Origin of the sequence: Streptomyces chengmaiensis (assembly GCF_029846775.1) — a bacterium.
In the GTDB taxonomy this organism is placed as follows: Bacteria; Actinomycetota; Actinomycetes; order Streptomycetales; family Streptomycetaceae; genus Streptomyces; species Streptomyces chengmaiensis.
In genome coordinates, this window is record NZ_JARWBG010000019.1 from 1 (window position 1) to 115343 (window position 115343).

The 115343-nt window shown below is 69.4% G+C and carries 101 protein-coding genes and 6 pseudogenes; 66 read left to right on the forward strand and 41 right to left on the reverse strand.

What is annotated here, in order from left to right; all coding sequences use genetic code 11:
• Positions 1-137 precede the first annotated feature (137 nt).
• The 5 genes from QCN29_RS17455 to QCN29_RS17475 are packed head-to-tail and all read left to right on the forward strand — an operon-like array spanning position 138 to position 5403.
• Entirely contained in the window at positions 138-998 is an 861-nt protein-coding gene (locus QCN29_RS17455) for an ABC transporter ATP-binding protein (protein ID WP_279929102.1), read from the forward strand.
• The gene (locus QCN29_RS17460) at positions 995-1984 is read left to right on the forward strand and encodes an ABC transporter ATP-binding protein (RefSeq protein WP_279929103.1); all 990 of its coding nucleotides are present in this window, start codon (positions 995-997) and stop codon (positions 1982-1984) included. Before QCN29_RS17455 ends, QCN29_RS17460 begins: the two co-directional genes overlap by 4 nt.
• Entirely contained in the window at positions 1981-2871 is an 891-nt protein-coding gene (locus QCN29_RS17465) for a branched-chain amino acid ABC transporter permease (protein ID WP_279929104.1), read from the forward strand. The genes QCN29_RS17460 and QCN29_RS17465 overlap by 4 nt, the downstream gene beginning before the upstream one ends.
• Positions 2864-4150: a branched-chain amino acid ABC transporter permease gene (locus tag QCN29_RS17470; RefSeq protein WP_398859347.1), complete on the forward strand. Its 1287-nt coding sequence runs from the start codon at positions 2864-2866 to the stop codon at positions 4148-4150. Before QCN29_RS17465 ends, QCN29_RS17470 begins: the two co-directional genes overlap by 8 nt.
• Positions 4147-5403: an ABC transporter substrate-binding protein gene (locus tag QCN29_RS17475; RefSeq protein WP_279929106.1), complete on the forward strand. Its 1257-nt coding sequence runs from the start codon at positions 4147-4149 to the stop codon at positions 5401-5403. The genes QCN29_RS17470 and QCN29_RS17475 overlap by 4 nt, the downstream gene beginning before the upstream one ends.
• Before the next feature lie 215 nt (positions 5404-5618).
• Here QCN29_RS17475 and QCN29_RS17480 read toward each other — a convergent pair whose 3' ends face one another.
• On the reverse strand, positions 5619-6785 hold the full coding sequence (locus QCN29_RS17480; protein WP_279929107.1) for a DUF3103 family protein: 1167 nt from the start codon (positions 6783-6785) through the stop codon (positions 5619-5621).
• 442 nt (positions 6786-7227) lie between these two features.
• Between QCN29_RS17480 and QCN29_RS17485 the strand changes: the two genes are divergently transcribed.
• Genes QCN29_RS17485 through QCN29_RS17495 form a run of 3 tightly spaced genes read left to right on the forward strand, consistent with a single transcriptional unit; the run spans position 7228 to position 9955 of the window.
• Entirely contained in the window at positions 7228-8139 is a 912-nt protein-coding gene (locus QCN29_RS17485) for a hypothetical protein (RefSeq protein WP_279929108.1), read from the forward strand.
• A gap of 5 nt (positions 8140-8144) precedes the next feature.
• Entirely contained in the window at positions 8145-9281 is a 1137-nt protein-coding gene (locus tag QCN29_RS17490) for a sensor histidine kinase (protein WP_279929109.1), read from the forward strand.
• The gene (locus tag QCN29_RS17495) at positions 9278-9955 is read left to right on the forward strand and encodes a response regulator transcription factor (protein ID WP_279929111.1); all 678 of its coding nucleotides are present in this window, start codon (positions 9278-9280) and stop codon (positions 9953-9955) included. The genes QCN29_RS17490 and QCN29_RS17495 overlap by 4 nt, the downstream gene beginning before the upstream one ends.
• A 358-nt stretch (positions 9956-10313) precedes the next feature.
• On the opposite strand, the gene QCN29_RS17500 is transcribed toward QCN29_RS17495, so the two are convergent.
• Positions 10314-12371: a S8 family serine peptidase gene (locus QCN29_RS17500; protein ID WP_279929113.1), complete on the reverse strand. Its 2058-nt coding sequence runs from the start codon at positions 12369-12371 to the stop codon at positions 10314-10316.
• Positions 12372-12559: 188 nt separating this feature from the next.
• Between QCN29_RS17500 and QCN29_RS17505 the strand changes: the two genes are divergently transcribed.
• The 4 genes from QCN29_RS17505 to QCN29_RS17520 all read left to right on the forward strand — a co-directional run bounded on the left by QCN29_RS17505 (position 12560) and on the right by QCN29_RS17520 (position 17179).
• Entirely contained in the window at positions 12560-13054 is a 495-nt protein-coding gene (locus QCN29_RS17505; RefSeq protein ID WP_279929115.1) for a hypothetical protein, read from the forward strand.
• Between the two features lie 154 nt (positions 13055-13208).
• A complete protein-coding gene (locus tag QCN29_RS17510) occupies positions 13209-13646 on the forward strand; it encodes a hypothetical protein (protein WP_279929117.1) in 438 nt (145 codons plus the stop codon).
• Positions 13647-13650: 4 nt separating this feature from the next.
• Positions 13651-14619, forward strand: a complete 969-nt coding sequence (locus QCN29_RS17515) for a COG1361 family protein (protein WP_279929119.1) — start codon at positions 13651-13653, stop codon at positions 14617-14619.
• A 259-nt stretch (positions 14620-14878) separates the two neighbouring features.
• Positions 14879-17179 (forward strand): FdhF/YdeP family oxidoreductase, encoded by a 2301-nt coding sequence (locus tag QCN29_RS17520; protein ID WP_279929120.1) that lies wholly within the window; start codon positions 14879-14881, stop codon positions 17177-17179.
• 388 nt (positions 17180-17567) lie between these two features.
• Here QCN29_RS17520 and QCN29_RS17525 read toward each other — a convergent pair whose 3' ends face one another.
• On the reverse strand, positions 17568-19325 hold the full coding sequence (locus QCN29_RS17525; protein ID WP_398859352.1) for a BCCT family transporter: 1758 nt from the start codon (positions 19323-19325) through the stop codon (positions 17568-17570).
• A gap of 522 nt (positions 19326-19847) precedes the next feature.
• Here QCN29_RS17525 and QCN29_RS17530 point away from each other — a divergent pair.
• From QCN29_RS17530 to QCN29_RS17550, 5 genes are all read left to right on the forward strand, one after another.
• Entirely contained in the window at positions 19848-20933 is a 1086-nt protein-coding gene (locus QCN29_RS17530; protein ID WP_279929123.1) for an S-(hydroxymethyl)mycothiol dehydrogenase, read from the forward strand.
• Entirely contained in the window at positions 20933-21562 is a 630-nt protein-coding gene (locus QCN29_RS17535; protein WP_279929124.1) for an MBL fold metallo-hydrolase, read from the forward strand. Before QCN29_RS17530 ends, QCN29_RS17535 begins: the two co-directional genes overlap by 1 nt.
• Before the next feature lie 216 nt (positions 21563-21778).
• Entirely contained in the window at positions 21779-22141 is a 363-nt protein-coding gene (locus tag QCN29_RS17540) for a bifunctional 3-phenylpropionate/cinnamic acid dioxygenase ferredoxin subunit (RefSeq protein WP_279929126.1), read from the forward strand.
• The gene (locus QCN29_RS17545) at positions 22138-23301 is read left to right on the forward strand and encodes an NAD(P)/FAD-dependent oxidoreductase (RefSeq protein WP_279929127.1); all 1164 of its coding nucleotides are present in this window, start codon (positions 22138-22140) and stop codon (positions 23299-23301) included. Before QCN29_RS17540 ends, QCN29_RS17545 begins: the two co-directional genes overlap by 4 nt.
• Before the next feature lie 129 nt (positions 23302-23430).
• The gene (locus QCN29_RS17550; protein ID WP_279929129.1) at positions 23431-24561 is read left to right on the forward strand and encodes an aromatic ring-hydroxylating oxygenase subunit alpha; all 1131 of its coding nucleotides are present in this window, start codon (positions 23431-23433) and stop codon (positions 24559-24561) included.
• Positions 24562-24574: 13 nt separating this feature from the next.
• Here the strand turns inward: QCN29_RS17550 and QCN29_RS17555 are convergent, their stop codons facing one another.
• Entirely contained in the window at positions 24575-25372 is a 798-nt protein-coding gene (locus tag QCN29_RS17555) for an IclR family transcriptional regulator (protein ID WP_279929130.1), read from the reverse strand.
• A gap of 478 nt (positions 25373-25850) precedes the next feature.
• On the opposite strand from QCN29_RS17555, the gene QCN29_RS17560 reads away from it, so the two are divergent.
• Positions 25851-26522, forward strand: coding sequence for a GntR family transcriptional regulator (locus tag QCN29_RS17560; protein ID WP_279929131.1), 672 nt, complete (start codon positions 25851-25853; stop codon positions 26520-26522).
• A 705-nt stretch (positions 26523-27227) separates the two neighbouring features.
• Here QCN29_RS17560 and QCN29_RS17565 read toward each other — a convergent pair.
• The 4 genes and pseudogenes from QCN29_RS17565 to QCN29_RS17580 form a co-directional block, all read right to left on the reverse strand.
• Positions 27228-29408 (reverse strand): annotated as a pseudogene (locus QCN29_RS17565) ((Fe-S)-binding protein); the annotation flags it as partial.
• 238 nt (positions 29409-29646) lie between these two features.
• Positions 29647-30636 carry an electron transfer flavoprotein subunit alpha/FixB family protein gene (locus tag QCN29_RS17570; protein WP_279929133.1) on the reverse strand — a complete coding sequence of 330 codons (990 nt, stop codon included), beginning with the start codon at positions 30634-30636 and terminating at the stop codon, positions 29647-29649.
• Positions 30633-31403 carry an electron transfer flavoprotein subunit beta/FixA family protein gene (locus QCN29_RS17575; protein ID WP_279929134.1) on the reverse strand — a complete coding sequence of 257 codons (771 nt, stop codon included), beginning with the start codon at positions 31401-31403 and terminating at the stop codon, positions 30633-30635. Before QCN29_RS17575 ends, QCN29_RS17570 begins: the two co-directional genes overlap by 4 nt.
• A 49-nt stretch (positions 31404-31452) precedes the next feature.
• Positions 31453-33957 (reverse strand): GcvT family protein, encoded by a 2505-nt coding sequence (locus QCN29_RS17580; protein WP_279929137.1) that lies wholly within the window; start codon positions 33955-33957, stop codon positions 31453-31455.
• Positions 33958-34182: 225 nt separating this feature from the next.
• On the opposite strand from QCN29_RS17580, the gene QCN29_RS17585 reads away from it, so the two are divergent.
• Both QCN29_RS17585 and folP read left to right on the forward strand, forming a co-directional pair.
• The gene (locus QCN29_RS17585) at positions 34183-35043 is read left to right on the forward strand and encodes a bifunctional methylenetetrahydrofolate dehydrogenase/methenyltetrahydrofolate cyclohydrolase (RefSeq protein ID WP_279929139.1); all 861 of its coding nucleotides are present in this window, start codon (positions 34183-34185) and stop codon (positions 35041-35043) included.
• Between the two features lie 234 nt (positions 35044-35277).
• Entirely contained in the window at positions 35278-36105 is an 828-nt protein-coding gene (folP, locus tag QCN29_RS17590; RefSeq protein WP_279929252.1) for a dihydropteroate synthase, read from the forward strand.
• 10 nt (positions 36106-36115) lie between these two features.
• On the opposite strand, the gene QCN29_RS17595 is transcribed toward folP, so the two are convergent.
• Positions 36116-36913, reverse strand: coding sequence for an IclR family transcriptional regulator (locus tag QCN29_RS17595; RefSeq protein WP_279929140.1), 798 nt, complete (start codon positions 36911-36913; stop codon positions 36116-36118).
• Between the two features lie 120 nt (positions 36914-37033).
• Positions 37034-37906: a formyltetrahydrofolate deformylase gene (gene purU, locus QCN29_RS17600; RefSeq protein ID WP_279929142.1), complete on the reverse strand. Its 873-nt coding sequence runs from the start codon at positions 37904-37906 to the stop codon at positions 37034-37036.
• Positions 37907-38284: 378 nt separating this feature from the next.
• Here purU and QCN29_RS17605 point away from each other — a divergent pair, with 378 nt between their 5' ends.
• The 4 genes from QCN29_RS17605 to fdhD all read left to right on the forward strand — a co-directional run bounded on the left by QCN29_RS17605 (position 38285) and on the right by fdhD (position 42139).
• On the forward strand, positions 38285-38518 hold the full coding sequence (locus QCN29_RS17605) for an FAD-dependent oxidoreductase (RefSeq protein WP_398859358.1): 234 nt from the start codon (positions 38285-38287) through the stop codon (positions 38516-38518).
• Positions 38519-38530: 12 nt separating this feature from the next.
• Positions 38531-39790 (forward strand): serine hydroxymethyltransferase, encoded by a 1260-nt coding sequence (glyA, locus tag QCN29_RS17610; RefSeq protein WP_279929143.1) that lies wholly within the window; start codon positions 38531-38533, stop codon positions 39788-39790.
• Positions 39791-39859: 69 nt separating this feature from the next.
• Positions 39860-41242 carry an L-serine ammonia-lyase gene (locus tag QCN29_RS17615; protein WP_279929146.1) on the forward strand — a complete coding sequence of 461 codons (1383 nt, stop codon included), beginning with the start codon at positions 39860-39862 and terminating at the stop codon, positions 41240-41242.
• An 18-nt stretch (positions 41243-41260) separates the two neighbouring features.
• Positions 41261-42139: a formate dehydrogenase accessory sulfurtransferase FdhD gene (gene fdhD, locus QCN29_RS17620; protein ID WP_279929147.1), complete on the forward strand. Its 879-nt coding sequence runs from the start codon at positions 41261-41263 to the stop codon at positions 42137-42139.
• A 10-nt stretch (positions 42140-42149) separates the two neighbouring features.
• Here the strand turns inward: fdhD and QCN29_RS17625 are convergent, their stop codons facing one another.
• Positions 42150-42974, reverse strand: coding sequence for an IclR family transcriptional regulator (locus tag QCN29_RS17625; protein ID WP_279929149.1), 825 nt, complete (start codon positions 42972-42974; stop codon positions 42150-42152).
• Positions 42975-43119: 145 nt separating this feature from the next.
• Here QCN29_RS17625 and QCN29_RS17630 point away from each other — a divergent pair, with 145 nt between their 5' ends.
• The 9 genes from QCN29_RS17630 (at position 43120) to QCN29_RS17670 (ending at position 54935) form a co-directional block, all read left to right on the forward strand.
• Positions 43120-43260 carry a hypothetical protein gene (locus QCN29_RS17630; RefSeq protein WP_279929150.1) on the forward strand — a complete coding sequence of 47 codons (141 nt, stop codon included), beginning with the start codon at positions 43120-43122 and terminating at the stop codon, positions 43258-43260.
• A 66-nt stretch (positions 43261-43326) separates the two neighbouring features.
• Positions 43327-44370 (forward strand): 2,3-diaminopropionate biosynthesis protein SbnB, encoded by a 1044-nt coding sequence (gene sbnB / locus QCN29_RS17635; protein ID WP_279929153.1) that lies wholly within the window; start codon positions 43327-43329, stop codon positions 44368-44370.
• Positions 44371-44419: 49 nt separating this feature from the next.
• Complete coding sequence (sbnA, locus tag QCN29_RS17640) at positions 44420-45421, forward strand: 2,3-diaminopropionate biosynthesis protein SbnA (protein ID WP_279929154.1); 1002 nt, start codon at positions 44420-44422, stop codon at positions 45419-45421.
• Positions 45422-45507: 86 nt separating this feature from the next.
• Complete coding sequence (locus QCN29_RS17645) at positions 45508-47385, forward strand: non-ribosomal peptide synthetase (protein WP_279929155.1); 1878 nt, start codon at positions 45508-45510, stop codon at positions 47383-47385.
• Positions 47369-51376: a non-ribosomal peptide synthetase gene (locus tag QCN29_RS17650; protein ID WP_279929157.1), complete on the forward strand. Its 4008-nt coding sequence runs from the start codon at positions 47369-47371 to the stop codon at positions 51374-51376. The genes QCN29_RS17645 and QCN29_RS17650 overlap by 17 nt, the downstream gene beginning before the upstream one ends.
• Before the next feature lie 5 nt (positions 51377-51381).
• Positions 51382-52383 (forward strand): class I SAM-dependent methyltransferase, encoded by a 1002-nt coding sequence (locus QCN29_RS17655; RefSeq protein ID WP_279929158.1) that lies wholly within the window; start codon positions 51382-51384, stop codon positions 52381-52383.
• Between the two features lie 50 nt (positions 52384-52433).
• Complete coding sequence (locus QCN29_RS17660; protein WP_279929160.1) at positions 52434-53399, forward strand: ornithine carbamoyltransferase; 966 nt, start codon at positions 52434-52436, stop codon at positions 53397-53399.
• 14 nt (positions 53400-53413) lie between these two features.
• A complete protein-coding gene (gene panD / locus QCN29_RS17665) occupies positions 53414-53836 on the forward strand; it encodes an aspartate 1-decarboxylase (RefSeq protein WP_279929253.1) in 423 nt (140 codons plus the stop codon).
• 469 nt (positions 53837-54305) lie between these two features.
• The gene (locus QCN29_RS17670) at positions 54306-54935 is read left to right on the forward strand and encodes a hypothetical protein (protein ID WP_279929161.1); all 630 of its coding nucleotides are present in this window, start codon (positions 54306-54308) and stop codon (positions 54933-54935) included.
• 420 nt (positions 54936-55355) lie between these two features.
• Here the strand turns inward: QCN29_RS17670 and QCN29_RS17675 are convergent, their stop codons facing one another.
• Complete coding sequence (locus QCN29_RS17675) at positions 55356-56549, reverse strand: helix-turn-helix domain-containing protein (protein ID WP_279929162.1); 1194 nt, start codon at positions 56547-56549, stop codon at positions 55356-55358.
• Positions 56550-56673: 124 nt separating this feature from the next.
• Between QCN29_RS17675 and QCN29_RS17680 the strand changes: the two genes are divergently transcribed.
• Genes QCN29_RS17680 through QCN29_RS17700 form a run of 5 tightly spaced genes read left to right on the forward strand, consistent with a single transcriptional unit; the run spans position 56674 to position 64425 of the window.
• The gene (locus QCN29_RS17680) at positions 56674-57282 is read left to right on the forward strand and encodes a toll/interleukin-1 receptor domain-containing protein (protein ID WP_279929163.1); all 609 of its coding nucleotides are present in this window, start codon (positions 56674-56676) and stop codon (positions 57280-57282) included.
• 10 nt (positions 57283-57292) lie between these two features.
• Positions 57293-59512 carry an outer membrane protein assembly factor BamB family protein gene (locus QCN29_RS17685; protein ID WP_279929164.1) on the forward strand — a complete coding sequence of 740 codons (2220 nt, stop codon included), beginning with the start codon at positions 57293-57295 and terminating at the stop codon, positions 59510-59512.
• Between the two features lie 16 nt (positions 59513-59528).
• Positions 59529-59960, forward strand: coding sequence for a hypothetical protein (locus QCN29_RS17690; RefSeq protein WP_279929166.1), 432 nt, complete (start codon positions 59529-59531; stop codon positions 59958-59960).
• Positions 59957-63850, forward strand: coding sequence for an nSTAND1 domain-containing NTPase (locus QCN29_RS17695; protein ID WP_279929167.1), 3894 nt, complete (start codon positions 59957-59959; stop codon positions 63848-63850). Before QCN29_RS17690 ends, QCN29_RS17695 begins: the two co-directional genes overlap by 4 nt.
• A complete protein-coding gene (locus tag QCN29_RS17700) occupies positions 63796-64425 on the forward strand; it encodes a helix-turn-helix domain-containing protein (protein ID WP_279929168.1) in 630 nt (209 codons plus the stop codon). The genes QCN29_RS17695 and QCN29_RS17700 overlap by 55 nt, the downstream gene beginning before the upstream one ends.
• Before the next feature lie 102 nt (positions 64426-64527).
• On the opposite strand, the gene QCN29_RS17705 is transcribed toward QCN29_RS17700, so the two are convergent.
• Entirely contained in the window at positions 64528-65304 is a 777-nt protein-coding gene (locus QCN29_RS17705; RefSeq protein WP_279929169.1) for a hypothetical protein, read from the reverse strand.
• Positions 65305-66216: 912 nt separating this feature from the next.
• Between QCN29_RS17705 and QCN29_RS17710 the strand changes: the two genes are divergently transcribed.
• On the forward strand, positions 66217-68424 hold the full coding sequence (locus tag QCN29_RS17710) for a DUF1996 domain-containing protein (protein WP_279929171.1): 2208 nt from the start codon (positions 66217-66219) through the stop codon (positions 68422-68424).
• A 133-nt stretch (positions 68425-68557) separates the two neighbouring features.
• Here the strand turns inward: QCN29_RS17710 and QCN29_RS17715 are convergent.
• The 7 genes and pseudogenes from QCN29_RS17715 to QCN29_RS17745 form a co-directional block, all read right to left on the reverse strand.
• A pseudogene (locus tag QCN29_RS17715) lies at positions 68558-69056 on the reverse strand (Sir2 family NAD-dependent protein deacetylase); the annotation flags it as partial.
• Between the two features lie 347 nt (positions 69057-69403).
• Positions 69404-69748, reverse strand: coding sequence for a CU044_2847 family protein (locus tag QCN29_RS17720; RefSeq protein WP_279929172.1), 345 nt, complete (start codon positions 69746-69748; stop codon positions 69404-69406).
• 40 nt (positions 69749-69788) lie between these two features.
• A complete protein-coding gene (locus tag QCN29_RS17725) occupies positions 69789-71030 on the reverse strand; it encodes an ABC transporter substrate-binding protein (RefSeq protein ID WP_279929173.1) in 1242 nt (413 codons plus the stop codon).
• A complete protein-coding gene (locus tag QCN29_RS17730; protein WP_279929174.1) occupies positions 71027-71911 on the reverse strand; it encodes a hypothetical protein in 885 nt (294 codons plus the stop codon). The genes QCN29_RS17725 and QCN29_RS17730 overlap by 4 nt, the downstream gene beginning before the upstream one ends.
• Positions 71908-73317 carry a vWA domain-containing protein gene (locus QCN29_RS17735; protein ID WP_279929177.1) on the reverse strand — a complete coding sequence of 470 codons (1410 nt, stop codon included), beginning with the start codon at positions 73315-73317 and terminating at the stop codon, positions 71908-71910. Before QCN29_RS17735 ends, QCN29_RS17730 begins: the two co-directional genes overlap by 4 nt.
• Positions 73318-73412: 95 nt before the next feature.
• On the reverse strand, positions 73413-75548 hold the full coding sequence (locus tag QCN29_RS17740; RefSeq protein WP_279929178.1) for a tetratricopeptide repeat protein: 2136 nt from the start codon (positions 75546-75548) through the stop codon (positions 73413-73415).
• Between the two features lie 8 nt (positions 75549-75556).
• Complete coding sequence (locus tag QCN29_RS17745; protein WP_279929180.1) at positions 75557-77263, reverse strand: S1 family peptidase; 1707 nt, start codon at positions 77261-77263, stop codon at positions 75557-75559.
• Between the two features lie 770 nt (positions 77264-78033).
• Here QCN29_RS17745 and QCN29_RS17750 point away from each other — a divergent pair.
• Both QCN29_RS17750 and QCN29_RS17755 read left to right on the forward strand, forming a co-directional pair.
• On the forward strand, positions 78034-78960 hold the full coding sequence (locus tag QCN29_RS17750; protein ID WP_279929181.1) for a hypothetical protein: 927 nt from the start codon (positions 78034-78036) through the stop codon (positions 78958-78960).
• Between the two features lie 141 nt (positions 78961-79101).
• The gene (locus QCN29_RS17755; RefSeq protein ID WP_279929183.1) at positions 79102-80352 is read left to right on the forward strand and encodes a hypothetical protein; all 1251 of its coding nucleotides are present in this window, start codon (positions 79102-79104) and stop codon (positions 80350-80352) included.
• Between the two features lie 39 nt (positions 80353-80391).
• Here the strand turns inward: QCN29_RS17755 and pucL are convergent, their stop codons facing one another.
• On the reverse strand, positions 80392-81327 hold the full coding sequence (gene pucL / locus QCN29_RS17760; protein WP_318036717.1) for a factor-independent urate hydroxylase: 936 nt from the start codon (positions 81325-81327) through the stop codon (positions 80392-80394).
• Between the two features lie 47 nt (positions 81328-81374).
• Here pucL and QCN29_RS17765 point away from each other — a divergent pair, with 47 nt between their 5' ends.
• On the forward strand, positions 81375-81758 hold the full coding sequence (locus tag QCN29_RS17765; protein ID WP_279929186.1) for a hydroxyisourate hydrolase: 384 nt from the start codon (positions 81375-81377) through the stop codon (positions 81756-81758).
• Here QCN29_RS17765 and QCN29_RS17770 read toward each other — a convergent pair.
• Genes QCN29_RS17770 through QCN29_RS17785 form a run of 4 tightly spaced genes read right to left on the reverse strand, consistent with a single transcriptional unit; the run spans position 81706 to position 86307 of the window.
• Positions 81706-83307: an MFS transporter gene (locus QCN29_RS17770; RefSeq protein ID WP_279929187.1), complete on the reverse strand. Its 1602-nt coding sequence runs from the start codon at positions 83305-83307 to the stop codon at positions 81706-81708. The two genes, QCN29_RS17765 and QCN29_RS17770, sit on opposite strands and share 53 nt — an antisense overlap.
• Positions 83304-84875 carry an FAD-dependent monooxygenase gene (locus tag QCN29_RS17775; RefSeq protein ID WP_318036714.1) on the reverse strand — a complete coding sequence of 524 codons (1572 nt, stop codon included), beginning with the start codon at positions 84873-84875 and terminating at the stop codon, positions 83304-83306. Before QCN29_RS17775 ends, QCN29_RS17770 begins: the two co-directional genes overlap by 4 nt.
• Positions 84872-85729, reverse strand: a complete 858-nt coding sequence (locus tag QCN29_RS17780; RefSeq protein ID WP_279929188.1) for a hypothetical protein — start codon at positions 85727-85729, stop codon at positions 84872-84874. The genes QCN29_RS17775 and QCN29_RS17780 overlap by 4 nt, the downstream gene beginning before the upstream one ends.
• Positions 85726-86307, reverse strand: a complete 582-nt coding sequence (locus QCN29_RS17785) for an LOG family protein (protein WP_279929190.1) — start codon at positions 86305-86307, stop codon at positions 85726-85728. Before QCN29_RS17785 ends, QCN29_RS17780 begins: the two co-directional genes overlap by 4 nt.
• 308 nt (positions 86308-86615) lie before the next feature.
• Here QCN29_RS17785 and QCN29_RS17790 point away from each other — a divergent pair, with 308 nt between their 5' ends.
• From QCN29_RS17790 to QCN29_RS17825, 8 genes are all read left to right on the forward strand, one after another.
• Positions 86616-86858 carry a hypothetical protein gene (locus QCN29_RS17790; protein WP_279929191.1) on the forward strand — a complete coding sequence of 81 codons (243 nt, stop codon included), beginning with the start codon at positions 86616-86618 and terminating at the stop codon, positions 86856-86858.
• Positions 86859-86868: 10 nt separating this feature from the next.
• Positions 86869-87348: a TetR/AcrR family transcriptional regulator gene (locus QCN29_RS17795; protein WP_279929255.1), complete on the forward strand. Its 480-nt coding sequence runs from the start codon at positions 86869-86871 to the stop codon at positions 87346-87348.
• Positions 87349-87636: 288 nt separating this feature from the next.
• Positions 87637-87900, forward strand: coding sequence for a telomere-protecting terminal protein Tpg (tpg, locus tag QCN29_RS17800; protein WP_279929192.1), 264 nt, complete (start codon positions 87637-87639; stop codon positions 87898-87900).
• A gap of 129 nt (positions 87901-88029) precedes the next feature.
• Positions 88030-88263, forward strand: coding sequence for a hypothetical protein (locus tag QCN29_RS17805; RefSeq protein WP_279929193.1), 234 nt, complete (start codon positions 88030-88032; stop codon positions 88261-88263).
• Between the two features lie 455 nt (positions 88264-88718).
• The gene (locus QCN29_RS17810) at positions 88719-89255 is read left to right on the forward strand and encodes a hypothetical protein (protein ID WP_279929194.1); all 537 of its coding nucleotides are present in this window, start codon (positions 88719-88721) and stop codon (positions 89253-89255) included.
• Between the two features lie 81 nt (positions 89256-89336).
• Positions 89337-89576, forward strand: coding sequence for a hypothetical protein (locus QCN29_RS17815; protein WP_279929195.1), 240 nt, complete (start codon positions 89337-89339; stop codon positions 89574-89576).
• A 4-nt stretch (positions 89577-89580) separates the two neighbouring features.
• Positions 89581-89958 (forward strand): toxin Doc, encoded by a 378-nt coding sequence (locus QCN29_RS17820; RefSeq protein ID WP_279929197.1) that lies wholly within the window; start codon positions 89581-89583, stop codon positions 89956-89958.
• Between the two features lie 306 nt (positions 89959-90264).
• Entirely contained in the window at positions 90265-90996 is a 732-nt protein-coding gene (locus QCN29_RS17825) for a WD40 repeat domain-containing protein (RefSeq protein ID WP_279929199.1), read from the forward strand.
• Between the two features lie 1009 nt (positions 90997-92005).
• On the opposite strand, the gene QCN29_RS17830 is transcribed toward QCN29_RS17825, so the two are convergent.
• Together QCN29_RS17830 and QCN29_RS17835 are read right to left on the reverse strand one after the other, a co-directional pair.
• A complete protein-coding gene (locus QCN29_RS17830) occupies positions 92006-92368 on the reverse strand; it encodes a hypothetical protein (protein WP_279929201.1) in 363 nt (120 codons plus the stop codon).
• A gap of 102 nt (positions 92369-92470) precedes the next feature.
• Entirely contained in the window at positions 92471-93031 is a 561-nt protein-coding gene (locus tag QCN29_RS17835) for a hypothetical protein (RefSeq protein WP_279929257.1), read from the reverse strand.
• A gap of 257 nt (positions 93032-93288) precedes the next feature.
• On the opposite strand from QCN29_RS17835, the gene QCN29_RS17840 reads away from it, so the two are divergent.
• Positions 93289-93498: a hypothetical protein gene (locus tag QCN29_RS17840; RefSeq protein WP_279929202.1), complete on the forward strand. Its 210-nt coding sequence runs from the start codon at positions 93289-93291 to the stop codon at positions 93496-93498.
• A gap of 76 nt (positions 93499-93574) precedes the next feature.
• On the forward strand, positions 93575-94264 hold the full coding sequence (locus QCN29_RS17845; RefSeq protein WP_279929204.1) for a restriction endonuclease: 690 nt from the start codon (positions 93575-93577) through the stop codon (positions 94262-94264).
• A gap of 181 nt (positions 94265-94445) precedes the next feature.
• On the opposite strand, the gene QCN29_RS17850 is transcribed toward QCN29_RS17845, so the two are convergent.
• The gene (locus QCN29_RS17850; protein WP_279929205.1) at positions 94446-94850 is read right to left on the reverse strand and encodes a hypothetical protein; all 405 of its coding nucleotides are present in this window, start codon (positions 94848-94850) and stop codon (positions 94446-94448) included.
• Between the two features lie 84 nt (positions 94851-94934).
• On the opposite strand from QCN29_RS17850, the pseudogene QCN29_RS17855 reads away from it, so the two are divergent.
• The 5 genes and pseudogenes from QCN29_RS17855 to QCN29_RS17875 all read left to right on the forward strand — a co-directional run.
• Positions 94935-95165, forward strand: a pseudogene (locus QCN29_RS17855) (transposase); the annotation flags it as partial.
• Between the two features lie 722 nt (positions 95166-95887).
• Positions 95888-96409, forward strand: coding sequence for a hypothetical protein (locus QCN29_RS17860; RefSeq protein ID WP_279929208.1), 522 nt, complete (start codon positions 95888-95890; stop codon positions 96407-96409).
• A gap of 256 nt (positions 96410-96665) precedes the next feature.
• Complete coding sequence (locus QCN29_RS17865) at positions 96666-97562, forward strand: transposase (protein ID WP_279929210.1); 897 nt, start codon at positions 96666-96668, stop codon at positions 97560-97562.
• Positions 97555-97803, forward strand: coding sequence for a transposase (locus tag QCN29_RS17870; RefSeq protein WP_279929258.1), 249 nt, complete (start codon positions 97555-97557; stop codon positions 97801-97803). The genes QCN29_RS17865 and QCN29_RS17870 overlap by 8 nt, the downstream gene beginning before the upstream one ends.
• Positions 97804-97854: 51 nt before the next feature.
• Complete coding sequence (locus QCN29_RS17875) at positions 97855-98112, forward strand: DUF6221 family protein (RefSeq protein WP_279929211.1); 258 nt, start codon at positions 97855-97857, stop codon at positions 98110-98112.
• A gap of 29 nt (positions 98113-98141) precedes the next feature.
• Here the strand turns inward: QCN29_RS17875 and QCN29_RS17880 are convergent, their stop codons facing one another.
• The 4 genes from QCN29_RS17880 to QCN29_RS17895 all read right to left on the reverse strand — a co-directional run bounded on the left by QCN29_RS17880 (position 98142) and on the right by QCN29_RS17895 (position 103681).
• Positions 98142-98351 (reverse strand): hypothetical protein, encoded by a 210-nt coding sequence (locus tag QCN29_RS17880; RefSeq protein WP_279929212.1) that lies wholly within the window; start codon positions 98349-98351, stop codon positions 98142-98144.
• Positions 98352-98433: 82 nt separating this feature from the next.
• The gene (locus QCN29_RS17885) at positions 98434-102729 is read right to left on the reverse strand and encodes an nSTAND1 domain-containing NTPase (protein WP_279929213.1); all 4296 of its coding nucleotides are present in this window, start codon (positions 102727-102729) and stop codon (positions 98434-98436) included.
• 42 nt (positions 102730-102771) lie between these two features.
• Complete coding sequence (locus QCN29_RS17890) at positions 102772-103146, reverse strand: CU044_2847 family protein (protein ID WP_279929215.1); 375 nt, start codon at positions 103144-103146, stop codon at positions 102772-102774.
• Between the two features lie 388 nt (positions 103147-103534).
• Positions 103535-103681 carry a hypothetical protein gene (locus tag QCN29_RS17895; protein ID WP_279929216.1) on the reverse strand — a complete coding sequence of 49 codons (147 nt, stop codon included), beginning with the start codon at positions 103679-103681 and terminating at the stop codon, positions 103535-103537.
• Positions 103682-104067: 386 nt separating this feature from the next.
• Between QCN29_RS17895 and QCN29_RS17900 the strand changes: the two genes are divergently transcribed.
• The 3 genes from QCN29_RS17900 (at position 104068) to QCN29_RS17910 (ending at position 106118) form a co-directional block, all read left to right on the forward strand.
• Positions 104068-104634 (forward strand): hypothetical protein, encoded by a 567-nt coding sequence (locus QCN29_RS17900; RefSeq protein ID WP_279929217.1) that lies wholly within the window; start codon positions 104068-104070, stop codon positions 104632-104634.
• 243 nt (positions 104635-104877) lie between these two features.
• Complete coding sequence (locus QCN29_RS17905) at positions 104878-105723, forward strand: IS5 family transposase (protein ID WP_279929218.1); 846 nt, start codon at positions 104878-104880, stop codon at positions 105721-105723.
• Positions 105720-106118, forward strand: coding sequence for a hypothetical protein (locus tag QCN29_RS17910; RefSeq protein WP_279929220.1), 399 nt, complete (start codon positions 105720-105722; stop codon positions 106116-106118). The genes QCN29_RS17905 and QCN29_RS17910 overlap by 4 nt, the downstream gene beginning before the upstream one ends.
• A 71-nt stretch (positions 106119-106189) precedes the next feature.
• Here QCN29_RS17910 and QCN29_RS37120 read toward each other — a convergent pair whose 3' ends face one another.
• Positions 106190-106492: a DUF6404 family protein gene (locus QCN29_RS37120; protein ID WP_398859380.1), complete on the reverse strand. Its 303-nt coding sequence runs from the start codon at positions 106490-106492 to the stop codon at positions 106190-106192.
• 177 nt (positions 106493-106669) lie between these two features.
• Positions 106670-107305: pseudogene (locus QCN29_RS17915) on the reverse strand (ISL3 family transposase); the annotation flags it as partial.
• Between the two features lie 185 nt (positions 107306-107490).
• Here QCN29_RS17915 and QCN29_RS17920 point away from each other — a divergent pair.
• The 3 genes and pseudogenes from QCN29_RS17920 to QCN29_RS17930 all read left to right on the forward strand — a co-directional run bounded on the left by QCN29_RS17920 (position 107491) and on the right by QCN29_RS17930 (position 108916).
• Entirely contained in the window at positions 107491-108024 is a 534-nt protein-coding gene (locus tag QCN29_RS17920; RefSeq protein ID WP_279929221.1) for a DUF6584 family protein, read from the forward strand.
• 104 nt (positions 108025-108128) lie between these two features.
• A pseudogene (locus QCN29_RS17925) lies at positions 108129-108411 on the forward strand (helix-turn-helix domain-containing protein); the annotation flags it as partial.
• A 61-nt stretch (positions 108412-108472) separates the two neighbouring features.
• A complete protein-coding gene (locus QCN29_RS17930) occupies positions 108473-108916 on the forward strand; it encodes a hypothetical protein (protein ID WP_279929222.1) in 444 nt (147 codons plus the stop codon).
• Between the two features lie 770 nt (positions 108917-109686).
• Here QCN29_RS17930 and QCN29_RS17940 read toward each other — a convergent pair.
• From QCN29_RS17940 to QCN29_RS36870, 5 genes and pseudogenes are all read right to left on the reverse strand, one after another.
• The gene (locus QCN29_RS17940) at positions 109687-109917 is read right to left on the reverse strand and encodes a hypothetical protein (RefSeq protein WP_279929223.1); all 231 of its coding nucleotides are present in this window, start codon (positions 109915-109917) and stop codon (positions 109687-109689) included.
• 354 nt (positions 109918-110271) lie between these two features.
• Positions 110272-110952, reverse strand: coding sequence for an Lsr2 family DNA-binding protein (locus QCN29_RS17945; RefSeq protein WP_279929226.1), 681 nt, complete (start codon positions 110950-110952; stop codon positions 110272-110274).
• Positions 110949-111398, reverse strand: a complete 450-nt coding sequence (locus tag QCN29_RS36860; protein WP_318036715.1) for a DNA/RNA non-specific endonuclease — start codon at positions 111396-111398, stop codon at positions 110949-110951. The genes QCN29_RS17945 and QCN29_RS36860 overlap by 4 nt, the downstream gene beginning before the upstream one ends.
• A gap of 48 nt (positions 111399-111446) precedes the next feature.
• Positions 111447-111545 (reverse strand): annotated as a pseudogene (locus QCN29_RS36865) (RHS repeat-associated core domain-containing protein); the annotation flags it as partial.
• A gap of 18 nt (positions 111546-111563) precedes the next feature.
• Positions 111564-111854: a hypothetical protein gene (locus tag QCN29_RS36870; protein ID WP_318036716.1), complete on the reverse strand. Its 291-nt coding sequence runs from the start codon at positions 111852-111854 to the stop codon at positions 111564-111566.
• Positions 111855-112279: 425 nt separating this feature from the next.
• Between QCN29_RS36870 and QCN29_RS17955 the strand changes: the two genes are divergently transcribed.
• The 3 genes from QCN29_RS17955 to QCN29_RS17965 all read left to right on the forward strand — a co-directional run bounded on the left by QCN29_RS17955 (position 112280) and on the right by QCN29_RS17965 (position 114700).
• Complete coding sequence (locus QCN29_RS17955) at positions 112280-113023, forward strand: hypothetical protein (RefSeq protein ID WP_279929228.1); 744 nt, start codon at positions 112280-112282, stop codon at positions 113021-113023.
• 448 nt (positions 113024-113471) lie between these two features.
• Positions 113472-114116, forward strand: a complete 645-nt coding sequence (locus QCN29_RS17960; RefSeq protein ID WP_279929230.1) for an IS110 family transposase — start codon at positions 113472-113474, stop codon at positions 114114-114116.
• Between the two features lie 104 nt (positions 114117-114220).
• Positions 114221-114700, forward strand: coding sequence for an HIT family protein (locus QCN29_RS17965; RefSeq protein ID WP_279929232.1), 480 nt, complete (start codon positions 114221-114223; stop codon positions 114698-114700).
• 52 nt (positions 114701-114752) lie between these two features.
• Here the strand turns inward: QCN29_RS17965 and QCN29_RS17970 are convergent, their stop codons facing one another.
• Positions 114753-114908 (reverse strand): hypothetical protein, encoded by a 156-nt coding sequence (locus tag QCN29_RS17970; protein ID WP_279929233.1) that lies wholly within the window; start codon positions 114906-114908, stop codon positions 114753-114755.
• A gap of 42 nt (positions 114909-114950) precedes the next feature.
• The gene (locus tag QCN29_RS17975) at positions 114951-115307 is read right to left on the reverse strand and encodes a site-specific integrase (protein ID WP_279929234.1); all 357 of its coding nucleotides are present in this window, start codon (positions 115305-115307) and stop codon (positions 114951-114953) included.
• Positions 115308-115343: the final 36 nt, after the last annotated feature.

Here is a 115343-nt window from a genome sequence, read left to right on the forward strand (position 1 = left end):
GAGCGCTCACAAGCCGGGCGCCTCCCCGCTGGGAGCGTGCAGCGGCTCGCCGCATCTCTGTGGACGACGGGTCGGGGTCGTGTTCTCCTGGCGCCCACTCCAGCCCCTCACCTGCGTTCATCTGCGAGGAGACCCCTATGAGCCCTCCGCCGGCGCAACCAGGATCCCTTCGGATCAGTGAACTCCATGTCGCCTACGGGCGGTCCGTGCAGGCTCTGCACGGGGTGTCGCTCACCGTCCCGCAGGGCCGGATCGCCGCCGTCCTCGGCTCCAATGGAGCCGGCAAGACCACCCTGCTGCGGGCCGTCTCCGGGACCCTCTCTCTCCATCGGGGCACCGTGGGCAGCGGCACCATGCACTTCGACGGAGTACAGCTGACAGGCGACCCCGCCCGGTCCGTGGCCGCCGGCGTGGTGCAAGTGCCCGAGGGGCGGAGGATCTTCGGCTCCCTTTCGGTGGAGGACAACCTGCGGGCCGGGTTCCTCGGGGCCCGGCGTCGCGGTGGCGCGGAGCGACAGGCGGCCCGCGAGCGGGTGTTCGCGCTGTTCCCCGTGCTGGCCGAGCGGCGGCGGCAGGCCGCGGGGCTGCTGTCCGGAGGGGAACAGCAGATGCTCGCGATGGGCCGCGCGCTGATGGCCGGCCCCAGGCTGCTGCTGCTCGACGAGCCCTCACTGGGCCTGGCGCCGCTCATGGTGCGGCGCATCGCGTCGATCATCCGCGAGATCAACGCCCAGGGGACGTCGATCCTCCTGGTGGAGCAGAACGCCTCCCTGGCCCTGGCGCTGTCCGACCGCGCGTCGGTGCTGGACGTCGGCCGGGTGCGGCTGGAGGGGGCGTCGGCCGACCTCGCCGGCACGGACGAGGTGCGGCGTCTGTATCTGGGCGAGAGCTGCGACGACGGCGTGGCGGGCGAGGACACGGTGTCCTCCGGCGCGTCCTCGGCCGCCGCAGTCGCGGCCGGACCGGGACTGACGGAGCTGAGCAGGTGGAACGGATGAGCCTCGACGCCGCAGCCACGACGACCGATCCCGACGCGTCGCCGAGGCCGGACGCGGAGACGGAGCCGGGGCGGGTACCGGCGCTCACGGTCGAGGCGCTGACCGTCCGCTTCGCCGGCCTCGTGGCCCTGGACGCCGTCTCGTTCACCGTGGCCCCGGGCGCCATCCACGCCCTGATCGGACCCAACGGCGCGGGGAAGTCGACCTGCTTCAACGTCGTGTCCGGCGTGTACCGTGCCACGGCCGGAGCGGTCCGGTACGCGGGCATGGACCTCACCCGCCAGGCGCCGCACCGCATTGCCCGGCTCGGCGTGGCCCGCACCTTCCAGAACATCGTGCTCACCCACGGAACCGTTGCCGACAACCTGATGCTCGGCCGCCACGGCCTCACCCGTGCGGGATTCGTGGAAACCGCCATGCGACTGCCCCGTGCGGTACGGGAGCAGCGCCGCCACCGGGAGCGCGCGGCGGAGATCGCGGACTTCCTCGGCCTGGGTCCCGCCTTCGACAAGCCGGTGGGCTCACTCCCGTACGGCGACCGCAAACGCGTCGAGATGGCACGCGCGTTGTGCATGGAGCCCCGACTGCTGCTGCTGGACGAACCCGTCGCCGGCATGCATCCCACCGAGCGGGTGGCCATGGCCGAGACCATCGCCAAGGTCCGTGACGCCCTGGGCATCTCGATCCTCATCGTCGAGCACGACATGGGCCTGATCATGCGGATCGCCGACTCCGTGACCGTTCTCGACTTCGGCCGGCTGATCGCCGACGGGCCTCCCGAACGCGTCCAGCGGGACCCGGCCGTCATCAGCGCCTACCTCGGCGCCCCCGCCGAGGACGACGCCCCGGACGCCCCGGGCGCCGAGGGTTCCCAGAACTCCCAGAACTCCCAGAGCTCCGAGGACTACGGGGACTCCGGGGACGCCAGAGAGGCCCGGCGTGCCCAGGCTCCTCAGGCCGCGCAGGACAAAGGGAAGCAATCATGATCAAATTTGCGGAAACTGTCGTGAACGGACTGGCGATGGGTTCGGTGTACGCGCTGATAGCCCTGGGCTTCGTCGTGATCTTCAAGGCGTCGGGCGTCATGAACTTCGCCCATGGCTCCCTGCTGCTGTTCGGCGGCTACGTCGTGGCACGGTTGCACGACGGCATCGGCTTCATACCGGCCGTGCTCGTCGGCGCCGCGCTGGCGGCGGCGCTCGCCGGGCTGGTGCAGCTGCTGGCCGCACGCGGTCTGCGCGGCGCGGAGGTCCACACGCTGACGATCCTGACGATCGGTGTGGACGTCCTGCTCAACACCGAACTGAACAGGCGGGTAGGCGCCGACTACCTCACCATGGGAGACCCGTGGGGCGCCGAGGTGATGCGGTTCGGGGGCATCACCGTCGCCGACGCCCGGATCGCGGGCATCGCCGTGGCGGTCGCCGTCATCGGCGCCTTCTTCGCGGCGTTCCGCTGGTCCCGCTGGGGCCTGTCCATGAGGGCCGCGGCCGCCGACCCGGAGGCCGCCCCCTTGATGGGGATACGACTGGAACGCGTACGGCTCATCGCCTGGTGCGTCGCCGGAGCGCTGGCCGCGGTCGCGGCCGTGTTCCTCGCCGCCTTTCCCGCCCCGGGGCTGGACCGCACGACCAGCCAGATCGCCCTGACCGCCTTCCCCGCCGCCATCCTCGGAGGCATGGACTCGGCCGTCGGCGCACTCGTCGGAAGTCTCGTGATCGGCCTGACCACGGCGATGGCCGCCGGCTATCAGGGCCAGTTGAGCGCGCTGGGCTCCGGAATCCCCGACGTGGCCCCCTACCTGGTGATGGTGCTCGTTCTCCTCGTCCGGCCGAACGGCCTCTTCGGATCAAAGGAGCTGACCCGTGTCTGACACCCTGTCGCCCGGCGCCACTCCTCCCGCCCCCGACCCTTCCCCTCCCGCCGCGGCGGCGGCGACGTCCCCCGACCACGCCGGCGGCGACGCGGGGCGGCGGGGCCGGTGGTCCGGCCGCGCTTCACGGGCGGGCGCCCTCGCCGCGTGCGTGCTGCTCCTGCTGGCCCCTCCCTTCTACGTCTCGTCGTTCTGGCTGCAGACGGGCCTGTTCGCCATGGCGGCCGTGATCGGCGCCATCGGACTGAACCTGCTCTCCGGGACCACCGGACAACTGTCCCTGGGCCACGCCTTCTTCCTCGCCGTCGGCGCGTACGGCTATGTGTGGCTGGCAGCAGACCCGTCCGGCGCCGGATCGGCCCGGCTGGGCGGGCTCGGACTCCCGCCGCTGCTCGCCTTCGTCCTCGCCGTCGTTCTCGCCGGCGCGGCGGGAGGGCTGTTCAGCCCCATCTCCGGCCGTCTGCGCGGCATGTACCTGGGCATCGCCACCCTCGCCCTGGTCTTCCTCGGCCACCATGTGATGCTCAACGCCCAGGAGATCACGGGCGGCTTCAACGGCCGCTCAGTGCCGGCGCTGGAGTTCCTCGGGTTCTCCTTCGGCGACACCTCACCCGACGGCCTCGCCGTGTTCGGCGTCCCCTTCGGCGGGCTGGAACGCCTGTGGTACGTCGGCCTGGCGCTGGTGGCCGTCGCCTGGCTCGCCGCGCGCAACATCCTGCGGGGCCGTCCAGGACGCGCCCTGGCGGCGGTACGCGACAGCGAGGTCGCAGCAGCCGTCATGGGCGTTCCCCTCACCCGGTACCGGGCTTCGGCGTTCATCGTCTCCTCGATGTACGCCGGAGCGGCGGGCGCTCTGCTCGCCCTGGTCTTCAAGCGCGTCGTCCCCGACCACTTCGGACTGCTGCTCTCCATCGACTACCTGGCGATGATCGTCATCGGCGGACTGGGATCGGTCGGCGGCGCAGCCGCAGGAGCCGTCTTCGTCGCCCTGATCCCTCAGCTCCTCACCAAGTACGCCGACCACCTGCCGCTGCTCACCGCCCCCGGCGCCGCCGGATCCGGCGTGACCCCCGGTGAAGCCGCGCGCTACCTCTACGGCGCGGCCATCGTCGTCGTCCTGGTCTTCGCGCCGGGCGGCCTGGCCGGCCTGACCCACAGACTGTCGCGCCGCTCCGGCGACGGCACCCGCCCCATCCGGCGCTTCCCCCTTCGTACCCACCGCACCACCTCCGGCCCCCAGGGCGTCGAAGGCACCACCCCGAAGGAGCACACACAGTGACACACCCCCGCCTTGCCCCGGCCGCAGCCGTTCTCGCCGTGCTTGTTCTGGGCGCCACGGCATGCAGCGCGAAAAGCGGCGCCGGAGCAGACAAAGCCGGCAGCGACGGCGTCAAGACCGGCCCCGGAGTGACGGACACGACCATCACCCTGGGTGCGCTGACCGACCTGACGGGACCGTACGCCTCGCTCGGCAAGAGCATCGTCAACGCACAGCAGCTCTATGCCGACCAGCTCAACGCCTCCGGCGGAGTCTGCGGCCGCACCGTCCGGATCATCATCAAGGATCACGGCTACGACGTGCAGAAGGCCGTGTCGGCGTTCGCCGAGACCGAGCCGAACGTGGCGGCCATGGCCCAGGTGGTCGGCTCTCCCGTAGTGGCCTCGCTGCAGCAGGAGATCGGAGCCAAGCATCTGCTGACACTTCCGATGGCCTGGGCCTCCAGCCTCCTGGGCCATGAATACATCCAGGTCGTCGGCTCCACCTATGACATCGACATGATCAACGGCGTCGACTTCGTCGTCCGCAAGGCCGAGCTGAAGCCCGGCGACAAGATCGGCCATGTCTACTTCGAGGGTGAGTACGGCGAGAACGCCCTCGCCGGAGCCGCGTACGCGGCGAAGCAGCACAAGCTGACCATCGTCGAACAGAAGATCAAGCCCACCGACCAGGACCTGACAGCACAGGTCGCCGCCCTGAAGCAGGCCAAGGTCAAGGCGATACTCATCAGCGCCGGCCCCCGGCAGTCGGCAGCCCTGGTCGGCACCGCGGCGGCCCAGGGATTCGGCGTCCCGGTACTCGGCAACGCGCCCGGCTTTGCCCCGCAACTGCTCGCAACCCCGGTCGGCCCCGCCCTGGAGAAGCAGTTCCACCTGGTCAGCCCCGCCCCGGCGTTCAGCTCCGGAGACGCCGACGTCCAAAAGCTGGCCGAGGACTATCGAGCGAAGTATCCCGGCGCAGCACTCGACAGCGGTGTCATGAGCGGCTGGAACGCGATCAGCGTCCTCGGCGAGGACCTGAAGGCAGCCTGCAAGGCCAAGGACCTGACGCGGGAGGGCATTGCCGCGGCGCACCGCAAGCAGTCCGAACTCACCGTTCTCGGAGTGTCGTTCGACTTCTCCGACCGTGCCAAGCCGTCCACTTACCAGTCCTTCATCCAGAAGCCCGCCAAGAATGCCGAGGGAGGCCTGACAGTCGTCGAGCCGGCCCGCGAAGCGCCCGCGGCACGCACATACCCTCTGCCCAAGGGCTGAACCGGCACTCTCACGGCGCTGCAGCCGTCGAAGGCCACGGTCCGCCGCAGCCGGCAGAACACCCCCGGCGGCGGCGGGCCGCGCGCCGCGATCGAGGGCGAGGGAAGCTGGAGTTCCGGCCCTTGCCCTTTACGGCGGCCGTGGGAGGGACGTGCCGTCGTCAGGCCGCGGAGGGAGAGCCGCCGCGCCGCTCGGCCGAACCCGGGCGGCCTTGGTCAGAACTGCTCGACGAAGTACGGCTGCACGGTCATCGTGCCGTTGCCGCGTGCTCCCTTGCGAACGCCGCTGTCGCTTCGTGCCAGGGTGTACCAGGAGTCGACGTAGTCGTCGTCATCGGTCCACCAGCTGTCGGGCATGGCGTCCAGGACGGCGCTCACCAGCGGTATGTAGGCGCCCTGGTCGACGACGGTCAGAAGGACCGCGGCGATCGCCTTTGCCAGATTGCGGTAGTTGGTGCCGTCGTCGTCCTCCATCATCACGGCGTCGGCGAGGTTGTACTTGTACAGCGACCAGTTCACCAGCACCTGGTTCGGGTGGTACGTCACGCCGTCGTCGTCAAGGTACGGCATGTCCACCGGATCGACCCGCACCTTCCCGTCGTGGCCGAAGCCGGTGACGAGCGTGTAGATCTCGGCATTGCCCTTGATCCAGGGCTCCTCGTCGTCGGAGAGCCGGACCGACGTGATGCGAGTGGTCCAGAAGCCTGAGCCGGTCGCAGACGACGAGGCGGCCGGGGCATCCGACATGACGGACGGCGCCGGACCGGCCTTGACGGAGGAGGTCAGTCCGTAGCGGCCCAGTTGCTCCTTCAGCACCTCTATTCCGGCCGCCAGTGCCTTCGCCCCGTCGATGTCGACCACGTACACGGGGTGGCGGGGCGGCGTGCGGGTGTCGAGCGCGTGAGCACGTCCGCGACTGTCGTACGCCGTCGCGGTGCGGGTGCCGTCGTCGGAGGCGGCCGCGGCCACCCACGGTGTGGCTCCCGCGGCCAGTGCCGCGCGCATGGAGTCGGTTCCGAGCCTCAGCCGCAGCAGGGATCCGACTCCCGCGGGAAGGCCCTTGGAGGCCGCGACACGCCGGTCGGCCTCGGTGAGCTTGGCCTGCAGCTGCCGGTCGGCTCCCTCGGCGAGGGTCGTCACGGCGACCTCGCCGGAGGACAGCACCGTGCGACGGACGTGATCGCGCCATGCGGCATCGGACAGCGACCGGGCGAGGCCACGCGCCGCCTGTTCCTTGGCCTGAGCGACGTCGGAGGCGTCGGCCCCCGATATGGGCGCTGCCGTCGCCGGAGCGCCGTTCACGGCTTGACCGGCCGACAGGGCCAGCACTAACGCGGCGATGCAGGCGACGACGCCGCGGCGTCTTGAGCGGTGATGTCTCATGTGACTCCACCCTTCTGGGATGGTCGGATTGTTGCGCCGTCATGGCGGCCCGAACCGGTCGCGCCCGGGCCCGCGGACATCCGGACGCGCGGATGTCCGCGGCAAGCATGACGTCAGCACCGAACGCCTACAAGATGTGTACATGACATATCTCCACGCCGTGCGATCCGCTCCCCACCGCAGACGAGGCACCGCGTCCCCGCAAGCGCTACGGGCGAACGAGGGGCGCGCGGTTCGCTGGAGCGTGCTGCCGCGGACGACGAGCCGGCGGTGAGAGCACTCCATGTCGCCGCTGCGGTCAACTGCGCCCTCCGTGAAGAACGGGGCGCAGTCGCGGCGGACCGCCTCTCGCCGGCGCTCGGCCCGTACCCCGAGGGGGGTACGGCGAGCGACCCCGCTGGGGGGACGCCCGCTGCCCGGTTCGGCCATAGCGTCGTCCGCCATGCATGTGATTCTTCGGCAGGTGTGGTCGGCGGTCCGTCCGGTGACCGCGCAGCAGCGGTTCCTCTGGTGGTGCGGGACGCTGCTGCTGGCGTCCGGCGCGGTTCATGCGGTGGTCGCAGCGGTGGACTGGACGCCGTGGCGGGGTGCGGTGTCGTGGCGCAAGCCGGTGGTGTTCGGGATGTCGTTCGGCGTACTGTCCTGGTCGGCGGTGTGGGTGATGCGCCAGCTTCCCGCCCGGCGGTGGGGGTGGTTGCCGGCCTCGCTCCTCGGCGCCGGCTCCGTCGTCGAGGTCACCATGATCACGATGCAGCGGTGGCGCGGGGAAGCGTCGCACTTCAACCAGGAGGCGGCCTTTGACTCGGCGGTCTGGTCCGTGATGGGCAGTGTGGTGGTCCTCGTGGCGTTCGCCGTGGCTCTGTTCCTCGTGTGGTCGCTGGTGCGGTTCCAAGGCACGCCCGCTGCCCGCATCGCCGTCGTGGCAGGTCTGCTCGCCATCCTGGCAAGCGGATACATAGGGTTCGGCATGGCCGAAGAGGGTGAAGCCGTAGTGGATGCCACCGGCCGGGTGCCGGACACGGTGGTGTTCGGGGCCGAGGGCAGCGCCAAGCTGGCGCACGCCGTCGGCATGCACGGGCTGCAGGTGCTGGGCCTGCTGGCCATCGGTCTCGGCCTGCGCCTGCCGCCTGCCCGCACCCAGGTCCGGCTGATGGCCCTGGCAGTCGTCGGCTACGGGGCGCTGTACGCCTCGGTGACCGCCACCGCGTACGCCGGACTGCCCTGGACGGCGCCCGGCCGGTTGCCGGCTCTGCTCGGCCTGGCCGGGGCCGCGGCCGTGCTGGCAGTGTCCGTCATCGTGGCGCGGCGGCTGACGTTGGGCGTTGAGCGACGCCGTGCGGACATGATGAGGTAGCGCACATGAACCGGCTCGCCCTGATCGTCTCGTGGGGCAGCGGCCTTCCCGCCCGGACGGTGGACGCCTGGCTGGCGGCTGTCGCGGTGGCGGTCGTGGTCAGCGAGCGTCTGACCACCACGCCGTCGCTGGGCGTGCGGCTGCTGTCGGCAGTGGTGCTGGCCGCAGTGATCGGCGGCAGCCTCGCCGCCCGGCGGCGCATGCCGGTGACGGGGTACGCGGCGGGTACGGCGGCGCTTGCTGTGGAGGCGCTGTGGGTGACCCCTGGCGCGCTGTCGCCGATGGCGAATCTGATCGGCCTGTACTGCGTCGGCTACTACGCCACCCCACGCCACACGCTATGGGGACCCGTGATCGCGCTGCCGGGCATCGCGGCGTACTTCGTCGGCGACGACGTTCCGCCGTCGCCCGCCGTGCCTGCCGCGGTGGTGGTCGTGTGGCTGCTCACCTGGGCCATCGGCTATGCCGGAGCGCGTCGGCGGGAGCGGCAGGCGAACGACCGGCGGCTGATGAGCCGGGACGCGGTCATCGACGAGCGCAACCGGATCGCCCGCGAGCTGCACGATGTGGTGGGGCACACCATGAGCGTCATGCTGGTGCAGTCCGGCGCGGCCCGCGTGGTGCTCGGCGACGACCCGGACAAGGCCCGCGAGATCCTGGCCGGTGTGGAGCGGGCCGGGCGGGAGGCTTTCGACGAGTTGGACCGGGTGCTTGGCCTGCTGCGCCGCGACGACGGCGTCGACCTGCACCCGGGCCTTGTCGAACTGCCCCGCCTGGTGCGGCGGACGGCGGAAGCGGGACTGGACGTGACGGTGCGGGTGGATCCGCCGCAGCCGCGCCTGCCGGGCAGCATCGACCTGTCGGCCTACCGGATTGTGCAGGAGGCGCTGACCAACGCCTTCCGGCACGGCAAGGCGGCCTCGGCGACCGTCGCCGTGCGGTGCGGCGGGCGGAGCGTGGAGGTGGAGGTCCAGGACGACGGGCGCGGCCCGCAGCCGGGCTACCAGCCGGGCCGGGGGCTGCTGGGGATCTCGGAGCGGGTGGCCGTGTTCGGCGGCTGCGTCGAGCACGGGAAGGGCGACGGCGGCGGGTTCCGCCTACGGGCCGTGCTGCCTCTGCCGCGTACCGGGGAGTCGGCATGACCCTCCGGGTGCTGCTCGCCGACGACGACGCCCTTCTGCGAGCCGGCCTCGGCGTCATCCTCGGCAACGCCGACGGCGTCGAGGTGGTCGATGAGGCCGCCGACGGCATCCGGGCCATCGAACTGTGCCGGACGCTGACCCCTGATGTGGTGCTCATGGACGTACGGATGCCCGGCGTCGACGGCATCGAGGCCACCCGGCGGATCGTCGCCGACGGACTTTCGACGAAGGTGCTGGTCCTGACCACCTTCCAGCACGACGAGTACGTGTGGGGCGCTCTGCGCGGCGGCGCAAGCGGATTCCTTCTCAAGCGCGCCTCGCCCGAGCGGCTGGTGGACGCCGTGCGCACGGTGGCGTCCGGCGAAACCCTGCTGGATCCGGCGGTCACCCGCGCTCTCGTCGAACACTTCGTGCTGCGCGCCGGCGACGGACCCGACGTCGCCCCCGCGGGGGAGCGGCGACGGCTCGCGGCGCTCACGCAGCGGGAGACCCAGGTGCTGTGCCTGGTTGCGCGGGGGTTGTCGAACGAGGAGATCGCGGGCGTGCTCGTCATCGCCGAGTCCACCGCGAAGACCCATGTGAAGCGGATACTGGCGAAGATCGGCGCCCGTGACCGGGCACAGGCCGTCGTCCTCGCGTACCGGGCCGGACTGGTGACGCCCGGCGGGTGCTGACACGGGCGTTCCCGCGGGCGCGTGGCCGCTTCGGCCCCGACCCGCGGCGCTCGCCGGATCGCGGCCGGCCCCAGAGCGCCGGCGTGTCCCCGACCTGCTCCGTCCGTCCCACCGCCGGACCGCCTGGACGGCGTGGACCGTGGGGTCTGCGACGGTCCCAGCCGCGGGGGTGAGACGGGCCACACGGCCGGGACCGCCCAGAGCCGGGGAGTCGATGGTCAGCTCGATGAGCCGCTCACAGCGCGCCGGGCAGCCCGGGGCGTGATGCGGTGTGGACGCTGCCGGCCACCCGGGAGGAGAGCGGCGCCACCTCCCCACCCGAGTCACCCGGCGCCGCGGGACGGCCGGCGTCCTGGAGTCAGCCTGTGACCTCTCCGGTGGCGACCAGGGCGAAGTCGGCGTCGGTCGCGGGGGTCTCCACATGCCCGTCCGCGTTGACCTCGCTGGCGACGACCTCGATCGTCCAGGTGCCCGCGTCGGGGGTCTGGACGAACACGTTCTCGACGCTGTCAATCGTGTTCGGCGAGCCGCCCGGCGCTGACCAGTTGCCTGCTGCGAGTCCGTTGTTTCCCCAGTACACGGTGCCGTCCGGGGCGGTGAGCTTCAGCGTCAGATCGTTGACCCGCGCCTGGGCCGCCGAAGGCGAGCCCATCGGGTCGGTGTAGACCATCGTCGCCTTCAGCGGCTGGCTGCCGTCCGTGGTCAGCGTGTAGGTCGCGGTCTGGCCCTGCGTGAGCACGTCGGTCTCGTCGATCAGGATCGGCAGCTGCCAGTTGTTGCTCTGCGCCTGCTGGTACAGATTCCCGCCGTCGGCCGTGCCCCAGCCCTGCTTCATGCGGGCCAGGTCGTGGGACTCGCCCGTGAAGGCGTACTGGTCGGCCGAATTGACCAGCAGTGCCTTCGCGGTGGCGGCATGTGGCCGGGACGCGAAGACGTCCCGGTTCATCCCGGGGCCGCCGTCGAAGAGCCCGTCGGCCCACATCTGGAAGACGAGGCCCGCGTAGCCGCAGGTGATCGGGGCGGAGGCGCTGGTGCCGTTGAATGTGCCGGTGTACGAGGCGTCGCCGCCGCTCGCGGTGGTGTGGACCGCGTCGTAGTAGTTCGACAGGTCGGGCTTGATCCGCCCGTCCGCGGCCGGGCCGATGCTGGCGCCGCCGTTCCACGCGTCATCGGTGCGGGAGACGGTGTCGTAGTGGTAGACGCCACCGGTGGACACCACGTTCTTCGCCCACGCCTCCGGCCGGGCGGAGGGGTTGCCGCTGTTGCCCTGGGACTGGCAGATCAGGATGTCGTGGTCAAAGACGATGTCGTCCATCGCCGCCGACTTCGCGTTGTAGCCGTACGTCATCGCGCTGCCCCAGCTGTTCGACTGGAACACCGCCCGGTACGGACCTGCCGGGTCGACGAGCTCCGCGGTGTGCGCCCACCGGTCGGACACCAGGCTGCGGGCGGCGAAGATGGGCTGCGCCTCGGGGAGCAGCCCGCGGGCGGTGGCGTTGACCCCGGAGGCGAAGATCTGCCCGTACGTCGAGGTGCCGTGGCTTGTGCTGGTGGTGTTGGCGGTATGCATGACCGGCGGGAATGCCGCGAACTCCTGGTGTGTGGTACGCAGCCCGGTGTCCATCACCTCCCCGCGTACGCCTTGGCCGAGATAGCCCAGCGCGGTCTCGACCGTGTTGGCGCCGCCCGCGGTGCGGGCGTTGTCCATGTCGTCTTCGGGTGCCGTCCAGACATCGAGCGCGAGCACCGCGTCCATGTGCGCCACGGCAGGCACCTGCGACGGCTCCAGGGTCGCCTCGATCAGTTGTCGGCTCTCCGACGCCATGTGCGCGCTCCCGCCGATGCTGGTGATCCGCTCGACCACGGCTCGCTGGTCGGCGGCGTCGTCTTCCACGAGCGTGATGAGATACCGGCGGGTGCCCGAGGGGACGGCCCCGCCTTCGAGCTTGTCACCGGCGTCGTAGGGGCCGATCCATCGCACATACGGCAGCGCGGCGACCCGCCCTCGGGTCGCCTCGTCCATGTGGACCACGTACGTCGCGTCGGGAATGTAGGCGCCGATCCGAGCGCCGAGGGCCGCCAGCCTGGCGCGGTGGCTGTCGAGCGGCGTGGTCGCGAACTGGACCAGGTAGGCGTCGCCGTTCTCCGTCCGCAGGTCTCCCCGCGGCCGGGTGCGTTCCCACTCCGGCGTGGTCGGATCGAAGGTGCGGGTACGCAGCCGGATATGCGTGGGTCCCGGCCGTTCGGGGTTCGGCCTCGGACGGTCGCCGCGAATCGGGTCGTCGTGGGTGGCGCCGGCGAGCGTGGTCGGCTGCGCACGGCCGTGGTGCGCCTGCGTGGACTGTGCGGTGCCGGCGGAGGCGGCGGCGACCAGGGCGAGGACGGTGAACGTCGCGATGCGGGCGGGGTTGCGCAAGAGGGCTCCTGGACGAGGATCCGCCAAGGGGTGCGGATGGGGGAGAACGGTCGAGGAACGCTAACCAGCCGCCGCCCGGCCGAGATCCACTGAACGGGTGATGAGAGATCAAAAGCACCCGTAAAGGTGTCTATAGTCGCGGCGTGCAGATGCTGTGGACGCTTTTGGGTGTCGGTTCAGCGGTTGCGGTGGCGGTATCACCCGGCGCGGCGCCGGTGGCGGGTCACGATGTGGTGCGCATCGCGCGACAGCCGGGGACACTGTCCATCACCGTGCCGGCCGCGGTGAATCTCGGCGCGGCCTTCCCCGGTTCGTCGATCAGCCGAACACTCGGCGAAGTCCGGGTGTCGGACAGGCGGGGCGGGCAGAACTCGGTGTGGACCGCGACGGTGACGGCGATCGACTTCACCACGCCGGGCGGCGGAGCCCAACGGCAGATCTCCAGGAACCAGGTCTCCTACTGGTCGGGTCAGACCACCGGGACTAGCGGCCCCGGCACCCGCGTACCGGGTCAGGCCACGAGTGCGCAGGCGCAGAGCCTGGGTGTCGCGCGTACGGCCTTCGCCAAGTCGACGGGCAACGGGAACAACACCACCGCCTGGCAGCCGACGCTGATCCTCGCGGTGCCGGCGACGGCCGTGGGCGGCACCTACACCGGGACGATCACCCACTCGGTCGCATGACTCATGCCATGTGACAACGTTTCAGCACACATCAGACTATGGTGGTTTTATGCGCAAAAGATCATTTCTTTCGTGTGTCGTCGTCCTCGGGGTTAGCGCGATGTCGCTGCCTGCGATGGCTCAGCCGTCGGGGGACACGACCGTAACGTTCACCGTGTCCACCTCGGACCTCACGATCGAGATGCCCTCCTCAAGCGACCTGGGGTCCGCGTTTCCGGGGCAGATCATCAGCGGTCAGCTCGGCACCGTGACCGTGAACGACCTGCGGGCCGCAGGGACCGCCGCCTGGCAGGCGTCGGTGATCTCGACGCAGTTCGACACCGGAACGGACGCGCCCAGCGAGGTCATCCTGCCGAACCTGGTGAACTACTGGTCCGGGCCGGCGACCGCCACCACCGGCAACGGCACCTTCACACCCGGCCAACCCACCCGTGCCGGCCGGCAGAGCCTGCAGGTGCCACGCACCGCGTTCTCGTATGCCAACGGCACCGGAAACAACAGCGCAGAGTGGAACCCCACCCTGGAGATCACCATCCCGTTCGAGACCGTCGGAGGGTTCTACAGCGGGACGGTGACCCATTCGGTGGCGTGAACTGGTGGGGGGACCGCTCCTCGCGGTGTCACTGCTCGTCGGATCGGTCGCGCCTGTGGCCGCAGAGGCGTCGCGAGATGCCTCCGACGACGTGGGTGTGGGCATCCGGCTCGTCGACGCACCGGTCAGCCGCCGCGACGACGAACGCGCCCACCGCTACATCATCGACCACGTCGAACCGGGCCGGCAGATCCGCCGGCGGATCGCGGTCACCAACCTGTCGGACACACGACAGCGCGTGCGGCTCTATGCCGCGGCCGCCGCGGTCCACCAGGAGGGCTTCACCTTCGCCCCCGGCCGGACCGGCAACGAGCTCACCAAATGGGTGACGCTCGAGCCCGGCGAACTCGTCCTGGCGCCCGACGAGACGGCGAAAGCATGGACCGAGATCACCGTGGCACGCGATGCGACCGGCGGCGAACACTACGCCGTCCTCTGGGCGGAGATCAGCCCCAAGCACGACCCCTCACAGCAGGTACGCAACGTGGCCCGCGCCGGCGTGCGTATCTATCTGTCCGTCGGGCCCGGCGGGGAACCGCGGTCGGACTTCCGCATCGAAAATCTGACCGGCTCCCGCGCCGCGGACGGCGTGCCGGTGGTCACGGCCCGGGTGAAGAACACCGGCGGGCGGGCCCTCGACCTCACGGGCAAGCTCACCCTGTCAGACGGCCCAGGCGGGCTGTCCGCAGGCCCGGTCAACGTCAAGGCCGGCACCCTCGGCCCGGGGCGTTCGACGCTGGCGAAGACCACACTCGACCCACGGCTACCGGATGGGGTGTGGACCGCACGACTCACCCTCACCAGTGGACTGGTCAAACGGCAGACCAGCGGCCGTATCACCATCGGCGCGCCGCAGGCCGAGGGCGGCCGGAACACCTCGATGGCCACCCTCACGGCCGGCGGCCTCGCTTCGGTCGCCGCCGCAGCGGTGCTCGCCGCCTACGCGTACCGCCGCCGCAACGGCTCCCGCTGACCGGGCCGCATTTCCCGCCGCGGGCAGGGCAACACGGTACGGGCGGCCGCTCCGGTCAGAGTCCACACGGCGATGACGCGACCGCATGTACACCTGGACCGCCAGCAGCTGCCTCCTCCTCGCCGAAGCGCACACGGGCCGTTCCCTTGACAGAAGGTCGGCAGCCGGGCTTTCTTAGATCCGTTGCGCATAGCGATACTGCTTGTGTAATTCGCAACGAGTGCGTCTGATTTCCCTACACTGCGGAGTAGCGCTGCCGATGACTCGCAAGCCACCTGCCGAGGACCCCGGCGACGCCCGTCTGCGGGTCGGCCCGCCGAAGGAGTACGCCGCCGGCATCCCCGCGGTCACCTCATCGCTGCGGCATGCCGGCGAGCAGATGGGGGTCCGCCGCACTCTGCTCACTCTGCTCCGGGTGAATCAGAAGGAGGGCTTCGACTGTCCGGGCTGCGCCTGGCCCGAGCCGGACCACCGGCACAAGGCGGAGTTCTGCGAGAACGGGGCCAAGGCCGTGGCCGAGGAGGCCACCGTACGCCTGGTCACCCCGGACTTCTTCGCCGAGCACACCCTTGAGGAACTGCTCCCCCGCAGCGACTACTGGCTCGGGCAGCAGGGGCGTCTCACCCACCCCATGTACCGACCGGCCGGCGCCGACCGCTACCGGCCGATCTCCTGGGACGACGCGTTCGCCGTGATCGCGCGTGAACTCGCCGAGCTCGATCACCCCGACCAAGCCGCCTTCTACACCTCCGGGCGGGCCAGCAACGAGGCCGCGTTCGCCTATCAGCTCTTCGTCCGGATGTTCGGCACCAACAACCTGCCGGACTGCTCCAACATGTGCCACGAATCCAGTGGCTCGGCGCTGGTCGAGACGATCGGCATCGGCAAGGGCAGCGTCAGTCTCGAGGACCTCTACGAGGCCGACCTGATCCTCGTCGTCGGCCAGAACCCCGGCACCAACCACCCCCGCATGCTCTCCGCGTTGGAGGAGGCCAAGCGGCGCGGCGCCCGCGTCATCGCGGTCAACCCCCTGCTCGAGGCCGGCCTGCTCCGGTTCAAGAACCCCCAGAAGCCCTCCGGCGTCATCGGCGGCGGCACCCAGCTCGCCGACCGATTCCTGCAGATCAGGCTCGGGGGCGATCAGGCACTGTTCCAGGCGTTCAACCGGCTGCTGCTGGAGGCGGAGGACGACGATCCCGGCGCCGTCCTCGACACCTCCTTCATCACCGCGCACACGCACGGCTTCGAGGAGTTCGCCGAGCAGGCCCGCAAGACCTCCTGGGCGGACATCCTGGAGGCCACCGGACTGTCCGAGACCGAGATCAGGGCCGCGTTCCGGGAGATCCTCGCCGCCGAGAAGACCGTCGTCTGCTGGGCGATGGGCCTCACCCAGCACCGTCACTCCGTCCCGACCATCAGGGACGTCGTCAACTTCCTTCTCCTGCGCGGCAACATCGGCCGCCCCGGCGCGGGGCTCTGCCCGGTGCGCGGCCACTCCAACGTGCAGGGCGACCGGACCATGGGCATCTACGAGAAGCCGAGCGAGGACTTCCTCGACGCGCTCGGCGCCGAATTCGGCTTCGCACCGCCCCGCCCGCACGGTCACGACGCGGTCGAGACCATCCGCGCCATGCGCGACGGCGACGTGAAGGTCTTCGTGGGACTGGGCGGCAACTTCGCCGCCGCCGCCCCGGACACCGAGGTGACGGAACAGGCGCTGCGCAACTGCCGGCTCACCGTGCAGATCTCCACCAAGCTCAACCGTTCCCACGTGGTCACCGGGGAAGAGGCGATCATCCTGCCCTGCCTGGGCCGCACCGAGGCCGATCTGAGGCCCTCGGGGCCCCAGTTGGTGACGGTGGAGGACTCCATGGGCATGGTGCACCTGTCGCGAGGACGGCTCGCCCCTGCCTCCGATCACCTCCTCAGCGAGGTGGCGATCATCTGCGGGATGGCCCGGGCCGCGCTCGGGGCCCGCGAGCCCCGTGTGCCCTGGGACGACTTCGCGGCCGACTACGACCGTATCCGCGACCGCATCGCTCGTGTGATCCCTGGCTTCGAGGACTTCAACGACCGGGTGCGACGACCAGGCGGCTTCGCCCTGCCCCACCCGCCCCGCGACGAGCGCCGCTTCACCACCGCCACCGGCCGGGCCAACTTCACCGCGAACCCGGTGGAGTTCCCCCGCGTACCGGAAGGCCGCCTGCTGCTGCAGACCCTGCGCTCGCACGACCAGTACAACACCACCGTCTACGGACTGGACGACCGCTATCGCGGCATCCGCCAGGGACGCCGCGTGCTGTTCGTGCACCGGGACGACCTCGCCGCCCGCGGCCTGGCCGACGGCGACCTCGTCGACATCGTCAGCGAGTACGAGGACGGAGTGGAGCGCCGAGCACCGCGCTTCCGCACCGTCGCCTTCCCGACGCCCCGTGGCTGCTGCGCGGCGTACTTCCCGGAGACCAACGTCCTGGTGCCGCTGGACTCGACAGCAAAGACCAGCAACACCCCCACGTCCAAGTCCATCGTGGTCCGGCTGGAACCGGCTGCCGGGATATGAACAGAGGGAGGTCCGGGTGGCCGGCATGAAGACGCCGGCCACCCGGACCCGTTCTGTTGCCACCGGCGGCCGGGTGCTGTGCCTCGGCGCCGGCGCGGGCATCACCTGAGGCTCGGACCCCGGGCGCGAGTGGGACGAGACCGAACGGAAGGCGTCCCGGCTGCTCCAGGGCGGCCGCAGGGTCGCTGGTGACGTCCCGCAGGTCGGTGGCGACGAGTTGGCCGAAGCGGGCGAGAGCGGACAGGCAGTGCGCCCCGCGCACACCGCGATGGGCCGTGCGTCGGATGGGGCGCGAACCAAGCACGCGCTTCCCTCTTCGGAACGTAGGGCGCCAAGGCGTGAGCCTCCTGGAACGGTGCTCCAGGAGGCTCACTGAGTCGGACACTGCCTATGTGCTGCGCGCGTCCACCGCGCTGTCCTTGGACTCGTTCGACGAAGTGCCGTTCCCGTTCTCCAGGCCCTCCTCGAACGCCGAGACGGCCTGGTCGATCAGCCGTTCCTCCTGCTTCTTCCGTTGGGCGGCCAGGTAGGCGTGGTGTTCCCGGCGGAAGGACTTGGCCGTGGCCAGGCACATCCCGATCATCACGAAGGTGAAGGGCAAGGCCGTGATGATCGCCACCGTCTGCAGCGTGGACAGCGACGAGGTTCCCGTGCCGCTGGCGATCAGCAGCGCGACGGCCACGGCGCCCTCGGCAGCGCACCAGAACACGCGGCTCCAGGTCGGCGGGTCGGGGTGGCCGCCGGAGGCCAGCACGTCGACCACATAGCTGCCGGAGTCTGAGGAGGTGACGAAGAACAGCACGATCAGCAGGATCGTCACCCCGGCGACGAACGCGCCCCCCGGCAGGCCGTCGAGCAGTTGGAAGAGTGCGCTGTCCGTGCCGACCGCGCCGTCCTCGCCCACCAGTCCACCCTCACCGACCGTCTCGCGGTGGAGCGCCGAGCCGCCGAGGATCGCGAACCAGAGGAAGGTCAGCAGGGTCGGTACCAGCAGGACGCCCGTGACGAACTCGCGAACGGTCCGGCCGCGGGAGATACGGGCGATGAAGACGCCGACGAACGGAGCCCAGGAGATCCACCAGCCCCAGTAGAAGATCGTCCAGCCGCTGACCCATGCGGTGCCGTCCGCGCCCTGGGAGGCGCCGGTGTCGAAGCTCAGCGCGAGGAGGTTCTGCAGATACGCACCGATGTCCTCGACGAAGCCGTTGAGGATGAACAGCGTCGGGCCCGCGACGAGGACGAACACCATCAGCGCGCCGGCCAGGCCCATGTTGATGTTCGACAGCCACTTGATGCCCTTGCCGACGCCCGTGACCACGGAGACGGTGGCGAGCGCGGTGATGATCACGATGAGGAGGACCCGAAGGGGGGTGCCGGGCTCGTCCACCCAGCCCTGGAAGCCGAGGCCCGCGGAGATCTGCAGGACGCCGAAGCCGAGCGAGGTGGCCACGCCGAAGACGGTGCCGACGACGGCGATGGTGTCGATGGCGTCGCCCCAGGCGCCCTTGACCTTGTCGCCGAAGATCGGTTCCAGAGCCCAGCGGATCGAGATGGGACGGCTCTTGCGGTGTACGGCGTAGGCGACGGCGAGGCCGACCACGACGTAGATGGCCCAGGGGTGGATTCCCCAGTGCAGGAACGTCTGGACCATGGCCATCTCGCTCCGCTCGGCCGCGCCGTCACCGACGCCCGGCCTCGGGGAGATGAAGTGGTTCAGCGGCTCGGCGACACCCCAGAAGACGAGCCCGATACCCATACCCGCGGCGAACAGCATCGCCAGCCAGGAGGCCATGCTGAACTCGGGCCGTTCGTGGTCCTTGCCGAGCTTGATGTCTCCGAAGCGGCCGATGCCGACCCAGAGGGCAAAGATCACAAAGAGTGAGACAAGGGCTGTGTAATACCAACCGACACCACTGATGATCTCCGTCTGCACCGTGCTGATGACGTCCTGTGCAGAGTCCTTGAAGACCGTCGCATAGAGCACGAAGGCGACGATGATGATCGCGGATGGCCAGAAGACACGCGGTGCAATCGACGCTGAGGGGGAGCGGATCCCCGTTTTCTCTTGATTCGAGGTATCGCCTGGCGATTTCGCCGTCTGGGGAGCAGCCATGCTCTTGTTCCTTCTGTCGTCGGGCTCTGGCATGGTCGGTGGGCTGCCGCGCGCTGCGGGGACACAGGGTGCAGTGTTGCGCAATGAGAAATTGTTCGCTGTTGGCGCAACAGGGAACACGCCCTGTGTCTTGCCGTCAAGCCCCTTCGGCCAGTCGCTGGGCTCTCGGCCGGCATCGGAATCGAGCTGTGACCCATGAGGTGACGGGCGGCCTGCTGGTCGGCGGCCGCGGTGGTGGCGTACGGGGCGCCGGGCGCCGCCTCTGTGTCGCGGTGAGGCCGGCCGGGCCGTGGCCGGGGAGCGCCCATTCCGGTCTGGAGGTCCGGACGCGGAGCCGGCCGTCAGGCTCGTGCCGCCGGGCCCGGCGCGGCCGAGGCTGGGCTCGCTCTCCGGCGAGGACGGCGCTCCGTCCGTGACCGCCTCGCGCATTGCGGCGGGCGGTGAATCCCTTGACCCCCGGCCCGTCGGCACTTCAGGATGCTGTGTTGCGGAGCATGAGATATGTGCCGTAATGAGCAACACCTGTTTCAGATCTCGTATAGCCGAGGAGTGGCCATGATGCACCAGGTCCGTGCCGTCGTCGCGCGGGGCAAGGGCGCCCCCGTCAGCCTGGAAACGATCATTGTGCCCGACCCCGGTCCGGGTGAGGCGCTGGTGAAGATCGAGGCCTGCGGGGTCTGCCACACCGATCTGCACTATCGCGAGGGCGGCATCAACGACGACTTCCCGTTCCTGCTGGGCCATGAGGCCGCGGGCATCGTGGAGTCGGTGGGGGAGGGGGTCACCGACGTCGCGCCCGGCGACTTCGTGATCCTTAACTGGCGTGCGGTGTGCGGCCAGTGCCGTGCCTGTCAGCGCGGAGAGTCCTGGTACTGCTTCAACACCCACAATGCCAAGCAGAAGATGACCTTGCTGGACGGCACCGAGCTCTCGCCGGCGCTGGGCATCGGAGCGTTCGCGGAGAAGACGCTCGTCGCGGCCGGGCAGTGCACCAAGGTCGACCCGACCGCGTCGGCGGCCGCCGCCGGTCTGCTCGGGTGCGGCGTGATGGCGGGCATCGGCGCGGCCATCAACACCGGCAGCGTCGGCCGCGGTGACTCCGTCGCCGTCATCGGCTGTGGCGGGGTCGGGGCCGCGGCGATCGCCGGGGCGAACCTGGCGGGCGCGGCCAAGGTCATCGCGGTCGACATCGACGACCGCAAGCTGGAGACCGCCAGGAACCTGGGCGCGACCCACACCGTCAACTCCAAGGACGCCGACGCCGTCGAGGCGATCCGCGAGCTGACCGGCGGCTTCGGCGCCGACGTCGTCATCGAGGCGGTCGGCCGCCCCGAGACGTACAAGCAGGCCTTCTACGCCCGCGACCTCGCCGGCACGGTCGTCCTGGTCGGCGTGCCGACCCCGGAGATGAAGCTGGAGCTGCCGCTGCTGGACGTCTTCGGCCGGGGTGGCTCCCTGAAGTCATCCTGGTACGGCGACTGCCTGCCGTCGCGCGACTTCCCGATGCTCATCGACCTCTATCTCCAGGGCCGGCTGGACCTGGACGCCTTCGTCACCGAGACCATCGCGCTGGACGAGGTCGAGAAGGCCTTCGAGCGGATGCACCACGGCGATGTGCTGCGCTCGGTGGTGGTCCTCTGATGGCCGCCCGTATCGAGCACCTCGTCACCTCGGGCACGTTCTCGCTGGACGGCGGCACCTGGGACGTCGACAACAACGTGTGGATCGTCGGCGACGACTTTGAGGCGATCGTCATCGACGCCGCGCATGACGCCGGGGCGATCGCCCGGGCCGTCGGCGGGCGCACCCTCAGGGCCATCGTGTGCACGCACGCGCACAACGACCACATCGACGCCGCCCCCGAACTCGCGGCGCGCACGGGTGCCCCGATCCTCCTCCACCCGGACGACCTGCCGCTGTGGAAGCAGACCCATCCAGACAAGGCGCCGGACGCCGAATTGACCGACGGCCAGGGCATCACGGTGGCCGGCGTCGAGCTGACGGTGCTGCACACGCCCGGCCACGCCCCCGGCGCGGTCTGTCTGTACACGCCGGCGCTGACGGCGCTCTTCAGCGGCGACACGCTGTTTGCCGGCGGGCCGGGGGCGACGGGGAGGTCGTACAGCCACTTTCCGACCATCGTCGAGTCGATCAGGGACCGGCTGCTGACGCTGCCGGGAGACACCGTCGTGCATACCGGACACGGGGAGACGACCACCGTCGCCGCCGAGGCCCCGCACCTCCAGGAGTGGATCGACCGCGGTTTCTGACGCCCACCGGAGACCCTCGCACGCCCGCCCTCGGCTCGCGGCCATCGCAAGCCGATGTGGCGGGCTGTTGTTGTCCTATGCGAATTAAGTTTTGCATGACGCAACGCAAGGAATGGCTCACGGTGCCCTCTGAACGCCTTGACACGGGGTTCCGGGCGACCTCAAACTGGCGTTGCGCTTACCGCAATCAGTTTCGTTATACGCACCGAGGTGGTCATGATGATTCCCGCGTGTCCTCTGGCGGATCTGCCGCGAGGAGAGGCCTTCCGGCTCGAGACCGACCCGGCGGTCACGGTGTTCCACACCGAGGACGGCGAGCTCTTCGCCATCGACGACACGTGCACCCACCAGGACGCTTCGCTCGCCGACGGCTGGGTGGAGGACTGCTGGGTGGAATGCCCCCTGCACGCCTCGAAGTTCAACCTCAAGACCGGTGAGGTCGACGCCCCGCCGGCCAAGCTTCCGGTCCGGACCCACGAGGTCGTCGTCGAGAGCGGCATGGTCTACGTCAAGCTGTCCACGGCCGCCCCCAACCTGCCGCACTGCGCCGTGCGCAAGCTCGCCGGGATCTCCGCGTGAGGACGGTGGCAGTGGTGGGCGCCTCGCTGGCCGGACTGTCGGCCGCGCGCTCACTGCGGAAGCAGGGCTACGACGGGCGGCTGGTGGTCATCGGAGACGAGCTCCACCGCCCGTACGACCGGCCCCCGCTGTCCAAGGAGTTCCTGGCCGGCGCCGTCGGCGAAGCCGACCTCGCGTTGGAGGTGGACGACGAGGACCTGCAGGCGGAGTGGCTGCTCGGCACCCGCGCCACCGGACTCGACCCCACCCATCGCGCCGTCCGCCTCGACGACGGCCGGGAGGTCCGCGCCGACGGCGTCGTCATCGCGACCGGCGCCGCCCCGCGCACCCTGCCCGGCTGCGAGGGCCTGGCCGGAGTGCACGTCGTGCGCACCCTGGACGACGCCCGCACCCTACGGGACGAACTGGCCCGCGGCGGACGGCTGGTGGTGATCGGCGGCGGATTCATCGGCGCCGAGGTCGCCTCCACCGCCTACGCCCTCGGGCTCGACGTGACGGTGGTCGAGGCGGCCCCGACGCCGCTCGCCGGACCGCTCGGCGAGACCATGGGCGCCGTGGTCTCCGCCCTCCACGCCGACCACGGCGTACGGCTGGAGTGCGGCGTGGGCGTCAAGGGGCTGGGCGGGGAGACCCGGGTGGACGCCGCCCTGCTGGAGGACGGCCGCAGCATCCCCGCCGACATCGTCGTGGTCGGCGTGGGCGCACGCCCCTGCGTCGAGTGGCTGGAAGGATCCGGCGTCGAGCTCGACAACGGCGTCAAGTGCGGTGCGGACGGCCGCACCAGCCTGGCCGGCGTGGTCGCGGTCGGTGACTGCGCCAACTGGTACGACCCTCGTACGGGCGCCCATCGCCGCGTGGAACACTGGACCGGTGCGCGCGAGCGCCCCGACGCCGCGATCGCCACGCTGCTGGCGGGCGGTGCCGTGGAACCGGGTGTGCCCCGGCCGCCGTACTTCTGGTCGGACCAGTACGGCGTGAAGATCCAGTTCGTCGGCCATGCGGCCGACGCCGACAGCGTGACGATCGAGGAAGGCTCCGCGGACGACCGCAACGTCCTCGCCGTATACCGGCGTGCCGGTGAGCCCGTCGCCGCACTCGGAATGAACCAGCCGCGGCTGTTCACCCGCTGGCGCAAGCAGCTCGCCCGCCCCACATCTTGACACCGCCCTTGAGGCAGCCGATGCTGCGGTTGCACATGGCGCGCAGAATTGCCTCATACGCAACGCCACCGGAGTCGTTCTTCCCGGCGCGTGAATGACCCCACCACGACGTTCTCCGAGGAGTGCACCGTGACCTCGACCAGCCTGCCGGACAGCCTGATCGCCACCCTCCCCGGCTCCTTCTACACCGATCCCGGGATCTTCGCCCAGGAGCAGGAGCACATTTTTGAGTCCATGTGGTTCTGCGTCGCGCGCTCGTCGGACCTGGCGAAGCCCGGCGCCTTCCGGACCGTCGACGTCGGTCGCGAGAGCATCCTCGTCACGCGGGCCCGCGACAACTCGATCCGCGCCTACTTCAACATCTGCCGACACCGCGGCGCCAGGCTCTGCATGGAGGAGACCGGCGAGGTCAAGCGGGGTTTCCAGTGCCCGTACCACGCCTGGACCTACGGCTTGGACGGCAAGCTCGTCGCGGCGCCCAACCTCACCAAGATGCCCGACATCGGCCGCAACGAGTACGGCCTGGTCGGCGTGGCCACCCGTGAATGGCTCGGCTATGTCTGGGTGTGCCTTGCGGAGAACCCCCCTTCCTTCGAGGAGGCCGTCATCGGCGACGTTGTCGCGCGGCTGGGCGACGCCGAGTCGATCGAGCGCTACGGCATCGAGAACCTCTCGGTCGGCAAGCGGATCGTCTACGACGTGAAGGCGAACTGGAAGCTCATCATCGAGAACTTCATGGAGTGCTACCACTGCGCCACGATCCACCCCGAACTCACCGAGGTGCTGCCGGAGTTCGCGGACGGCTTCGCCGCCCAGTACTACGTCGGCCACGGCGCCGAGTTCGGCGAGGAGGTCAAGGGCTTCACCGTCGACGGCTCCGAGGGTCTCGACCGCATTCCGGGTGTCGCCGAGGATCAGGACCGCCGCTACTACGCCATCACCGTCCGGCCGCAGGTCTTCATCAACCTCGTGCCCGACCACGTCATCTACCACCGCATGTTCCCGATGGCCCAGGACCGCACGATCGTGGAGTGCGACTGGCTGTACCTGCCGCACGTCGTGGACAGCGGCAAGGACGTCAGCCGGTCCGTGGAGCTCTTCCACCGGGTCAACCAGCAGGACTTCGACGCCTGCGAGCGCACCCAGCCCGCAATGAACTCCCGGATGTACGCCAAGGGCGGTGTCCTGGTGCCCAGCGAGCACCACATCGGCGCCTTCCACGACTGGCTGCACGAGCGACTGGGCACCCACCAGCAGTAGGCGAGGAGGGCGGTCAGCCCAGGTAACCTATCCGATGGCTGATCTCCTCCGCGCCCTTGACCAGCACCGGAGCGAGCTCGTGCAGGCGCTCCTCGGTGAGCCGGTACGAAGGCCCGGACGCGCTCACCGCCGCGACGATCTCTCCGTCTCGATTGCGAATGGGAGCGGCGATGGCGTGCAGACCGAGCTCCAGTTCCTCCATGGCCCAGGCGTAGCCACGCTCCCGGATCTCGGTGAGGTTCCTCTCGAGCTTCGTCTTCGCGGTGATGGTGTGCGAGGTGACCTTCTTCATCCCGGACTGGGTCATCAGCGCGGCACGCTCCTTGGCGGGCAGATGGGCCAGCAGGACCTTGCCGCTCGAGGTGGCGTGCAACGGGGTCAGCTGGCCGACCCAGTTCTGGGCGGTGATGGCCCCCGGGCCGCGCACCTGGTAGAGGTTGACCGCGTAGTGCTCCCGCAGTACGGCGATGTTGACAGTCTCGCCGATCTCCTCGGCGAGGTCCTCGCAGACCGGGCGGCCCTGCTGGGTGATGTCGATGCGCGCCGTGGCCGCACCGGCCAGGCGCACGATGCCGAAGCCCAGCCGGTACTTGCCGCGCTCGCCCGCCTGCTCGACCAGGCCGCGCGACTCCAGGGCGCCGAGCAGGCGGAACGCGGTGGACTTGTGAACATCAATCTCGCCCGCCACCTCGCTGACGCCCGCCTCGCCGCGGTGGGCCAGGATCTCCAGGACGCTGATGGCTCGGTCCACCGACTGTACTCCGCCGGTGTGAGAATTTGAGGTTTCGGTTTCAAGGTTGTAGTTGCTCACAACGCAACTATACCCACAGTAAACAACGCTACTGCAAGTGACGACAACGAAATGACGTCCTCGGAAGTTGCCCTTTACGCAACTTGGTGCGTATAACGCTACCGCGGCCAGCATGCCGGTGCGGCCTGCATGGCGCCCTCGGTCCCACCCTCACCGCCTCCGGCGGTGCGAGGGTCGGCCCCCGGAGGCCGGCGGCTCGAGCGGCTCCGACCCGTGCGGCGGCTTCGACCTCGCGGTCAACCCGTAGGCCGGCTGCGAGGCCGACGCGGCGGTCACTGCGAAAGACCCGGCAGGCTGCGGGGACGGCCTGCCGGGCCCTCTTGTGTGTCGGGCCGTTTTCCGATGTCATGGCCGCGGCCCGGGTAGCGCAGGATGCGGATCAGTGCTCTGACCACCGGCGAGCTGATATATTTGAGGTATGTCAGAGTCGAGGGTGCTGATGTCACCAGTCCCGCGCCAAGGAAGAGGCGGCCGAAAGATGACCAGCCCCGAGGCCTCCCACGTGACCGACGCGGCGCCGATGTCATTGGCCGACCAGGCCTACGAGCGCCTTCGGGATCGATTGGTCATGCTCGACATCCGGCCCGGCGAGCCGATCAACGACAACCAGCTTGCCGCGGAGGTCGGCGTTGGACGCACACCCGTTCGCGAGGCACTCAAGCGGCTCGAGACCGACCATCTCGTGGTGTCCTACCCTCGCCGGGGCACATTCGCCACCGCCATCGACGTGACCGAGCTCGGCGCGATCTCCGACATCCGCGAGCAGCTCATGCCGTTCGCGGCACGGCGGGCCGCCGTCCACGCAGGTGACGCCATGCGCGACGTGCTGCGAGCCAAGGCCGACGAGGTGAGGAGCCTTGAGAGCCCCCGCGGTGATCGCACCGCGATGATGCGGACGGACATGGCGCTGCACCGGCTCATCTACAAGGCGGCCGGCAACCCGCACCTCGAGGACGTGCTGATCCGCTACGACAACCTGGCCACCCGAATCTGGTGCCTGGTCATCGATCGGCTTCCCGACCTTGCACACCACATCGTCGAGCACGCGGACCTGCTCGACGCCGTCGCCGACGGCGACGTCGACCGCGCCGAGCGCCTCACCCGTGAGCACATCGCCGGCTTTGCCCGTGAGATCCGCGGCGTGCTCTGACCGTCCGCACGCTTGCCGACCGGCTGTGCCCCCATGCCAGGAATCCGGCATGGGGGCACGCGAATTCTGGTCGGGCCGGAGCGATCAGAGGTCGAAGAGGCCCTTCGGCTTCTCCGGGGCTTCGTGCTGCTCCGGTGCGGCCTCGGCCTTCGGTTCGGGCCGGGCCACCGGCTCCGCCGCCGACTGAGCACCGGGGGCCGCCGGCTCCTCCTCGACGTCGAAGAGGGAGCCTGACGGCGTGGGCGCTGCGGTGGTCGCGGGCACCGGTGCCTCGTCGGCCGGGACGTCGAAGAGCGAGCCGCCCGTGGCGGCTGGTGCGGGGAGTGTCTGGGTGGCGGGCGTGTCGAAGAGTGAGCTGCTGGACGGTGTGGCTTCGGTGGGTGCCTCGTCGAACAGCGAGGCGCTTGTGGTGGCTGGCGCGGGGGGCGGCTCGGCAGCGGGTGCGTCGAACAGTGAGCCGCCGGAGGCCGGCTTCGCGGGTGCCTGTGCGGGTGTCTCGTCGAACAGCGAGGCGTTTGTGGTGGCTGGAGTGGTCGGTTCGGCTGTGTGTTGGTCGAACAGTGAGCCGCCGGAGGCCGGCTTCACGGGCGCTTCGTCGAACAGCGACGTCCCGGTGGTGCCGGTAGTGCCGGTGGTGCCGGTGGCACTGGAGGCGGCGGGCTCGGCAGGAGCGGCGGCAGGGGTGGCCGGGGCGGCCGCGGCGGTGGGAGCACCGGCGGGCGCCTTCTCGGCCTCGGTCGCGGTCTCACCGGCCTTGACCGAGGCGAGCAGCATCTGTGCGACGTCGAGGACCTCGACCTCCTCGCGGGCCTCGGACTTGGCCTGGAGCGCCGTGACTCCGTCGGAGAGCATCACCCGGCAGAAGGGGCAGCCGACCACGATCTGGTCGGCACCGGTGCCGACGGCCTCTGCGCTGCGGTTCATGTTGATCCGCTCGCCGAGGCTCTCCTCCATCCACATCCGGGCGCCGCCCGCCCCACAGCAGAAGGACCGCTCCGAGTTGCGCTCCATCTCGACGTACGAAGAGCCCGGCAGCGCCGACAGCAGCTCGCGCGGCGGGCTGTAGACCTGGTTGTGCCGGCCGAGGTAGCACGGGTCGTGATAAGTGATCGACCGCGTGTTCGATCCGGGATCGGGGGCGACCGGCTTCAGCCTGCCCTCACGCACCAGCCGGTTGAGCAACTGCGTGTGGTGGACGACCTCGAGCTCGATGCCGAATTCCTTGTATTCGTTCTTCAGCGTGTTGAAGCAGTGGGCGCAGGTCGCGACCACCTTCTTGACCTTGAACTCCTTGAAGGTCTCGACGTTCTCCCGGGCCAGGGCCTGGTAGACGAACTCGTTGCCGGCGCGGCGGGCCGAGTCGCCGGTGCAGGTCTCGTTGTTGCCGAGTACGCCGAAGGAAACGCCCGCCATGTGGAGCAGTTCGGCGACCGCGCGGGTGGTCTTCTTGGCCCGGTCCTCGTAGGCGCCGGCGCAGCCGACCCAGAACAGCCAGTCGACCGACTCCAGCGACTCCAGGTCCTTGCCGACCTCTTTGACCTCGAACGGCAGGCCCTTGGCCCAGTCCATGCGCGCGCTCGCCGCCATGTTCCAGGGGTTGCCCCTGGTCTCAAGGCCCTTGAAGACCTGGTTGAGCTCGGCGGGGAAGTTCGACTCGATCAGTACCTGGTAGCGGCGCATGTCGACGATGTGGTCGACGTGCTCGATGTCGACCGGGCACTGCTCGACGCAGGCGCCGCACATGGTGCACGACCAGAGCACATCCGCGTCGACGACGAAGTCGGCGCCCTCGGGGTTGTAGGACTCCCCGCCCGCGTCGCCCTTGCCGATCAGCGCCCGGTCGGCGTGTCCGGCCAGGCCGGCGGCCTTGAGGTAGCTGTGCTCGCGCAGGCCCTTCATCAGCAGCTTCGGCGAGAGCGGCTTCTGGGTGTTCCAGGCCGGGCACTGCGACTGGCAGCGACCGCACTCGGTGCAGGTGGTGAAGTCGAGGAGGCCCTTCCAGGAGAAGTTCTCGATCGCGCCGACGCCGAGCGCGGCGTCCTCGTCGAGGTCGTCGAGGTCCTCCAGGGTGATCGCCGTGCCGCCGACAGCGAGCGGCTTGACCGCGCCCAGCGCCGTACGGCCCGAGGACTCACGCTTGAACCAGATGTTGAACCAGGCGGTGAACCGGTGCCAGGCGATACCCATGGTCAGGTTGCGGCCGATGACGATCAGCCAGGCCATCGCCAGCGCGATCTTGAAGAACGCGATGAAGTAGACGAGGTTCTCGTTGGCGCTCTGGCCGGCCGGGTAGAGCGCCTCACCGAGCCAGGACGAGAGGGGGAAGTGCGCGCGGGTCGCGTGCTCATCGTCGGCAAGGTGGTACTCCGCGCCCCGGATGAACAGGATCGCCGCACCCTCCAGCAGGGCCAGGCACTCGACGAAGTAGGCCTGCCAGAACGTCGAGCCGAAGAACCGGCTCTTACGGCCCTCGCTGCGTGGGTGGTGCTTCTGCCGGTAGACGATCAGCCAGACGATGCCGACCGTGCTCAGCGCGCCGATGAACTCGCTGAACCACTCGAAGGGATACCAGTGGCCCACGACCGGCCACGCCCACTCGGGGTCGAAGAGCTGGACGTAGGCGCCCACCACCGCGGTGCTCAGGAAGAGGAACGCCGCGAACACGAACCAGTGCATGATGCCGACCCAGGTCCACTGGAGCATCCGGGTGTGCAGCACGGTCTCCTTGAGCATGGTGACCGTACGAGCGACCGGATCGCCGGTGCGGCTCGGGCTCGCGGGCTGGCCCATCCGGATCACCCTGAGCATGCTCCGGACAGCGGGGACCAGGACGAACAGGGCGGCCAGCGTGAGCGCCGGCGACGCCACCATGGCGAAGATCTGCATCAAGGGCTCCTCAAGGACGGTCTTCTGGCCGGGGGAGTGGCGGAGCCTTGTGCGCCGGCCGGCAAAGCTGCATATGGGTGCGGATCCGTGGGTGCGGATCCGGCCTTCCCACGGTGGACGGAATGGAGGAGGCCCCGGCATCCCTGCGGGCGCCGCAGCCTCGCTCCAGGGCGGTGAGCTGCCTCGCGGGGTCAGAGCCCGTCTGCGGCGAGTCACTCAGCAGCCGTCACTCACGGCTTCATCCGCTCACCCCGCGCGACTTGAGCTCTTCGATGACCGCGGGGAGGACTTCGTGCATGTCGCCCACGACGGAGTAGTTCGCCTTGGTCATCATCGGGGCCTCGGGATCGGTGTTGATCGCGAGGATCGTCTTCGACGACGCGCAGCCGGCCCAGTGCTGGATGGCGCCGGAGATCCCGCACGGGATATACAGGTCCGGGCTGATCCGGGAGCCGGTCTGGCCGACCTGCTCGTGGTGGGGCCGCCAGCCCAGCGAGGTGACCACCCGGGACACCCCGACCGTGCCGCCGAGCAGTTCGGCGAGCTCGGTGACCGCGCCGAAGCCGTCCGCACCACCAGCCCCGCGCCCGGCGCCCACGACGACTTTGGCGGACTTCAGCGAGTCGGAGTGGTCGACCTCCTTGGCGCCGGTCGACACGACCCGCGCCACGAGGTCGGACTCGGCCACCTCGGGGGTCACCTCCACCCAAGCGGCGGGTGACGCGCCCTCAACCGGCGACACGGACCATGAGTGGCCCGCGACGGAGAAGACCGCGGGCCGTTGGTCGAGCTTCATCTCCTCCAGGGCCGCCCCGCCGACCACCTGCCGGGTCACCACGAACGGCGCCAGGCCGTGGAACGCGGTCGCGTTGGCGGCCATGGGCACGTCGAGCCGGGCGGCCAGATGCGCCAGCACCTCGTTGCCCCGCGGTGAGCCCGCGGCGGTGACCACGACCGAGCGGGTCGACTCGCGGATGGCCTGCAGTGCCGCCGCCCAGGCGGCCCCGGCGTACGACGCGAACGCTTCGCCCACCGCATGGTGGACCTCGGCCGCGCCGTGCGTGCCGAGTTCGGCCGCCAGCGCGTCACGGTTCTCGACCGCGCCCACCACGACGGCGCGGATGGCGATGCCGCCGCCCTCGGCCGCCAGCGACCGGGCGAAGGCGAGCGTCTCCAGCGAGATCTCGCTCGCGGTGCCGTTCTCGGTCTCGATCAGCACCAGAATCATCGGGTCACCCCCAGCTTTGCGAACAGGTCGGCGACCGCGCCGGCCGCCTCCGGGCCCTCGCCCAGCACCTCGACCGTCGACGGCGCGGGCGGGGGCAGCAGCAGCCGCACCCGGTTGGCTCCGGCGGGCTCGGCCGACAGGGCCCGGGTCTCGATCTCGACCTTCTTGGCCGCCATCCGGCCCTTCAGCGTCGGATAGCGCGGCTCCACCCCGCCCTCCAGCAGGGTGGCGACCGCGGGCAGCGGCAGCGAGTAGGTCTCCTCACCTTCGGGGCCGTCGCCCCGCGCGGTCAGGTGGCCGTCGGCCACCTCGACCGTCGACACGCCGTTGACCACGGGCCGGCCGAGGGCGTGGGCCAGCCGGATGCCCACCTGGAAGTCGCCGCTGTCGGCGGCGTCGTTGCCGAGAAGGATCAGGTCGTATGTCGTGCCCGCGGCGTCCTTCTCGCGCACGACGTGGGCGATCTCCCGGGCCACGTCGGCCGGTCCCAGCCCGGTCGGCTCCGCCTCCACCAGCACGGCGGCGTGGCAGCCGAGTGCCAGCGTGTCCCGCAGTTGCTCGGCGGCCTCGGACGGGCCGACGGTCAGCAGCGTGACCGTACCGCCGGTCGCCTCGGCGGTCTGGACCGCCAGCTCGACCGCACAGCTCTCGTGGTTGCTCACGGTGAAGCCGACGTACCTCCCGTCGACACCCTGCTGGTCGTCGGTGAGCAGGACCTCGCCGGAGGAGTCAGGGACCCGCTTGATGCAGACCAATACGTTCGTCATCGTTCACCTCTCGTGGTCTCGACAGGCCCGACCACTGACAGCACCGCCATCAGCGGATCCGCCCGTTGTCCGGGTCGAAGGGGGGCGTGGCGTCGTTGGTGAGCACGGTCACGGGGTAGAGCTCCTCCATGTAGGAGACCGCGAGCTGGTTGCCGACCCGCGCCTGCTCGGGCGGCAGATACGCCATCAGCAGGTGCTTGCCCAGCGAGGGGGCCGAGCCGGCGGCGGTGACGTAGGGGTGGTGCCCGTGCCCGTCGACGAGCGCCTCGCCGGAGCGGGTGAGAATCGGCTCGCCACCGAGCATGTACCGCTTCACCCCGGACGCCGACATGTGATCGTCGACGGCCAGCGTGCACAGCACTGCCGCGGGCTCCCCCGCGCGCTGCTCGAGGTAGGCCTCCTTGCCGATGAAGTCGTAGCCCTTCACCTTCGGCCGCTGCATGCCCGCCTCGACGATGGTGCGCTCGGCGTCGAGCTCGTGGCCGAAGGCCCGGTAGCCCTTCTCGATCCGCGCGGTGGTCACGTAGACGCCGATCCCGACCGGGCGGGCGCCGTACGGCGCGCCCGCCGCGAGCAGCTTGTCCCACACCGCCGCGGCCTGGTCGAAGGAGACGTACAGCTCCCAGCCGAGCTCGCCGACGTAGGAGATCCGGGAAGCCAGCACGGGAATGCCGTCGAGGTCGATCTCGCGGCAGTTGAGAAACTTGAAGCCCTCGTGGGACACGTCCGCGTCGGTGAGCTGCGACAGGATGTCGCGGGCCCGCGGGCCCCACAGCCCGATCGTGGAGATCCGGTCGGTGAGGTCCTCGATGAACGCGTCGTCGCCGAGCTGGTCGGCGAACCACTTCTTGTCCGCCATGCCGTGCGCGCCGCCGGTGACGACCCGGAATTGGTCCTCACCCAGGCGCATGACGGTGAGGTCGGAGACGAACCCGCCCTTGCGGTCGAGCACCGGGGTGTAGATCACCTTGCCGACCGGCACGTCGCACTGCGCGACGCAGGTGCGCTGGACGGCGTCCAACGCGCCGGGACCGGTGATGTCGAACATCGCGAAGGCGGTCAGGTCGATGACGCCCGCAGCCTCGCGCATCCGCAGGTGCTCGGCGTTGGTGATCGGACTCCACCAGCGCGCATCCCACTCGTGCTCGCGCGGCAACACGCGGTCGCCGTACACCTCAAGGAGGTCGGCGTTGGACTCGTACCACTGCGGACGCTCCCAGCCGACCGCTTCGAAGAAGACCGCACCGAGCTTCTTCTCCGACTCGTGCATAGGGGAGAGCCGCTGCCCGCGGTCGGACTCGTACTGCTCGGCGGGGTGGACGATCCCGTAGGTCTTGATGAACGACTCGGTGGTGCGCAGCCGGGTGTGCTCGCGACGCAACTGGTGGGGGTAGAAGCGCGCGATGTCGCTGTGCGCGAGGTCGATCTCGCTGTGGCCCTGGACCATCCACTCCGCGACCGCGCGTCCGACGCCCGGGCCCTCCTTGATCCACACCGCGGCCGCCGTCCACAGCCCCTTGACCTGGCTCTCACCGAGGATCGGGTTGCCGTCGCAGGTCAGCGACAGCAGGCCGTTGATCGCATACCGCATTTCCGCGCCCTCGGCGCCCAGCAACTCGGGCATCAGCTCGTAGGCCTGCTCAAGCTGCGGGTCGAAGTCTTCGGAGGTGAACGGCATCTCGGTGGGGCTGAGCTTGGACTGCTCGATGCTCGGGATGTCCTCCGGCTCGTGCAGGATCGCCCGGTGGGCGTAGGACCCCACCTCCATGTCCGCGCCGTGCTGGCGCTCGTAGCAGAAGGTGTCCATGTCCCGGACGATCGGGAAGTTGATCTCGCCGGGCAGCCCGGACAGCTGCGGGCAGGGGCCTACGGAGATCATCTGGTGAACGGCGGGGGTCAGCGGGATGCTGACGCCGGCCATGTCGCCGATCTTCGGGCTCCACACGCCACAGGCGATCACTACATACTCGGCCTCGATGTCGCCCTTGTTCGTGCGCACCCGGCGGATCCGCCCGTCCTCGACGTCCAGGCCGACCACCTCGACGTTGGGCACGCTCGTCAGCGCGCCGCTCGCGACGGCGCCGTCACGCATGATCGTGCCGGCGCGCAGGGAGTCGACCACGCCGACGCTCGGCGTCCAGAAGGCCCCGATGAACTGGTCTTCCTCGATGAACGGCACCTTCTCCTTGACGAAGGCGGGGTCGACCAGCTCCGACTCGATGCCCCAGGCCTTGGCGCTGGACATGCGGCGGCGCAGCTCCTCCATGCGCTCCTCGGTACGCGCGATCTCGAAGCCGCCGGACTCGGTGAAGACACCCAGCTCCTTGTACTGCCGCACCGAGTCCAGGGTCAGATCGGTGATCTCGCGGGAGTGGTCCACCGGAAAGATGAAGTTGGAGGCGTGACCGGTCGAGCCACCGGGGTTGGGCAGCGGGCCCTTGTCGATCTGCACGATGTCGCGCCAGCCCAGCCGGGCCAGGTGATGGACCAGGCTGTTGCCGACGATGCCTGACCCGATCACGACGCATTTCGCCTGCGGCGGAACCTCTGCCATGGCTGCCTCCTTCGAGGTGACACGCAACTGATATACTAGTTGCGAGCACGCTATATGGCAGTGAGGTGGCGGTCAAGGGGGTTCGCTGATCCTTGACGCGCCTGAACTATCAGACTTCAATGACTCATATATCAGTTAGATGTCAGTGATCGGGTGTTCTACGCCCACCCGATCGGCATCCGTGGCCAATGCAAAGGACCGACTTGAAGCGAAAGGAGCACGCCGGTGAACGTACAGATGCTCGACGGCAAGGCGACCGCCGCCGAGATCCGCCGGGAACTCGCGGAGCGCGTGGCCAAGTTGAGCGCCACCGTCGGCCGCCCGCCGGGCCTGGGAACCGTCCTGGTCGGCGACGACCCGGGCAGCCACGCCTATGTGGCCGGAAAGCACCGCGACTGCGCCCAGGTCGGCATCGCGTCCATCCGCCGGGACCTGCCGGCCGACGCCTCCCAGCAGCAGGTCGAGGAGACGATCGACGAGCTCAACGCCGATCCGGCCTGCACCGGCTACATCGTCCAGCTCCCGCTGCCGAGGCACCTGGACGCGGGCGCCGTACTGGAACGCATGGACCCGGCCAAGGACGCCGACGGCCTGCACCCCGTCAACCTCGGTCGGCTCACCCTCGGAGTCGAGGCCCCGCTGCCGTGCACCCCGCGCGGCATCGTCGAACTGCTCCGCCGCCACGACGTGCCCCTCGCCGGAGCGCGGGTGTGCGTGATCGGCCGGGGCATCACCGTCGGCCGCCCCATCGGACTGCTGCTCACCCGCCGCTCCGAGAACTCCACCGTGACCCTGTGCCACACCGGCACCAAGGGCCTGGCCTGGCACGTGCGCGAGGCCGACATCGTCATCGCGGCCGCCGGCTCACCCGGGCTGGTCACCAAGGACATGCTGCGCCGGGGCGCGGCGGTCCTGGACGTCGGCATCACCCGTACCGACCAGGGTCTGGTCGGTGACATCCACCCGGACGCCGCCCAGGTCGCCGGATGGCTCGCGCCCATGCCCGGCGGAGTGGGCCCCATGACCCGGGCGATGTTGCTCGCCAACGTCGTCGAGGCCGCGGAGAGGAGTGTTGGCGACGCATGAACACTCCAGTCCCCAAGTACCCGCGGTATCCGCACCTTTCAGCACGCCTTTCAGAAGAGGGAGACGTCCGATGAGCCCCCGCACCCCGGCGTCGACCTCCCCGACCACCCCGACTGGCTGTGGCGCACACCCGAGCCCAAGCGGTCGTACGACGCAGTGATCACCACGCCTGCCCACCCGGGAACGCCCGAACTCCACCCGCACGGGCTGCCGCGGCCCGGCCGGACGCTGGTCATGGGCGTCGTGAACGTCACCCCGGACTCGTTCTCCGACGGCGGGCTGTCGTTCGCCGCGGACGCTGCCGTCGCGCACGGGCTCGCGCTGCTCGAACAGGGAGCGGACATCGTGGACGTCGGCGGTGAGTCGACCCGCCCCGGCGCGGCCCGCCCGCCCGTCGAGGAGGAGCTGCGCCGCGTCCTGCCCGTCGTCCGGGAACTCGCCGCGGCGGGCGCGATCGTCAGCGTCGACACCATGCGGGCAGAGGTCGCCGCCCGCGCGCTGGACGCGGGTGCCCGGCTGGTCAACGACGTCTCGGGAGGTCTCGCAGACCCTGTGATGCTGCCGTTGGCAGCCGGGGCGGGCACGCCGTACGTGATGATGCACTGGCGTGGGCACTCCGCCGGCATGCAGGCGAACGCCCGCTACGACGACGTCGTCAACGACGTGCTCGACGAGCTCCGCCTGAGGATCGAGGCCGCGCTGGAGGCGGGTATCCGGCCCGGCTGCCTGATCATCGACCCCGGCCTCGGCTTCGCCAAGGCGCCCGAGCACAACTGGGAGTTGCTGGGTCGCCTCGGAGAGGTCCGTGCCCTGGGCCACCCCGTCCTCGTGGGCGCGTCACGCAAGTCGTTCCTGGGCCACCTGCTGGCGGACCGGACGACGGGACAACCGCGTCCGGCGCGGCAGCGTGATGCCGCGACCACCGCCGTGTCCGTTCTCGCCGCGGCGCAGGGCGTGTGGTGCCTGCGGGTGCACGATGTCGCCTCGACGCTCGACGCGGTACGGGTGACGGCACGCTGGGGCGTGGAGGCGGCGTCGTCGGCACCGCCGCCGGCGGGCTGAGCGCCCCGACTCAGCCCAGATAGCCCATCCGGCGGCTGACCTCCTCCGCACCCCTGATCAGCACGGGCCCGAGTCCGTGAATGCGCTCCTCGGTGAAACGGTATGTGGGGCCGGAGGCACTGAGGGCGGCGATGACGTCGCCGTCTCGGGAGCGGATCGGGGCCGCCATGGCGTGCAGTCCGATCTCGAGCTCCTCCAGCGCCACCGCGTACCCGCGCTCCCGCGCCTCGGCGAGGTTCTTCTCCAACTTCGTCCTGGCGATCAGGGTGTGCGGCGTGAGCTTCTGCGTCCCCGACGCCGCGAGCACGTCGGTGCGCTCCTTCTCCGGCAGGTGGGCCAGCAGGATCTTGCCGCTCGACGTGGCGTGCAGCGGCGTGAGCTTCCCGATCCAGTTGTGCGTGCCCACCGCGCCCGGGCCGCGTACCTGGTAGAGGTTGACCGCGTAGTGCTCCTGCAGGACCGCGATGTTGACCGTCTCGCCGATCTCCTCGCTGAGCCGCTCGCACACCGGCCGGCTCTGCTGGGTGATGTCGAGACGGCCGGTGACCGCGCCGGCCAGGCGCACGATCCCGAAGCCGAGCCGGTACTTGCCCCGCTCGGCCGTCTGCTCGACCAGACCGCGCGCCTCCAGCGCCCCGAGCAGACGGAACGCGGTCGACTTGTGGACGTCGAGCTCCGCGGCCACCTCGCTGACACCCGCCTCGCCGCGCTGGGCCAGGATCTCCAGGACGCTCACGGCGCGGTCGACGGACTGCACCCCGCTCGGCGCGGGGCCTGCCGTTTCGCCATCTGCAATATGGTTGCTCATAGCGAAACTGTACGCGTTCGTGGTGTGCGGCGAGGGGTGTCACGGCAACTGGACAGGGAGCCGGTCGGGCACTTGGGACCGGCTGTGTCTGCGTCTTCGCGCAGTAAGGTCGGCCGTTCGTCAGCGGAAGACCACTGTGCAGTTCCCGTTCACGAGTACACGGTTCTGGCTGTGCCACTCCACGGCGCGGGCGAGTACCTGGGCCTCGACATCGCGGCCGATGGTGACCAGCTCGTCAGGGGCGCGCGAGTGGTCCACGCGCACAACGTCCTGCTCGATGATCGGGCCTTCGTCGAGGTCGGGCGTGACGTAATGCGCCGTGGCCCCGACGAGCTTCACCCCACGCCGGTGTGCCTGGACGTACGGCCGGGCCCCCTTGAAGCTCGGCAGGAAGGAGTGGTGGATGTTGATGGCCCGGCCGTCGAGCTGCTTGCACAGGTCGTCGGAGAGGATCTGCATATAGCGGGCCAGTACCACCAGGTCGATGTTCAGCTCGTCCACGAGCTCCAGCAGCCGTGCCTCGGCCTCTGCCTTGGTCTCCTTGGTCACCGGGATGTGGTGGAAGGGGATGCCGTAGCTCTCTGCCAGTGCCTCGAATTGGCGGTGGTTGGAGACGATCGCGGGGATCTCGATGCTGAGCGCGCCTGTGGACTTGCGGAAGAGCAGGTCGTTCAGGCAGTGGCCGAACTTCGACACCATGATCAGTGTGCGCGTCGGGGTCGAGGCGTCGTGCAGTTGCCAGTTGATCCCGTACGTCTGGCTGACCGGGCCGAAACCAGTGCGCAGGTCCTGCAGCGAGACGCCGGGATCGGAGACGTCGAAGTGCACCCGCATGAAGAAGCGGTCCTGCAGTCGGTCGTCGAACTGGCGACTCTCCAGGATGTTGCCGGAGTGGTCCACGAGAAAGCTGGTCACGGCGTGGACGAGGCCGGCCTGGTCGGGGCACGACAGGGTGAGGACGAACTCGCTGCCGGGCTGCGGTCGAGGAGACATGCCATCCTCCGTCGTCGCTGGTGCGTATTGCGAAACATAATGAGCGATACGCAACATGCTCCACTGTGGACGACCGGGCGGTCAAGAGGTGATGTGCAGCGGGCCGGCGCGCCTTTCGGCGGGTTGAGGGGTTCGCTCGACCGGCGGTGACGGCTTGGACGTGCCTGCATCCCTCGCCGCGCTTTGGGGGCGAGCCGGCGCCGTGGCCGTGGACACCCGGGCTCCACGGCCTGCAGATGTTGCGAATTGCGCAACATCGCGCATAGTGAGGAACTGATATGCGTCGCCTCTCTTGACATCGCCCGCGCTGCGTGGAAAGCATGTTGCGTATAGCGAATGTAGTTGTGTTATACGAGACGCTCCCCATCTGGAGCCGGCATGAGGAGCATCACCGTCGTCGGAGCGTCGCCGGCAGGCCTGAGCACGGTCCGCGCGCTGCGCGCAGAGGGCTACGACGGCGAGATCGTCGTCATGGGGGAGGAGCGCCACACCCCCTACGATCGGCCCCTGCTGTCCAAGGACTTCCTCAAGGGCGACACCGACGCCGACGCGCTCGAGCTGGGCGACGCGGACGAGTACGAGGTCCTACGCCGCCCACTGTGCCCACACTGAAGGAGACCGCCGATGACCCTCTTCAACCAGCCCCTGCACGAGCTCGACCCCGAGGTCGCCGCCGCGGTCGACGCCGAGCTGGAGCGTCAGCAGTCGACCCTGGAGATGATCGCCTCCGAGAACTTCGCGCCGGTCGCGGTGTTGGAGGCGCAGGGTTCGGTCCTGACGAACAAGTACGCCGAGGGCTATCCGGGCCGTCGTTACTACGGCGGCTGTGAGCACGTCGACGTCGCCGAGCAGATCGCCATCGACCGGATCAAGGAGCTGTTCGGCGCGGAGTACGCCAACGTCCAGCCCCACTCCGGCGCCTCGGCCAATCAGGCCGCCCTGTTCGCCCTCGCCCAGCCCGGCGACACCATCCTCGGCCTGGACCTGGCCCACGGCGGCCACCTCACCCACGGCATGAAGATCAACTTCTCGGGCAAGCAGTTCAGCGTGGTCCCGTACCACGTGGACTCCGAGACGGGTCTGGTCGACATGGCGGAGCTGGAGCGTCTCGCCAAGGAGCACCGGCCGAAGGTGATCATCGCCGGGTGGTCGGCGTACCCGCGGCAGCTCGACTTCGCGGAGTTCCGGCGGATCGCCGACGAGGTCGGGGCGTACCTGTGGGTCGACATGGCGCACTTCGCAGGGCTGGTCGCGGCGGGGTTGCACCCGAACCCGGTCGAGTACGCGGACGTCGTCACCTCCACCACCCACAAGACCCTGGGCGGGCCTCGCGGCGGCATCATCCTCGCGAAGAAGGACTTCGCGAAGAAGCTGAACTCGTCCGTCTTCCCGGGCTTCCAGGGCGGCCCGCTGGAGCATGTGATCGCGGCCAAGGCGGTGTCGTTCAAGGTAGCCGCGTCGCAGGAGTTCAAGGAGCGCCAGCGCCGTACGGTCGAGGGCGCCAGGATCCTCGCCGAGCGGCTGACGGCGGCCGATGCCCGTGAGGCGGGCGTGAATGTGCTGTCCGGCGGCACGGACGTGCACCTGATCCTGGTGGACCTGCGCGAGTCCGAGCTGGACGGCCAGCGGGCCGAGGACCGGCTGCACGAGGTCGGCATCACGGTCAACCGCAACGCCGTCCCGGACGACCCGCGCCCGCCGATGGTGACGTCGGGCCTGCGCATCGGCACCCCGGCCCTGGCCACCCGCGGCTTCACGGCCGAGGACTTCACCGAGGTCGCCGACGTCATCGCCGAGACGCTGAAACCGTCGCACGACGCGGAGGCTCTGAAAGCCCGGGTGAAGGCCCTGGCCGACAAGCACCCGCTGTACCCCGGCCTGTAAACCGACACCCTCCCGCAGGGGCGTTCCCGCGACCGCTGGGCACGCCCCTCCAATCCCATGGAGTATGGCGTGGCAGTCAGCGTCTTCGACCTGTTCTCCATAGGCGTCGGCCCGTCCAGCTCGCACACCGTCGGCCCGATGCGTGCCGCCGTGATGTTCGTCGCCCGGCTGAAGCGGGACGGCGTGCTCGCCCAGACCGCCGCCGTCCGGGCGGAGTTGTTCGGCTCCCTCGGTGCGACCGGCCACGGCCACGGCACCCCCAAGGCGGTACTGCTCGGCCTGGAGGGCAACGAGCCGCACACGGTCGACGTCGCCCAGGCCGACCTGGACGTCGAACGAATCCGCAACGCCGGACGCATCCGCCTCCTCGGCGCCGAGATCGGCCCGGCCCACGAGATCGACTTCGACGCCTCGACCCAGCTGGTCCTGCACCGCGGGCGGTCGCTGCCCTACCACGCCAACGGCATGACCCTCTTCGCGTACGACGCCGACGGCGTGGCGCTGCTGGAGAAGACGTACTACTCCGTGGGCGGCGGCTTCGTGGTCGACGAGGACGCGGTCGGCGCGGACCGGGTCAAGCCCGACGACACGGTCCTGAGGTACCCCTTCCGCACTGGCGACGAGCTGCTGCGCCGCACGAAGGAGACCGGCCTGTCGATCTCCGCGCTGATGCTGGAGAACGAGAAGGCCTGGCGCACCGAGGAGGAGATCCGCGCGGGCCTGCTGGAGATCTGGCGGGTCATGGCGGCCTGTGTAGTGCGGGGGCTGGGCAGCGAGGGCATCCTGCCCGGCGGTCTGAAGGTCCGTCGCCGGGCCGCGGCGGCGGCCCGTGCCCTGCGCAGCGAGGGCGACCCGGCGGGCCGCGCCATGGAATGGGTGACCCTCTACGCGATGGCCGTGAACGAGGAGAACGCGGCGGGCGGCCGGGTCGTCACCGCTCCTACGAACGGCGCGGCCGGCATCGTCCCCGCCGTTCTGCACTATTTCCTGGGCTTCGTTCCGGGCGCCGACGAGGACGGCATCGTCCGCTTCCTCCTCGCGGCGGGCGCCATCGGCATGCTCTTCAAGGAGAACGCGTCGATCTCCGGCGCCGAGGTCGGCTGCCAGGGCGAGGTCGGCTCCGCCTGCTCGATGGCCGCCGGAGGTCTCGCCGAGGTCCTCGGCGGCAGCCCCGAGCAGGTCGAGAACGCCGCCGAGATCGGCATGGAGCACAACCTCGGCCTGACCTGCGACCCGGTCGGCGGCCTCGTCCAGATCCCCTGCATCGAGCGCAACGGCATGGCCGCGGTGAAGGCGGTCACGGCCGCCCGGATGGCCCTGCGCGGCGACGGCCGGCACCACGTGTCCCTCGACAAGGTCATCAAGACCATGAAGGAGACCGGCGCCGACATGAAGGTGAAGTACAAGGAGACCGCCCGCGGCGGCCTCGCCGTCAACGTCATCGAGTGCTGAGCAGGGAAGCGACACGGCATGGGACGAGTCACCGAGCGCCGGCGCGTGCTGCGGATCCGGGACGGCGCGGTGAGCACCCGCCCGGACACACTGGTCGCGGAGGAGCCGCTGGAGATTCGGCTCGGCGGCAAGCCGCTGGCGATCACCATGCGGACGCCGGGGGACGACTTCGCGCTCGCCGCCGGATTCCTGGTGAGCGAGGGCGTCGTGGGCCGGGCCGAGGACGTGGCGAACATCGTGTACTGCGCGGGCGCGACGCAGGACGGTTCGAACACGTACAACGTCGTCGACGTGCAACTCGCCCCCGGCGTACCGCTGCCCGGCATCACGCTCGAACGGAATGTGTACACGACGTCGTCGTGCGGCCTGTGCGGGAAGGCGAGCCTGGACGCCGTACGGACCACCGCACGGTGGCCGATCGCCGACACGCCCGCGATCCGGGCCACCCCGGAGCTGCTGGCCGCCCTGCCCGGCCGACTCCGGGCCGTGCAGCGGGTGTTCGACCGCACCGGTGGTCTGCATGCCGCCGGGTTGTTCTCGCCCGAGGGCGAGCTGCTGGACCTGCGCGAGGACGTCGGCCGGCACAACGCCGTCGACAAGCTGATCGGCCGAGCGCTGAGGAACGGCCGACTGCCGCTGTCCCAGACCATCCTGCTCGTGTCCGGGCGGGCGTCCTTCGAGCTGGCGCAGAAGGCGGTCATGGCGGGCATCCCGCTGCTGGCCGCGGTCTCGGCGCCGTCCTCCCTCGCCGTGGACCTGGCGGCGGAGAGCGGGCTCACGCTCGTCGGCTTCCTGCGCGGCGGCTCCATGAACGTGTACGCGGGCGAGCAGCGCATCGACCTGCGCGCGCGGCGCCATGGCCGGAGGGCCGCTTTGGGCAGGCCAGCCACGTCATGAAAGCGCGAGGTCAGGCGTAAGTCTCCATGTCGGTGGCCAGGGCACGGGTGATGGCACGGGCCACGGCGACCACGGCGGGGATGTGCGCCGCCGGCTGGATGGTCTCGGACGGGGTGACGACCGAGACGGCGGCGATGGTGGTGTCGTGCCGGTCGAGAATGGGGGCGGCCACCCCGGTCATCTCGGTGTCCCATTGGCGGCGGGAGAAGACCGCGTACCGGTCACGGCGGATGGTTGCAAGCTTGGCCCGCAGCGCCTCGCCGGTGGGGTGTGAGTCGTCCTCCTCGGTCGGCCCGTCGCCGGCGAGGAAGTCTTCTTGCACCTCGGTGGGGGCAAAAGCGAGCAGGGCCAGTCCGGGTGCAGTGGCGTTGAGCGGGAGGTGGCCGCCGACGCGGTACATGATGCGTTTCGCGTTGTGGGCGGACAGCCGCTCGACCAGGACGCCCGCCAGGCCCTCGCGCACCACCAGCTGGACGTGTTGGCGGGTGGCGTGGTGGAGGTCGTACAGGTGGGGCAGGGCGGTGGCGCGCAGGCCGTGGCCGCGTGGGGCGAGGGTGGCCAGCTCCAGCAGGCGTAAGCCGATGGTGTAGTGGCCGGCGTCGGTGCGCTCCAGCGCGCCGTGGTCGACCAGCTGGCGGGCCAGGCGCAGCGCGGTGGCCTTGGGCAAGCCGGCCCGGGCGGCCAGGGCGGTCAATGACAGCACGCGTGTGTCCGGCCCGAAACTGGCGAGCAGGCGAAAGGCCCGGTCCAGCAGGGGTTCGCCGCGGGCCGGGCGGTGTCCGCGCACGCGCGAGCTTGCCTGGTTGGTGCCGTTGCTGCCGTTGTGGTCGTTCACGCTTGGGCTCCGCGGATCGCGCTGGGTGGGTCCACTCAATGAAACCAGGGGTTCCGGGCAGCCGCCGGACCGGCAAGTATCTCCCGGGTCGGCCCTCCCCCAGGGGCGGCGCCTCGCTTCTCGACGTGAGGTTTGGGAAGGGCCCATGCCTTTGCCAGGACGCAGGCGGTGGCACGGCCGTGTCGACGCCCTCGCGGTCGCGCAGTGCAAGCGGATTCTCTCCGAGAAGATCAGCGCGCGGGTCAAGGTGCGGCGGGACGAGCGCTTTCGATCCGTGTGCATTTAGCCTGAAATTTCGACCAGAAATTGAAAGCAAAGAACTGCGGTGAGTATGCGATTACATGAAGGGGCGATGGAGTATCCTCCGAAACGCCCTGCTGTTCCGACGTTCAGCGTCATATCCGGAGCTCAGGTCAAGAGGGTACTGGCCGACCGAGAAGATGTGATTGTCGAGCTTATTTCTGCTACGTATCGATTACATCATGCCGGGGGGACCGTTAATCCTCCCTCCTATTTTCTCCGCTTCCCCGACCGGCCTGACGCGCGGATCATCGCGCTCCCCGCCGCTGTTGGGGGAGAGGCTGGTGCGGACGGCATCAAGTGGATCTCCAGCTTTCCGGGCAATGTTCAACACGGGATTCCGCGTGCCTCCGCCGTGCTGGTGCTCAATGACCCGAAAACCGGATATCCATACGCCTGTCTGGAGAGTTCCGTAATCAGCGCGGTGCGTACTGCCGCGTCGGCGGCGCTCGCTGCGGACTGGCTCAGCCGGGACAGGGGCCGTGCTAAGCGCGTCGGCTTCATTGGAACGGGACTGATCGCGCGCTACATCCACACTTACCTCGCAGGCACTGGCTGGGAATTCGACAGCGTCGGCATCCACGATGTGTCCGCCGAGCACGGTGCGGGATTCCGGGATTATCTACAAGGTGCGGGAGGCGCTGGGGAATTCGTTCTCCACGATAGCGCGGAAAGCCTGATCAGGTCCTCTGACCTGCTGGTGTTTGCGACGGTCGCCGGCTCCCCGTACATCCACACCTCCGAGTGGTTCTCGCACAACCCGCTGGTGCTGAACGTCTCGCTGCGCGACCTGTCTCCGGAAATCATCCTCGGCTCGGCAAATTTCCTGGATGACATCGAGCACTGCCTCAAGGCGAATACCTCCCCGCATCTGGCCGAACAGCAGACGGGTAACCGGGAATTCGTCACCGGTACCCTGGCTGATGTCATGCACGGTGCCGTGCGAGTTCCCGAAAACCGGCCGGTGATCTTCTCGCCATTCGGTCTGGGGGTGCTGGACATCGCGGTGGGCAAGTACGTCTGGGACGAACTGCACAGCTCTGGGGAACTGCTCGTAATCGACGAGTTCTTCGCCGAACTGCGGCGCTATGGGTGACAAGCTTCACGCGGAACTCATCTCAATGAGCCGTGAAACGAGGTAAGATATGCCGATTATCGCCAGGCCGGACGAGTTCAACATCGAGAACCTGTACGTCGACCTGAGTTCCGTGGTTTCTCAATCCCTCTACCTGAAGTGTGAGGGGTTCAACTTCGCCGGCTCCATCAAGTTGAAGACCGCTGTCGAGATGGTGGACTCCGCCGAGCGCAGTGGTCTTCTGTCCAAGGATTCCACTATCGTGGAGTCGTCGTCGGGAAATCTTGGCGTGGCACTGGCTATGATAGCGGCAAGTCGCGGCTACCAGTTCGTGTGTGTGACAGACGTGCGGTGCAACACGGCGACTCGCGAGTTAATGGAGGCTTTCGGAGCGCTGGTGCACACGATTTCCGAACCGCATCCTGAGCACGGTTATCTAGGTTCCCGCCTTGAGTATGTGCAGAAGTTGTGCTCCTCCGACAGCCGTAACGTATGGCTGAACCAATACGCCAACCCGAACAACTGGATCGCACACTACCGGCGGACCGCCCCTGCACTGTCGCGGGACTTCTCCGGGCTGGACGTGTTGTTCATCGGAGCGGGCACCACGGGCACCCTGATGGGCTGCGCCCAGTACTTTCGGCGGAACCGACCCGATGTGACCATCGTGGCCGTCGACTCGGCGGGGTCGGTCTCCTTCGGCGGTCCGGGCGGCCCCCGGATGATCCCGGGGCTGGGGGCGGGCGTACGGCCCCAGTTGCTGGACGAATCCCTGGTGGATGACGTGGTCCTCGTGCCGGAGTACGAGACTGTCCGCACGTGCCACCAGCTGGCCTCACATGGCTACCTGTTCGGTGGTTCAACCGGCACGGTGGTGACCGGCGCCGTGCAGTGGCTGGCTGAGAACCGTCCGCATCGGAACTCCACGGCAGTCGCCATCTCCCCGGATCTCGGGGAACGCTATCTCGACTCGGTCTACGAGCCCGACTGGGTTCAGCGGAACTACGGCCTGGACGTGCGGTCTCGGACCACGCACGGCAGGCCCCTCACGGCCTCCGGCGCCGTGGAGTGACGGCGTCACAGGGTCCGGCTCCAGAGATTCCCGTTCCGTGGCTGTATGCCCAGGTTCACCACGCAGACGAGAAAGGCAGACCCGAGATGCCGAACGTACCCATGGGGCTGCCATGGCCGCCCCATGGCCTGCATGAACTCATCGCCGCGCAGGCAGCCCGCACTCCGCGCCGGATGGCGGTGCGCTGCGGCGAACGGTCGATGACCTACGGCGAACTGCTGGGCGCCGTCTCGGCGGTGGCGGACAGGCTGAAGCGGCACGGCGTCGGCCCGGGGCACCGGGTCGCTGTGAGCATCGACCGCTCAACCGACCTGCCTGTGGCCCTTCTTGGAGTGCTCATGGCAGGGGCCGCTTTCGTGCCGATCGATCCGGCCTATCCCGTGGAGCGGCAGCAGTACATGCTGCGCGCCAGCGGGGCGCGGATCACCCTCACCGTCGGCAGGCTGGTCGGCCGTGAGGCGGCGGGCGTGCTCCTGGTAGACGGCTCGGATTCTGGCACATCCCGGCCCGAGGCGGACACGCTGGCCGCCCAGAACGCCGGACGGGACGGCCTGGCCTACCTGATGTACACGTCCGGGTCCACCGGGCGGCCCAAGGCGGTCGCCGTGGACCACCGTTGCCTGGTCAAGGGTGTGCTGTCCATGGCGCCCGTGGTCGGCCCGGAACCTGATGACGTCTGGCTTTCCCTCACATCCCCCTCCTTCGACCCCGTACTCGTGGATCTGTTCCTTCCTCTGGTATCCGGTGCGTCCGTGGTCATCGCCGAGGACGATCAGGTCCTGGACGGCCAGGCGCTGCGCGGACTACTGGCCCGCTGGGAAGCGACGGTGCTCCAGGCCACGCCCGTGACCTGGAGCATGCTGCTCGAAGCCGGGTGGAGCGGCGGCCTGCGCGTGGCCCTGTGCGGGGGCGAGCCGATGTCCCCGTTCCTGGCGGCCCGCCTGTGCGCACGGGCACGCCAGGTATGGAACATCTACGGGCCGACCGAGACCACCATCTGGTCGACTGCCCATGCGGTCACCCCCGGCGACCGTGGAGTCGTCCCGGTGGGCAGGCCGCTACCGGACACCACGCTGCACCTCCTGGACGAGGAACGCAGGCCGGTCGCCCCGGGTGAGCGCGGAGAGGTCTGGATCGGTGGCGGCGGAGTCACGCGCGGCTATGCCGGGGAGCCACGACTCACGGCCGAGCGTTTTGTGGCCGATCCGTTCAGCTCATCCGGCGGCCGGCTCTACCGGACCGGCGACATGGGCAGGTTGAACGCGGAGGGCGAACTGGAGTTGCTGGGACGCGCCGACCATCAGATCAAGATCCGCGGCCACCGCGTGGAACCCGGCGAGATCGAGAGTCGGCTGGCTGAAGTGCCGTCAGTCGCGGAGGCCGTGGTGGTGCCGCGCAAGGCCGGTGAGAGCCTGCGCCTGGTCGCCTATGTCCGTCCCAAGAAGGGTTCCCTCCTGGACGAGGCGCAACTTCGAGCGCACGCGGAGTCACGGCTTCCCCGGCACATGCTGCCCGCCGTGTACCTGACCGTCGACGAGTGGCCCCGTACGCCCAACGGCAAGATCGACCGGCGCGCTCTGGCGGAGCTGAGAGTTCCGGAGCCTTCCCACCATCCCGTGGCCCCGGCGCACACACAGGAATCCGCCGCCGGACCGTCCGGCAGCGGCGCGCACGAGGTGGTTGATGCGCTGGCCGCCATCTGGCAGGACGTGCTGGGTGCCTCACCGCCCAGCACGAAAGCGGACTTCTTCGCACTGGGCGGCACGTCGCTGGACGTCATGCGCATGGTCAAGGAGATCCGCGCCCGCTTCGGCATCCGGCTGAACGCCGTGCAGCTCATGCGCGTGGCGAAGCTGGACGCCCAGTCGGAACTGGTGGCAGACACCCTCGCGGCTGCGGAATCCGGCCGCTCGCAGTCGCAGGCAACCCTCAAAGAAGTGGTCACGCATGCAGAACACCGTTGAACTCAGCCCTCTTCCGACCATCATGCGACCGGTGTGGACGGCAAGCAGGCTGACGCAGGATCTGCCCGTCTACACCGAGTCCGAGGGCTTCCGACTGACCGGACCGCTGGACAAAAGCGCCCTGCTGCGGGCCCTGGACACGCTCTATGCACGACATCCATTACTGCGCACCGTGGTCACAACGGACGAGGAGGACCGGCCACTGGTCCGTGTCCTGCCGCCCAGCGCGTTCCCCCGCGTGGAACTGGATCTGCGCGAGCATCCGCGCGAGCAGGCTCTCCGGCTGGGCGAACAAGCCGTCGCCGAGGCGGCGCGCAGGACCTTCGACGTCAGCGATGCCCCGCTGGCCATGGCGCACTTGATCCACTGCGCCGAGGAGGAATGGCTGTTCGTCCTGGTGCTGCACCACCTGGTGTGCGACGGGGACAGCTTCCGGGTGCTGTTCGAGGAACTGAGCGCCCTGTACACCGGCGCACCCCTTCCCGCGGCACACCCCGATCCCCTCGGGGCGCTGCGGTCTGTGAGGGACGAGGTCGACGAGACGCAGGTACGTGCTGACCTCGACTACTGGCAGGGTCGACTGGGCGGCATCACGGACCGGTCGCCGTTCCCGTCCGACCGCGTGGCGGGGCCGCTGGCTGGACATCTGGGGGCCAGGTGCCGGGTGCCGCTGGACGACGACTGGTACGACCGGATGCGGGCCGCGGCTGCCGCGTCGCGCGTCTCGCCGTTCGCCGTCGCCGCCACGGCCCTGTCGGTCGTCCTGTCCCGGTTCGCCCGCTCCAGCGACGTGCTGATCGGCAGCACCATGAACATGCGCTCGGCAGCGGATGCAAACGACGTGGTCGGCTACTTCATGAAGACCATCCCGCTGCGTTTCACCGTGGACGAGTCCGCTCTGTCCGGTGAGTTGCTGCGTTCGACCCACGCGACCGTGCTCGACGCGATGGAGCACACCGGCGTCGAGTTCGACGAGATCCTGGGCCGGCTGAACCGTCTGGGAGACGGGCGCGCCGACTCGGAGTTCCAGGCTGCCCTGGAACTCCACTACGAGCCGGGCGACCTGAGCCTGCCAGGGGTGTCCGCCGTTCGGCTGCCCATCGACCCGGGTACGGCGAAGTACGACTTCACCTTCCACCTCGGTGCCTCCCGCGGCGCGGAGAGCTACCTGGAGTACCGCACGGAGCTGTACGACGCGGCGACGGCGCGCGCGCTGGCCGCGGCGTTCCGCACACTGCTGGCCGGGCTGTGCGCCGATCAGTCGTCACCGGTGGAGCGCCTCCCGATCCTTGAATCGGCCGACGAGGCGCCTCCTCACCGGGAGCAGACCGGCCAGGACCCTGCCCTCCAGGACCTCGTCCCCCTTCCCGGGGCCGTTCGCGCGCGGGCCGCGCTGCACCCGGACCGGCCGGCGGTGGTCCTCGGCGAAGAGGCGTTGAGCTATGCGGGATTCGTGCGTCGCGCAGATCTGGTGGGGCGGGCACTGGCCGCGCAGGGGGTCGGCCCGGGAGATGTCGTCGGCGTTGCGGTCGGTCGGTCCATCGCCCAGACCTGCGCGTTGTTCGGCGTCTGGTCGGCCGGGGCCGTCTGCGCCGCGCTCGACCCCGCCCTGCCCGCCGACCGGCTCAAGTTGATGGTGGAGGCGGCCGGCATACAGTTCGTGCTGGTGGACGCCGAAAGCGAGGTGTCGCCGGCGTTCTCGGACGTGCACCGGGTGCCCGTGCACGCCGTGGCCGACGAGGCGGGCGGCACGGTGCAGGCCGGCAACCGCGCCGTGCCCGCGCCGACGGCACAACCCGGCCTGGAGGACATCGCCTATCTCATCTTCACCTCCGGGACCAGCGGCCCGCCGAAGCCCGTCGCGATACGCCACCTCAGCCTGGCGGCGTTCGGCCGGGCGATGGGCCGACTGGCCTTCGACGCGCTGCCGGAGCCCTCCCGGGTAGCGGTCAACGCCCCGTTCTCGTTCGACGCGTCGTGGCAGGGCACCGGGCTGCTGCACGCGGGGCACACCCTCTACCCGGTGCCGGACAAGATCCGTGCGAATCCCGATGCCATGGTCGCCTTTCTGCGCGACAACGCCATCGACGTGCTGGACGGGACCCCCACCCACGTGGGAGCGCTGGTGGACGCGGGGCTGCTGGACAACCGTGCGCACGTGCCGGGGACCGTGGTGGTCGGCGGCGAGGCGCTGCCCGCCGAGCTGTGGCGGCGTCTGGCCACCGCCGACACACGGGCGTTCAACGTCTACGGGCCGACGGAGTTCACGGTGAACGCCACCGGCTGCCGTATCGACGACGCCGACGCCCGGCCGGTCATCGGCCGACCGCTCGCCGGGGTGACCGCACAGGTCATGGACGCGCTGATGCGGCAGGTCCCGGACGGATTCCCGGGTGAGCTGTACCTGTCCGGACCGCAGATGTCGGTCGGCTACATCGGTCGACCGGACCTGACTGCTGAACGCTTCCGCCGGGCTCCGAATGGCACGCGGGGGTACGCCACCGGTGACGTTGTCCGTCGGCGGAGCGACGGCACCCTCGAGTTCATCGGGCGAAGCGACGACCAGGTCAAGCTGCGGGGCTATCGCGTTGAACCGGCAGAGATCACCGCGGTGCTGCGCGACGCGCCGGGCGTGGCGGACGCCGCGATCGTGGTCCTGCGCCCCGGCACCCCCACGGCCGCGCTGCACGCGGCCCTCGTACTGTCCGACCCGGCCCGCGACCCGGCGCAGGTCAGTGCGTTCGCGGCCGGCCGCCTGCCCGCGTACATGGTGCCCGTGTCGTTCTCGGTCGTGCCGCGCCTACCGCGGAAGGCCTCGGGAAAGGTCGACGTCGCTGCGCTCGCCTCCCTCGCCGGGGACGGGCGTGAACCGGCGCCGCGCATCGACGGCGCCGATCCGCTCCAGCGGCGTATGGCATCCCTGTGGGCCCGGCTCCTGCGCCGCGAGGCCGTCTCGGGCGGCGACGACTTCTTCTCGCTCGGGGGGAACTCACTGCTCGTCAGTCGGCTCGTGCGGGAGATCAAGAAGGAGTTCGGGGTCCGCCTTCCGCTGAGGACCGTGTTCGGCAGCCGGACGCTCACGGCGATGTCCGAGGCACTGCGGGCCGAGCTGTCGACCGACGCGTCCCCGGCCGATGCCGACGAGGCCGGCCGAGGACTGGCGGTGCCGCTCGCCGAGGGAGCCGGCGCCACCAGCGACCAGCCCACGCTGGTCCTGTTCCACCCGCTCGGCGGATCGTTGTACCCGTACCAGCCGCTGCTTCGCCTGTTGTCGGCGACGACGACCGTGTGGGGGATCCGTTCACCGTCGGTCGCCGGCACCGGCCCGGAACCGGCCGATGTGGCAACTCTGGTGGAGCAGTACACCGAGGATGTCGTCCGGCGGATCCCCGCGCGGCGACTCGTGTTGTTCGGCTGGTCGCTCGGTGGCCTCATCGCCCTCGCAGTGGCTGCCGAGTTGGAGGCGCGCGGTGTCGCCGTCGACTTCGCCGAGGTGTGGGACTGCGGCGTCGGCGCCGAGGAACCCCTCGGCGACCGGGAGTCGCTCCGGATGGCCCTGCGGGCGGCCTACGGTCCCGAAGCCCTCCAGCGCCACGCATCTCTGGTCTCCCAGGTCCTGACGGTGGCGGCGGACGGCGAGACGCTCGACGACGCGTCGCTGCGGTCCGTTCAGCAGCGCACCCGCGCACTCGGCACTGAGGCGGACAACGTCGCACTGCCTCGGCACTTCCGGGTGATCCGGCAGCAGACGGAACTCTTCCGCAACTGGATGCCCACATCGCTGCGGGTGCCGCTGCACGCCGTCTACGCCGCACCCAGCCTGCGCGACGGGAGCGTCGCACGCACCGACTGGCAACGCTTCACCTCCGCTCCCTGGACCGAGGACGTGGTCGAGGCCGACCACTACGACATGGTGCGGCCCCCGCACATCAACGCTTCGGCACGCGGGCTACTCGCCCGCCTCCCCGCCGGCTACCCCCGGAGCAGGTGATCACCATGGATTCCGACGACGTCACACGCCTCTACGAGAACTTCCCCTATCCCTCGCCCACGGCCGATTCCGGCCCGATCGAGGACGTCGCGAACGGCCTGGGCTTCCTGATCCAGGACGAGGACCTGACCGGATGGCGGGTGCTGGACGTCGGCTGCGGTACCGGCCACCGGCTGCTGGGGATGGCGTTGCGCTACCCCGAAGCGCGCTTCACCGGGGTGGACGCCTCGGCCGCCTCACTGGTTGTCGCCCGCGAGGCAGCGCAGCGGCACGGGGCTCACAACATCGAGTACGTCGGGGGCACGCTGCCGCGGCTCAGCCTTCCCCGCGACTTCGACCTCGTGGTCTGCACCGGTCTGGTGCACCATCTGCCCGATCCGGAGGCCGGGATCCGCTGGCTCAGCGAACGACTGTCCCCCAACGGCCTGTTGTATCTGTGGCTGTACCACCTGCTCGGTGAGCACGACCGGTTGCTCGACCGCGAACTGGTCCAGTTGCTGCGCCCGAGCGATCCGCGGGAGCCGGGCCTGGAGACCGTCAAGGCGCTCGGGCTGGCACTGTCCGACGAACGGTATGGATCCCACTCGGGCACGAGCGTGGCCTCCGACGAGGTGCGCGACGTGGCCGAAGCGGACGCCTATCTCAATCCGATCGTGCACGCGTACCGCTTCGGTGACGTGGCCGGTCTGTGCCAGGGGCTGGAACTGGAATGGCTGGCGGCCTTCAGCGTGAACAACGACAGGGGCAGCAGGTTCATCGATCTCGCGGGCTTCGAGGACGACCCGTACCTGTGCGTCCAGGGTCCGGAACTGGTGCCGCCGACCCTGCGGGAGCGGTTCGCCGGGCTGGACAGGGCAGACCAACTGGCCGCGATCGAACTGGTCCTGCGACCCACCGGCTTCAGCGTGGCGGCCGGGCGCGGCAAGGCGCTCGACCTGTGTATGCCCGCGCTCCGTGGCAACGTCTTCGCCACTCCGGCCCAGCGCCGACCGACCACCCCCTGCTGACTGACCGCCGGACCCGAAGTACCCCAAGCCCAGCGAATGAGGAGACGAATGTGGAGCGCTTCACTCCTGTACGGCATCTGCTGTCGCTGAACGATGTCACCGACGAAGAGCTGTACGCCATCGTCGACCGGTCGCACGCGTACGCACGCGGCATGGTCCCCATGAACCGCCCACTGGCCGACCGGGTCGTGGCAACCTACTTCCGCACCACGTCCACCCGCACCCGCACCGCGTTCTCCGTCGCCGCCCTGCGCCTCGGCGCGCGACTGGTGGCCTACGGCCCCGGAGACCTCCAGGAGAACACCGGGGAGGAGGCGGGTGACACCGGACGGATCCTCGGTCTCATGCTCGACGCCCTGGTCGCCCGCACCTCAGCCAGTGCCGCCGAACTGCGTGCTCTCGCGTCCTGGGACACCATGTCCGTGGTCAACGCGATGACCGAGGACGAGCACCCCACGCAAGCGGTCACCGACCTGTCGGCAATGCTCACGGCATTTGGCCGGCTGGGAGGCCTGCGCGTGCTCTACGTGGGGGAGGGCAACAACACCGCCGCGGCCCTGAGTCTCGCCCTGCCGCGCTACCACGGCACGGAGCTCCATGTACGGACGCCGCCCGGTTACGGTCTGCCGCAGTCCGCCCTGCACCGGGGGAGCGAGTACGCCTCGTCGCACCAGGCACTGATCGAGGAACGACATGACATGGAGGACCTGCCGGACGACGTCGATGTCGTCTACACGACGCGGTGGCAGACCACCGGTACCGTCAAGCACGACCCTGACTGGATGACCGCGTTCACGCCGTTCCGCGTGGACGAGGCCCTGATGAAGCGCTATCCGTCGGCCACCTTCATGCACGACCTGCCCGCGCATCGCGGCCAGGAGGTGGACGCCGACGTCCTCGACGGAGAGCGCAGCATCGCGTTTCAACAGGCCGCACACAAGCTCTACGGCGCCATGGGCGTTCTGGAGTGGTGCCTGGCCGGCCTGCCGCAGGCGAGCCGGACCGCAACCCGATGACGAAGAAGGACGCCATGTATGTGACCATGCTCAAATCCAAAATCCACCGGGCCACCGTGACCCAGGCCGACCTGCACTACGTGGGATCGCTGACCCTCGATGAAGACCTCATGGCCAAGGCCGGGTTGTTGCCTGGCGAAAAAGTCGACATCGTCGACATCAACAACGGCAACCGTCTGTCGACCTACCTGATCAAGGGTCCCAGGAACTCCGGGGTGGTCGGCATCAACGGGGCCGCTGCCCGACTCATCGGCGTCGGAGACTTGGTGATCATCATCGCCTACCGGCATGTTCCGGAGGCCACGGCAACCGAGGGAACACCACGCGTGGTGTTCGTGGACGAGCACAACCGGGTCACGTCACTCGGCCAGGACCCGGCGGAGCCGGGTGAGCTGCCCGGTACGCTGCGCGGCGACGTGACACACCCCGTCGTATGAGTGAGCGATGTCGGCTGCGGTCCAGTTCTGCCGTATGACGGCTGGCCTCGCGATTCCTTCGGCAGCCCGCGCGACCCTACTACGGCTGAGCGAAAAGCTGGGCTTGCGCACGAACGGCTCCCGGTCGCCGGAAGGCCGCTGTATCAAGTTCGCCACCTCCACGGCGGCGTGGGGCAGCACCGACCCGCGACTCCTCACCACCGCACTGCGGACTGAGCCCACGGTTTCGGCGGACCACGATGCCCTGGACGCCCCCCTGGCCGTCGCGGAGTACGCGAAGCCTGCTCACCCGCGTCGCCCTCGCCGAGCGGTCCAAGGCGAACAAGAGCAGGTGAGTAACGGACCGCCTTCCAGCAGGCGGCGCACACGCTGTATGGCGCGATGGCCGTGCTGGTGTGGTGCCTCTGCCCGCCGCTCCTTGCGACGTCCCTGTCCCATTCCCCTCTCCGCACCAGGAGCGTTTCCTCCCATGCCCGATCAGTCCTTGCCCCGGTGGCAATACAGCCATGACATCGAAGCCATCGTCGAGACGTTGAGCGAGGCGTTTTTTCATGACCCCGTCATGGAATGGATTTTCCCCCAAGAGATTTCCCACCGGCGTCGAGCACTCGACAGCTTCTACACGATATCGATAGAGCACTTCCTGCGTCACGGGGGCCATGCCTGGGCCACGCCGGAGCACGAGGCGGTCCTCGTGTGGACTCCTCCCGGCGAGCCAAACCTGTCAGAGGCCGACACGGAAGCCTACAATCGCCGGCTAGAACACGCTCTCGGCGGGGAGTACAAAAGAGTCGAAGCGTTCCTGAAGGCATTGGAGCAACAGGCGCCCCAGGAACTTCCGGACGGGTATGTCCACGTCATGTTTGCCGCCCGGCATCCTGGAAAATCCACCTCAGCGGATTGGCAAACACTCATGCACGCCCTGCGAGAGATGGTGTTCCGCGAAAGTCTGGACATCTATGCCGAATCCTCCAGCCTGCAGAATTTGCGGATCTGGAAACGGCTGGGATTCCAGCGCATCGGTCAGGAGATCCGCCTCCCGGACGGGGGGCCCGACATCTATCCCATATTCGGGAACGTCAACGGCCGGATCAAATGAGTGGTATGTGGCCAGGTCATCGCCTTCCAGGTCGCCCCCGAGATGACCTGGCAGAACGCGATGGGCATGTGTGTCGTCTACGGTCTTGTGATCATGCTCCTGGTGGTCACCGGACTACGAGAGATGATCATGTGCGGCGGCGTAGTTCCACACGGCCGAAGCGGTGGCCGATGGTCAGGAAGAGGTCGTCCAGTTCGAGGTCCCACTGCTCGGCAACACGCTCGGTGATCACGTGGGGAGGCTGCCGAGCACCCTGTCACTACCTGCGGCGTTGTCGCACGATCGAGGGGCGGTCTCCGTGAGACCGCCCCCGCACAATCGAAGTCCCACTACACTCCCGCCACCCGGCGAAAGACCAGGTCAGACAGCGAAATCCTGCTGGAGTACCAGATCTGTCCGTATGCCAGCCGATCGTGACTGTCAGCCGATCGCGAGGGAGGCCGATGCGTCGATGAGGGCGAGTTGGCCCGGGCCGGCTCTCCAGGTCCGGGCCTGTTCCACGAAATGGCCCAGCTCCGCGCGGACGGTGGCCGAGTCGATGCGCTTGATCACGGGCAGCGTGGCCTCGACGATCTGACAGGCGCCGTCGAGGCGGCCGGCGCCGGCCAGGGATGTCGCCTGCCGAACCGCGAAGCGGGCCTGGGAGTTGCTGTCCGACGGGACGGCCGGCCAGCGCCGGCGCTCGGCGGCGAAAAGTTCGGCAGCCAGCTCAAAGCGACGGAGGCTGAGCATGCAGGACGCCTCGATGAGCCGAAGGTTGCCGTTCTCGATGCGCGGGCCCCAGTGAGGGGTCCGGTCGCCGATGACCTCGGCGGCGTGGCTTCTGAACCGCTCCAGTGCCTCCCGGCAGGCCCCCGCATCGCCACGGCGGGCATGCCCCTGGGCCGCGCGCCGCGCGGCGTGCGCGCGGATTACCGGGTTGGCCGCCGGGTGCCCGGCCGCCTGGTCAGCGAATCCGATCGCCGCATCGGTGTCACCGCGGTGCTGGGCGATGAACGCCTTGCGGACCAGGGCATACGCGGCCACTGTTTCGTCCCCGCCGTGCGCGCCCCAGCGGACCGCGAGATTCGTCCAGCGCAACGCCTCCGCGGGATTTCCCGCCTCTTGTGCCATCCACCCCGTGTATTCGGCGAACCTCGAGGCCAGCAGCCAGATCTCGGCACGCTGCCCGCCAACGGCGTGCGGACCGGCATCCGTCAGGATCCGCGTGATCGATTTCATCGAAGCGGTGACGAACCTCGGTCCAGTGGATCTGCCGATGTCCTTCAGCTCCCATAGGACCCGCTCGTAGCCGGAGACCAAGGAGCCGGCCTCGACGATGCCCTCGGTCCGGGCGCCGCGGCGGCCGGCCCCGGCCAGCTCGACGAGTTGCCCGCCGGTGCCGAAGGCTGCGTCGCATGCGGCCGCCACAGCGGGCGTCGGGTTGCGCACCCCGCTTTCCAGATTGCAGATCTGCCCTTCGGACACGTGCGCGCGCCGGGCGAACTCGCGCACGCTCCACCCCCGGCGTGCCCGGAGTGTGGCCAGGACGACGCCGAAGTCGCCCGGCGGCAGGCGTGTGCTGGTCGATCTCCCTGCCGAGTCTATCTCTGCCGCGCGCTCCGCCGGGTCCATACCGGCCAGCGTACGGAGCCTTGCGGCCGCTATTCAATCCCCGGCGAATGGCGCCGAGCGTTGTACTCCGCCCCTAGGGTGAGCACGATCGTTGACGTCAACACTTGCCAGACAGGGGGCAATTGTGCCGCGCATCTTCCTCAGCTTTCGCAAACCGGACTCCCGGTGGATGCGAGACCGTGTCTACCGCGTGCTGTCCGACCGCTTAGGTGCCAACGAGATCTTCAAGTCGGGCCAGTCGATACCGCCCGGGGCCGATTTCGCCGAGATCCTGCGGCGGCAGGCCGCCGAGTGCGAGCTCATGTGCGTACTGATCGGGCCGGGGTGGCTCGACGCGCGGGGCGAGGACGGTGTGCGGCTCCTGGACCGGGCTCACGACTGGGTCCGCCTGGAGATCGCGACAGCTCTGCGGGCGGGAAACCGCGTCGTCCCGGTCCTTCTGGGTGACGCGACGATGCTGCCCGACGCCTCGGCGCTGCCGGCCGAGATCGCGGAGCTGGCGCGCCTGCAGTTCCTCCGTGTTCCGGAGACCCATCTGCCGGACGGGCTAGAGCACTTGGGCGACGCGGTGACCGCTCTCCTGTCCGATACCGATCCCGACCCCGCTAACGAACGCGGGCACGGCAGGGCGCCGGCCGCCGATCCGGAGCCGTCAGTGACCATGACGGCCCATGTGTCCGGCGGTGGCAGCGCCTACCAGGCGGCCCGTGATCAGACGATCAGACTAGCGTGAGGGGCGGACGATGGATCATCCCGGAGCAGACGGTGCTCATCGGATCGGGCCGTACGCGTTGCTCGGAAGGCAGAGCACGGTCGGCGGGGGCGAAGTCGTCGCGGCCCGCACGGACGATGGACGACTCGTCACTGTCACGGTCGTGCGGCCCGAACTCGCGGCGGACCCGGGTTTCCGGGACCGGTTCCGATCCGCCGTCGAGACGGCACGGACGCTGTCCGGTGCCTTCCTCGTACCGGTGGTGGATGCCGACGCCGACGCACCGGTTCCGTGGCTGGCGACCGAGTTCACCGCCGGACTGCCGCTCCGGCAGGCGGTGGACCGGCACGGCCCGCTGTCCGAACCGGCTCTGCGGGTGCTCGCCGACGGCCTCGCCCGGGCGCTGGCCGCACTCCACGAGGCTGGGACGGTCCACGGCGAGGTGAGCCCGGACTCGGTGCTGCTGACCATGGACGGGCCCCGCATCACCGCCATGGGGATCGTGGGAGCCACCGGCAGTCTGGCACCCTCACCGACGGACGACATGTTCGACCTCGGGTCGACCGTGCTGTTCGCAGCTTCCGGAGGCGAGCCGGACACGGGTGCCCTCCCCCTGTCGCTGCGCGAGGTGATCGACGGCTGCCTGTACCCGGAACCGCCGGACCGTCCCACCGCGGAGCAACTCGTCGACTACCTGAGGCGTCAGGACCTGCCGGCCCTGGGGGGCAGTTGGCTGTCGCCGGCGGTGACCGCCGACATGGCCGCCGCGGCCGCGGAGGTGGGATCGGTGTCCGCCGGGGACGGCGGCCGGGGCCCGTTTCCTCCGCCGTCGGTGATCGCTGCCGGGAAGGGCGTCAGCCGCCGGAAGTTGATCATCGGTCTGGCCGGGGGCGCGGCTGTACTCGGCGGAGCCGCGGCGGCACTCGCCTTTTCCGGCGACTCGTCGTCGGCACCCGACGGCCGGGCCGGCGGGCCCGGGTCCACTGCACGGCCGGCCTCTCCGTCAGGCGTGCGATCCACGTCGGCCTCGTCTGCGTCGCCGTCCTCGACGGACGGACCGGAATCGATCGTTCTGGCCGGACCCGACGCCGCCAAGGCATGGTCAGACGCCGGAAAGCACGCCCCCACCTGCCTGGAAGCGTCCGACAAGGTGGTCATGGTGGTCACGGACACTGCCACGTCCTTCCTGGACGCCGCGACCGGAAAATCCGTGTTTCCCCAGCTGAACACGTCCAACGACTTCGGCGCGACCATGAACAAGTACCCGACGGCGTACGCGGACGGAGTGTTCTACCTGCTCTGCGACACACCGAGTCGGTCAGGCTTGCTGGCGGCGTTCGACGCCGCCAGCGGGAAGGTGAAGTGGGCGACCAAGATGGCCGACGTCGATCCCGGCGGCGGCACGAGGGCGCCGATTTATCTTGCAAAATACGTCGCGGTCAGCGGGAACACTGTGTACGTGTGCGGGAACCTGCCCTCCACGTCGTCCTCACTCTCAGATCCGAGCACCGGCTACATACGCGCGTTCGACGCCGCGACCGGTAAGGGACTGTGGCGGGTCAAGGGCACTGACATCAACAACGTGCTTGTGCCGCCCTCCGGTTCTCACCTGCTGGCCACCTCGGCCGTTCCGGGCAAGAAACCCGGCCGTGTCCAGATGATCGACGCAGGCAGGAGAGGCGCCCGCGGCTGGAACGTATCCGTCCCGCACGCCGCGTACTACTTCACCACCGGCTGGCCGCTGACGTGCTACGCCGCCGGGCTGTTCCTGTTCGCCGGCGGCAACGGGAATACGCTGTTCGCCGTCGACGCAGCAACAGGCGGCGAGAAGTGGCATCAGCGCTTCGATGCGAAGAACGGGGACCAGGTCCAGATCGGAGCCCCGTTCTCGAGCTTGGACGGTACGACAGTCTACGTACCGGTGGGTAGTGATCTGGTCGCCCTGACCTCCACCGACGGCACTCCCAAGTGGATCGCGACGCTCGACGGGGCCAACGACATCGGCGGGTCCAACATGTTCGAGGCCTCCCACAGGATTCTCGGCAAGAGCACCCAGTGTTCGGCCGACACCGTCTTCGCCACCGACGGCGCCAAGACGCTGTGGGCCATCGACGCGGCCACCGGCAGGGCCCGGTGGAAATACAGCGACCGCGGGCAGCCGGACGTGGGGTTCCTCTGGACGGTGGGCGGCGACCACGTGTTCATCGCCTCCCACCTGACAGTGACCGCGATCGCGGCCCACGGGCGGTAAAGGACAAGGAGAAGACGTGGAGACGAGTGTGGAACTCGCCGGCCTGGCATCGGCGGCCGCGGCGCGCCTGATCGATCTGCTGGCGACGGACGGCTGGGCCGCGGTCAAGTCCTCGGTCCTGTCTCTGTGGCGGTCCGCGCACCCCGAGCGCATCGAGGAGGAACTCGCCGATGCGCGCGGCGAGTTGCTTCAGACACAGCAGACGGGCGACGGTCAGGAGCTCCAGGAGCTGCTGGTCGCCGAGTGGCAGGCCCGCATCATCCGGCTGATGGCCACGCGGCCAGAGGCCGTCGACGAGCTGCGCACGCTGTTCGGCAAGGAACTGCGCGCTACCGGAACCCCGGAACAGCAGATCACGGGCTCGATGACGCTGGAGGCACACGTCTCCGGCGGCGACGCCTTCCTGGCCGGCCGGGACATGACCGTCACCAGAGGCGGACAGGCGTGACGGAACGCGACACCGACGCCACGCCCCCCGACGGGCCGCCCCCCTGGCAACCAAAACGGCTGGAGGCGACCGTGACGGGAGGTGGCAGCTCCTTCCAAGCCGCCCGCGACATGCACATTCGCGTCGGCGACGAGGGGCGCAGAACCCTGCCCGGCCCCGGTGCCGCCCAAGTGCCATGCCCGTACCCGGGCTTGGCCCCGTTCGGCGCGCTGCACAAGCAGTGGTTCTACGGCCGTGAGCGCATGGTTCACCTGGTGTGCGAGCGGATGGACGCCCGGATGCATGAGGGCGGCCCGCTGGTGCTGATCGGCCCCTCGGGGGCCGGGAAGTCGTCCCTGCTCGCGGCCGGAGTGCTGCCGGCCCTGGACGACGGACGGCTTCCGGTGGCGGGTTCGAGCACCTGGCCCCGGCTGCTGCTGACCCCGACGGCGTCCCCGGCCCTGGCACTGGCGGCCGCCGCCGGGCTGGACGCCGAGACCGCCCGGCGCACGGCGCCGAAGTGGTGGGCCGATCCCGCACAGTGCCTTGCCGAGCTGCGCGAGATCACCGGAGCCGGCGATCCGGCACCCACCCGGGAGTCCCTCTCCGCGGGCCTGGTCGTCGTGGTCGACCAGTTCGAGGAGGTCTTCACGGCCTGCGGCGACGAGACCGAACGGCAGTGGTTCATCGACGTACTGGACCGTCTGGCCCGGCCCGCGGGCGGTGCGGTCGTGGTGCTGGGAGTGCGCGCGGACTTCTACGCCGCGTGCACGGCCCATCCGCAGCTCCGGGCGGCGCTCCAAGCCGGACCGGTCCTGCTGGAGCCGATGATGGAGGACGAACTCAAGGAGGCGATCCGCCGTCCGGCCGACAACGTGGGACTTGACGTCGAAGACGGCCTGGTAGAGGTGCTGCTGGCGGACCTGGGCGCGGTCGGGGGGCCGGTCGGTACGAGCACCACGGGCCGGCTGCCGCTGCTCGCACACGCGCTGCGGGCCACCTGGCAGCAGCGCCACGGCCACACGCTCACCGTGGACGGATACCGCGTCACCGGCGGCATTCAGGGCGCCATCGCCACCACGGCGAACCGGCTCTACGACACCCTGCCGCCGCCCTGCCGCGAGGCCGCACGGTGGGTGTTCCTGCGGCTCGTCATCGTGGGGCGCGACGCCGACGACAGCCGACGCCGCGTCCGGTACGACGAGTTGCTGCGTCACGCGCCGGACCGGGAAGCGGCCGAAAGAGTTCTGAACGACTTCACCCGTGGCCGGCTGCTGACCCGGGACCAGGACGACACGGTGGTGATGACACATGAGGTGCTCATCCGCGCCTGGCCCCGGCTGAGGGACTGGATCGAGCACGACCGCAACGGGAACCTCGTACGACAGGATCTGGAGGAGGCGGCCGCGCTCTGGGAACAGGCCGGCCGGGAGGCAGCCGCGCTGTACCGTGGCAACCGCTTGGAGGCCGCTCTCGCCTGGGCCGAAACGCACGGGCCGGAACTCAGCGGTGCGGCCCGGGCATTCCTGGCAGCCGCCCGCCACCACCAGCGGCGCGGGCAACGGCTCAGGCGCGCCGCGGTCGCCGCCATCACCGTCCTGGCCGTGGTCGCCTCGCTGGCCGCGGTGTTCGCCTTCCGGCAGGAGTCCCAGGCCCGGGCCGCCGCCACCGAGGCCCTGCGAGCCCGTAACCAGGCCATCAACGCCGCCGTCACCTCCGCGTCCGTGCAACTTGCGCCGACTGATCCCTCGCTGTCCGCTCAACTCGCGCTGACCGCCTACCGCATGGACCCGACCCCGGAGGCGGCATCCCGGCTCATCACGACCGAGAACACACCGCTGGCCACCCGGCTTCCCGGCCCGCGCGGCGCGGTGTACACCGTGGCCTACAGCCCCGACGGGCACATACTGGCCGCCGGGAACGTTCGCCAGAGGCTCGTCCGGCTGTGGGACGTCTCCGATCCCAGCCGTCCGGTGGCGCTGGGCAAACCCGTGCCCGTGGACCGTTCCGTCAACTCGATCCTGTCGCTCGCGTTCAGCCCGGACGGCCGGGTGCTGGCCGTCGGCGGCCACACCAGCCGCAACGGCGTCGCCGGTTCTGGCGGATTCGTCGACCTGTGGAGCCTGACCAGCCCCAGCCACCCGGTCCTGCTCGGTCGGCTGAAGAGTCCCGCCATTCAGGGCTTGGACGCCGTGACCTCCATCGAATCGCTGGCGTTCAGTCCCGACGGCCGTACCCTGGCCGCCGGATGGCACGCCGGACTCGTCAGCCTGTGGAACGTGACCCGCCCCGACGACGTCAACCCTGCGGGAGCACCCCTGAACCTCGACTGTCCCGACATTTTCTCCCATAGCATCGCGTTCAGCCCGACCGGGCAAACCCTGGCCGCCGCATGCGACGACGACGCCGGCACCATCCGCCTGTGGAATACCACCGACCCGGCCCACCCCGCCCGCGGCCGCTCCCTGAAGGCCGGGCGTCCCGTCCACTCCCTGGCGTTCAGCCCCGACAGCGGCACCCTGGCCGCCGGATCCAGCGACAGCAAGGTCCACCTGTGGAAGGTCGCGGACCCCGGCCACCCCGCCCCCCTGGGCAAGCCGCTGACGGGTCCCGCGCAGCCCGTCATGTCGGTGGCGTTCAGCCCGGACGGTCACACCCTGGCCGCCGGCAGCGCCGACCGCGCCATCTATCTGTGGAACGTCACCCACCCCGAGACCATCGGCCCCCTGGGCCGGCCGCTGACCGGTCCCGGCGACGCGGTGACCGACGTGGTGTTCAGCCCGGACAGCCGCACCCTCGCCGCCGGGAACAGCGACGGCAACGTCGATCTGTGGAATCTGCCGCCGACCCGGATCATCGGCGCCGGCGGCAATGTGGCATCCGTGGCGTTCAGTCCCGACGGACGCACCCTGGCCACCGGAAACCAGAACAAGACCGTCTCGCTGTGGAACACCGCAGACCCCAACCACCCCATTCCCCGCGGTGATCCGCTCACTGGCCCCGAGGACCCGGTCAACGCCGTGGCGTTCAGCCCGGACGGGCGCACCCTGGCCGCAGGCGACAGCGGCGGCACCGTCACGTTGTGGAACACCTCCGACCCCAACCATCCCGTTCGCCTCCGTGAGACCCTCACCGGGGCGAACGGGCTCATCTTCTCCCTGGCGTTCAGCCCCGACGGCGACACCCTGGCCGCGGCCGGCGACGACGAGCATGGCAGAATCGCCCTGTGGGACGTCAGCGACCCGGCTAACCCCGCCGCCCAGTCCGACATCTCCAATTCCGACACATCGTCCGTCGCATCCCTGGCGTTCAGCCGCGACGGCACGATGCTGGCGGCCGGTGGCGACGGCAGCAATGGCACCGTCGGTCTGTGGAGTACGACAGACCCCGGGGTCCGCGTCGGGGAGCAGATCGAACAGCCCACCGGCACCAGCACCTGGGTGGCGTTCAGCCCCGACGGCCGCACACTCGCCACCGGGAACAGCCGCGGCACCATCACCCTGTGGAACGCCACCGACCCCAACCACCTCACGCGCAGGGGCAGTCCCCTGACCGTACCCGGCGGCAGCCTGTGGTCGGTGGCGTTCAGCCCGGACGGGCGCACCCTCGCAGCGGCCGGCCACACCGACAACGGCACCATCAACCTGTGGAACGTCACCGATCCCGACCACCCCACCCCCATCGGCCGACCGCTGACCGTGGAGACCGGATTCGTCGCCGTTCTGGCGTTCAGCCCGGACGGTCACACCCTGGCCGCCACCACCGACGACGGCGTGGCCACGCTCTGGGACCTGAACGTCGAGCCCGCCATCAGCCGTATCTGCGCCGGAAGCTCCGGCGCCCTGAGCCGGCAGCAATGGAGCCGATACGTTCCCCAACTGCCGTACGACCCACCCTGTGTGACCAGCTAGTGTCCTGCGCCTGCAGTTTCAGGTGTAAGTCCGTATGCTGTTTTCATATCGCATCGAGGCCCGCGGGCTGTCGAGATCGTGCTCTCCGAGGAGGAGCGTGTCGAGTTGTCGCGCCGGGCGCAGGCAGAGCAGGGGTCCGGCCGGCCGAGCGCGCGCAGATCATCCTGGCCTGCGCGGACGGTGCGTCAAGTAGTCAGGTCGCCGTCGCGTTGGGCGTGAACGTGGCGACGGTGCGCAAGTGGCGCTCCCGGTTCGCGGCTGGCCGGCTGGCAGGCCTGGCGGACGAACCGCGGCCGGGTCGGCGCAAGGCGGAACTGGTCTTGACCGAGGCCGAGCGTGTGCAGTTGACGCGCTGGGCCAAGCGGGCGAGGACTGCGCAGTTCCTCGCGCTACGCGCCAAGATCGTGCTGCGCCGCGCGACACCGCACGCCGCGAGGGCGGCTCCGACGCCGTCCCGCGCCGCCGTCGAGGGTAACGAGCCGGATCCCTCCCCTCTGGCCCCGGAGGAATCCGGCTCGCTCATTCCACCCCGTGACCACGCGCCCTCAAGTCACCAGTCCTCCTGCGAGACGTAGGTGTTGCAGTAGGTGCCGAACTGTTCCATCTGCTGCTTCACCACGGCGCGCTTCTTCGATACCAGAAGCCCCCAGCCACTTCCCGACTTCGAAGACCCTGGGTCAGGTGCCCGGGCTTGAACGGGTTCCGCGGCTGTGCGACCGCCGACCGCGGGTCCGGCGCCTGCCGGCTCCCAGCCGGTCCCGGCTCCGAGGGTCCCGCGAGGCCAGTTCGACAAGTGCCGGGTGCAGGGCCGGCCTTTCGGCAGGGGATGATGCGTTTCCGGCGACCGGAGGGTCCTTGCGGCCGTACCGGTTGAGCCAGGTGAGCTGCAGGAGCAGGGCGAGGCCGGTGGCGGCGGCCGCAACCCACTGGAACGGGCCGCGAGGTGCGGTGTCGAGCAGCGCAGTGACGGTGAACGCCGTCTCCCCGATTAGCAGCAGCGCCCCGGCGGCGGTGAAGCAGCCGCTGTCCGGGCGCGATCGAGGAAGGTCGGCTCTCCACGCCGCGTGGAAATCCTGCCTGGCGGCACGGAAGGCCGTGTCGCCGAGTTCGATTCTGCCGAGAGTGGCGGGCACGGTGCGGCGGCGCAGCGCGGCAAGCAGGGCATCCGGCAGCGGGTGTCCCGCGGTGCGCGCGGGGTCCGCGCCGGACCGGGTGAGGCTCAGGTTGCCTCGGTGGTTGACGGTGGCGAGCCCGTCGAGCAGAAGCCGGGCTGCGGCGGCCTGTGTGTCGTCCTCGGCCCAGCGGCGGCCGGCGGCCGCACGGTAGGGGTCGGTGGCGAGCGCGGCGGCGCGGCGCTCGGCATCTGCCCGGCCGCGTCGGCGGCGCAGGCCGTGCAGCGCGTACAGCAAGGCGGTGAGGGGCACGACAGCGCAGGCGAGGGTGACAGGGTCCACGGGCGGAGCCTAAAGGAGTGGTCCCGTAGGCCTGTCGTCCACGGAGGTTCCCGAGTCGGTCCCGGACGGGCGTGCTGCGAAGGGAGCCGCGAGCCGCTGCAGTCGTCCGCCGCCGCGGGAGAGAGGAAAGGGTGGCGCGGAAGCCTTCGCCGACGAACTCCGCGCAAGCACAACCCCGAAGTTCAGTCGCACGCCATCGGGCGACCTTCATCGCGCCGCGACGAAGGCGTCGTCAGCGAAGCCCATGGAGAGCAAGCTCAGCATCCTGCCGGTTCACTCACCTGCCGGGTAGCCGGCATCGACAGCTGAACATTACTGCGCCGCAGAAGCCACGCGCGCGGCATGGGGGTGAGACGGGCTGCTCCCCCCAGCTCCGCAACCGGGGTGACACGGGGCGACTGTCGCGGGAACAGCAGCCCGGGCAGGCCTGTCGGCTACCCGACACCACGCACTACACCGGGGACATGAGTGACCCAGGAGTAGAGAACACCTGAAGGCGGGGCTCTCGGCACCGATCGGGCGGCGCCCGACGAGGCCCACGCCGTCACCCCTGATCGCATCCGCCGCGGGCGTGGCGGGTCTCCGGACCACCCCTGTGGCAGGCGTACGTCACGAGTCGCTCCGCCGCGCACCCCACCGCCAGGGGCGATGGGGCCGCGGGGGTGGGAACCACGGAGTCACACGTCGTGGGCGGGCGGGACGCCGGGTTTGCCGCCGCGGGCGCCACCGGTCGGCCCGCCCCTTTTCCCCTGCTCCCACCCGCACCGCGGTGCGCCCCCGTCCTGCAGCGAGCAACGAAACTGCTGCGAATTCGTGGGGTGTTTGAATGCAGCCGGGGTCGTCTGCGTAGGAGATGGAAGGTCTTCACTTTGACCGTCATTCCCGGGCAGCACGACGCGTAGGAGTACTTTCGTGAGACGCAACGCACGCAGACGCCCTACAGGCGCACGGCGCGCGACCTTCGCATCGGTCGCGCTGATCATGGGCGGAGGGGGGCTGGTAGCGGCGAACTTCTACGCCTCGGCGCACGAGTCCAACGACTCCGGGCAGAACCGGACGAAGTCTGCTGCCGCCCAGATCGCGACCATCAAGTGCCCTGATGTCGGGCAGCAGTTGGCGGACGTGCCGGACAAGGCGCGGGCCGGCGTCGACATGGAGCTGGCGAACCTCGACAAGCAGGTCAACGAGGCCTATGCGAGGCTGACGTCCACGCGCAAGGCGCAGGCGGGTGACACGTCGTTCGTGCAGAACGCGATCCTCGGTCCGCTGAAGGACAAGCGGACGGCGGTGATCGACAGGATACGGATGGGCATCGAGCGTGTCGGCGGTACCTTCGACGACTCGCTGAAGGAACTCGCGAACTGCACCGCGGTGGCCGCCGACCAGGTGCAGGCCGATGCCGGCCAGAACAACGGCGACCAGCAGCCCGGCGGTGAGCAGGGGCAGAACGACAACGGCGGGCAGCCGAACATCGGCGGTCAGGTCGGCAACGGTCCGGTGGCGGACGACTTCGTGGACATCACCAAGGTCCAGCCCAACGTCCAGTCGGCGCCGCGGGCCAACGGCAGTGCCTCGACCGGCACGTTCAGCGTCTCCTGCGGTGTCAACGAGAACAACAACTTCAACACCGACAACCTGATCGTGGCCCCCGGTGTGAACAACGGCGCGCGCCACACGCACGACTATGTGGGCAACCAGGACGTCAACGCCTTCTCCAAGGACCAGGACCTGGCCAACGCCGCCACCACCTGCTCGGAGAAGGGCGACAAGTCGGCCTACTACTGGCCGGTCCTGCGTCTGCAGGACGGCACCAAGGAGTTCGACGACAACAAGCTCGGCGGCGGCGCGGAGGGCAACGCGGGCAGGATCCTCAAGGCGAGGACGGCCGAGATCACGTACGTGGGCAGCCCGACGAGCAAGGTCGTCGCGATGCCGAAGTTCCTGCGCATCATCACCGGTGACGCCAAGGCCTTCAGCAACGGCACGGCGAATGCCAACGCGCACTGGAGCTGCACCGGGTTCGAGGACAAGGTCCAGCTCACGGACAAGTACCCGCTGTGTCCCCAGGGCAGCGGCGTGGTCCGCTCGTTCGCCTTCCAGAGCTGCTGGGACGGCCGGAACATCGACAGCGCCAACCACCGCTCGCACGTCGCCTTCGCCGACGCCGAGGGCAACTGCCAGAACGGCTTCAAGGCGATTCCGCAGCTGACGATGCGGCTGGTGTACGACGTTCCGACGCCGACCATCGAGAACGGCCAGGTGAAGAACCCGTTCGCGGTCGACGGGTTCCAGACCGAGTTGCACAAGGCGATCACCGACCACGACGACTTCATCAGCGTCATGGACGGCAACCTGATGAACAAGGTGGTCGACTGCATCAACGGCGGTCGGCAGTGCGGCACCGGAGCCGCGGAACAGCCACAGGACAAGCCCACGGCGACCGTTGACGCGGGCGCCGGGTCCGGGAACGGCAAGGGCGGCATGAACCACGACACCTCCGGAAACATGAACCCGCCGCAGGCAACGCCCAGCACGCGGGCGGCCGAACCGGCGCGCGAGGGCCCGACCACGGACCACAGCGCGGCGCCCGAGGCGGACAAGGCGTCCTCCCCGGCCGGAGAGGTGGACAAGGCGCCCTTGTCGGCCGAGCAGAAGGACAGCACGCCCTCCCCGGCCGAGTACCAGGACGAGGCGCCCTTGTCGGCCGAGTACCAGGACGAGGCGCCCTTGTCGGCCGAGCACCAGGACGAGGCTCCCTCCTCGGCCGAGCACCAGGACGAGGCGCCCTCCTCGGCCGAGCAGAAGGACAAGGCTCCCTCCTCGGCCGAGTACCAGGACGAGGCTCCCTCCTCGGCCGACCAGGGGGAAGAGCCCACAGAGGCATCCCGGAACGGCTCGGACGACAGCCAGGTCACCGGTGCGGCCGACCCCGAAGCCTCGCCGGTCGCTTCGCCCGCCGGTGGGGGTGCTCCGTCCACGGAGCCGCAGACCGAAACGCAGACGGTCGCGGGTGACCTGGCCGAGACCGGCACGACCCTGTGGCCAGCCATGATCGGCGGGGCGCTCATGCTCGCCGGTGCGGTGCTCCTCCTCGCCAAACGGCGGCGCCGCTCCGTGTGAGGTGACGTCACCAGCAAGAGTTCACGAGCGAGACCGCCCGTACCTGCCCCGGCAGGTACGGGCGGTCTCGCTCACCGCCGAGCCGGCCGGCGCGGAGTCCGCCGGCCGACGCCGGCCCGGCACCCGTCGGCCGTCAGCGCCGACCACCCAGGCCGCTCAGCAGCTTCGGCAGTGCGGAGCCGATCGGTTCCAGGATCACCTCGTCGGCGACGGCGTCGTACGGCGTCGGCTCAGCGTCACGACGACGAGCCATGCACCGTGATCGGCGGCCACTCCCGCCGGCCCCGCCGCGGGCTGGACCTGGAGGCTGGTGCCGAGGACGACGAAAATCTGGCACGCCTTGGCGATCGCCATCGCCCCACTCAGGACGACCGGGTCGAGCCGCTCGTCGAACATCACGGTCGCCGACTTCAGGATGCCTCCGCACTCCAGGCACGGAGGGTCCTCCTCGCCCGGCTCGACCCGGGCGAGGGGTCCTCCATCGGACTGCGGGCATGGCACCGCGTGCACACCACGCCGTGCACCGTTCCGTGCAGTTCCAGCACCTTGCGGGCCGGCATCCCGGCCCGCTGGTGCAGCCCGCCCACGTTCTGCGTGAGCCCCCGCACCGGCACCCCGGACCGCTCCAGCTGCTGCGAACGGCTCGCTCGATGTTGGTGAGAAGCAACGGTGTCATGGCGGCGATCCGGCCAGCAGGCACTGACAACGGCCGGACGCTCACGGCAACCGGCTGCTGCCTTCAAAACTGACGAACATCTCCCGGCTCCTCGACCCCGGACCGCCTCCCCAACTCATCGACAGATGCTGTCGGTGAACATGCACAAAGCCACCCGTCCGTCACCGGCTTCGGAATCACCGGGTGACACGTTGATCCAGGCTGGGCTCTACGGCCCCTGCCCGCTCCGTGGGAGCTTCGATTCTTCCCCGGCCTGAAGGCCAGCACATCCGCCAAGGAGACCAGGTCACTCTCGGCGCGCGGTCAGGGCGCGGTGCCAGGGGCCGCAGGCGTGGCGCCCCCGCCGCTCCAGCGAAGGGCGACGTCGAGATGGGCACCGGCGTTTGCGCTGGCCAGGACGGCGCCCAGCTTGCCGTCCAGCACGACTCCGAAGGTGACCTCCACCTCGTCGGGCCGCTCGGCCAGGGACCGGAAGCCACCGATCACCTCGGACGCGGCTGCGGTGACCGGCGCGAGTGCCTCGCGCAGTGATGTCGCCGCACTCTCCAGACGTGTGCCGAGTCCGACGGCGCCGGTGCCGGCTCGGGCCGGCGGGGCGACGAGGACGACCGTGCCGTCGGAGAGGGTGAACTGGATTGCGTCCGGCATGGGGGCTCCTGGACAGAGACGTCGGGGCGGGGTGATGGGGTCAGGTCGGGGTGGCGCAGAGTTTCGCGGTCAGGGACTGGGGTGAATGGCCCATCTTTGACTGCACGTTGTCGAGGGAATTCAGCAGCTCCTCCGGGTCCTTCACGTCGCCCTGCGCGTAGTCCAGGACGGCGCGGTAGAAGGCGGCCGATACATCCGGGTCCATCGCGTCGGCAGCCGTGAAACAGAGGGTGGCGTCCGAGCGGAGGATCTCGGCAAGTTCCTGCTGCGTGTTGCTGTTCGCATAGTCCGTCACGTCCTTGCGGGCGGACAGCGCGTAGCTCGTGGACGCATCGACCCAGGCCTGCTGGGCCTTCTCGCTCGCGAGGTATGAGATCAGCTGATCGGCGCTCGCGTTGTTCGGGTCGTCGTCCTTCGTGAACTTGCCGATGTAGTCCGCGGAGACCTGGAGCGCGTTCTGCAAGGGCTCCACATGCCGGTATCTGCCGGCTTTCACATCGTCCTGTTCGAAGGCCATCGCGGACAGTGCACCGTGGCTGAGGGAACACGTCGGAGAAGGCCTCATCATGCCGCCGGTGGCCTTGAGGAACGGGAGCTTGGAGGCACCGACGAGGCTCTCCTCCACCAGGCCCCGCCAGGTTTTCCACGCGTTCTGCACCGAAAGCGACTTCCATTTCGTATCGCCGGAGAGCCAGTCCTTGTACTTGCGGACGCCCTGTTTGTCGGCCAGCAGGATGTCCGCGATCCAGTCGGCACCGGGCCAGCCGGAGGTCGGGCCGGACTCCAGGCCCAGACACCACCGCTCGGGACGGTCCCGGAAGCCGGACCAGCCCTTCGGCAGTGGCCCGGCGATGCCGGGGCCGTGCCAGACGAGGCTCTTGATGTCGGCCTTGACGGGGACCGCGTAGACCTTCTCCCCCTTCATGCCCAGCCCGCGGAACGGCTGGACGAACGAGCTCGTGTCGATGTCCAGGGCTCTGAGGTGCTTGCCCGCGTAGAAGTGCACCGCGGCGACGCTCGACAGCACCGCCAGGTCCGGAGGCGCGTTCGCGCCGACCGCCGCGTCGAGCTGCTGGGTGAGATCTCGGCTGACCTGCACGTCGACCTTGACGTGGCGGTCGTTCTCGAACTTCTGGATGACCGCGTAGAACGCCTGGAACTCGTTGCCGGACCAGGGCACCATGATCGTCACCCGTCGGACCGGCGCATCGCACCCGGCCGCCGCCAGGAGCAGTGTGAGGACAAGGATGCAGCGCACGAGGGCGGCTGTCGTTCTTCTCATGAGCGTGGGAATCTGTACTCGGCGAGCCGGGGACGATAGGCGAGATAGGCGAGGGCGCCGGCCGCGGCGAGCAGGGGCAGCATGACCGCCATGGCGGCGTCCGGCGCCCGGTCGAGCGAGCACAGAACGCCGGTGGCGATGCCGACCACCGCGGTAGCCAGCCATGCGAGGGCGAGGGCCGGGCTGGGGTACTGGCGGTAGTGCCGGGCGATGATGCGACCGCTCGCCCACACGAGTACCAGCATGACGACCGCTGGACCGATGAGCAGGGGCCAGAAAAGGACAGGGTTCAGCCAGTGTGACGCACGCTGCTCGTCTACGGCCTGCTGCTGAAGTTCCTCCAGATCTTCGAGTGATGCCATCAGGCCGCCCGTGAACGTCACGTTGTCGTTGTCACCGGCCTTCTCCCGCTCCCGGTTCAGCTCCTGGCGTGCCACGTCCATGCCGGACTCGTCGCGCACCGCCCTGTTGGCACGTTGCACACAGGTGGTCAACTGCCCTTGGACGAACTGGATGTGGCTCAGCCCCAGCCGTCCTGCGGCATTGCCCTCGGTCGCCGAGGTGAGCAGGCTGCTCACGCGAGCGGTGGCGTTGGTGAACTGCACGCTGGTGCCGATCAGGTCCTCCGCCTGGGTCTCGGCTACGCCCTTGAGCGCATCGTCCGCCTTCCCGGCCGCGACCTGTGCGTCAAATATGTCTTTGATGGCCGCGTCCGTGCGCTCGGCTGCGGCCACCTGGTTCCCCGCCTGCGTCGACACCACCACGTACAGCAGCGCCGTCATGGCCACCGTCACCAGCACACCCGTCCTGAGCCACCGCAGCACCACGACGGGGTGAGCCGCCCTGAGCCGGGCCGGCAAGGACCTCCACACTCCGCTCACCGGGCATCCACTGGGCCGTCGTTGGCCCCTGACTCCTCGAACCGATACCGGCACTCCTCGCAGTACTTCGCTGCGACGGACACCGCCGCCGTACTGCACCGGGGGCAGACGCGTGCCTGCGAGGGGCCGTTGCCCACCGGGCGTTCGGCCGCCTCCACAGGCGGCCCCGCCGTCTTCGTGGAGTCGACCCCGATCTTCTGGATCTGCGCCCGGGAGACATCGCGCCGCACCCGCAGCCGGCCGTCGGGTCCGGTGGCCGCCACGGTGCGCAGCAGTTGGAGGCGCGGGAGATCCTGGAGGTCCTCCGCGAGGCCGGTCGCGAGGCGCAGTTCGTCGTCGGCGCGGGGCAGGTCGCCGCGCAGATGTGCGTCGGCGCAGGCGCGCATCGCCATGCCGAGTTCGCGTTCGTTCTCGACCCGGGTGAGGTTGGCCGAGCGGGGGATACCGAAGCCGGGTGTCGAGAGACGCCGTACGACCATGGCCGCCGCATCGGAGCATGGCAGGCGCGTGCCGTCGGGTCTTTCGGCGTGCAGGGTGATGCGGGCGGCACGCAGCTTCTCGTCGGGAGTGAGGGTGTGCGGGTCGAAGTGGAGGGATACCTGGTACTGCCGGGTTTCCGGGGACCAGGAGCCCAGTGGGACGTGGATCTCGTCGCCGTGCGGACGGACTGTCAGTTCGGCCTCGACCGGGCGTGTCTGGCGGACGAAGGCGAGCTGGAACCGGTGATTGAGCCGCAGGCCCAGATAGACGCGGGGCACGAGGATGCGCTGCGCCTGACGCATGAGACGGCTGAAGTCCTCGGTGAGGTCGGTGATGGTGAGGACCGCCTCGGCGGTGCCGTGCAGCGCCTCGGTGATGCGCAGCAGTTCGGCGTAGTGCCAGTCGTCGCCCAGTCCGCGTGCGTCGCAGACGAAACGGTCCACGCAGCTCGTGAGGATCTCGGCGAGTTCGCCCTCGGTCTCGTGCTCGTCCTTGCCGTCCGTGTAGAGCACGGCGTGGCGCACCGCACCAGGGGCCGCCGAAGCGAACAGCTCTCGGGCGCACGTCAGCCACTGGCCCATCGCCGTGCCGCCCTCGGCCGGTTGGCCGATGACTCGCAGCTTGGCGTCCTCCCGCGCCGTGGCGTCGACCCGGGCCAGGCCGCCGTCGGCGGGGAAGATCACGTCGGCCTTGTGGTTGCCCGCGACGATGCCCAGATACGTGCCGTCCCGCAGGGTGTCGATGGCCGCGCACATCGCGCGCTTCGCCTCGTCCAGCTTGCCGCCGTTCATGGACAACGACCGGTCCATGATCAGGACTTCGGCCCCCGGTACGTCATGGGACGCGTCTGTGGTGGAGCGTCCCGTGACGGTGACGAGGGCGTCCGCGCGTTGCTCGTCGTAGGTGAGTTCCGGGACTGCGTCCACCTCCAACGCAAACCTGAGTCCCCAGAATGGCTTGTCCCCCACCAGCACCCCCCGATTGCGTTGCCGCGCATCACTGTCGGATTGTGATGAATAGTCTACTCAGCGTATCGAGAGCTTAGCGTTCCGGCGGCTCCTCCGCGGCGGGAACGACCCGTTCCTCCGCGTCGCCCCGCCCGTCTCCACCGGAGCGGGGGGCGCAGCCGGTTCGCCAGATCCACCAGTGCGACGTACTCGGGTTCGGTGGACGCGTGCGGGCCCAGCTCGCGGATTGCGTACGACAACCGCTCACGGTCCCGGTCGTGCAGGAAGTCCGCGTACCGGATCTCGGCGCGCAGTGCCGCCTCCGCGGCCCGGTCCACGTCGAGGTCCGCCAGGCCCGCCTCGGCACGCTCCCGGTCGTCGACCGTCGGTGCCGGGTGGGCCGGCCCGCCCAGGGGCATGACGCTGAGGCGCACGGCCGCCACCTGCGCCTCCCGTTCGTAGCGGAACTCCTGCGCCAGCCGTACGGCGGTGCCCACCGCCCTCGTCCGCTCGCCGGCCAGCAGATGGATCCGGGCCAGCCCAAAGCCGGCCGCTCCGAGCGCGGGGGTTGTGTCGAAGACCGCGCCGTAGTGCGAGCGGGCGGCGGCGAGGTCCCCCTGCAGCTCGGCGCACAGGCCGAGGGCGAGCTGCGGTACCAACTCGCCGGGAACGGACGTGCGCACGGTGGTGAAGGCCGACGTGGCCGACCGCGCGTCCTCGCGGGCCAGTGCGATCAGGCCGGAGTACCAGGCATGCAGCCAGTGCCAGTCCGGCAGCCCCGCCGCCGCCAGCGCCCGCTCCGCGAAGTCCGGGGAGCGTTTGCGCAGGGCGCTCCGGCTCTCGGCCAGGGCGCGCCTCGTCGAGCCCGCCACGTCCGGGGCGTCCGGATCGGACAGCGGGGCCGGGAGCGCATCGATGATGTCGCCGGGCGGGGGCGACGCGAACGGCGCCTGCATGGTCAGCGTCGCGTCCTCGCCGGGCCGCGCCCGGACCCAGTGGTCCATCGGCCGTGCCGCCCCGAGCCCACCGTGCAGCGGCTCGGTCATCGAGCCGAACAGGGCGGACGGGCGTGCCACCTGACGAGATGCCGGAGGCGCCGCCACGACTTGCCGGATGACCCCGCTGAGCTGTTCGCCGAACTGCCGCGCCGACACGAACCGCCGCCAGGGCCGCTCGGTGTCTGTGGCCCGCTCCAGCAGCAGATTCAGCGAGTCGATGCCCGGCGCCGAGCGGTCCGTCCAGCGGGCGCGGCACACCTCCAACAGGGTCACGCCCAGGCAGTAGAGGTCGAAGCCCGGCGTCGGGCAGAGGCGTTCGGGGTCGCCCGGCGGCGGTGCGTACGCCGTGGTGTACGCCACGATCGGGCCCTCTTCCCGCTGACGGCGGACCGCGCCGAAGTCGATGAGCCGCACCCGGTCCTGCGCGCCCGACGGGCTCTGTTCCCGGAAGCGCACGATGTTCAGCGGTTTGACGTCGCAGTGCAGCAGGCCCCGGGCGTGAAGGTAGTCGAGCGCCTGGAGGATGCGGACGCCGTGCGCGAGCAGAGTCTCCGGCCGGTCTCCGTCAACGGCCGCCAAAGGGACACCCGGGACGTACTCCAGGACGAGGTGCGGTCCCTCGTCCTCGAAGCCCAGGATGCGCACGATGCTGTCGTGCCGGAGCCCGATCAGGACGTCCCGTTCGTGCAGGGCGGTCTTGGCGACGGACCGGTTGAGGGCCTTGAGGACGACGTGGGTGGCGAGATTGCGGTCGTGGGCGAGGTAGGCGGCGCCGAACGCCCCCGAGCCGAGGACGCCTTCGACGTCGTAGCGGTCGGCGATGGTGAGGCCGTGGGGCCGTGCGAAGTCGAACCAGTGGCCGCACGCCGCGCAGTACCCCTCCGTGCGGCCCGGTGCGCCGTCGCGGCCGCGGCCGACCGGCTGCCCGCAGGCGGCGCAGTAGCGGTGTTCCTCGGCGAGGGGGTCCGCCGACGGCGGCGGCAGGTCCGGTGCGTCGGGGCCGGGGCTGGGGCCGGGGGCGGAGTCGACGAGGCCGAGGCCGTACCAGGGGTCCGGCCGTACGGACGTCACGCCGATGCCGACGCCCCGAACCGGCTGCGGTACGGCAACCGCCGCGGTGGCGTGGTCCTGGGCCAGCGGCTCCCGGTCGCACGCGCCGCAGAAGTTCTGCCCGTCGATCTCTCCACGGCCGCAGTCCGGCCGGTTGCACATGTGCACCGTCACTCCTCCTCGATACGGCGATTGACCTCGTCGACGTACCGTCCCACCAAGCGGCGCGCGGCCGTCAGATCGATCGGCACGGTGTGCAGCGCGCGGGCTGCGGGGGCATGGAGCTCGGCGAGCCGGCGGTCCTCTTCGCCGAAGTACCGGGAGGCCCGTACGCGATGCAGTTCCAGGGTCGTGCGGAGGTCCTGGTGGGCTCCCACCAGCCGGCGCAGATCACGGTCGAAGCCGGCGACGGCGGCGCGGGCCGCGATGGCCCGGTCGTGGACCGCGGTGAGCTCCGGACCGGGCTCCGTCGCCCGCGCGACTGCCAGTCGCACCCGCAGACGGGGCGCTGCTCGCGGCGGCATCCTCGGCGCGGCGAAGAACCGAACGCCCCACTCCCGTTCCAGTGCGTCCGCGGAGTCCTCCTCGGCCGCGAGCTGGCCGAGCGCCTGCTGGACGACGGTGGCGGTGACGCCTGCGACGGCGGATCCGCGGATCGGCTCCGGGTCGAGGGAGACGTCACGGGTGAGATCCTCCGGGGGCACGCCCTCGAAGCCCAGAACCAGCTGCAGGCCCCGCGACCGGGCCCGTTCGGCCAGCGGCCGGAGCAGGTCCCGTGCGAGAACCTGCGGGTCCCGGGCCCGGTCCACGCCGCCGATCACCAGGCAGGCCGGCGGTCTGCGGCGCAGCAGCTGCCACGCCACCGAGCGGGCGTCCCCGCCCGGGAGCCCGAACCGGCGGGCGAGGTAGCCGCACACGTCCGCGGCCGATCTGCCGCGTGCGTCGTAGGCTGCGTCGATGGCACCCAGACCGAGGACCGTATTGCCGGGCGTGCCGGTGAGTTCGGCGTCGGAGACGGTGGCCCTGGCCGCCGGGTCCGACGTGCGGACGAGGCGGACGAGCCAGGAGTCGCCTACCGCTGTCGTGCCGCCGGTGCCGACGACGACGGTGCCCGACCACCCGCCGTCGAGCAGCCGGGTCAGCTCCTGCGTCAGAGCGAGCCGCAACGGGTCGCCGAGCACGTCCCCGGCCGGTTCGTCGTGCGACGGGCCCAGCCGGTCGGTGGGGTCGCCCTCGGCGAACCCCAGCTCCTCGATCCGCGGCAGGTAGGTCAGCACCGTCTCGGTGGGAAGCATCCAGGCCGCCTTCGTGTCACCGTCCACGAAGTCGGCCACGACGATGCCGATGACACGTCCGTCGAACTCGCCGCCGAGCGCCATCACCCCCGCGCCCGAATACCCCCGCTCGATCCACGGATCGCCCAGCCGTACCCGCTTCAGCAGTCCCCACTCGCCCTGCCTGCCCCCGGACCCGGCGAGCTGTGCGTCCGTGCCCATCCCGAACGGCTCGGCCCGGGGGAAGCCGTACACGCGCACCGCGCCTCCGGAGATGGGCACCTTCCACAGCGTCGTCCGGGTGCCGCACCCGGCCGGCTCGTCGAGTTCGAGCAGCGCCACGTCACCGCGCTGCGTGCCCCTCTCGTGCACCCATGTCCCCCGGGCGATGCGGGCGGTACGGGTCCACTCCGGGCGGCACGCCACGCTGCTGATCCGCACATGCGGCGCGGCGTCCTCGGGGCCTGCTCCGGCGTACCGCACGACATGCGCGCAGGTGAGCACATGGCGGTCGTCGAGCAGCACACCGGCGCCACAGGGGGTGCCGTCCCCGTCGTCCACCCTCACCCGCCACGGACTGTCACTGTGGTGATGCAGCGCCATGGGCCCACGTTATGGCAACGGGCACCACACGGAGCCGAGTTGCCAAACCCAAGGACGGCATTGTCGGTTGAGCCGGCGGCCTTGGGACTGCCCGCGCGCTGGCCGGCACGCCAACCGGATGAATCACTCTCGGCCCGTGACAACTCCTCGGACAGACCAGCGACCTGCTCACACAGCCGCTCGGCCTGACCCGGCACCTCGGCCCGCCTGGCCTCCAACGCCTCCATCAACGACGGCACACCACACCCACCCTCGCTCAGCACCCTCACCCCTTACGGCGGGCTCGACCTCGGCGACGGTGGAAGCCGACACGACCAGCCACATCCCGAACCTCTGCGAGTCACCCCAACGAAGCACCCTCAGAAGATCTACACCCAACTCCAAAGTGCTGCTGGAGTATTAACAACAGGGCGCACTTAACAAGTGCCTGCACGTTGCACGTTAGCGTGCGCGGCTGCGGGGAATAACCTCTCAGTAAATTCCTCCAATTGTCTCGGTGATGGAGTCTGGAGTGAATAGAGTGGCGAAGGAGTGATAGGACGTTGAACAGGTCGGTGCAGCGCGGCGCTTTAACGGCCTTTGATGTCAGGCGTGGCGAACTCCTGGTGGCGACACGCTGGGTCCACCCCACTCGGGGAACAGTGCGCTGTCCCGCTGCGGCCGCGGTGGCGGCCAGTCTCCGCGAGGCCGGGTGGTCCGTACGTCTGGCAGCGGTGCCGGCCGACACAGGCCCGGGGAGCCCGAAATCCCGTAGGGCGACCCTGTTCGCCGTGTCGTACGTCGGGCCCGTGTGGTACTCGGAACCCGCGTCGTACTTTGAACATGGCGGCGGAGTCACCGGAATCGGGGTTGCCGCCTCGGAAAGCGATCCGGTTGCGCTGCGGGCGGCGAAGGCCGCGGTCGCCGAATGGTCCGGGGTGCTGCGCACCCGCCGCGCACTGCTGGCGGACGCGGACCGATGTTGTGTGACCGCGGGCAGGGGGCGGTGCCCGCTGGCACGTCAGGCCGTCACCGAGCTGGTGCACCGCTCACGTGGGAAGTCCGACGTGCTGCTGTTGTGCCGGCCCGGCCTGCCTGCCGGGCACCTCGGGTCGGCCGCCCTCACGCGGGTGTCGTCGGTCGACGAGGCCCGTACGGTTCAGGCCGGTGACGCGGAGAACGTCTATTTCGTCGTCGATCCGGGGATCCGGATTGAGGTGGCCGCCGCCATGGTCAAAGTGCTCAGGCAGCGGTTTCCGCGATTACGTGGACAGCATCCGAGGCACTGGTGCTATACCGAGTCTGACTGGGCGCGATGCTTTCGGACACTCACCGACGACTGCGACCGGGTTCTCGTTCTCGGAGGGGCGAATGACACATTCGTGGAGTTCGCCTCTCAGGAGAACAGCCGGTTGGCGCATATTCGCGATTCCGAGGAAGTCCGCCCGAGTCGGCTGGCGGACGCCGCAACCGTCGGAATCGTCATCGCGCCCCCTGCCACCGGAGAGACGGTACGTCGCCTCTTGGACGTGCTCTCCGGGCTCGGCCCCTTGGACGTGGTGCACCGACGTTTCACATCGGAACACCTGAGCCGGGCGAGGATCGACGCTCTATGGCCCGCCGAGGGCCAGTCGCCGCCCGCGCCCCCTGCCCTACCTCACATGGCATGGCGACCGCCTGACTCGTCGCCGACAGTGCCGCCCGCGCCGGCGCCCTGAGCCCTGAGCCCTGGACCGAATCGACCCACCGCAACCAGCGTGTCTGCCAGCGAGGCCATCATGGGCATGCGACCCCCCAACGGGCGACTGCGCAGCTTACTCACAGAGGCGAAGTGGACGGGCGACGCCCTCGCGAGAGAGGTGAACGCGCTCGGCGCCGAAATGGGACTCCCACTGCACTACCAGCGGCCGTCGGTGGCGCAGTGGCTCGTCGGCACCCAGCCACGGCCGCCGGTTCCTCACCTGATCGCCGAAGCCTTCTCCCGCAGGCTCGGTCGCGTGGTGACGATCGAGGAGGCGGGGTTCCGCGACCTTCCCCGTTCCCGTTCACCAGGGCCTCAGGACGATCTTGTCGGCGGCCTGGTCGTCCTGGGCGACCCGGTCCGCGCGGAGCCGCACGAGGCCCATCCCGGCAGGGTGTACTCCATTTCGCTCCTGGAGCACATCGGCAAGGACTCACCGGGGATCACACAACGACCCCGGCAGAAGCCGACAGGCAGGCGAATCGGCAGAGCGGAGGTTCTGTCCGGAAGGGCCATGCTCGACCTCTTCTCGACCGCAGACCAGATATTCGGCGGCGGCCATGTTCGCCGGGCGATGTCGTCCTATCTGTCGACCACCGTGGCGCCGTGGCTCGAGGCGCCGTCCGGTGCGACGGTCAACCAGCATGTGCTGTCCCTTGCGGCCAGACTGTGCTACCTGTGCGCGTTCGCCCACTTCGACGACCAACAGCACGGTACGGCCCAACGCTATTACGCCTCAGGTCTGCGGCTGGCGCGGTGCGCTGACGACCTCGAGGCGACTGCGTTGAATCTTCGCGGACTGAGCGTCCAGGCCCATACGCTTGGCCATCGGCGCCAGGCCCTGATACTTGCCGAGGCCGCCCTTGAGGGCGGCAGGGCGGGAACTCCTCCCCGTCTGAAGGCCGCCCTGCTCGGACAGCAGGCGGTCACCGAGGCCGCCATGGGAGAAAAGCGCCTTGCCATGGCCCACCTGCTGGACGCCGAACGGCAACTGGACAAGGATCCCGACGCTTCAGCGGCGATAGGCGTGTACCACGCCTCCTCTCTCCTCCATCAGCGCGCAGAGGCCGCGACTTTGCTGGGCGACGGGTCGGCGGCGGATGCGGCGTTCGACCAGGCGTTACGGAATCGGTCCGCCATGGAGCGCCGGTCTCGCCTGCTCATTCTTCACAAGCATGCCGAACTCCAGCTGTCTCGCGGGTATCTGGAGGCCGCCTGCGGCACGTGGCATCGGTTTCTGGAGGAATACCCCCATGTTCGGTCGAAGAGAGCCGACGACGCCTGCCTCGCCATGCGGGCCTGCCTGCACCCGCACCGCAACAATCCGCTGGCGGCTTCACTGCTCCGGAAATCGGGCGACTCCCGGTGAGGCGGGCGCGCCGGTCCCGCGCCACCCGCCTCTCGGGTGTCAGGCCCCGACTGTCACTTCGATCGCCAGGGGGCTCGTCTGATGTTCCGTTGCGGTGTAGACGATTCCCGGGTTGTCGACGTGGAAGGGGGACAGGTCGACGAGGCCTCGCGTGAGGTGGGCGCCTGCCATGCGTACACGGCAGACCTCGGCACACGTGCCGATGACGGCTTCGGCGAGCCGGTGGAGCGTGTGCTGGCTGGAGCGGCTGATGTGGGCGGCGAACTCCTCGTGGATCGCCTCCTGTGCGCGGGCCCGGGACGAGCCGTCGAACCGTTCTGCGTCGCGGTACTGCCACTCAGCGGTGAGTTCGACGCCAAACACCCTGTCCGCGAACGGTTGTATGGTCAGGTACTTGTCCTGCCGGAACCCGGTGAACGTGGAACCGGTGGTCTTGAAGAGTTCCAGACCCGACATTCCGCTCCACAGGCAGGGATTTTCGCCTCTGTGGCCGACGGCGCGGGAGGTCGCCCGGGGCGCCGGAATATAGCGGAACGAGTGCCTCGGCGAGTTCTCCTCGTGTCCCATCGGGGCGAACTCCGTGGCGGTCACGGTGACTTCGACGGACTCCGTCGACGGGCTGCTCACCAGGAAGTGCCGGCACAGCGCGAGCGCGAACTCCTCCGTCTCCGCGTCCGCGTGATCGGCGCTCAGCGCGTAGACGGCGTTGCTGATGGCGTTCGTGCTGAGGAGGTGCTCGTTCCTTCCGTCCGTGAAGACCTCCGGGATGCCGCCGGCCAGCCGGACATCGACGCTGAGGCGTCGCACGCGATCGGTGTGCCGCGACCGGCTGACGAGGATCAGGGGGATGGATGATTCGCCGTAACCATGTTCACTGAGGACGATGTCCATTTGGCTTTTCCCTTCTGGCGTGTGCGATGCGGGGTGCGAAGTGAACTGTGGGAGGGCTCCGGGCTCTTGATGACCGACCTCCATCGAAGATATGCTTCTCTGAATTCCGCCCAGGGGTTTCCGGGGGAGCCATGAACATTCACCGTTCACCCGATGGAACAGGTGACGATTTCCCGAAGATCGTTGTGAAGGTAACCGATCTGGAGGCGGGCGGACCCGCTTCGGGACTTGCGTACCGACTAGCGCGGCTGGAAACCGATGGCTGGCGTCTCGTGGCCTCGGGCGAGACCGACCGGTATGGCGCGTTGGTCTATGCAGAGGTGGTGCAGCAGTCCCATTACCAGTTACGGCTGGAGGTCGGCTCCTATTTCTCTCCTCTGACCCGCCCCCGCTTCTACGATCCTGTCACCCTGGCCTTTCACAGCGGAGCGGCCTCCTATGTGCACCACATCTCGGTGCTTCTCAGTCCGGAGGGGTTTCAGACCTACGTCGAGTTCGATCCTCCCGTTCGATAGGCGGATATTCCGTCGAGCTCCCAGCCGCCGCCGGGTCGAGCGTCGGCACAGCCGGTGCCGCCCGTGACCGCACTTTGAGCAAAAGCAGTGCCACGCAGAGCGCGAGAAGCCCCAGGACCCCGAAGGCCCAGTGGATGCCTTGGTCAAGACACCGCTGCACCGCCGCAACCGCGGTGTGGGGGTAGGCGCGTGGGTCGAGGGGCGCGCCTCCGCTTGCGGCCTGGAGAACGGCCGGCGACTGCATGGTCGGGTCGCCCGAGACGGACGGTGTCGTGTGACGCCAGTGGAGTGCGTGGGCAGCTATCACCGTGCCCGAGAGGGCGGGACCGAGCGAGCCTCCCAGCATGGCTGTGGTGACCGCCGTGGCCGTCGCGCGCGACACCATCGCCCGAGGGGCGCGCAGGGTGACGTCGGCCATGGCCGCGCCGTTCGCCAACCCCAGCCCCGCCCCGATTCCGGCGTACGGCACCGGCCACATCGGGGACGGCGGGCCGACGAACGGCATGGCCAGCAGAGCACTCCCCATGAGCGCCAGTCCGATCGCCGCCACAGCGAGCCCTTGCCCGTGCCGGGACCGACGTGCCGCGGCTCGTGCGGTGATCGCGGCGGGGACCGTCGCCACCAGAAGCGGGAACGACGCGTGTAGGGGGGCGGTTCGGTGAAGCTGCGTCAAGTAGATGAAGCTGTAGTACATGAAGCCGGAGTTGCAGGCGAAGATCGAGGCAAGGCTGATCAGCAGGCTTCTTCTGGCCGGGTCTCGCAGCGCGTCGATGTCCAGCACGGCGTGGGGGCGCCTGCTTTCGACGCGGAGCAGGAGAACGCCGGCGCCCGCGATGAAGGCCGATCCGCACGTCGCGGTGATGACGTCGGGTGGTCCGGCAGGACCGATGAGCGTGATCAGAGTGGCCCCGGTGATCACCGCACAGAGCGTGATGCCTGTCTTGTCCAGTCCGATATGGCGGTTGCGGGCGTCCGGGATGCCGCGGCAGCAAAGTACGACGGCGATCAGGGCCTGAGCGGCGAGGACGAGCGACAGGACACGCCATCCCCACCAGCCGGTGACGAGACCTCCCAGTAGAGGGCCCAGGGCGTTCGCCAGTGCGGCGGTGGCGACCCACCCGCCCACGCCACGCGCACGCCGGGCGGCGGGCGCGGCGGGCGAAGCGAGGACCGCCAGGCTGACCGGCGCGAGCACGCAGCCGCCGACTCCCTGAAAAGCCCGTGCCAGGATAAGGGACGAGGGCGTGGCGGAAGCGGCGGCCCAGAGGGCGGCGACGGCGAAAACGGTCAGAGCGGCGGCCAGGGTCGTGCGCGCGCCGAGACGGTCCGCGCACCGCGTCGCGCCCAGTTGGAGGGAGCCGGCGACGGCCGGGTAGCTGGATGCCGCCCACTGCACCTGACCATGGCTCATGCCCAGGTCCTGCGACATACTCGGCAGCGCGGCCGCCGTGGAGGCGATGACCAAGGCGCCGGGCAGGAAGGCGGCATAACAGGCTGCCGTCTGCCCGCGTGGGGATCGGGAGGCCGGTGGCAGGCCGGGGGGCGTCATCGCGACCCGCGTTCCCGGGTGGACATGGGCGTTTCCGCTCCCCAGCGCGCCATCGCCGCGGTCAGTGAGGGGTTCGGTGCCCGCCCTGACCAGGCGATATAGCCGTCCGGTCGGACGAGGACCTCCGTTCCCGCCATGCTCCCCGCCTGCTCGCTCCGGACCATGATCACAGAGCTGGTGGCCGAAGGATCGGGGAGCAGGCGGCTGGGCCTGTCCCGGCAGGAGAGCAGGACGAACTTCCCGGACCTGAGGGTCTTGAAAAGACGGGTGGACCCGGAGCCGTCCCATACCTCCATGTCAGGGATGCGGTCGCCCGTGGGCGGACGCTCCCGTGGCCGACGGTAGGTGGTGCCCAGACCAGAAAGGGCGTCGGCGAGGAACCTCTGAGCGGGACGCGCGGGCAACACCGCTTCCAGAGCCAGCCTGCGCAGGCCACGCCAGGCGAGTCCCCGTGCCGTGTTGAACCTCAGCAGCACGTCCGTGAACCTCAGGACGCGGGTGGCGTCGGCCCCACGCTCCTCCTGGTAGGAGTCGAGCAATCCGTCCGGAGCGGAGGTCTTCAGCACGCGCCCGAGCTTCCAGCCGAGGTTCATGGCGTCGGCGATTCCGGTGTTGAGTCCCTTGCCCCCGGTCGGCGGATGGATGTGCGCCGCGTCTCCGGCCAGCAGGACACGCCCCCGGCGGTATTCCTCCACCTGGTGCCGTTCGCACCGGTAGCGGCTGAACCGTTCGGCGCCCCGCCAGCCGAAGTCCGTCCCGCAGATCCGTCGCATCAAGGACCGGACGACGTCCTGGGTGAGCGAATCGCCGGGGCGGTCCGAACGGTCCCGGTAGTCATAGACGATGACGCGCCACATGTCCCCGCCGGCCGGAAGGAGGATGATCATTCCTACACGGCTGAAGGACGCCCAGGGCCCGGGACGGGGCGGGGACGTCAGGAAGACGTCGGCGGACAGGACGTACGAGGAGTAGCGCGTGCCGGGAAAGGCGATCCCCGCCCGCTGCCGCACCGTACTGTGGGCGCCGTCGCAGCCGACCACGTAATCGGCGGTGATGTGACGTACGTTGACGCCGTGCTTCACGGCGACCACCGCGCACCCCGCCGACGGCACGATGTCTGACACCTCCGCCCCGTAGGCGACGGGGACGCCCGCGGAAAGGGCGCGTGCCTCCAGAAACGCCTCTGTTCTGAACTGAGGAACCGCCAGGGCGCAGGCATGGCGCGACGGCAGCCGGGTCAGGTCGACGTCGGCCCGTGGGCTGCCGATCGGGTACCGGTCGTAGCGGAATCCCTCGTCGACGAAACCGCGGACGGACCCTCGCATGTCGAAGTACTCCAGTGTCCTGGAGTGGAGCACCATGGCTCGGGTCTCGGCGGCCCGCCGTGGCTGCCGTTCCAGAACGACGCAGTCCACTTTGGCCAGCGCGAGCTCCGCGGCGAGACATAGCCCGCTGGGTCCGGCGCCCACCACCACGACCGGGACGCGTGGAGGAAGCTCCCTTCCGTCCTGGTTTCCATGTGATCCCCCGTAGACGGGTGAGTTCGGCGCATGCAATCTTCCTGTCACCCCTCGCGCTGAACCAGGACGGCCAGGTCGTGCGCCGGTGACGGGGACACGGACAGGACTCGGCCGCGCGGTGTGGAACCGAAGCGCGTCGGATCCGTCACCGTGACATCGGGCGACCGGTAAGCAAGACGGACGCTTCCGATCGCCGGACAGTCGTCGAGGACCGCCTCGCCTGTTTTGTAGAGAAGATTCTGTACGGAGTTCGCCGACGACGCGGCGAGGGCTTCGGTGACGCACTCGAAGACCTGGTCACCGGTTTTCTCGTAGGTGCTGCCGGCGACGTCACCGTACTCCCACAGGACCTCCAACTGTCCGCGCACCAAACGGTCAGGGGATTCCATGGCCTCCGTGAACCGGTCGCGGAGGAAACCGCCGAAACTGGTTCCCGTCGTCTTGCAGAACTCAAGCCCCCGTCGGCCTCCCCAGACCACCGGGTTTCCCGCCCCGTTCGACCGGGCGTGCGCCACCAGCGCGGCCGAGGGCGAAGTTCCGAAGAGATGAGGAAGCGCCTTGGAGCCCACGGTAAGCTGACCCCAACGGTTCTCCGCCAGGTTCACCTCGCAGCACAGCGAGGCGGGACAGGAACTCGCGAAGTGCCTGACCAGGGCTTCCGCGAACGCTTCCAGCGATGCGTCCATGAATTCCTGGAACAGGGTGGAAACGGCGACATCCATCGAACTCGTGGGAAGCAGGTCGCTGTTGTCACCGCTCTCGAATACCGCCCCCAGCCCCCCGGAAAGCCGGACGGTGGCCGATATCTCCCGTGTCAACTCCCGGCCCGGCCCGTCGGTGACGGCTGCGAAGATCCTGATTCCCGACCTGCCGTAGGAGTGATCCTTCACCCTGCCGGTCATGTCACCCACTCCCTCTTAGGAGAGGGGGTCTCAAAAGAGTGCAGCTTCTCCATAAGTTCCTCCGGATCGTCCCCGGTGATGAGAATCTGCCGGTAACAGGGCAGAACAAATCCTTCTCTGAGCATGGTCTCCGCCTGAGCCAGCAGGTTGTCGTAGAAGCCCGCGACATTCATTAGTCCGCAGGGCTTGCTGTGTATGCCCAACTGGCTCCAGGTCCATGTCTCGAAGAGCTCCTCCATCGTTCCCAGGCCGCCAGGAAGGGCGATGAACGCGTCGGCCATCCTCGCCATCTGCGCCTTGCGCTGATGCATGTCCTTCACGACAAAGGTCTGCGTAAGTCGCGGATTACGGAATTCCATCAACTCCTGGGGGATGACCCCGACGACTTTCCCGCCCGCGCTCAGCGCCGCGTCCGCGAGCACTCCCATCAAACCTGTCCTGGCACCCCCGTAAACGAGGGTCACCTTTTTCTCCGCAAGCAGCCGGGCGACAGACCTCGCCGCCTCCGCGTAAATCCGGCTGTTCTCGCCGAGCGAGCCGCAGAAAATGCAAATGCTCTTGATGTCCGATCTTCGCATGCGCGTCTCCAGGAGTATGCGGCGGCAGTTTCCGCACATACCGGCTCATACATCCAGATATCCGCGGTGCCTGAGGCGAGGACGACTCTGCCGCAAGCCGCCGTCCGGCCAACAGTCGCGCACCTGACTGACTCGCTAAGATTCGCGCTCTGTTAATACTCCAGCAGCACTATGGAGTTTTCCCTGTTCAGGGGCGATTTGGGTGGGTGCAGTGGGCGGATTGGCGGCCCGGGTTCTCTTTCCCGGGCCGCCCCTCGATCGTGTGCAGCAGCCGCTGATAGTGGCAGCGGCGCGGGCAGCCTCCCGGCGTGATCGACGAGCGTGCGGTTGAGATCTGGAACGACGAGCTCGAGGAGCTGTTCCTGCGTACCGGCCACCGCTTCGAGACCGAGGGCCTGTCCGCCTACCACATGTTCTGGGAAGCGGTCCGCGACACCGACCTGTTCTCCGTGCCGTATGTCGAGGTGACGCAGGTCGCGATGGGGATCGAAGACGGGTTCGCCGCGTACGACAGGACGCTCGCCCCCGGAGGGCAGGTGGCCGGTGAGTGAGCGGACGTCCGTGCCGGGCCGCCCGCGCAGCAGCGAAGCCTCAGGGCGCATCCTGCGAGCGACCGTCGAGCTGCTGGCCGAGGGCGGGACGGCCGGGGTGTCGGTCGACGCGGTGGCCGCCCGCGCGGGCGTCTCCCGGCCCACGGTCTACCGACGGTGGAAGGACCGTACGGAGCTGATCGCGGCGCGGTTCGGGATGCCTTCGCCCAGGCCAACCCCGAAGCCCCTGACACCGCCGATCCGATGGCGGACCTCGTCACCGTGCTGTCCAACACGATTGGGCTTCTCACCAGCACATCCCTGGGGCGGGTCATCGCCGGACTGGTCAGCGAGCTGCCCAGATCGCCGGAGCTCGCCGCCGCTCTGCGCGGAGGACGCCTGCCCGGGACACGACGGCACCCCCGCGGGCGGCAGCGGGCGGCGGGCGGGCTTGTGTGTCCGCTGCCGGATCAAGAGCGAGGCCACGGCCGGGTCGGCGGTGACCCGGTGAAGCAGGCTGACAACACAGTGAACGGGGACTGTGCTGGTTGCACATCAACCCAGCACTGCCCAGACCCCCGTGTCGTCCAGGCCCAGCTCGCCACGGCGCCGGAGCCCGCCGCCGATGCGACCCCGGCGAGGACCAGGTCGTCATCGTCTCGGAAGTCCGCGCCCCGGGTCGCGGCCGCCAAGCGGCCCACCCCGCGCCTGGCAGGCGCTTGGAGCGGGAGCTGCGCCGCGCCTGGCAGCCCCGGCTGCGGGCGAAGGCGATCAAGAAGGCCTCCGCCGCCGGCATCGTGTGGAGACCCGGGCGCGGTTCGGGTTCACCGCCGCCGGCGGCAGCATGGACGACCCGCGGGTGCGGCGCATCACCGAACAGCTTCCCCCGGGTACGGCCGCGCAGCTGCTCGCCGCCCACCAGGCGGGTGCCGACGAGCAGCAGCTGGCGCAGATCCTCGCCGGCGGCCTCGGGTTCGCCTACTTCCGTGACCCCGGACGGCGCGCGGACGGCCTGGAGGTGGAGCTGTCCGACGTCGACTACTGCGACCTTGAGCTGCTCTGACCCGCCCTTCCGGGTTCCGGACGAGAAATCCCCGGACAGGCCCCGGAGTTGGCGCGGGGCGATCTACCGTGGCGTGAAGCGTTCTCCCCGACCGGGCCGCAGGTGCAGCACCGGCCGGGGCGGGGAGAGATGCAACGTCACCTTCTGATCGACCTGGGTGGGGTTATGAGCAGCGTGGGGCAGATCCGCAGCGAGTACGCAGGGCTGCAACAGCAGATCGCCGGCTACTGCGAGGAGATCGAGGAACTGGAGCCGGGGGAGCTGGAGTTCAACCGGCTCTACGACCAGCTGGTGCGCTCCACCCGGCAGCTGGTCGCCGCGCACGCCGAGCTGCCAGCCAAGCTCGCCGAGCCCGGCCGGTAGCTGAGCGAGCGGATCGTGCGCTGGTCCTGGCGCAGGCCGGCCGCCGACGCGAACGCCCTGCGGCACCTGGAGAGCCGCGTGAACGCCGCGGTGTCCGGCGTGCGCTCCCAGCTCGAGGATCTCGCCCGCGATGTCGAGGACCTGCAGTCGAAGGTCGGCGACACCGACGACCTCGACTACACCCTGCGGCGCCTCCGGGACAGCATCGAGGACCTGGAGGCCACAGCCGAGTGCCTCGAGGGCGAGTTGGATGAGCACGCCAGCGACACTGAGCGCACTCTGAAGAAGCTGACCGCCCGCGTCCGGCTGCTGGAGAACCTCGCCCAACCCGCCGAGGACGCGCCCGCCGCGGACCTGGACACCATCGAGCCGGCCTGGAAGGACCGCCATCGCCCAGCGCGGCACCGAGGCCGCCGCCGGCCTCCTCCCCGACGCCGCCCGCCAGATCCACCAGGGTGCCATCCGTCACCGCGAGACCGAGCAGCGGCACCCAGCAGCGCGCCATCACCGCAGCTAAGACTCTGGCCACCACCACCCACACGGAGCGGGCCCACAAGAAGGCCGCCAGCGACTCCACCACCGCGCTCACGGCGGAGGACAGCGCCCGCGCAGGCCTCGGCGCTCTGGCGGCGGAGGCGAACACCGCCCTCCCCTCCCTGCAGGCCGACGAGCGCCGACGCCGCGAAGCCGGGCCGGCCATCGCCGACGGCAAGAAGGCCAGCCGCAAGCTCGCCATGACCCTGAGCACCCGCCTGGCCCGCGCGCTGGCCGACCGCGCGAGGCCGCCCGTCTGGTTCGTGACCGTGCTCGGGCCGGCCCCGCCCGCCGACGCCACCCAGGAGTGGATCGACCTCGCCGTCGACGTCCTGGTCTACCGGATCACCCACCAGGTCACCGACCCCGTCGTCGCCCTGGGCCGTCCGCCCTACGACGCCGCCGGCACCGCGCAGTACCGCGACCTCACCCGCGCCCTGCAGTCCTGGAACACCTGACCCATCCCCTCCGGTACCGACCAGGAAGTGCTGTGAACTGGGGTTATTGCCGCCCTGGTACCGGGGGAGTACGGTGGTGGCATGCCTGCATTGAATGTGGAGTTCTCCGACGCGGAGCTCGAGGAGCTGAGGGCGATCGCGGCCGAGCGCGGCGTCACCCTGAAGGCCCTGGTCCGTGAGGCGACCGCCTCCGACATCCAGCGCCACCGCGCGCTGAAGGAGGGCGCGCAGGTGTTCCGCCGCTTCTTTACCGAGGCCGCGGACGAGTTCGCCGCCGCGTTCCCCGACGACGAACCCCGCGCCGGGACGGCGGCCGCCTGAACTGATGCCGCCCGTCATCCACATCGACGTGCCCTGGCTGCTCCAGCGCCACGAGGATGTCCTTCCCGAGCAGCCGTCCGTCTCCGACTTCTCCGCCCTGGTCGCTGCTGTCGCCCGGCACCGCGTCGACCCGCCCCGCCTGGGCGCCGACCCCGACCCGGCCTGGCGGGCCGCCGCCCTGCTGCACAGCCTCGCACTGCTGAAGCCGCTGCCGGCCAGCAACATCCGCTTCGCCTGCGCCACCGCGGTGGCCTACATGCACATCAGCGGCGAAGGCATCGACCCTCCGTACGGCGCCCTGGTCGACCTCGCCCGCGACATCCTCGAAAGCCGCGCCGATGTCTACACCGCTGCCGACCGCCTCCGCTCCTGGCGCATCTGACTGCTGTTGACAGGGCTGAGGTTCGGGCAGCTCCCGTCCCTCCCGCCCAGCAGGCCGGGATCGATGCCGATGTGGCGCGGCGGGTCTGCTACAGCAGCCCGCCCAGCGGCAGGACGCGCTCGGCGAGCTGCCCGCGCAGCCTGTTTCCGGTGGTGTCGGCTTCGGTGAGCCAGTCGGCGGCGATGAGGGTCCGCCGGGGCTTGGGTCTGCTCCCCGTGCTGCGGGGTGTTCACGGGTGCGTCTGACCAGGGGCCGAGGGCACTGGCTGAAGATCGCTTCCCACTTGGCCATAGATCGTCGTTGGCGGTGCTGGAGATCGACGGCGGACCGCACGCCGTCACCGGCTGCTATGACCACACCGCGTCGATCTGGGACCTCACTACTCGCCGGCAGGCCGGGCCCCCTCTCACTGACCTGTGCGGCGGGGTGTGGGTGGTGGCCACAGTGGAGATCGACGGCCGACCGCACGCCGTCACCAGCTCCGGGCACGGCACACTGCCGGTGAACGACCTTGTCACCCGCCGACCGGCCCAGCGACTCACCGGCTTCAACGGCACCATGTGGGTGGTGGCGACGGTGGAGATCGACGGCCGACCGCACGCGGTCACCAGCGGCGACGAGCGCAAGGTGCGAGTGTGGGATCTGATCGCCGGGCGACAGGTCGGTGCTCCCCTCACCGGCCACAGCTCAGGCGTGTGGGCGATGGCCACGACGGAGATCGAGGGCCGACCCCATGCCGTGACCGGCAGCGGAGGCGGCACCGTGCGGGTGTGGGATCTGATCGCCGGGGGACAGGTCGGTCCAACCCTGACCGGCCATGACGGTCGGGTGTGCTCGGTGGCGGTGTCGGAGTTCGACGGGCGACCGCACGCGATCACTGGCAGTGATGACGGCACGGTGCGGGTGTGGGACCTGGTCTCCGGCCTCCAGGTGGACCGGCTGCTGTTCCCCTCGCCGGTGCAGGCCCTGGCGATGGCTTCGGACGGTCGCCTCATGGGCGGCTTCGGTGCCGAGGTCGCGGTGTTGAGTCGCATCTGACAGGACGACCTCGGGGTGCACGAGACGAGCGGTGGTCGGCCCCAATACGAGGTCCGGCCCCCGGCACCCTGCCGATGCTCGCGGGGGACGGCAGCGCGCGGAGGACGGAACGCGCAGGCGCCTCCACCGGGGAGAGGGGGGAGACGCCCGAGGCAGCTGCAGAGAGGGGAGCGGCCGTGCTCACCTCTGAAGGTGACGGGGGAGGAACGACCGTATGAGGCGGCGAACGGCGGGCGGGCGCCGTGACGCGGGGGTCGGCCCGGCCGACCGTGCGGCGTGCTCGGCGGCGGTCGTCCGGCCGGCCCCGTGAAGCTGGGGGACGAGGCCACGTAGTCGGCGAAGGCCCGATGCCACGACCACCTGTGAGGTCAGTTACTCGTTCGGATGCCGGCGTGGGCCAAGTGGCACCGTCATAGGCGTGGATGCTGGAGAGCGGGCGGGTGGCCAAGAAGAAGAGCACCAGCAGCCGGGACAAGCGCGTCGGGCGTCAGCGGGCTGCTTCTGAGAGCCGACGCCGGGCGCAGGGGTTCGAGGGTGTGCCCGAGGAGATCGTGGAGCTGCTGGAATCGCCGTACACCCTGCCGAAGTGGGGAGAGGTTCTACCGCGCCTTCCCCACGGTCACCGCTGCTGTCGAGGCAGTGCGGCGGAGGGAGATCGTGGAGCAAGGGCCAGCCGTTCACTCAACGCGGCAGACCCCTACCACGTCCGTAGCAAGGCCCGCCGTGGATTCCTTGAAGGCGTCCGCCGACTGGTGACGAGCCGTAATGTGACGCCTGCAGGCGTAGGGCCTGACGAGCCGACATGTCGTCAGAGCCTACGTGATCCATGACCACGACCCGGACTCCTGCCCACCACCATCCGCCTGTGGCAGGGCTCTGTCCCGCCACCTGACCCCTCATCCCTGCTGTACCTGAGCCTTACTGTCGGCGTGGATCTCAGTTCTGACCGTTCCTGGTCGAACTGAGCAAACAACCGGGATCAGCTTCGCCATCACGGTGGCCGCGATGTTCACCGGCTACTACAAGTTCCGCGAGGGCAGCTACTTCCTCCAGCAGACCGCCGACGCCATCGAGGAGGAGGTGAACGCCGTTCGGCTCGGCATCCCTCCAGGCGCTGGAGGCTGGACACGCCCCTCCCGGCGAAGCGCACGCCGACCAGCGCCAGCAAAGACATGAGGAGCAGGCTGCCGCAGATCAGGTCGCCCACGACGAACCGCGCCGGGTCGCCCGTGGCTAGCCAGGTGATGCCCGTGCCGATGACGGCGGTGAGTAAGGACAGCCAGCTGACCGCCCACCCGGCGCGCCAGATACGGTCCAGCCGCCGGCGCCGGGCGAGTTTCTCCTGGGCGTCGATGACGAGGTTGGTGGTCACCACGTAGATCCGTTCGTCGGCGTCCCGCTGCGGGCGAGGACCAGTTCGTTCGCGTCCCCGACCCGGCGGGGCGCGTCGTCGTCGAAGTCCCGTGCCACGGGCTCAGCGGGCGAACGCTTCGGTCAGGCTGATGCGGTAGCGGTTCTCTTCCATCAGCACGACGGTGACGCCGAACGGGTCGGGGTGGTCCAGCTCGATGGGGGTGAAGGAGAAGTTCACCGCGGCCTGGATGGGCGGCACCAGTTCACCGCCGGGCTGCGGCACGGGGGCCGGCCTCCAGTCCGGGGCGACCGACGCCCACCCCTCGGGACTGCGGGACAGGAGCTGCTCGGTGTAGGGGAACTGGTGCAGGACGTGCCCGCCCGGGGTGGCGAGCACCATGTTCAGGCACGGCGCCGGGCCCACGATCGGCAGCTTGCGGGCGGTGGCGACGTCGTGGGTCTCCCAGGCCAGGATCACCTCGTCCGCGCCGGACGCCTCGGCGATATGCGCGAGTTCCGCGATCCCGGTGAGCGCGTCCTGGCCGACCTTGAGCGGGCGCACCCAGATCAGCCCGACCAGCTCGCCGCGCACCAGCGGCATCATGGCCGGGCGCGGCACGGCACCCTCGCCCAGCCCTGCGGTGTACGCCTCCTTCATCACGCCGACCAGTGCGTTCCACATCCGCGCGTCCAGCAAAGCCCCCTCGCTGATGCTGTTCTCGATCATCACCGACCCTGCCACGCAGGTTGTCGCCGCGTCAGCGAGATGCCCAGCCGACTGCGCTGCGCCGTCGCGTGCTATTCGGCCAGGTCCGATGGCTTTGTGCCATTCGTCGGTAACCCGCCTCCGACATCACCACGGCGACGCTACACAAGAGGGTCGGCGGCGACATCAGCCGTCCGCGGGGTGAAGGCCAGTCGGCGGGGAGGTCGGGGCGGTTGGTGACCATCAACGTGGCGGTGCTGCTCGTAGTCGTCGTCATGTGGCGGTTGCGGCGACGTACGGAGGCCCGCAGCCGCTTCGACGAGAAGCTGACCGTCGTCATCGTCCTGGCGCTGGGCGTGCTGATCGCCCCCACCCCGGCCGGTCAGGGGATCTTGAACATCCTGGGACAGCTCGCGAGCGGCGTCACCCAGGCCAGCCGATGAGCCCCCGCACACGCACGGGCCGGACAGCGCCCGCCGACGCACACAGCGGACCACGGGCCCGGGAGGCGGGGGAGTGATGACGGCACGTCGACGGCGCCGGCGCCTGAAAAAGCAGGCCCGCAAGAAACTGCAGGTCTGGGGTGCGGTGGCGGCGGCCGCCGCAGTGGCGTGGGTCGCCGCGAACTGGTCAACGGTGTGGCCCGTCCTGGTCGCAGTATTCGCCGCGGCCGTACTCGGCGGAGTCGGCTGGGCGCTTCTGCGGGCGCACCGCCGCGCGGTCGGCCAGGACCGCGCGTGGCGGGCACAGGAGGAGGCTCGGGCGCGCGAGTTGTCCATGGCCCAGGTCGACGCCTTGACCTGGCAGGAATTCGAGAAGTACGTCGCGGAGCTGTGCCGGCGGGACGGCTGCACGAAGGTCGTCGTCAGTGGTAAGAGCGGCGACCTGGGCGCAGACGTCGTCGGCTACCTGGCCGACGGCCGCAAGCTGGTCATCCAGTGCAAGAAGTACGCGCCGCACCGGAGCGTGCCCTCGCAAGACATGCAGAAGTTCGTCGGCACCGCCCGTCTCGAGCACGGCGCGGACGTCGCCTTGTTCGTCACCACCTGCCGCGCGTTCACGAGGGACGCGCTGGGCCTGGCGCTGCGCCAGGACATCGTGGCCCTGCACCGCGACCTGCTGGGCTCCTGGGTCAAAGGCGCTCATCTGGAGACGCTGATCCCACTGAACGGCAGCGGCGGCGGCGCCAGGCGGCGTCCCTCCGCCTGACCGCAGCATGGTCCGACAGCAGCGATAGGCCTGTCAGGCCGCCGGCATCCGCGCCGAGCGAGGTGCAACACCACTGCAACACGCACTGCAGCACAGCCGTGTTGCGCGCCTGACCTGCGTAAATCACGCGGACTGCCCCGGGTGCCGGACGGTGGGGCGCTCCAGGAGCCCCACCGTTGCTTCAGCGCCTGGCGTCCACGCACGCCCGCCGCGCGATGACCAGGCCGCGCCAGCGGTCGCGGGTGCGCTGTTCGCTGTCGAGCCACCGGGCTCCGGAGGCCTGATCGAGAGGCACGCCGGCCATGAACTGGGCGACGTCGACGTAGTAGACGTAGTCGCCGCCGCGAGCGAGGTCGCGCAGCCGGGAGACCGCCGCGGTGACCTTCTCTCGCTCGTCTTGGACGGCGTGGTGGAAGCACAAGGCCAGTTCCAGCGCGGCCTCTGCGGCGGTGAGCCCGGCTTCAGTGATGTCGGCGCGCAGGAGTCGTACGGGCTCGAGGCTGCTGATGGCCCCGGCGTCTGGGACGACGGCGGCGCGGTGGCAGCCGCAGGTCCGCGCGAAGGCAAGGAAGAAGGCGGCCTCCACCGGCGGCCTAGGGCGCGTATCGAGTCATGATCAAGTTGCTGGATTCGCTCTCGCGGCGGAGTCTGGTCCGGTAGATCTTCTTCTGTGACGCGAGTGCAACTGACTGACATAGAATGGGAGTTCATCGAGCCGTACCTGCCGATCGGCGAGTACGGCCCGTACCCGGAGCGACTGCGGCAGCAGTTCGAGGGTGTGATCTGGCGGTTCAAGACCGGCGGACAGCGGCGGGAGATGCCGCAGGAGTTCGGTGCCTGGTCGACTGTGCACAACCGCTTCCGGCAGTGGCGTGACGCCGGCGTCTTTGAGGCGCTGCTGGGTGCGTCGAGCAGCCGGAATGCGCCGACGCGGATGTGCCGTGGGTGCTCGGAGCTGGTGCGTTCCAAGAGCCAGTCGGCGGGCAGTTCCTTGGCCGAGGGCAGCAGGGCGGCGGCGGTCTCGCGGACGACCCCGGCGGCAGGGTCGTCGAGGAGCGGCAGCATCTGCTTCGCATCCGCGCAGTCCAGTGCCCGCAGCCCTGCCACCGCTCGCGCCCGCACCCTGGCCGCCGGGTGCGCGAGCAGAGGCCGCAGCAGCCCGGCGTCCGCGCGGTTCCCGCACTCGGCCAGCCCGATGACCGCATCGGGCGGCAACTCGGGGTCGTCCGGTGCCGTGCACCGCTCCCGATACCAGGCCGCAGGGTCGCCTCCCTGCTGTCGTACGACATACCGGGCGCAAGCACGCACGAGCGCGGAACGGTCGCTGAGGAATGGCTCCGCCTGCTTTGACCGCCCCGCCCGTCTCAGCGCAGTGACGCCGGCCGAACGGGTACGCGGGTTGCGTGCGGACAGCAGTGGAGGCAGCGCACCCTCGTAGGCATCCTCATCCCCCAGAGCCGTGAGCGCTGCTGTGGCACACAGGTCCTGGACCACGGTGTCCTGGTCCCCGGCGGCCGCGCGGGCCAGCTCGGCGGGACGGAGCAGCCGACCCTCGATGGCCAGCCGGTACGCGAACCGCCGGACGATGCAGTCGGGGTCAGCGAAGAGAACGGTGAGCTGCCCGTGGGATGCCTGGCGCAGGATCTGGCCGAGCACATCGACGCCGAAGGCGCCTCTGTCGCGGCGGCCGACGCGGAGGATGAGCGGCGCGAGGGCGAGGGCAGAGTCCACCTTCAGGGCCTCGCGCAGCAACTGCCGGGCACACTCACGCACCGGGCCTGCCCAATCGGCGCAGCGGATCACGACCAACGGCAGCAGACCGGGGTATCGGACCGACTGGCGCACCGCTTCCTGGCGGATCCGCCCGTCGCGGTGGCAGAGGGCGAGTGCGAGCCGAGACTCGCCGAGCTGAGTCAGGTCGGCGGGCAGTGGGGCGGAGTGCTCCCACCCCGGCAGGAACTGCGGGCGGTGCCAGGCCACTTCACGCACACCTGCGTCCAGCGCGAGCCAGTCAGCGGGGTCGGCGACATCCAGCGTGCTTTGAAGCGGCGCACCTCCCGCAAGCCGCGTCGCTGCCGCTGTCGCGTCCTCGATGTCCTCGATGTCCTCAAGCATTCCCGCCCCTCCAGCAGTCGTACCAGGTGATCGTAGGGGGCGGGGTTCGCGTAGGGCGCGTGAAATATGGCCCGTGATCGCCGAGGGCCGCCACTCGGCACCCTGCCCACCAGAAGCCGAACGCGATGACATCGCCCCTGCTTCGCTTGCCGCTGGTGACAGGTAGCGCGCCGCATCGGTGACAACCACCATGCTTTGTCCTACTGAAGGCCGCAGGTCAGCGGATGCCGATGGCAACACCTATCGTGCTTCGGCACATCTACGGCCGCCGCGCCCCACGATTCTGGTGGACCTGGAAGAGCGACGCCCGGTCGATGTGCTGCCGGGCCGGGACGCCGAGCCGCTGGCCACCTGGCTGCGCGATCATCCAGAGGCCGAAGTGATCTGCCGCGACCGGGCCGGCGCCTACGCCGAAGGCGCCCGCAGCGGGGCTCCGCAGGCCCAGCAGATAGCGGACGCATGGCACCTGCTGCGCAACCTCGCCGAGGCGGTGGAGAAGACGGTCGGCGCCCATCACCCGTGCACCCGCACGGCGTTCACCACGGCACCGGTCGTCACGGAGTCTGCCACCGCGTCCACGGGTACGGCGAGGCCATCCGTAGAGGAGACGGCGTTCGTTCCGCCGGACGGCACCCGGGACGTCCTCGGGCGCCCGAGGCGGCTCGTGGCCCGCACCATCGAGCGGTACACGGCGGTGCAGCAGCTGCTCTCCGAGGGTGAATCTCTGGCCGCGATCGGCCGCCGGCTGCGGCTGGACCACTCGACCGTACGGCGCTTCGCCCGCGCCCAAAGTCTCGAGGAACTGCTGGTCAAGGCCACCAACCGGACCTCGATCCTGGACGAGCACAAGCCCTACCTGCACGAACGCTGGCGCGAGGGCTGCCACGACATCGGCCAGCTGCGCAGCGAACTGCGCGCACGCGGCTTCACCGGCAGCATCCAGTGCCTCCGCCGCTACTTCCAGCCCTTCAAGAAGCCGCACAGCCCCAAGCCGAAGAACCCGCCCGCGCCTGCTCCCGAGCCGCGGCCCGCCCCGAAACCCCGGCGCGTCGTCCGCTGGATCATGACCAACCCCGGACACCTCACCGAACGCCGCCGCCGAGCTCAAGGAGATCCGGGCCGCCTGCCCGCACCTCGACGCCACCACAGGCCACGTCCGCGACTTCGCCGCCATGATGCGTGATCTGCGCGGCAATGACCTGCCCACATGGATGGACCGCGTCCTCGCCGACGACCTGCCCGCCCTGCACTCCCTGGTCAACGGCATGAAGCGAGACCTGGACGCCGTCACCGCCGGCCTGTCCATGCCATGGAGCTCAGGCCAGGTCGAGGGCCACGTGACCAGAGCCAAGCTCCTCAAACGCATGGGCTTCGGCCGCGCCAACTTCGCCCTCCTCCGCCGACGCATCCTCCTCCGGACTTGAGGCGGGCACTGACTTCCGCCAACGCCGCTGGAGATCGTCCAGAATCACCTCGTGGACGATCTCCTGAGGTTTCTTCACGCCTGCTATGAGGCGGACAACCATGCCTACGCCGAAGTGGCCTACCGCTTCGGGGGTGACGCAGTCCTTGACAGCCACCTGCCGATGCTCGACCTGGTCGACATGCTGGCTCGGGAGTACGAGGCGATGGACCCCTCCGACACTCGCTTGGCTGGCCTTCGTTATGCCCTCCGCGTGCTCGCACAGCCGTACGCCGAGCACCCCGATTACCGGGCAGAATGGCGACCCTAGAACCTGATCCAGGAGGAAGCCATGGAGCATCACAAGATCCCTGACAGAGCCGAATTACGTGATCGCCGACACGTGAGGAAGAGCCCGTACCGCTCGGCGATCTCCTCCTCGCTTGACCACAGCTCGTCGACCGCTTCGGCGGCTGCCCGAAGACGCCTGTTGGCGGCAAGCCGGTCGGGGTGCACCAGGTGCTCGGAGACGCCGAGCAGGCTGCCGTGCGGCAGGCGATCCTTGATCACCGGCCCCCATGAGTTTCTGATCAATATAGCCTCACGGGTTCCTTGCTGGAGTGTCAGGTCGTGCGATCGGTGACACCTGATATCAGGAAGGGCAGATCTCGGACGGCAGGCCTTCTGAGAGGCTGCTGCGTTCGACGTCGGTGAGGTCACGGCCGAGGACGGCGCACAGGTGCCGCTTCCACAGGGCGGGGTCGAGGCGAACCAATGAAACGCGGCCTCCAGACACGGGCGACCGCAGCAACGCCTTGCCGTCCTTGGTGGCCGCGAGGAAGCCCTGCTTCTCCCCGAATTCGTACGTCTCCCGGTATCCGGGGTCGTCCGCCTTCAGGAAGCGTACGGAGCTGTTGTTGGCGAGGAAGAACCCGGCGTCCCCGGGGTTGTTGGCCGCCCACCGGTTAGGGTTCAGCGGCCCGAGCGGGCCCGCCACTCTCCTCGTCGGCTGCCCTGGTCGTATCGACCACAGCTCCACCATGCCGCCCGTGGTCATCACCGCCGCGTAGCGCGAGTCCTTGAGGAACACGGCGGTGGCGAGGTCGTCGCCCAGGCGTAGGCGAAGGTCCTTGTTCTCTTTCCCTGTGCTGAGGTTGATGGCGTGTACGTCCGGTTCGCCGTGGACGGTGACCTTCAGATGACCGGGCTCGGGGTGGCGGCCCACGATGTAGCTCGGTCGGTCCTTCGTGGTGAGCCGCAGGTCGCGCAGGTCGACCGGCTGCGACAGGCGGCGGCCCGCGCGGGCATCCCAATGCTCGACCAGAGTGCCGGAGACCGTCACGAGCCGATCGTCACCAAGGAAGCGGAACTCCAGCAGCTCCGGCTGCGTGAGGTCCAGCCCCTCCTGCGGCTTCGCGCCCTCGTTGGGGGGGAGTTGCGCCGCGGTGAACTCGGCCACTCGGCGCAGCGAAGAGAGTTCACGGACAGTGACATGGTTCCGGTCCGACACGTCCGCCACCAGCGTTTCGGAACCGTTCACCTGGATCGGCTGCTTCGCGTCCGGGGGCGTTTCGGCATCGCTTCTCACTTCGGCAAGGGTTCGCTCCTCGCCTTCCGTTTCCATGACGCGCAGAATGCGGCCGTCCCGGCCCACGCGGACCACCATCCTGCTTCCGTCGCCGAGCAGCTGCGGTGGGCTGTAGGCGATGCTGCCGTCGTACTCCAGCAGTGGCCATCCGGTCACCGCGTGGTCGTCCCGGGTGACGATGACGGGCTTGCGCGCCGTGCCCAGGAGGGGCAGGTGGTCGATCTTCTTGTCCGAGGAAGGGCCGAGGAAGCGCCGCGCTTTGCCGTCACGGCGCGTGTCGACAAGGTTCCACTCGTCCGTCATAGCGAGCACAGCGAAGTGATCCCCCTTCTCGTTGACCGCCACTTCCCTGCACGAGGTGTCGCGCCCGCGAACGTGGCGTCCCAGCACCTGTCCATCCGACACGCGTATGGCCTGGTAGTGGGCCTCGCCGATCGTGTCGGGGTCGGGCTGCTTCTCGCGGCAGACGACGACCACACTGCCGTCCCCCGACACTCCGTTGCCCGTATGGTCGACGTCGCTTGCCAGTTGACGCATTGTGCCGGCAGCGATGTCGATCGCCACCAGCGAGTTCTTCCCCGCGATCCGGGGGCTGTGTTTGGCCACCAGTGTGTTTCCGTCCGGCCCGAACCACACCTCCGAGAGGTGGGCGACCCGCTTCGGCAGCACCCGTGGCCGTCCGGTCCACAGGTCCCACACCTGCACCGGCCGCGTTGATGCCGCCGCCGATACCCCGACAAGCCTGCGGCCGTCTGGAGAGAAGTCCATGATCTTGATGGTGCCGCCCTGAAGGGTCAGGGAGCGCTCCTTGAGCGCTCCCTGGAGCGGATGTGCCGGCCCCACCAGCCGTTTCCCCGAGGGCGTCACGTCGTGCCACACCACGACGCCGTCCACGTCGCGCACATAGGCGATCCGACGCCCGTCCCGGCTGACCACGGGGGACAGGACGTTGTCCGGGAGGCGGAGCGGCTCCTGTCTCACCCTCCCCTCGGCCGTGCGTACGAACAGGGTCGCGCGGCCGCTCGCGGTTGTCACCAGCGTCACCCTGCCGTCCGCGCTCATGACTGCCCCCCTGGCTTCCCCCTCGGCGCCGGTCAGTGCCCACCCGGCGTCCCGTAGCTCCTCGTACCGGCGCATCAGCGCACTGCGGGCCTCCTGCGTCGGGGCGATCTCGTACGCCGCGAGCGCCGCCAGCGCGGCCTGCCCCGGATTGACGTCCGTCGACTCGTCCGACTGCACCGCAAGCGCCCGCGACCGCCCCTCCGCCTCCCGCTGCGCGCTCACGCGTGACTCCTGCACGAGGAACGTGCCCAACCCGGCGAACAGCGCGAGGACCACGGCGACCGCCACCCACCCCATACGCACCCGAAGCCGCTGCGCCCGCCGGCGCCGGTGAGCCAGCGCAAGGAATTCCCGCTGCTCCTCGGTGAGGTCTGCCTCGCGCCCCCGCAGCCTCGCTTCCACGGCCGCGAGCTGAAGGGGGCCGGGCAGCAGATCGGCCGAGCCGTCCGCCCTCCACCACCGCTCCAGGTCGTGCTGCACCTCCGCCCGCACTGCGAGGAAGTCGGCGTCGGCCCGGACCAGCTCTGCCAGCATCGGCCATGCCGTGATCAGCGCCTCGTGGGCCAACTCCGCAGTCTCCGGCCGGCCATCGCTTCCATACAGGACCAGCAGGCGCCGCTCGGCCAGCGCCTGCGCCAGGCGCCAGCACTCTTCACCAGCCTCTTCACGTGTCAGAGCGCGACGCAGCGGAGCCTCACCGCCCGGCAGCACCCGCACCAGCCCCGTCAGCAGCCGCCGCGCCTCGGCCTCACTCCCAGGTGGGACGCACTCCCGCCATGCCTGCTCGGCATGGCGTCGCAGCGCACCGGACACCGCACCGATGTCCTCGTACGTCGCGGCCCGCAACCGTCCGGTGGCCCGCCGCTCCCACAGCTGTGCCAGGACGAAGCCCAGCAGTGGCAGAATCCCCGGCTCGCCACCCGCATCGTCCAGGATGCGCCGGTCAAGCCCGGGGTCGTACTCGACCGCCGGAATGCGCTTGAGCGGTTCGTTGATAACCGCGTGCAGCTGGTTCCGGGTCATGGGCGTGAGCGGAAGTGTCACCCCGCGCTTCAGCGCGGGGCCCAGGTGCGCATGGCTCAGTGCGCCGTCCATGAAGTCGGCGCGCAGGGTGACGAGGACCCGCAGGCCGGTCGGCTGCCGCTGAGGGACGAGCAGCTCGACGGCCTCGGCGAGCTCCGGCTCTGAGCGGTTCAACAGTGCTTCGGCCTGGTCGAGTACGATCAGAAGCCGTGCCGCCGGCTGCCCCGCGACCCGATGGAAGGCGTCCGCGAGCCCTAACTCGCGCAACCACCTGTCTACTTGGTCGGCGTTCTGCGCGCGAGGGGGCCCGTACTCCCGCGACGTCACGATCTCGAACAGTTCGGTGGCGAGCGCGGCCCGCAGTGAAGAGAAACGTGTCGCGTTCACCTGCAGAATCCGGTAGCCGTCCTGCCTCATCCTCGGCACCACACCGGCTAGCGCGAGAGACGACTTGCCACAGCCCGACGGCCCGTACACCGTAACGGTGGGCTGATCACCCCGCAGGGCGGTGACGACTCGCTCGATGTCGTCGTCGCGGCCGAAGAAGACATCCGCGTCGCCCTCCTGAAAGGTGGACAGACCACGAAAGGGGGAAGCCGGGCTCACATACGGGGCGAGCTCGGGCACTTCCTTCAGCAGGGTTCTCGTCCGCAGGACGAACGCCTGCTGTGCCTCACGCACCGGCTGCGCCGCCACCATCATCCCGACGGCAGCACCCAGTTCGTTGTCCCAGACAGGGCTGCCGCTGAAGCCCCCCTTGACGTACACGGACTCACCGTTGGCCCGCGAGAGCTGAATCCAGCCCTGGCGGGTTGGTCCACGGAACCTGCCGCTTTGCCAGATTCCATCCGGGTTGTCGCCGGTGAAGCCCACGGCGCGCGCATCGTGGTCCCATACGCCGCGTTGTGGGTCGATCACGGGAAGCGGACGAGCTCCGGGGATCCGGTTCCGCAACCGCAGGACGGCGATGTCCCCAGTCTGATCGGGTCTGATCGGTAACCAGCGCTGGACCTCGGCACCGTGGTCGCCCCCGTCGACGCCGTCGGCATTCCTGGCCAGCGGCACGTCGACCGTAACCTCGGCGCCGGCCTCAACCGTGTCCTCCCGGGGCCGCTCCAGTGCGTCCGACACCACATGGGCGCAGGTCAGCACCAGGTCTGGAGCGATGAGAAAGCCTGCGCCGCCGATCGCGCCGTCCGGCCCCTTGACTCGGACGACCGCCGAGACCAGCGCCGGCTCCGCCTCCTCAGTGTCCCGCTCCTGAATCTCCGTCACTGTGACCTCCGTGCCACCGCGCCCCCGTTGCGCCCTGATGGCTCAACTCCCCTGTACGGTATCCCCGTTGGAGTCTCCCGCATCACTCCTATTCCAGGTCAGGCTCACGGAGAAATTGGCTGCTGTCGCCGTGCTGGCAATCACCACGTCCGCCTCGGCCGACAGTGACACCCCGAACTCCAGCGTGATCTCGTCCGGCGCATTCGCAAGCCCTCTGAACCGCCCCGCAAAGCTCTCCGCCACGGGGCGCACGGTATCCAACATCTGCCCGAACGACCGTTCGGCCCGCGCTATGGAACGGCCTCCGCGGCCCACTCGGACGAGCGCCTCGTCCACCTCCCGGATCTGAACCCGCACGAACTCGTCACTGCCGTCACTCAGAGGAACTTCCACCGTGTGGACGGGCCGGTCGCTCATAACTCTCCTCCAATTACTCGAGAGTCGGAGAGCGTAGCGGCACCCGCCTCCGACAACTGCGTGTCACAGTGGCGACGCCGGCAGGTCGAACGGCGCCGTCTTGCCCTCCGGGTGAGACAGACCGTCATGGAACGCCCGTGCCGTGGCCCAAGCAACCGTCGGCGGAACCCGGGCCACCGCCAATCCTCTTCGCCTCGCTGCAGGGCGTCCGCACAGCCAGAGCGACTGAGCGTCGTACTGCCGACCGCCTCCTCGCCCTCAGGGGCGCACAGCCGATCACTACCGACCGTAACAGTTGCCGAGGAAAGCGCGGATCTGCTAGTCCGCTGCTCACGAAGGGCCTTCATTGCTAACGAAGTCGCGGATTCTACAGGCTGACCAGCAGCTTTCACCGGTCTTGAGTGAGTTTGTGCAGTTCGGCAAACAATCCAGACACATCCAGCAGCTCCTGGAACGTCCCCGACTCCACGACCCGGCCGCCGTCGAGGACGATGATGCGGTCCGCGATCCGGGCGTTCTCCAGGTTGTGGGTCACGAAGACGGCCGCCTTGCCCGCGGCGCTTGAAGCGGCGGATCACCAGGTGCTCGGCCCGGGGGTCCATCGCGGATGTGAGGTTCGGGGAAGAGACCACCGAGATGTTCGGGTTTCCCCACCACTGATGCTGGCTCGTGTTTGTTCTGGTCGGTTGATGTTTCAGTTGGTTGATCTTGGTGGTGTTTTCCCGAATCAGTGGTGGTGTGATCCCGAATTGGTCAGTGCAGTGTTCGTCGAACCTCCTTTGAAGTGGGCTCTGTCTGACACAGATCAGCGGCCTCGAGCTGCCGGACAAGGCCATCACCGCGGGGAAAGAGCTGGCCCGTGACCGCAACGCCCTACAGCACTACGGCCTGTCTGCCCCGGCCGGCGTCGTCGGGGCACGCGTGGCCGACGTGCTGAACTTCCTGCTTCCGTTCGTCACCGACCACCTCCTGCCCGGCCTCGACCGAGAGCAGGCCGCCGACGTCACCCAGACCATGCAGGTCGTGCGCGGCCAGGTGCGCGGCATCGAGGCCTACATCAAGAAGCGCATGAACGAGCTGCGCTCCGAGCTCAAGGACGCGCAGGACCGCATGGTCGTCTGCCCCGAATGCGCGCAGCGGGCCTTCGTCCTGGGCGGAGGCCTGCCCGGCTGCCGCTTCTGCCTCAAGACGTGGGACGACCCGGCCGAGACCGCCGCCGAGTACGCCTGGCAGCTGTACGGTCTGGATCCCCACCTGCCGGGTGTCGCCGATGCCGAGACCCAGGTCTGCCCTGACTGCGAAGCCGATGTGCTGGTGACGGCCGTGACCGCAGCCGCCCCGGACACCCCGAGCATCCTGTGTGTGAGTCAGCGTTTTGATGGCGTTGGGTGGGCGTCAGCGGGTTGGGGGTGTTGGGTGCCTGGTCACGGGCACGGGCGTGGGCTGATTCCGCTGTCATGGGGTGACCAAGCGGCTGCTGTTTTCTGACCGGGGCGCGGCGGGTCGGCTGTCGTGGGGACGGCTGCTCACACCTGCGGTGTCTCTTGCGTGGGCCTCGGCGTGTGTCCGGCGTTTGTTCAGGTCACCATGCCCGTAGAGGCGTGGTCGGGGTGCTGACATCCCACTCAGTGGGCGGTTCGTGAGTCTTTGAGTCGATCTGCTGTCGCCTGATCGTGTGGCGGTGGGGCGGACTCTGCCGGTCAGCGGTTGGTGGTCTGGTGAAGTGACCGGGTGAGTGAACGCCCGTACCCGAGTGACTTATCGGACGAGCAGTGGTCGTTGATCGAACCGGTGATCACCGCATGGAAGGACCGGCACCGCTCGGTCAGCGGTCATCAGGGCGCCTACGACATGCGGGAGATCGTGAACGCCATCCTCTACCAGGGGCGGACTGGTTGCCAGTGGGCCTATCTCCCGCACGACCTGCCGCAGAAGAGCGCGACGTACTACTACTTCGCCGCCTGGCGGGACGACGGGACCGACCAGGTCATTCATGAACTCCTGCGCTGCCAGGTCCGGGAGAGGGCCCGACGATTAGAGGACCCGACCCTGGTGGTGCTGGACACCCAGAGTGTCCACGTGGCCGCCGGGGTCCCCGCCTCCACGAGTGGCCACGATCCGGCCAAGCGGGTGCCCGGCCGCAAGCGCGGCCTGGCCGTGGACGTCCTTGGCTTGGTCATCGCGGTCGTCGTCCTTGCTGCGAACACCCACGACAACGCCGCGGGCATCGTCCTGCTTGACCAGGTCGCCGAGCACGCCGGCGGAACCGTGCGCAAAGCCCTGGTCGACCAGGGCTTCAAGAATCAGGTCGTCATGCACGGCGCCGACCTGGGCATCGACGTCGAGATCGTCGAACGCAACCCGCAGGTCAAGGGGTTCGTGCCCCAGCCGAAGCGGTGGAGAGTCGAGCAGACCTACGGGATCCTGATACTGCACCGGCGTCTGGTCCGCGACTACGAGCACCACACCTCCTCCTCCGCCTCCCGCGTCTACTGGGCGATGACCCACGTCATGACCCGACGCCTCACCGGCGCGAACGCCCCCACCTGGCGCGAGACGCAGGCGGTGGCAGCGTGAACATCGAGCCCCTCCTCGACGCCCTGGACCTCCAGGAAGACGCCGCCCGGGCCCTGGCCGACGACCTCCGCACACAGATCGACGACCTGCAGACCCGGCTGCGGGAGGCCGAGACCCACCTGGAGCATCTCGCGATCACCCGCAAGACCGTCACCGGCCTCGCCGACCGGCTCCCGGCCGGCACACCGAACCTGCCCGAGCACCCGGACTACCCCCGCATCCTCGCCGCCTTCAACCACGCGACCGGGCCGCTACGGGCCAAGGACGTCTGCGAAGCCCTCGGCCACGAACTGCTGCCGAAGAACGTCGAAGGCACTCGCGCCAAGCTGAAACGCCTGGTCAAACTCGGGATCCTCACCGAGGCCGACACCGGCAACTTCGCCAGGAAGCCATAGCCGATGGAACCTCCACTAGCAACCTCGCTCAGCCTCACCCAGAAACGGACATCACCTTACGAACCGCCCACTCAAGATCCGTCCCATACTCCCAGACGCTTGAGTCGACGCTGCCTGAGCCGCTCTGAGACAGCCGTGAGACCGAAGACAAGCCCCATGAGCACCCCGAACATCACAGCGAACAGGGGATTGTCCGGCTCATCCTCACGCGACAGCAGCAAGAAGAAGAGGGTGAAGGGCACGGCGACACAGAGGCCGCTGCCGATCGGATGTCGGGCCACCCACTTCTGGATCCGCGTCGGACGCCGCTGCCCACCCAGAGCCCGGTCCAAAGCCCAAAACCCATTCGCCAGAGACCGCCGCCAGTTCGCCACGGCAGAAGGATATGGCAGCCGATCGACTCCCCGACCGAGAGCTCACGTCGGGCAACAGCCTGCTGGCCACCAAGCTCAGGCAGCGACGTCATTTCTCGTGAACATCCATGAGCCTCAAGATCGCTAATTGCTGCCCAAACAGGCAGACAAACGCTGCTGCTTGAAGTGAACGAAGCCAATGGCCTCGGCATAGGTCGCCGAGCCGTCGCGGCACACGATCTCGATGCCCGGATGCTCGCGCAGCCATGCTTCCAGCGTGTCGGCGGTGCGGTCGGGCAGCACGTCGATCCGCTCATGGGTCTCGGCGTCGATCACCACGGTGGCGTAGCGGTGCCGTCGGCGCAGAGCTAAGTCGTCGACGCCGATCACGCGGGGTGTCCGCCCGGCGGGTAGCGGGATCCGCAGTAGCGTGCGCAGAGCCGTGTGACACGACAGGCGCTCCGCGAGTATCGCCAGCAAACGCGTCCCGGCCCGGCCCGCTAACTCCTTGACCACGGCCTTGACTTGCCTGGTCAGGCGGACGGTTCGCCGCTGGTATCGGTCCAGCACTCCGGGCACCTGTTCGCGGAAGGTGTGGTGGCAGCCGCGCGTGGGACACACCAGACGCCGCACCCGCACACGGACCACCACCCGTCGTTCATCGACGGGCACGTCGGCCACCGTCCGCCAGTGGTAGCCGTGCACCCGCCCCGTCGACGCCCCGCACGCCGGACAGATCGCGGCCTCCTGCGGAGTCCTCGCCCTCACCACGATCCGCTTACCCTCGTCGGCCGCATCCTCGATGACCAGCGGGAACAGACCCGAGAACACCATCTGCACAAGCTCGTCGACATCCTTCACACGAAGGTCAACGACCCTCACGACTCTCCGTTACCACCGAATGTGAGACAGGGCTGTTGATTAGACACTCCCGTCTCCGTGGGTCCCGTGGGGAGTGAGTAGGTGCTGCGCAAACAACCTGGTCGACGTGGATCGATGCAATACACGATCATGTGTTCATGCCCCTGAGAGAGACCCTGGCTCGAGTCGATGCAGACCTGGCCGCCGGCCGGGTTCCTGTCGCGCGCCAGCGTTTGCGCGGTCTCGTCTCGTCCTTTCCGTGCGACCTGACGCTCCGTCGTCGTCTGGCCGAGGTGTACCGGCTCTACGGCGATGCTGCCGAGGCCGGACGCTGGATGTACCTCGAAGAGGACCGCAACGCCGACGAGACCGCCGCCTTCGAGGCGCGGTACGGGTCACCCGGGTGGCGGATGAAGGCCCTCGCCTGGCGCGGCCCTGAGGCGATGGCTGCCACCCCGTTCGCGGAGAAGCAGCTCGTCGCAGTGCGGACGGCCTGCGCCGAAGAGCTGGGCCACTCCGTCGCTTGGGACAACCCCGCCTCCTACCGGGACGACAGCCTGCAGGAGAAGTACGAAGAGGCGCCTTCCGAGCCATGGACGGTCGTCGGTGTGCTGGCGGGCGGCGGCTGCCTGGTGGGGGCGCTCGCGTTCCTCGCGATCTGGGTAAATGGAGTCGTGGCTCTCTTCGGCTGACCCAGGTCACCGAGGGGGCAGTGGGGAGCGCCGCTCAAGGAATCGGCGGGACGTCAAGAACTGCCGTGAGCGGGACACCTGGCTACGAGTGCAATGATCTCGTGATGCCTGCTGTGACTACGGCGTCGGAGCCGTCCTGGATGGTCCCGTTCACGGGGCTCAGCCCGCGCGTCTTCGGGAAGCTGGTGACCGTGCTGCGACGCAGGTGCGGACGCCGTCCGCAGGGGCCGGCCGTGGAGCCTTCCGCTGGAGGACCGGGCACTGCTGGTCGCGGCGTACTGGCGCACGAACCTCACGATGCGGCAGCTCGCACCGCTGTTCGGGGTGTCGAAGTCGGTAGCGGACCGGATCATCGATCACCTCGGGCCGATGCTCGCTCTCCAGCCTGTCAACGGCCCGCTCCGCACCCCCCGATCGACTGATCGACTGAGAGAGGAAAGGTGGCGCCATGTGGGATGGCTGTACCCCGGTCCTGGGCGCGGAGCCCGACCCGCCCCGACGGGATATCACCGGCTGGGAGCTTCCTGGCATCGGGGAGATGGGCGTCGAGTCGGAGGGCTACCGCATGTCGGTGCTGCCTGCGGACGGCTCCCTGCGTATCGAGCTGGCCTTCTCCGCTGCCTACGCGGAGTCCGAGTCGGTGCCGTACCGGCCGCTCGGGCCCGTGTCGCTGATCCTGCACGGCGTGCACTCCATCAGCATGGACACCCCCGGGGGCCCGGCCGACCCGCTGTGGAAGCGGGTACTGCGCGGCGACTCCCGGGACGAGTTGCTGCGCATGGCCTGGGACGAGCAGGAGGACATCCTGTACGTGAGCGACGGCGGCACGGTCCTGACCTGCCGGGGCGGCACCTGGCACTGGCAACTCGCCTACCGGGCCGCGGCCCGGTAGGGGGCTGTACCGTCATCGGCTCTGGCCCACCTGCCGTCCCCGAGACGACGGCCCGCGTCGAGATCGGCCACTCCGCCCTCCACGACCTCCTGCGCACCCGCCGCCCGGCCTCCCGGACCATCGACCGCACCCGCCTCCGACGCCAAACCGTCGATGCGCTGTCCGCACTCAAGCTGAGGGTGTATCTGCTTCTGGTCCCCGGCCACCCGGATCAGAGCACGGGGGACGTACTGTGATGCCGTGAAGAGACGGCGCTGGTGGTCCGTGATCAGCTTGTGGGTTGCGTGGTGGGCAGCTATTACCACTGCTTTTTGGCTCTTGGGAAGAGTTCTCGACCAGCCGACGGGCCTCGCGGGGTGCGCGGCGAGTGCTGTGCTGGTGATTGTCGTAGGTGAAGTCGGTGACCGACTGCGGCGGCGCTTCTTTCCTAGCCGGGAGACGGGCTGACGGTTTGGCTGGTCAGCGCCCTTGCTTCTTCGTCCGGCCGGTTCGGGTGAGACGCCTGGTCATGAGGGTGATGGCGGCCCAGGTGATCAGTGTTTCGGAGTGCTGGACGAGCCGTTCGTGGTCCCGGGCGTGCATCAGCCAGCTCGTTGGGTCGCCCTCACAGCGAGCACTTCGCCGCGCGGCCGACCCAACGAGCTGGCTGATGTGCTCGCGTCGCCTGGTGCGCGACTACGAGACGTTGCCCGCCATGCACGAGGCCATGGTGCTGTGGTCCATGACCATGCTCATGAGCAGCCGCCTGGCCGGGCGCCGGCCCTGTGCCTTCAGCCGGCCGGCGCCGCGAGCGGTGTGAACACCCCTGGCCGTGCCTGGAGTGCCCACCCTCGTTCCACCAGGTGTTTCGCCTTCGATCGCAGCCCCTCGACCTTCGCCGGGTCCGCCTGAAGGCCCAGGGCCGCGGCCAGCTGCTGGCACCGCATGCCTTCCCGGCCCGCCTCCGACTCCAGCACGGACATGATCCGCTGGTAGTCCGCAGGCAGGACCGACGCCGTCATCCCCTCGGCCCGTCGCGGCACCACCGCCCCCGCCCCCCGTGCTCCCTACCGGCTCCACGACCGCGGACGTCGGCTCGGCCAGCACCTCACGGTTCTTGCCGTCTCCGTGGACACCGGTCATGTTCCGGTCATCGACTCCATGGGGGAGGCGTCCGTCATTCGGTTCCGATCACCGTGTGCTCTCGGCGGGCGCGGTCGGGTGGTGGGGGCGTACGCGCGGGATCTCCCCAGAGGAAGACGACCGCACAGCCTCGTTGAGCATCATTCCCAGGTGCACGGGCCCCCGTGGGGCGGATCCAGCGTGAGGCTGATGATCTCGCGGTGTTTCGGTCACGTTCTTCGCTGCGCAGCCGGTTATGAGGGGTGGGCGCCTTTCCATGCCTGGATGATCTCGATGGGGATGCGTCCGCGGTCGGGCAGGTTGTAGCCGTTGTCGCGGGCCCATGCGCGGACGGTTTGGACGTCGATGCTCTGGCCGGCGGGGCGGGGTTCGGGCTCGGCGCGCCGGGGCGTCGGTGTGGCAGGGGTGAAGGTGATGCCGTCGTCGAGGAGGCCACGCGGGAACAGGGGCACCTGTGTCTGGTTGCCCATCACTGAGACGAGGAACTGGGTGAGGGTGCCGTCGAAGGTGTACCAGCCGGGGCCGCGGGCTTCGTTGACGGTGATGCGCCAGACGTCGGGCTCGCTGTTCGGTGTGGTGATCCAGAAGAGGTGGTTGCCGTTATCGGTCACCCCGATGGCGAAGAGGTCGCGCGGATCATGCGGGGTGGGGTGGATGCCGCGCTGTTGATCCTGCTGCAGCTGGCGGCGCAGGTCTGGGGGAGTGGGGCCGGTGAGGTCGACCCATGCGGTTGCGGCGCGGGGGTGGAAGATGCGGATGAAGTCGCAGAAGGCCCCGGGCCCGTATGTGTCGGCCAGCTGTTTGTAGTCGTGCGGCAGCCGCATGCCGAGCGTGGTCTCGACGGCCGGCCAGTCCGCTTGGGGGACGTCGGCGGGGGGCGGACACAGTCGGGTGAGATCGTCGATGGCGGTCACAGAAGTCCTCGGCGGTGTCGCTGCTGCTGTTCGTGGGCGGGGTTGTCCAGCATCTCACCGACCAGCGTGTTGCCGTGCTGGTCGAATGCCTCGAGCTGTATGTACTTCGGCACGGAGTCTTTGGCGTCGTCGGTGTACTCGAGATAGACGCTGTACGTGACGATCTTGTGGTCGTCGTGGACGGCGTTGTAGAGCGCCTGTTCCCAGTCCCGCATCTCCGGGCTGTTCGTCGGGCGCTGGGTGATGGTGAACAGATTGTCCAGGGTGTCGCCGGAGCCGCCGAGCATCCTGGCCAGCATGTGCCCGCGTGCCTGGTTGTAGTCGCCGCCGAGGAAGCCCGGCGGTCGCAGCGAGTTGTTCGCGTATGTGCCTTCGTCGAGCATGTCCTTAGTGATGATCGCGCTCATCTCGTAGGGGCGGCCGTGCTCGTCCTGGGTGAAGGTCACACGCCCGCCCCAGGTGGGGTCCGCTTCGCTGCCGGCGAGCCCGAGGGGATCGGCCAGGGTGAAGGGGTTGGGGACGTAGGCGTAGTGGTTGACCGAGGGCGCCAGCCCCAGCGGGTCGGGGGTGATGTACCGGCCCAGACCCGGGTCGTAGTAGCGGTTGACGTTTTAGTGCAGGCCGGTCTCGAAATCGGCGTACTGACCGGGATAGCGCAGCGGGGTGCAGGCGATGCTGCCGCGGATCCACTGGGTGGCGCCCCATGCGGTGCTGCGCGCCTGCCAGGCGACGTAGCCGTCGGGGCCGATGAGCTCGCTGGGGCTGCCGGACAGGTCCGCGACGATCGCGAAGAACCGCCGGTCGATCTCCTGCTGGGCGCTGTCCGTCTTTGCTTCCCGCTGGGCAAGGGGGTGCATGCTGACGTAGTCCCAGACCAGGGTGGTGCCCCTCTCCCGTCTCAAGTGTTCTGGTTTCGCGACGAGCCGCCGGCCTGCGGCGACCAGTTCAGCTGAGACGCGGAGACGCCGGAAATCTCAGGTGATGTGGTCCCGGACGGGTGAATGCCGGGTGCTGTCTCAGTTGATCTGGTCCGGCTCCGCTGTTTCGCACTGATACCAAGCCTGGGGCGTCAGCCACGACTGGCAGGCCCGGAAGAATCGCCCGAGGCCGTCGAGTTGTTCTCGCCGTCATGGTCAGCGCCAAGGTCAAGCTGACGTTCGACCTCTCGTCGATCAAGCAGGGCTGAGTACGCGTCCGCTGATTGCCTGCATCTGGCATGGAAGCGCCGTGCTGACCTGCCAGTACCTCGCATGACGTAGCGGGTTCCCGGCAGGGGAGGATGGGCCGACAGGCTGGGTCGCCCGGCCTCTGAGAGGTGGGGTGCGAGATGACCGGACTGAGGGAGATGACGGCCTTCCGGGCCGGGGTGACGCGGGTCCTGGGGCTGCTGCTGATCGTGGTGTCCGTGGCCCCAGCGGCGGGCTGTGTCCTCGCGTTCAGTGACTGGCTGCCCACCCACATCGTCCGGTACGAGCAGTACCGCACGGCCGATCACTGCCCGGCCGACTCGACGCCGGACGCGTGGTGGGAGGACTGCCTACGGGAGATCGAGCTCTTGATCGTGGACACGGTGGTCGAAAGCGGGGGCAGGAGCAGCAGATACCAGGCGACCGTGGACAGCGAGGGGTTCCAGGGCGAACTGGACTTCGGCGATCCCGGACCGCTCCTGCAGGCCCTCCAGGCGGGCGACGAGGCCGTCGGCACCATCTGGCGCGGCGACATCGTCGCACTCACCAAGGACGGGGTCCGGCAGAAGACCTCCGACGAGCCGCGCCACGAGCCTCAGATGATCGCCGCGGGAGGCGCGGGCCTTGGCCTGCTCGCGGCGCTCGGCTTCGTACTTGGCGGGGCACGCCTCGTAGCGCCGTGCAACCCAGGCCGCTTCACCTGGAGCAGGTCCGGCAAGGGGCTGTTCTTCACCAACCTGGCAGTCGCCTTCGGTGTGGGGCTGCCCGCGGTGTGGCTCGGCATTCCCTGGCAGCTCGTGACGCCGGCGATCGTGGCGGTCGACCTGGGTGCGGGCTACTTCCTCCTGGGCATCCGGGGGTCCGCCGAGGCGGGCGCGCGATGACTGACCGGTGCCTACGGCCGAGAAGCCAGCGCCGGCCCCACGGCGTCTCCTTACCTGGTGCGCCGATGGACCAGATCGCCTGACAGTGAGGATGTGACGTGGTGACGCTGCTGGTGGGTCTGACCCCTCGCCTGACTGACGTCTCGATTGTCCTGTTTGGGATTTGTCGGCCCGCCGGGTGTCACCGCGCACGCGGCCGGCCGGGCGGAACATGACCTGATAGGAGTCAGCCGTTCACCTGCGGATGACGCCTCGCGGGCGTGAAAATCGGTACAGGGGCTGCCCGCCGACGCCGCTTGATGTTTGGGCTGCGAGCCCGCATAGGAGTCTGGTGAGGGAGCCGTCCGAGGGGCCGCACACTGTCGCTTTGAGCACGCCGATCAGCTTTTCCGTTCCCCTCTGGCTCCCCGGGCAGCCCCGTCCGCACTATCAGAGCAGGGGGCGCGTCATGGAGGAGCTGAGAGAAGACCACGACGACGGAACGGTCGCCAGGGTCGCGGCGATCGACATCGCGAAGGCGTCCGGAATGGTCTGCCTGCGTACCCCGCACGACACCGCCGAGGGCCGACGCGTTCAGCAGGTCTGGACGGTCGCCTCGACAACCAACGCGATCCTTGAACTCGGCAATAGGCTCATCTGCCAAGGGGTCGAGCGGGTGGTGATGGAGGCGACCGGCTCGTACTGGCGTCCGTTCTTCTATCTGCTGGAAGCCCGGGGGCTGGACTGCTGGCTGGTCAACGCGCGCGACGTGAAGAACGTCCCCGGCCGCCCCAAGACCGACAAGCTGGACGCGGTCTGGCTGGCCAAGCTCGTCGAACGCGGCATGATCCGCCCCTCGTTCGTCCCGCCCAAGCCGGTCCGGCAGTTGCGGGACTTCACCCGCACCCGCACCGTGTTCGTCCAGGAACGCACCCGACACAAGCACCGCGTGGACAAGGCCCTGCAGGACGCCCAGATCAAACTGTCCGGGGTCGTCTCGGACCTGTTCGGCGTGTCGGGCCGGGCCATGCTCGACGCCCTGGTCGCCGGCGAACGCCACCCCCGCGCTCTGGCGGAACTCGCCCAGGGCAGCCTCGTTGATGGGGATCTTTGAAAACGGCCGGGGTCGCTCCTGGCCTCACCTGCTTGTTCCTTGAACTGTGTGAGGAGATGGGGATCGAAGAGCGGTCCTTGATCACCAGAATGTAAGTTTTGGCCATGACTGGTGACTGGCGGAGGGACCGGATCGGGACTGCACTGAGGGGTGAGAACCCGACTGTGCTGCGACGGCTGACGTCGGGGTTCGCGGTGATCGGGGACGTGCAGTTCCTGCCGGGGTACTCGGTCCTGCTCGTGGACGAGCCGGATGTGCAGCGGCTGTCGGACCTGCCGAGGGCGAAGCGGCTGTCGTTCCTGTCCGACATGGACCGGCTGGGTGAAGCGGTCGAGCGTGTCTGTCGACGGCTGGACCCGGCTTTCCGGCGGGTCAACCTGGAGATCCTGGGGAACACGGACCCGTTCTTGCATGCGCATGTCTGGCCGCGGTTCGAGTGGGAGCCGACCGATGTGGTGGGTGCTCCGGTGTGGCTCTATCCGCGTGAGCGGTGGAGCGACGAGCGGTTCAGGCTCGGTCCGCAGCATGACGTGCTGCGGGATGCGATCAGCGGCGAACTGGACCGGCTGCGCTCGGCGGCCTGAGTGTTGTGGGCCCGCCGACCGTCAGGTCGGCGGGCCCGGTGATCGGTGACGGTCAGCCGAAGCTCACTGGAGGCGTCTGAGCGGGGCTGTCGGTGACGCGGTTGGTGATCGTGGGGCGGGCGGCTTCCTGGGTGGCGAGCAGGGCGACGATCGTGACGGGCTGGTCGCAGTGCGGGCAGTTTCGGCCCAGTAGTCCTAGCTCGGACACCAGGGAGCAAGTACAAGTAACTCTTCGGTAGGTTCAGGTAGCTCAACCCTTGCGGCGGGCGGCGGGGTCTCGCTCGGCGACGTGCCGGGCGACCGCGTCGGCGCCGGGGCGGGCGTACCGCTCCAGGGAGCGGACGGAGGCGTGGCGAGAGCGGGCCAGCAGCATCGGGGTGGAGGTGCCGTTCTCGGCGTCGTGGGTCAGGGCGCTGTGGCGGAGCCGGTGCAGCGTGAAGCCGTCCAGGTCCTCGATGTCCTCGGGCGAGGCGAGCGGGTTGGCCAGCAGTCGGGTGTTCTCCTCGAAGATCTCCTCGGCCCGGCGGTAGGAGAGCCGGGCCCGGCTGGTCTCGGGGCACACGTCGAGCGTCGGCGTCCCGGCCGGGGCCCTGCGGTGACTCGCCACTGGCAGACCTCACGCATGACCGGGCCGCTTCCTGCA

Bases quoted from the DNA above. Each gene is read 5' to 3' on its own strand.
- QCN29_RS17685 (WP_279929164.1), top strand. From the start codon at position 57,293: ATGGATCATCCCGGAGCAGACGGTGCTCATCGGATCGGGCCGTACGCG.
- QCN29_RS17490 (WP_279929109.1), top strand. From the start codon at position 8,145: ATGAACCGGCTCGCCCTGATCGTCTCGTGGGGCAGCGGCCTTCCCGCC.
- QCN29_RS17920 (WP_279929221.1), top strand. From the start codon at position 107,491: ATGCCCCTGAGAGAGACCCTGGCTCGAGTCGATGCAGACCTGGCCGCC.
- QCN29_RS17725 (WP_279929173.1), bottom strand. From the start codon at position 71,030: ATGAGAAGAACGACAGCCGCCCTCGTGCGCTGCATCCTTGTCCTCACA.
- QCN29_RS17965 (WP_279929232.1), top strand. From the start codon at position 114,221: ATGACTGGTGACTGGCGGAGGGACCGGATCGGGACTGCACTGAGGGGT.
- QCN29_RS17520 (WP_279929120.1), top strand. From the start codon at position 14,879: ATGACTCGCAAGCCACCTGCCGAGGACCCCGGCGACGCCCGTCTGCGG.
- QCN29_RS17645 (WP_279929155.1), top strand. From the start codon at position 45,508: ATGCCGAACGTACCCATGGGGCTGCCATGGCCGCCCCATGGCCTGCAT.
- QCN29_RS17535 (WP_279929124.1), top strand. From the start codon at position 20,933: ATGGCCGCCCGTATCGAGCACCTCGTCACCTCGGGCACGTTCTCGCTG.
- QCN29_RS17480 (WP_279929107.1), bottom strand. From the start codon at position 6,785: ATGAGACATCACCGCTCAAGACGCCGCGGCGTCGTCGCCTGCATCGCC.
- QCN29_RS17770 (WP_279929187.1), bottom strand. From the start codon at position 83,307: ATGACGCCCCCCGGCCTGCCACCGGCCTCCCGATCCCCACGCGGGCAG.
- QCN29_RS17465 (WP_279929104.1), top strand. From the start codon at position 1,981: ATGATCAAATTTGCGGAAACTGTCGTGAACGGACTGGCGATGGGTTCG.
- QCN29_RS17670 (WP_279929161.1), top strand. From the start codon at position 54,306: ATGCCCGATCAGTCCTTGCCCCGGTGGCAATACAGCCATGACATCGAA.
- QCN29_RS17575 (WP_279929134.1), bottom strand. From the start codon at position 31,403: ATGACGAACGTATTGGTCTGCATCAAGCGGGTCCCTGACTCCTCCGGC.
- QCN29_RS17700 (WP_279929168.1), top strand. From the start codon at position 63,796: ATGGAGCCGATACGTTCCCCAACTGCCGTACGACCCACCCTGTGTGAC.
- QCN29_RS17460 (WP_279929103.1), top strand. From the start codon at position 995: ATGAGCCTCGACGCCGCAGCCACGACGACCGATCCCGACGCGTCGCCG.
- QCN29_RS17485 (WP_279929108.1), top strand. From the start codon at position 7,228: ATGCATGTGATTCTTCGGCAGGTGTGGTCGGCGGTCCGTCCGGTGACC.
- QCN29_RS17540 (WP_279929126.1), top strand. From the start codon at position 21,779: ATGATGATTCCCGCGTGTCCTCTGGCGGATCTGCCGCGAGGAGAGGCC.
- QCN29_RS17890 (WP_279929215.1), bottom strand. From the start codon at position 103,146: ATGAGCGACCGGCCCGTCCACACGGTGGAAGTTCCTCTGAGTGACGGC.
- QCN29_RS17785 (WP_279929190.1), bottom strand. From the start codon at position 86,307: ATGCGAAGATCGGACATCAAGAGCATTTGCATTTTCTGCGGCTCGCTC.
- QCN29_RS17940 (WP_279929223.1), bottom strand. From the start codon at position 109,917: ATGACGGCGTCGGTCCTGCCTGCGGACTACCAGCGGATCATGTCCGTG.
- QCN29_RS17870 (WP_279929258.1), top strand. From the start codon at position 97,555: ATGCGTGATCTGCGCGGCAATGACCTGCCCACATGGATGGACCGCGTC.
- glyA (WP_279929143.1), top strand. From the start codon at position 38,531: ATGACCCTCTTCAACCAGCCCCTGCACGAGCTCGACCCCGAGGTCGCC.
- QCN29_RS17835 (WP_279929257.1), bottom strand. From the start codon at position 93,031: ATGTGGAACGCACTGGTCGGCGTGATGAAGGAGGCGTACACCGCAGGG.
- QCN29_RS17595 (WP_279929140.1), bottom strand. From the start codon at position 36,913: ATGAGCAACCATATTGCAGATGGCGAAACGGCAGGCCCCGCGCCGAGC.
- QCN29_RS17655 (WP_279929158.1), top strand. From the start codon at position 51,382: ATGGATTCCGACGACGTCACACGCCTCTACGAGAACTTCCCCTATCCC.
- QCN29_RS17630 (WP_279929150.1), top strand. From the start codon at position 43,120: ATGCCTTTGCCAGGACGCAGGCGGTGGCACGGCCGTGTCGACGCCCTC.
- panD (WP_279929253.1), top strand. From the start codon at position 53,414: ATGTATGTGACCATGCTCAAATCCAAAATCCACCGGGCCACCGTGACC.
- QCN29_RS17605 (WP_398859358.1), top strand. From the start codon at position 38,285: ATGAGGAGCATCACCGTCGTCGGAGCGTCGCCGGCAGGCCTGAGCACG.
- QCN29_RS17720 (WP_279929172.1), bottom strand. From the start codon at position 69,748: ATGCCGGACGCAATCCAGTTCACCCTCTCCGACGGCACGGTCGTCCTC.
- QCN29_RS17740 (WP_279929178.1), bottom strand. From the start codon at position 75,548: ATGTGCAACCGGCCGGACTGCGGCCGTGGAGAGATCGACGGGCAGAAC.
- sbnA (WP_279929154.1), top strand. From the start codon at position 44,420: ATGCCGATTATCGCCAGGCCGGACGAGTTCAACATCGAGAACCTGTAC.
- QCN29_RS17495 (WP_279929111.1), top strand. From the start codon at position 9,278: ATGACCCTCCGGGTGCTGCTCGCCGACGACGACGCCCTTCTGCGAGCC.
- folP (WP_279929252.1), top strand. From the start codon at position 35,278: ATGGGCGTCGTGAACGTCACCCCGGACTCGTTCTCCGACGGCGGGCTG.
- QCN29_RS17525 (WP_398859352.1), bottom strand. From the start codon at position 19,325: ATGCCAGAGCCCGACGACAGAAGGAACAAGAGCATGGCTGCTCCCCAG.
- sbnB (WP_279929153.1), top strand. From the start codon at position 43,327: ATGGAGTATCCTCCGAAACGCCCTGCTGTTCCGACGTTCAGCGTCATA.
- QCN29_RS17560 (WP_279929131.1), top strand. From the start codon at position 25,851: ATGACCAGCCCCGAGGCCTCCCACGTGACCGACGCGGCGCCGATGTCA.
- QCN29_RS17815 (WP_279929195.1), top strand. From the start codon at position 89,337: ATGCCTGCATTGAATGTGGAGTTCTCCGACGCGGAGCTCGAGGAGCTG.
- QCN29_RS17820 (WP_279929197.1), top strand. From the start codon at position 89,581: ATGCCGCCCGTCATCCACATCGACGTGCCCTGGCTGCTCCAGCGCCAC.
- purU (WP_279929142.1), bottom strand. From the start codon at position 37,906: ATGTCTCCTCGACCGCAGCCCGGCAGCGAGTTCGTCCTCACCCTGTCG.
- QCN29_RS17570 (WP_279929133.1), bottom strand. From the start codon at position 30,636: ATGATTCTGGTGCTGATCGAGACCGAGAACGGCACCGCGAGCGAGATC.
- QCN29_RS17675 (WP_279929162.1), bottom strand. From the start codon at position 56,549: ATGGACCCGGCGGAGCGCGCGGCAGAGATAGACTCGGCAGGGAGATCG.
- QCN29_RS17580 (WP_279929137.1), bottom strand. From the start codon at position 33,957: ATGGCAGAGGTTCCGCCGCAGGCGAAATGCGTCGTGATCGGGTCAGGC.
- fdhD (WP_279929147.1), top strand. From the start codon at position 41,261: ATGGGACGAGTCACCGAGCGCCGGCGCGTGCTGCGGATCCGGGACGGC.
- QCN29_RS17650 (WP_279929157.1), top strand. From the start codon at position 47,369: ATGCAGAACACCGTTGAACTCAGCCCTCTTCCGACCATCATGCGACCG.
- QCN29_RS17960 (WP_279929230.1), top strand. From the start codon at position 113,472: ATGGAGGAGCTGAGAGAAGACCACGACGACGGAACGGTCGCCAGGGTC.
- QCN29_RS17530 (WP_279929123.1), top strand. From the start codon at position 19,848: ATGATGCACCAGGTCCGTGCCGTCGTCGCGCGGGGCAAGGGCGCCCCC.
- QCN29_RS17930 (WP_279929222.1), top strand. From the start codon at position 108,473: ATGTGGGATGGCTGTACCCCGGTCCTGGGCGCGGAGCCCGACCCGCCC.
- QCN29_RS17455 (WP_279929102.1), top strand. From the start codon at position 138: ATGAGCCCTCCGCCGGCGCAACCAGGATCCCTTCGGATCAGTGAACTC.
- QCN29_RS17745 (WP_279929180.1), bottom strand. From the start codon at position 77,263: ATGGCGCTGCATCACCACAGTGACAGTCCGTGGCGGGTGAGGGTGGAC.
- pucL (WP_318036717.1), bottom strand. From the start codon at position 81,327: ATGGAGGTCGGTCATCAAGAGCCCGGAGCCCTCCCACAGTTCACTTCG.
- QCN29_RS17780 (WP_279929188.1), bottom strand. From the start codon at position 85,729: ATGACCGGCAGGGTGAAGGATCACTCCTACGGCAGGTCGGGAATCAGG.
- QCN29_RS17845 (WP_279929204.1), top strand. From the start codon at position 93,575: ATGACGGCACGTCGACGGCGCCGGCGCCTGAAAAAGCAGGCCCGCAAG.
- QCN29_RS17955 (WP_279929228.1), top strand. From the start codon at position 112,280: ATGACCGGACTGAGGGAGATGACGGCCTTCCGGGCCGGGGTGACGCGG.
- QCN29_RS17805 (WP_279929193.1), top strand. From the start codon at position 88,030: ATGCAACGTCACCTTCTGATCGACCTGGGTGGGGTTATGAGCAGCGTG.
- QCN29_RS17765 (WP_279929186.1), top strand. From the start codon at position 81,375: ATGAACATTCACCGTTCACCCGATGGAACAGGTGACGATTTCCCGAAG.